This window comes from Saccharothrix sp. S26, from assembly GCF_021390395.1.
In the GTDB taxonomy this organism is placed as follows: Bacteria; Actinomycetota; Actinomycetes; order Mycobacteriales; family Pseudonocardiaceae; genus Actinosynnema.
The window spans coordinates 168006-280801 of sequence record NZ_JAJUWT010000011.1 but is presented as its reverse complement, the minus strand read 5'-3'; the positions used below and the strand labels follow the sequence as shown (position 1 = coordinate 280801).

The following is a 112796-nucleotide window of genomic DNA, read 5'->3' as shown; positions in this document are numbered from 1 at the left end:
GACGACGACGGCGCCGCCGGCGTGCCGGGCGGTGGGCCGCTCGGGATCAGGGCCGCGAGCCCGCGGCCCAGGCCACCCTTGCGCTGTTCCGTCATACCGACCTCATCTCCGCGCCGAACTCGGCGATCTCCCGTGCCGCGTCGAGGTAGCTCATCGCGCCCCGTGAGCCGGGATCGTAGGTGAGCACCGTCTGACCGAATCCTGGTGCCTCGGAGACCTTCACGCTGCGCGGGATCACCGTTTTGAGGACCGTGTCGCCGAAGTGGCCGCGCACCTCGCTGGTCACCTGGTCGGCCAGCTTCGTGCGGCCGTCGTACATCGTCAGCAGGATCGTGGACACGTTCAGCGCCGGGTTCAGGTGCGCCTGCACCAGCTCGATGTTGCGCAGCAACTGCCCCAGACCTTCCAACGCGTAGTACTCGCACTGGATCGGGATCAGCACCTCCTGCGCGGCGACCATCGCGTTGACGGTCAGCAGGCCGAGCGACGGCGGGCAGTCGATGAACACGTAGTCCGGCTTGATCGGGTCCAGCGCCTCTGGGCTCAGCGCTTCCTTCAGCCGCGACTCGCGAGCGACCATCGACACCAACTCGATCTCCGCACCGGCCAGGTCGATCGTGGCGGGCACGCAGTACAGGTTGGGGGACTGGTTGCTGACCTGAGCGGCTTCCGCCACGGACATCTCACCGATCAGCACCTCGTACACCGACGGCGTGCCGGAGCGGTGTTCGACAGCCAGCGCCGTGCTCGCGTTGCCCTGCGGGTCGAGGTCGATCACGAGCACCTTGAGCCCGTGGATGGCGAGCGCGGCGGCCAGGTTCACCGTGCTGGTCGTCTTGCCGACGCCACCCTTCTGGTTGGCGACCACCATGACGCGCCGACGGTCCGGGCGGGGGAGTTGGAGGGAGTCGGGGTGCAGGACGCGGGTGGCGCGTGCCGCTTCCTCCGCGATGGGGGTCCACACGGTGCTGTCTCCTGCCGGTTCCACGTTGTTGGCCAGTTCTGGGCTGGGTCCAGGACGGAGCACTTCGCCCGCGCCCACCACACCTTCAGGCTCGGTTTCACGTGAAACACCGGCCGCTTGGAACACCGGTTGCAGGGGGTCGGGGTACACGTTCACCGATCCTTCCTCTTGCGACGCGCGCCTTCACGGCGGCTCGCCTGCTCATCGCGCTCCACGAGCACGACCGTCGTCGGCAGTTCGAGTACTTCGCCACCGCAGGTGGTGACGCGCGGCCGGATGCCTCCGGCCCGGCGCACCGCCTCGGCATCGCGTTCCAGTTCTTCCGCGGCGCTCTCGCCCTTGAGAGCGACCAGACGTCCACCCGGCCGGAGCAGCGGCAGGCACCACCGCGTCAGCCGTTCCAACGGGGCCACGGCACGAGCCGTCACGACGTCGCTGCCGGACAACCGCTCCCGCACCGGACCTTCCTCGGCACGACCGCGCAGCACGGTGACCTTCAGCCCGAGCACGTCGACGCACTCGGTCAGCCACGCCACCCGTCGAGCCATCGGCTCCAGGAGCGTCAGCTCCAGGTCCGGTCGCACGATCGCCAGGGGGAGGCCCGGCAGCCCCGCACCGGAGCCCACGTCCACGACTCGTGCGCCTTCGGGGATCAGCTCCGCGACGACGGCCGAGTTGAGGACGTGACGCTCCCAGAGCCGGTCGACCTCCCGCGGGCCGATGAGCCCGCGTTCCACGCCGTGCCGGCTCAGCAGTGCCGTGAAGGCGACCGCCTTGTCGTAGTGGTCACCGAAGACCTTCTTCGCACGGTCTTCCAGCTCTGCGGCCATGTCTCCGTCCGGGACGTTTCACGTGAAACCACACCGGACGCCGGCGGCGGCCGGGTGTGGGCGATGGGGTTGGGCGTCTCGCCAAGAGGCGCTGAGCCCCACGAGATGTGCCGGTCCCCACTATGACGGATCACCCCGGCGACACGCCAAATCCGAGTCGCGTTTCACGTGAAACTTTCGATCCGACCGTCCTTCGGCAGCACGCGCAGGAGCTCCAACGCGTAGTCGACCGACTCGACGTGATCCAGCCGGGGCACCTCGTCGAGCGGGAACCAGGCCGCCTGGTCCGTGCTCCCGTCGACCTCGAAGGTCAACTCCCCGCCGACCACGTGCGCCTCGTACATGATCCGGATGCGGTGGTAGTCGACCTCCACCCCATCCCGCACCATCGGCCCGTGGACGTTCTGGATGCCGAGCAGCCGGTCGACCTCCACCCGGTAGCCGGTCTCCTCGAACACCTCGCGGACGACCGCGTCGTACGGGTCCTCACCGTGGTCGAGCCCGCCGCCGGGCAGGATCCACCTCGGCCGGTCCGGACCCAGCCAGCGGGAGAGCAGCATCCGATCGTCTTCGATGATCACGGCGTAGGCGGCGACGCGGAGGTTCCGGATGGTCCCAGTCATACCGCGACCGTTTCACGTGAAACGGGACGAGGGGAAGGGGCTGGATGCGATCACCCGCCACCCGTGACAACGAGAACGGCCCCGGTCCCGCCAAGTGGGGGACCGGGGCCGTTCGCCGTGCTCGGGGCTACTTCGGCAGCACCACCACGCGGCGCTGCGGCTCCTCGCCCTCGCTCTCGCTGTGCACACCCGCCACGGTGGCGACGGCGTCGTGCACGACCTTGCGCTCGAACGGCGTCATGGGGTGCAGCCGCACCTTCTCGCCCGTCGCCAGCACCTTCTCCGCCGTCGTCCGGCCGAGGTCGGCGAGCTCGGCACGCCGCCCGGCGCGCCAGCCGGCGATGTCCAGCATGAGGCGGCTGCGCACACCCGTCTCCTGCTGCACGGCGAGCCGGGTCAGCTCCTGCAACGACTCCAGGACCGTGCCGCGGGGACCGACCAGCTTCTCGAGGTCGTCACCGCCGTCGATGCTCACGATCGCCCGACCCGCCTCGACGTCGAGGTCGATGTCGCCGTCGTAGTCGAGCAGGTCCAACAGCCGCTCGAGGTAGTCCCCGGCGATGTCGCCCTCCTGGACGAGCAGGTCCTCCGAACTCCCCGACCGCGCCGGCGGGACCTCGTCGGCCTCCGGTGCGTCCACGTCGGCCGCCTGCAACGTCTCCGACACGATGTCTCCTCTCCAGGGTCAACGACGCTTCTTGTTGCCCTGCTTCTTGCTTGGGGATCGGTCTGGGCTCAGACCGGGAACCTCGGTGGCAGGCGTCGCGGTCGTCGCCGACTCGCTCGCCTCCGGTGCCGACTTCGCCTCGGCGGCGGGCGGCGCGGCCTGCGGGGCCGCCGGCTTGCGCTGCGCCTGCGGCTTCTGGCCGGGCTTCGGCTTGGTCGCGGGCTTCACGCCGGGCTTGGGCGCGAGCGCGGACCGCTGCGCGGTCGCCTCGACCTTCTTCGCCTCTTCCTCGCGGTCGATGCGGTGGTACACGACGTACTGCTGGCCCAACGTCCACGCGTTGTTGCTCAGCCAGTAGAGCAGGATCGCGATGGGGAAGAAGAGGCCACCGACGAGCACGCCCAGCGGGAAGATGTAGAGCGTCAGCTTGTTCATGATCGCGGTCTGCGGGTTGTCCGCCGCGGCCTGCGTCTGCCGGGCCACCGAGTGGCGCGCGGTGAAGTGCGTCGCGATCGAGGCGATGATCATCAACGGGATGGCCACCAGCAGGACCGCGCTGCGCTCGGTGCCGAAGTCCGTCAGCGACGGCTGGTTCGGGTCGTCCCACGGCATCGTGATGAACGTCGACAGGTTCGCGCCGAACAGCTTGGCGTTGACGAACGACTCCACGCCCTGGGCGTCGAAGAAGTAGACCTCGCCCCAGCCGGGCTTGAACGAGCGCAGCACGTGGAACAGGCCGATGAACACCGGGATCTGCACCAGCATCGGCAGGCAGCCGCCCAGCGGGTTGACGCCGTGCTCCGACTGGAGCTTCTGCATCTCCTGCGCCTGGCGCTGCTTGTCGTTCGCGTACTTCTTCTTGATCTTCTGCAGCTCGGGCGCGAACTCCTGCATCTTGCGCATCGAGCGGACCTGGCCGACGAACGGCTTGAACAGCAGCGCGCGCAGCGTGAAGACGAGGAACACCACCGACAGGGCCCACGCGAACCCGCTCGACTCGCCGAAGACGTGGCCGAACACCCAGTGCCAACACCACAGGATGAAGGACACCGGGTAGTAGATGAAGTTGAGCACTAGCTACTCCTCGGCAGGAAGGTCGGGGACCGCGTTTCGCCTCGGCGGAACCGGGTCCAGGCCACCAGGGTGCCAGGGTCCGCAGCGGCCCAGCCGGCGCAGGGTCAGCCAGGAACCGCGCAGCGCACCGTGGACGGTCAACGCCTCCACCGCGTACGCACTGCAACTCGGGTGGAAACGGCAGGTCGGGGGCAGCGCCGGCGAGATGAACTTCCGGTAGAAGCGCACGGGCAGGAGCAGGACCCGCACGACGGGGTTCACCTGGTCGGTCGTCATCGCAGCACCTTGTGCAGCGCCGCGTCGAGGTCACGGCCGAGCTCGGCGCTGTCCGCATCGGCTGACGGTGCCAACGCGCGCACGACCAGCGAAGTTCCGGGCGGCAGCGCGTCGAGTCGATCCCGCACCACGTGGCGCAGCTTGCGGCTCACCCGGTGCCGGACCACGGAGTTGCCCACGGCCTTGCTCACGACGAAGCCCACCTTGGACGGGTCCAAGGTGGGCTGCGCCGACGTCAGGACGTGCACCACCAGCCGGGACCGGCCGGCCCGGCGGCCTCGGCGGACCACCAGGCCGAAGTCCTGGCTGCGGGTCAGCCGGTTGGCCGCGGGTAGCACGGCGCTGCGGCGATCAGGCGGACAGCTGCTTGCGGCCCTTGCCACGGCGCGCGGCCAGGATGGCGCGACCGGCACGGGTGCGCATGCGCAGCCGGAACCCGTGGGTCTTGGCACGGCGGCGGTTGTTGGGCTGGAAGGTGCGCTTACCCTTGCTCACGGTCGGACTCCCGGTGCTTAACTGCCAAGCAGGTCTGTGGTTGTCCCCAGCGAACTAGCCTTAGGCGCGCGAAAAGCACCCCACGCAAGCGGGAGACGGTTACGAGGGTACGCAGCCCCGGGGGCGCGGTTCAAATCGGGGTCGCGCCCGGGCACGCCGACGCCGTCCGGCAGCACCCCCACCGCGGGGAAAGCAGTTGCGCCGACGTACGCCTTGTGGCACGGCCCGCACCTTGTTAGCGTGCTGCCTTCGCGGGTGGATGCGCGTCGACGCGGGCCGGTCCCACGAGGGACGACAGCCGCCGCCACGCCGGCCGCGGGTGCTCGGGAGCAACGGGGGGAGCCGCTGCGCTCCGGGCCTCGTTCGTGCACAGTTGTGGATAACTCTGTGGATGCCTCTATTCTCCGTGTCCACGTCGTGGAAGTTCCCCCGGGGGACTGACCGCGGAGCTGTCACCGAGGGGAGGGGAGCGCGGAGGTGTCCGACCACCAGGCCGATCTGGGTCTCGTGTGGGAGCAGGTCGTGCAGGAGCTCGCTGCCAGCACGTTGTCCCCCCAACAGCGCGCCTGGATGCGCGTGACCCGCCCCATCGGGCTGCTCGACGGGACCGCGCTGCTCGCCGCGCCGAGCGACTTCGCCAAGGAAGCCATCGAGCGCGCGCTGCGCGAACCCATCACCGCGGCGCTGTCCCGCCGGCTCGGCCGTGCCGTGTCGCTGGCGGTGAAGGTCGACTCGCCCGATCCCGTGACGACGCCGATCCCGGTGCACGCCCCGGTGCCGGTGCCCCTGCCCGGTCCGCTGCCCGGCGCGGTGTCGGTGAACGGCGGCGTCGCCGTCGAGGCCGAGACCGAGGGTGACGCGGAGGGCGAGGGCGAGGAGGTCGACGAGGAGGGCGAGGCGCTCGCCGCCGTCACCGAGATCTGGCCCACGTTCAGCGGTGGTCACGCCGCGCCGAGCGGCACGCCGTACACCCGGCCGGCCAACCCCGCGTCCTCGCAGACCCGGCTGAACGAGAAGTACAACTTCGACACCTTCGTGATCGGCGCGTCCAACCGCTTCGCGCACGCCGCCGCCGTGGCCGTGGCCGAAGCGCCCGCCCGCGCGTACAACCCGCTGTTCATCTGGGGTGAGTCCGGGCTCGGCAAGACGCACCTGCTGCACGCCGTGGGGCACTACGCGCAGCGGCTGTTCCCCGGCATGCGCGTGCGGTACGTGTCGACCGAGGAGTTCACCAACGACTTCATCAACTCCCTGCGTGACGACCGGAAGGTCGCCTTCCAGCGCCGGTACCGCGACATCGACGTGCTGCTGGTCGACGACATCCAGTTCCTGGAGGGCAAGGAAGGGACCCAGGAGGAGTTCTTCCACACCTTCAACACGCTGCACAACGCGAACAAGCAGATCGTGGTGTCCTCCGACCGGCCGCCCAAGCGACTGGAGACGCTGGAGGACCGGCTGCGCACGCGGTTCGAGTGGGGCCTGATCACCGACATCCAGCCGCCCGAGCTGGAGACCCGGATCGCGATCCTGCGCAAGAAGGCCGCCCAGGACCGCCTGGCCGCGCCCGCCGAGGTGCTGGAGTTCATCGCGGCCCGGATCGAGCGCAACATCCGCGAGCTGGAGGGCGCGCTGATCCGGGTGACGGCGTTCGCGTCGCTGAACCGGCAGCCGGTCGACGTGCAACTGGCGGAGATAGTGCTGCGCGACCTGATCCCGGACTCGCACGCGCCGGAGATCACCGCGCCCACCATCATGGCCGTGACGGCGGAGTTCTTCAGCGTCTCGATCGACGACCTGTGCGGCCCCGGCAAGACCAAGGTGCTGGCCCAGGCCCGCCAGATCTCGATGTACCTGTGCCGCGAGCTGACCGACCTGTCGCTGCCGAAGATCGGCCAGACCTTCGGCGGCCGCGACCACACGACGGTCATGCACGCGGACAAGAAGATCCGCAAGGAGATGGCCGAGCGCCGCCGCGTCTACGAGCAGGTGCAGGAGCTGACCTCGCGCATCAAGCAGCGCGCCCGCCACACCCCCTGATCCCCGCAAACGCTTGCGCCCACCCGGCACCGGGCAACGCGAGGACCACCTCGCCGCTCCTGCCGGGTGGGTTGAGCGGCAGATGGGCGGGGGAGGCGCTCCGGAGCGCAGCAAGGCCGGGTCCAGCGGCGCCTCGTTGACCACAGCGGGCAGCGCCGAGACCGGGGCTGACGGCTGAACCCCCTACCCGCCGGGCTCGCCTCGCCGGACTCGCCCCGCCACGCGAGCCCGCCCCCGCCGAGCCGATAGCGCCTGAGCCGAGTCGGCGGCTGCGCTCCCACTGCCGCCGAGTCCGCCGCGGTGTCGGCAAGCGCTCCCGTTCGGGCTCCCCGACCCGGCGTCCGAGCCCACCGCCGCCAGCCCATCACCGCCAGCCCATCACCGCCAGCCCCGAGCCGACCGCTCGGGGCGAGTCCCGGCGTGCCGAGCCCGTCCGGGCCGCCGAGCCCAGCCGCTGCGCCGGGCCGTCGAAACCGGCTCTCCGCCCGATCGGCACCCACCCCTGCGCGCACCCGGGTGCCGCCGTCGCACCCGGGTGCGACCCGTTCCGCACCCGGGTGCGACCCGGCCCCTCCGCCGGCACCCGGGTGCGCCACCCGCCGCGGCCCACTCGGGAGCCACTCGCAGGCGTAAACACCCGGGCGTGCGGGTAGGGACCAACGGGGGTCATTTCGTGTCCCCCGTGTGAGTTACCCCCGCCCCACCGGGGCCGGGTCCAGGGCGTTCCCGAGGCGCTGCAACGGCCCGGCCCCGCGCCCCGGCGCTGGTGAACGGCCGGGTACGAGTTGTCCACAGGCGCAGAAAAGTGCCCCGTCGGGGGAGATTCGGCCCACCATCACCCTGTGCAGCACCCGGGTACAACTCGGCCCACACCCGGGGATTAACCCGGGGACAACTCGCCCTTCCTGTGGACCGAACGGACGAGCCCCGTAGTTCTCCCCGGGTGCGCCGACTTGTCCCCAGGTGACACCCCGTGTCCGTCCACACCTCCAAGCGGGCGACACGCTGCGAGAACGGCAGTTGTCCACACAATCCACAGCCCTTACTGCTGTTGCTGTTGTCTTCCCTTGAAGAGATGAACAAAGAAAAAACAGGCGGCGGTCGGGCCCGGGGACGAGCGCCTCGCCCCCGGGCGGCCCCGAGGTGACGAAGGCGGCCCCGACGCTCTACGGTGGGGAGCCTCCGCGCCGAGGGTCGGAAGATCCGGCGAGGGCCGCGGCTCCCCAACCCCCACCGCAACGCATGCTGTTGTTGGTCATGCCGACTTGAGGAAGGACGCCTCATGAAGATCCGCGTCGAGCGCGACGGCCTGGCCGACGCCGTCGCCTGGGTCGCCCGCAGCCTGCCGTCCAGGCCGCCTGTCGCGGTGCTCGGCGGAATCCTGCTCGACGCCGGGGCGGAGGACGGCTCCGGCGAGGCGCTGACCGTCTCCGGGTTCGACTACGAGGTGTCCGCCCAGTGCGGCGTCCCCGCCACGATCGCCGACGGCGGCAAGGCGCTGGTCAGCGGACGGCTGTTGGCCGACATCACCAAGGCGCTGCCCAACCACCCGGTCGAGATCGCGGTCGACGGCTCCCGGATGACGATCTCCTGCGGCAGCGCCCGCTTCAGCCTGCCGACCATGCCGGTCGAGGACTACCCGCAGCTGCCGTCCATGCCGCAGTTGGCGGGTGAGCTGCCGGGCGAGGTCTTCGGCGAGGCCGTGGCCCAGGTCGCCGTCGCGGCGGGCAAGGACGACACGCTCCCGATGCTGACCGGCGTCCGGCTGGAGATCGGCGAGGGCAAGGTGACCCTGGTGGCCACCGACCGCTTCCGGCTCGCCATGCGCGAGTTCGCGTGGGAGCCCAACGAGGCGCTCGGCGAGGTCGCCGTGCTCGTCCCGGCCAAGACCCTCAACGACTCGGCGAAGACGCTCGGCGCGTCCGGCGCGAAGATCGAGCTGTCGCTGGCCGCCAACGACGGACTGCTCGGCCTGTCCGGCACGGGCCGCCGCACGACCACCCGGCTGCTCGACGCCGACTTCCCCAAGTACCGCCAACTGCTGCCCACCGAGCACTCGGCCGCCGCGATCATCGAGGTCGACGCGCTGGTGCAGGCGATCAAGCGCGTGTCGCTGGTCGCCGAACGCGGCACGCAGGTCCGGCTGGAGTTCGTGGACAACGGCCTGCGCCTGTCCGCGGGCGGCGACGACGAGGGCAGCGCCGAGGAAGAGCTGCCCGTCGAGTACACCGGTGAGCCGGTGACCATCGCGTTCAACCCGACGTACCTGCTCGAAGGGCTCCAGGCCGTCCGCACCCCGCGGGCGCACTTGTCCTTCACCACACCCAGTCGGCCCGCATTGCTCAAGCCGGTGGACGAGGATGGGAACGTGGCGCCGGGCTACCTCTACCTGCTGATGCCCGTGCGCCTGCCCGGCTGATCCACAACGCCATCCACAGACGCTAGGGAAGAGGAACGACCGTGCAGCTCGGACTCGTCGGCCTCGGCAAGATGGGCTTCAACATGCGCGAGCGGATCCGCCGCGCGGGGCACGAGGTGGTCGGCTACGACCGCAACCCGGAAGTCTCCGACGCCGACTCGCTCGCCGACATGGTCGGCAAGCTCACCGCACCCCGCGTGGTGTGGGTGATGGTGCCCGCCGGTGACATCACCCGGCAGACGATCGCCGAGCTCGGCGACTTGCTGGAGCCGGGCGACCTGGTGATCGACGGCGGCAACTCCCGCTTCACCGACGACGAGATCAACGCCAAGGCGCTGGGCGACAAGGGCGTCGGCTACCTCGACGCCGGCGTGTCCGGTGGCGTGTGGGGCCTGGAGAACGGCTACGGCCTGATGGTCGGCGGCGACGCCGAGCACGTCGAGCGCGCCATGCCGATCTTCGACGCGCTGCGCCCGGAGGGTCCGCGCGAGGAGGGCTTCGCGCACGCGGGCTCCATCGGCGCCGGCCACTTCGCCAAGATGGTCCACAACGGCATCGAGTACGGCCTGATGCAGGCCTACGCCGAGGGCTTCGAGCTGCTCGAGGCCTCGGAGCTCGTGCAGGACGTGCCGGCCACGATCAAGGCGTGGCAGCGCGGCACCGTGGTCCGCTCCTGGCTGCTGGACCTGCTGGTCCGCGCGCTGGAGTCGGACCCGGAGCTGGACGACCTGCGCGGTCACGTCGAGGACTCCGGCGAGGGCCGGTGGACCGTCGAGGAGGCCATCAAGCACGCGGTGCCCGCGCCGGTGATCTCGGCCGCGCTGTTCGCCCGGTTCGCCTCGCGCCAGGAGGACTCGCCCGCCATGCGCGCGGTCGCGGCGCTGCGCAACCAGTTCGGCGGCCACGCCGTGCAGACCGCAGGCCCCTCGTCCGGTTCCGGCTCGACCCAGAGCTGACGCGTTGTACGTCCGGCACCTGCAAGTCACCGACTTCAGGTCGTGGGAGCACGCGGACCTGGCGTTCGAGCCGGGCGTGAGCGTGCTGGTCGGGCGCAACGGCCAGGGCAAGACCAACCTGGTCGAGGCGCTGGGGTACGTGGCCACCCTCGGTTCGCACCGGGTGGCCACGGACGCGCCGCTGATCCGGCACGGCGCCCCGCGCGCGGTGGTCCGCACGGCGGTGGTCAACGACGGGCGCGAGCTGCTGGTGGAGCTGGAGATCACGCCGGGCAAGGCGAACCGGGCGCGGATCAACCGCGGCCCGGTGCCGCGCCCGCGCGACGTGCTGGGCATCCTGCGCACGGTGCTGTTCGCGCCGGAGGACCTGGCGCTGGTGCGCGGCGACCCGGGTGAGCGCCGGCGGTTCCTCGACGAGTTGCTGACCACGCGCGCGCCGCGTTACGCCGGGGTGCGCAGCGACTACGAACGCGTGCTCAAGCAGCGCGGCGCGTTGCTCAAGAGCGTGCGGGCGGCGCGCAACGCCGACATCAGCACGCTCGACGTGTGGGACGGGCACCTGGCCCGGCACGGCGCGGAGCTGCTGGCCGCGCGGCTGGACCTGGTCGCGGACATCGCGCCGCACGTGGCCGCGGCGTACGCGGAGGTGGCGCCGGAGTCGCGGCCCGCCCGGATCGCGTACCGGTCGAGCCTGGGCGAGGCGTTCCCGTACCAGGTCGCGGGCTCCGCCGGTGGCGCCCACGACCGGGACGTGCTGGAGGACGCGTTGCTCGCCGAGCTGCACCGGGTGCGCCCGCAGGAGCTGGAGCGGGGCGTGTGCCTGGTCGGGCCGCACCGCGACGACCTCGACCTGGCGCTCGGCGAGCTGCCCGCGAAGGGCTACGCCAGTCACGGAGAGTCGTGGTCGTTCGCGTTGGCCCTGCGGCTCGGCGGGTACGAGCTGCTGCGTGTCGAGGGGGCCGAACCGGTGCTCGTGCTGGACGATGTGTTCGCCGAACTGGACCGCGGCAGGCGTCGCCAGTTGGCGAAGGTGGCCGCCGGCGCGGAGCAGGTGCTGATCACGGCGGCGGTCGCGGAGGACGTGCCCGGGGAGCTGGACGGGTTGCGGTTCGACGTTCGCCACGGGGAGGTGCACCGTGTCTGACGAATTGCCCCGAACGGGTGTGAGCCGACACACATCTGGGGACAACCCTGTGGATGGTGTGGATAACTCACCGCCCGAACCGGACATATCCACAGCCAGCGTCACACCTGAGGGTGGTTTGCGGGGTGCCGACCTCGCCCGCGCCGCGCTGGAGGCCGCCCGTGCGTCGGCCAAGGAACGCGGGGCGCGTGGTGCGCGCAAGGGTGCCGCGGGTGCGACCGGCCGCCGCCGTCGCCGCCGCTGGTCGGGTCCGGGCCCCGACGACCGCGACCCGCAGCCGCTGGGCCGGATCGCCTCCCGGCTCGCCGCCGACCGCGGCTGGGTGGAGCGGCTGGCCGGTGGCCAGGTGTTCGCCCGGTGGCCGAAACTGGTCGGCGAGGACGTGGCCGAGCACGCGCAGCCGGTAGCGCTCAGTGACGGTGAGCTGACCGTGCAGGCCGACTCCACGGCGTGGGCCACGCAGTTGCGGCTGCTCCAGCGGGACCTGCTCAAGCGGATCGCGGCGGGCGTCGGCGACGGCGTGGTGAAGAAGCTGAAGGTGCAGGGCCCGGCCGCGCCCAGCTGGCGCTACGGCCCCAGGCACGTTCCAGGCCGCGGACCACGTGACACCTACGGGTAAGCGTCGCCAGGGCCGCAGCGGCGATTCTGTGGCGCGGTGAGCGCTCACCAGTCGATTTTGACCCCGCGAACGGCGGTCGGCACCCATCTGCGTTCACTTCCGGCCGCCTGTGAGCGAACCAGGGGTGTCCTAAGTGGGTTTCTGTCGGTTCGCCCCGGTAGAATCGTGAGGTAGCGCAACCCAGCGTCGCCCGGCGACGGTCCCAGTCGCGTGAAGTCCGAGGAGACACCAGGCCCGTGGCAGTCAAGAAGAATGAGTACAACGCGTCCTCGATCACCGTCCTGGAGGGCCTGGAAGCGGTCCGCAAGCGCCCCGGCATGTACATCGGGTCGACCGGCGAGCGCGGCCTGCACCACCTGATCTGGGAAGTCGTGGACAACTCGGTCGACGAGGCGATGGCGGGCTACGCCACGGTCGTGGACGTGACGCTGCTGGCCAACGGCGGCGTCCGGGTCATCGACGACGGCCGCGGCATCCCAATCGGCATGCACCCGGTCGAGAAAAAGCCGACGCTGGAAGTGGTGCTCACCAAGCTGCACGCGGGCGGCAAGTTCGACAGCGACTCCTACGCGGTGTCCGGCGGCCTCCACGGCGTCGGCATCTCCGTGGTGAACGCGCTGTCCAGCGCCGTCGACGTGGAGGTCAGGACCGAGGGTTTCACGTGGAACCAGCGGTTCGAGGCCACCAAGCCCGCGCACGAGCTGCGCAAGGGCGAGCCGACCGACGCCACCGGCACCTCGATCACGTTCTGGGCCGACCCGGAGATCTTCGAGACCACCGAGTACAACATCGAGACGATCTCCCGCCGCCTGCAGGAGATGGCGTTCCTCAACAAGGGCCTCACGATCATCCTGCGCGACGAGCGCGTCCAGGACGGCGACGAGGAGGCCGACGCCGAGGGTCACGTCGCGGCCGTGCGCGAGCGCACGTTCCACTACCCCGGCGGCCTGGAGGACTTCGTCCGCCACATCAACCACACCCGCGAGGCCGTGCACCAGAAGGTCGTCTCGTTCGAGGCCAAGGGCGAGGACCTCGAGGTCGAGGTGGCGATGCAGTGGAACACCGGCTACACGCCGTCGGTGTACACGTTCGCCAACACGATCAACACCCACGAGGGCGGCACGCACGAGGAGGGCTTCCGCGCCGCGCTGACCCGCGTGGTCAACGAGTACGCGCGCGACAAGAAGCTGCTCAAGGAGAAGGACAGCAACCTCACCGGCGACGACATCCGGGAGGGCCTGGCCGCGATCGTGTCGGTCAAGCTCAAGGAGCCCCAGTTCGAGGGCCAGACGAAGACCAAGCTGGGCAACAGCGAGGCCAAGTCGTTCGTGCAGAAGTCCACCAACGAGCACCTGGCCGACTGGTTCGAGCGCCACCCGAACGAGGCCAAGACGATCGTCACCAAGGCGGTGTCGTCGGCGCAGGCCCGCATCGCCGCCCGCAAGGCCCGCGAGCTGGTGCGCCGCAAGGGCGCGCTGGACATCGGCGGCCTGCCCGGCAAGCTCAAGGACTGCCGCTCCACCAACCCGGAGGAGTGCGAGATCTACGTCGTGGAGGGCGACTCCGCGGGCGGCTCGGCCAAGGAGGGCCGGGACTCCATGTTCCAGGCGATCCTGCCGATCCGGGGCAAGATCATCAACGTGGAGAAGGCGCGCATCGACCGCGTGCTCAAGAACAACGAGGTCCAGGCCCTGATCACGGCGTTCGGCACGGGCATCCACGAGGACTTCGACATCTCCAAGCTGCGCTACCACAAGATCGTGCTGATGGCCGACGCCGACGTGGACGGCCAGCACATCCGGACGCTCCTGCTGACCCTGCTGTTCCGCTTCATGCGCCCGCTGATCGAGCACGGCCACGTGTACCTGGCCAACCCGCCGCTGTACAAGATCAAGTGGCAGCGCGCCGAGCCGGAGTACGCCTACTCCGACCGCGAGCGCGACGGCATCATCCAGGCGGGCCTCGCCGCGGGCAAGAAGATCGGCAAGGACGACAACATCCAGCGCTACAAGGGCCTCGGCGAGATGAACTCCGCCGAGCTGTGGGAGACGACGATGGACCCGGCCAACCGGGTCCTGACCCAGGTGACGATGGACGACGCCGCGACGGCCGACGAGCTGTTCAGCGTGCTGATGGGCGAGGACGTGGAAGCCCGTCGCGCGTTCATCACCCGCAACGCCAAGGGCGTGCGGTTCCTCGACGTCTGACCCTCCCCGGCCCCTGGTTAAGGAAGTAGAACCTTGAGCGAGACGACGCTGCCCCCGGCCGGTGGAGACCGCACCGAGCCGCGCGACATCCAGCAGGAGATGCAGAACTCGTACATCGACTACGCGATGAGCGTGATCGTGGGACGAGCGCTGCCCGACGTGCGCGACGGCCTGAAGCCCGTCCACGTCCGCGTGCTGTACTCGATGTTCGACTCGGGCTTCCGCCCGGACCGCAGCTACAACAAGTGCGCCCGCGTAGTCGGCGACGTGATGGGCAACTACCACCCCCACGGCGACTCGGCCATCTACGACGCACTGGTCCGCCTGGCCCAGCCGTGGGCCATGCGCTACCCGCTGATCGACGGCCAGGGCAACTTCGGCTCCCAGGGCAACGACCCGGCAGCCGCTATGAGGTACTGCTCCGTTCCGGAAACCCGGATTCGCCTGGCAGACGGCTCGACGCCGCGCATCGGCGACATCGTGCCGGACGCCAAGCCGAACAGCGACAACCCCATCGACCTCAAGGTGCTCGACCGCAACGGCAACCCGGTGCGCGCCGACATGCTGTTCCACTCCGGCGAGCACCCCACGTTGAAGCTGCGCACCAAGAACGGCTACGAGCTGACCGGCACGCACAACCACCCGGTCCTGTGCCTGGTGAACGTGCTCGGCGTGCCGACCCTGCTGTGGAAGCTGCTGGAGGAGATCCAGCCGGGCGACCGTGTGGTCCTGCAGCGCACGCCGCTGGACGGCGGGGAACTCCCGGAGATCGGGCAGTACTCGGCCGCGATCCTCGCCGGCGCGTTCGTCAGCGAGGGGTTCGTGTCCGAGGACCGCGCCGGCTTCAACAACGTCGACGCCGAGTACTTCCACCGCGTGGTCGAGGCGTTTGACGACGCGGTCGGCGGTCCGCGGTACGTGTACTCGCGCACCATCAAGTCCGGATCGGTGCTGCACGAGCTCGACGTGCAGGACCTGACGCAGCTCCGCGAGACCATGCTCGGCGAGATGGTGGGGCAGCGCAGTGCCGCCAAGCGCGTGCCGGACTTCGTCTGGGCCTCCGGTGAGGTGATCAAGCGGGCGTTCCTGTCGTCGCTGTTCACCGGCGACGGCTCGGCCTCGGCCCTGCCGCGCAACTCCGTGCAGATCTCGTACTCGACCCGCAGCGCGCAGCTGGCCCGCGAGGTGCAGCAGTTGCTGTTGGAGTTCGGCGTGGTCAGCACCCTGGTGAACTACGACGACGGCGAGATCAAGGTCGTCATCACCAACCGGCGTGACGCCCGCCTGTTCGCCCGCAACGTGGGCTTCCTCGGCGCGAAGCAGGACAAGCTGGACGCGATCCTGGACGCCGTCCCGCTCGAGAGCCGGGCGATGAGCAGCGACCACGTGCCGTTCGTCGGCGACTACATCCGCGCGCACGGCGCGGAACGCTGGACCGAGCGCGACTGGCTGCGCCGGCACAACGTGGACCGCGTCGAGCGGTGGGAGCGCGACTACGACGAGATCGCCGCGCGGATCACCAACCGCGAGGTGCTGGACGTGGTGGAGCCGCTGGTCGACGGCCGGTTCTACTACGCGTCGGTCGAGTCGGTCACCGACGCGGGCGTGCGGCCGGTCTACAGCCTGCGGGTCGACACCGACGACCACGCGTTCATCACCGACGGCTTCGTCAGCCACAACACGGAGTGCCGGCTCACGCCGTTGGCCATGCAGATGCTGGCCGACATCGAGGAAGACACGGTCGACTTCCGCGACAACTACGACGGCCGCATCCAGGAGCCGACGGTCCTGCCGTCGCGCGTGCCCAACCTGCTCATCAACGGCAGCTCGGGCATCGCGGTCGGCATGGCGACGAACATCCCGCCGCACAACCTCCGCGAGGTCGCCGAGGGCGTGGTGTGGGCGCTGGACAACCCCGACGCCTCCGACGAGGAGACGCTGGAGGCGATGATCCAGCGGATCAAGGGGCCCGACTTCCCGACCTACGGCCAGATCCTGGGCACGGCGGGCATCGAGGACGCCTACCGCACCGGCCGCGGCTCGGTGAAGATGCGCGCGGTCGTGGAGATCGACGAGGACGCCAAGGGGCGGGTGATCCTGGTCGTCACCGAGCTGCCCTACCAGGTGAACCCGGACAACCTGGTGGAGAACATCGCCACGCTGGTCCGCGACCAGAAGCTCACCGGCATCGCGAACATCGCCGACGAGTCCAACCGCCGCTCGGGCATGCGCATCGTGATCACGCTCAAGCGCGACGCGGTGGCGAAGGTCGTGCTGAACAACCTCTACAAGCACACCCAGCTGCAGTACTCGTTCGGCGTGAACATGCTGTCGCTGGTCGACGGCGTGCCGCGCACGTTGCGCCTGGACCAGATGATCCGGCACTACGTGAAGCACCAGATCGAGGTCATCGTCCGGCGCACGCGCTTCCGGCTGCGCAAGGCCGAGGAGCGCGCCCACCTCCTGCGCGGCCTGGTCAAGGCGCTCGACCAGCTCGACGCGGTGATCGCGCTGATCCGCCGGTCGGACACGCCCGAGGTGGCGCGCACCGGCCTGATGGAGCTGCTCGACGTCGACGAGGTCCAGGCCAACGCGATCCTGGAGATGCAGCTGCGCCGCCTGGCGGCCCTGGAGCGGCAGAAGATCGTCGACCAGTTGGCCGAGATCGAGCTGGAGATCGCGGACTACAAGGACATCCTCGCCAAGCCGGAGCGGCAGCGCGCGATCGTGCGCGAGGAGCTGCTGGCGATCGTGGACAAGCACGGTGACGACCGGCGCACCCGGATCGTGCCGTTCGACGGCGACGTGTCGATGGAAGACCTCATCGCGGTCGAGGACGTCGTCGTCACGATCACCCGGACGGGTTACGCGAAGCGCACGAAGACGGACCTGTACCGCTCGCAGAAGCGCGGCGGCAAGGGCGTGCAGGGCGCGCAGCTCAAGCAGGACGACATCGTGCAGCACTTCTTCGTGTGCTCCACGCACGACTGGATCCTGTTCTTCACCAACAAGGGCCGGGTGTACCGGGCGAAGGCCTACGAGCTGCCCGAGGCCAACCGCAACGCGCGCGGCCAGCACGTGGCGAACCTCCTGGCGTTCCAGCCGGAGGAGGAGATCGCCCAGGTCATCCAGATCAAGAACTACGACGTCGCGCCGTACCTGGTGCTGGCCACCAAGAAGGGCCTGGTCAAGAAGTCGAAGCTGTCCGACTTCGACTCGAACCGGGCCGGCGGCCTGATCGGCATCAACCTGCGTGACGACGACGAGCTGGTCGGCGCGGTGCTGTGCTCGGCGAGCGACGACCTGCTGCTGGTGTCGGCCGACGGCCAGTCGATCCGGTTCCACGCCAGCGACGAGGCGTTGCGGCCGATGGGCCGGGCGACCTCGGGCGTGCTGGGCATGCGGTTCAACACCGGTGACGAGCTGCTGTCGGTGGGCGTCGTCCAGGAGGGTTTGTTTGTTTTGGTGGCCACCGACGGTGGGTACGCCAAGCGCACGCCGATCGAGGACTACCCCGTTCAAGGTCGTGGTGGGAAGGGTGTGCTCACCATCCAGCACGACCGCAGGCGTGGGAGGCTGGTCGGCGCGCTCATCGTCGACGTCGACGACGAGCTGTACGCGATCACCTCTTCGGGCGGGGTCATCCGGACCAGCGCCAAGGAGGTGCGCAAGGCAGGGCGGCAGACGAAGGGCGTCCGGTTGATGAACCTCGGCGAAGGGACCACCCTGATCGCTGTGGCACGCAACGCCGACGAGCCGGCAGACGTCACCAATGGTGACGGCGGTCCGGTCGTCGACCCGGTCGACGACGCGGGTCCGACGCCCGACTCAGCCGACGGCGGCCAGGCCGAGCCTGCCAACTAGCGCGAACGAGAGGTTGAGGGACAGCTCGTGACTCCACCCGAGAAGCCAGAGGACAAGACCGCGGTGATCACCCGGCCGGGTGCCGGTGCGACACCGGCGGCCGGGGCCGACACCGGCGCCGAGAAGCCTGCGGTCGACGCCTCGGGGGCGTCCGAGCAGCCCGAGGCGGCCGCGGCCGGCGCCACACCGGTCGACGGCAAGACCGAGAAGGTCGACCGGTCGACCCTGGACGACGACAGCCACCACGCCTCGGCCCCGCCGCCGTGGCAGCGGGTGACGAGCGACACGCAGTACGGCGAGGCGCAGCAGGTCGGCCCGGCCGACCTGGTGGCCGGGCCGGAGCAGCCGGCCGGGGAGGCGGCGGAGCCCGCCTACCCGGCCAGCGACCCGGACACGGTGGCGGTGGCCCGGCCGGTGGTGCCGGGCACGGGCGGGTCGGGGTCGGCGCGCACCCAGGTGAACCTGGGTGCCGCCAACGGCCGCCCGGCCGCCGCCGCGCCGACGGCCCGTCGTCCGGGGCGCGGGCCGCGTCGGGCGAGCTTGCAGGTGAAGCGGGTCGACCCGTGGTCGGTGCTCAAGCTGGCCCTGGTGCTGAGCGTGGCGCTGTTCTTCGTGTGGCTCGTGGCGGTCGGCGTGCTGTACGGCGTGCTGAACGGCATGGGCGTCTGGGACAAGATCAACAACACCGCGAACGACCTGTTGCAGGGCAACGAGCCCAGCGGCGACCCGCTGATCAGCGCGGGCCGCGTGTTCGGCGTGGCGGCGATCGTGGGCGCGGTGAACATCGTGCTGTTCACCGCGCTGGCGACCGTCGGCTCGTTCGTCTACAACGTCTCCGCCGACCTCGCCGGGGGTCTGGAAGTGACGTTGTCCGAGCGGGAGTGATCTACGACCACCCGATTTGGGGCCTCGACGGGGGGTGCTGTAGTCTTGCCGTCGTTGCCCCGAGGGCCTATAGCTCAGACGGTTAGAGCGCTTCGCTGATAACGAAGAGGTCGGAGGTTCGAGTCCTCCTAGGCCCACCGGAAGTTCACAGGTGTTGCAGAGGGGAATCGCCGTGAAGAAGATCATCGCACTTGTCGCTGTCGCCGGTGCGGTTCTGTTCTTCGTCAAGCGCAGCCGCTCGGCCAAGGCTGACGCGGACCTGTGGCGCGAGGCCACTGCTCCCACCGACTGACCCGCGAGGGCGGTTCGCCTGCCGCCCCCGTGCGGGGACGTAGCTCAATTGGCAGAGCACCGCCTTTGCAAGGCGGGGGTTAGGGGTTCGATTCCCCTCGTCTCCACTGGGAAGCGAGCTGTGTTCGCGGAAAGCGCGAACCGGCTCGCTTCGTTGCGTTTGTGGGGTGTGACCCCCACGCCCCGCTCGCGAGGGCTTCGCCCCCTCGGTGCAAGTGGTCGGGTCGGTGGGGGCGAAAGAGTTGCGAGTGGTGTTTACTGGGCGTGCTGCTCCCGGTGTCCTTTCAGTGAGCTTTGTCACCTGGTGGGCGAATCGGTGGTGGCGATCGCGGTAAGTCGAACAAGTGAGGGCCCGCACCCAATGCCGCTGGGTGCGGGCCCTCGTTGTGCCCGCTGCTATGCGGTGACGAGCGCCTGTTCCTGCTTGCGAGCGGTGATCACCTTGTCGACGGCCCATGCGCCAGGGCCGGTGAACGCCAACAGCAGGAACACCCACGCGTACACCGCGGCCAGCTCGCCCTTGTTCTGGATGGGCAGGAGCCCGGCGTGCTGGTGGACGGTGAAGTACGCGTAGGCCATCGCACCGGACGAGATCAGCGCGGCGATCCGGGTGCCGAGGCCGATGACGATCAACGCGCCACCGACGAGCTCGATCAGACCGGCTGGGCCGGACGGCCAGTCGGTGATCGACACGGCACCCTTCGCGCCCAGCACGCCGAACAACTTCTGCGCGCCGTGGCACATGAACAACACGCCGACGACAATCCGGAACACAGCGATGGCATGGTCTCGACCGCGGTCAAAGATGTTCATCTTGACTCAGTCCTCACATTGCAGGGGCGGCCGGCAGGGTGAGACAACCGTAATGTGGATGACGTTGCGTGCCTAGGTGGTCACCGTGTCGATTCGCTGTCCGTCATCTGATTGACTGGCGGCCCTATGAACCGTGTGCTGCTCACCGCCCTGCCCTCCCTGCTGGTCCTCGGCGCGATGGCCGGCTGCGCCACCGTCGAGCCGTCTTCGGCACCCACGACCGGGATTACCACCAGCGCAGTGGCGACGACGACGACCACGCCCGCCGGGCCTCCGCCCGCGCCGGAGCCCGCCACCGACGGCCAGTGCCCCTACCTGGACTCTTCGGTGGTGCAGGAAGCCAACGGGCAGTTGGTGAGGAAGGTTCGTCTTTCCGCAGACCAGCCGCGACCGGCCTGCTTCTTCTACGCCAACGCCACGGACGTGCAGCTGTCCGTCTGGGTGTTCCAGGGTGAGGCCGCGACCGCGAAGGCGGTGGTCGACCGGGCCGCGCCGGTCGCCGACTCCAGCCCGGCGTCCGCGCCCGCGGGGTGGAACGGCGGCTCGCTCACCAACGACTCGGGCGCGGTCTACGCGGTGTCCAAGGGCGGCACGGCGGTGGTCGTGACCAGCAACCAGAAGCAGACGATCAAGGCGCGCCGGATCGCCGAGACCGTGGTCGGCAACCTGGGGCTGTGAGCGGGCACGACTTCGCGCCCGCCCCGGTTGGTGGGGTCGGGCGCGAAGCGCTACCGGTCAGCTGCGGCTGTGCTGGTCGGAGACCTGGCCGTTGCGGGCCGCGTGCGGGCGCACGGACTCGGCGCTTGCGCCGGTCGTGGTGGTGGTGTCGGACGTGACGTCGACGTCCTCCTCCTGCAGGTGCACCTCCTGCGGCCGCTTGGTCAGCGCGAGGTACCCCGCCACCGCGGCGGCGGCGAACACGCCCAGGACCCACGGCCAGCGACGGCGCTGCGGGTGCTTGGCCGCCGCCATCTCCTTGCGCGCCTGCTTCGCGGCCTTGCGCACGTCCTTCGCGCGCACCTTGGCCTCCTTGCGCGCCCGCTCGGCGGCCCTGGCCACGTCCTTGCGGACGCCCTTGGCCTTCTTCGCGAGCTGCTTGCGACCGCGCCGGGTGGACTTCTCGTACGCCTGGGCCTTCTCGACCAGCACCCCCGCCTTGTCGGCGACGACGCTGCGGACGTAGTCCCTGGTCACCCCGCGCTCGGCGAGCTTGCCCTCGGCCCGCTCGGCGAGTTGAACAGCCGCGTCCGCACCGACGTGACCAGCGCGGACGGCGTTGCGGCGGACAGCGCGCACCGCCTTGCCGACCGACTCCCCGGCCCGGGTCATGGCGTCTACCTCATCCATCTCTCGCTCCAGAAGCTGTCGGTCAGTGACGTCCAGGCAATACCCATCGTGCCCCTTCCCCAACCACCGCGCCCGGTGATGGCACGATGGGGTGCGTGGCAGACAGCAACGAATCGTTCGTCGGGACCAAGGTGACGGCGACCCTGCACACCTCGCAGGGCGACATCCGCATCAACCTGTTCCCCGACCACGCCCCCAAGACGGTGGCCAACTTCGTCGGCCTGGCCGAGGGCACGAAGTCCTACACCGAGCCCAACGCGAAGGGCGAGCCGTCCGGTCCGTTCTACGACGGTGCGATCTTCCACCGGGTGATCTCCGGCTTCATGCTCCAGGGCGGCGACCCCACGGGCACCGGCCGCGGTGGCCCCGGCTACAAGTTCGCCGACGAGTTCCACCCCGAGCTGCAGTTCAACAAGCCCTACCTGCTGGCGATGGCGAACGCCGGGCCCAACACCAACGGCTCGCAGTTCTTCATCACGGTCGCGCCGACCACGTGGCTGAACTTCAAGCACACGATCTTCGGCGAGGTCGCGGACCAGGAGTCGCGCAACGTGGTGGACGCGATCGGCGCCGCCCCGACCGGCGCGGGCGACCGCCCGGTCACCGACGTGGTGATCGAGAAGGTCTCGGTGGAGCGGGCCTGAGTGGCCGACTCCCCGATCTCCCCGCCGCCCGGTGAGCCGGTCGGGGCGCGGCCAGACCTGCCGGTCTGCGTGCGCCACCCCGATCGGGCCACCGGGCTGCGGTGCGTCCGCTGCGACCGGCCGTCGTGCCCGGAGTGCCTGCGCGAGGCGTCCGTCGGCTACCAGTGCGTCGACTGCGTGAACCAGGCCCGCGCCACCGCGCGCCGGCCGCGCACGTTCGTCGGCGCGGAGTTCTCCCAGCGCATGGTGGTCACACCGGTGCTGATCGCGGTGAACGTGCTGCTGTTCGCGATCACCGCCGTGCAGGCCGGCAGCGTGTCGTCCAACCAGCGGTCGGGGTTGTTCGAGCAGCTCGTCATGTACACGCCCGCGGTCGCCGCGGGCGGCGAGTGGTGGCGGCTGCTGACGTCGGGGTTCCTGCACTTCGGGCCGCTGCACCTGGCGTTGAACATGATCGCGCTCTACGTGCTGGGCCGTGACCTGGAACCGGTGTTCGGCAAGCTGCGGTTCGCCGCGGTGTACGGGGTGTCGCTGCTCGGCGGTGGCATCGCGGTGTACCTGTTCGGCGGGGTCTTCACGGTGGTCGCGGGCGCGTCCGGGGCGGTGTACGGCCTGATGGGCGCGATGCTGGTGGCCGTGCTGCGGCTCAAGCTCAACCCGGGGCCCGCGCTGGGCGTGATCGCGTTGAACGTGGTGCTCAGCTTCACGCTGCCGGGCATCTCGCTGCTCGGGCACATCGGCGGGCTGGTGATCGGCGCGGCCCTGACCGCCGGGCTGGTCTACGCGCCCGCCGCGAAGCGGAACAACTACCAGGTGGCGGCCGTCGCGGCGGCGGTCGTGCTGCTGGTGGTGCTCGCGGTCGTGCGGACCGGGCAGCTGGTCTGACGGTGCGGCTGACCGTGCTGGGTGGTGTCGGCGCCTGGCCGACCGCCGACCAGGCGTGCAGCGGCTACCTCGTGGAACACGACGGGTTCACGCTGCTGGTGGACCCCGGTTATGCGACGTTCCCCCCGTTGCGGACCCTCGTGCCGCCGGCGTCGGTGGACGCGGTCCTGGTGAGCCACGGGCACCCGGATCACTGCGCCGACCTCAACCCGCTGCTGCGGGCCCGCGCGCTCGGGACTTCGGCCCCGGTGCTGCCGGTGCACGCGCCGGAGGGTGCGCTGGACCGGGTGCTCGCCCTGGACCAGGTCCGGCTCGACCACGCGGTCGCCGTGCACGCGGTGGAGCGGTCGTTCGAGGTCGGGCCGTTCCGGGTGGACACCTGGGACCTGCCGCACTTCGTGCCCAACGCGGGCCTGCGGCTGACCGCGGGTGGCGCTGTCCTCGCCTACACGGGTGACACCGGGCCGAGCCCGGCGTTGGTGGACCTCGCCCGTGACGCGGACGTGTTCGTGGCCGAGGCGACGTTCGCGCGGCACGTGCTGCCCGCGGACAACGCGCCGTACCTGTCGACGGCCGAGCAGGCGGGCGCGACCGCGCACCGGGCGGGCGTCGGCCGGCTCGTGCTGGCCCACCTGTGGCCGGACGCGGACCCCGCGGAGCACCTGGAAGCGGCCGGTCACCCGGCCGAGGTCGCCGTGCGCGGGCTGGTCGTCGAGCTCTGAGCGCTCGTCACGGGCGCAGGGCGTGCAGGACGTCCGCCACGTCGTGCGGGTCCGTGCCCAGGTCCAGCGGGGTGAAGACGAACAATTGCTCGTGCTCGCCGCGCCGCCAGTCCAGCTCCAGCGTGGCCGTCTCGCGGCCCAGCCTGCGGGTGCGGGCCAGGCGCACCTTCACCTCGTGCCACGGCAGTTGTCGCGCCCCGCTCAGGGTGCGCACGGTGAGCCCTGAGTCGTCCACCAGCAGCCTGGGGCGCACGAAGGTGCCGTACGCGCCCAACGCGAGCTGGATGAGCGTGGCCAAGCCCAGGAAGACCCGGCTCACCGGGTCCGAGCTGAGGATCGTGACCAGCAGGAACACGGCGGCCAGTCCCCAGGCGAGGCCGACCAGGCCGGGCTGGGGCGACCAGGTGCGCGGTGGGTTCACGCCTTCGAGTCTGCCGCACTTGTGGACAACTGGGGCCTCCGACCGGGGCTTGTGCAAAATGGCGCAAAGTTGTCCACAGGAGTTGTCCCCATTGGGGATGACTTACACCTGTGTGCTTCGGTGACCGTGCGGTGAACCGGGTGAACTACGGGGTAACGCGGAACGGCCCGGACGTGGTGCACGTCCGGGCCGTCGGCCACTTGGCGTAGCGCGTGGTCAGCGCCATTTCATGGTCATCAGCAAGCCGACGATCATCAGGGCGAATCCGATGCCGAAGTTCCAGGACCCGAGGTCCATCATCACCGGGACCTTCTCGCCCGCGATGTAGTTGACCACCAGCCACGCCAGCCCCAACAGCATCATGCCGAGCATCACGGCGACGTAGACGGGGTGCGACGGCCCCGCTGCCTTGACCTTCACCGGGGTGCGGCGATCGGCAGGCGCCGTGTAGACGGCCTTCTTGCGGACCTTGGACTTGGGCATGCTGTCCTCGCCTGACGGGTGGATAGGCCTCCAGTGGCCGCGAGTTCACGTCCACTGCTGGATGAACACGTTAACGTAACCGAGCAGGTCCCTGAAGCACCGTGTAGTTGTGGAACGTTCGGCTTGGGAGGTTTTCCGGTGAGCTACGACCCGCCTCCGCCGCAAGGCGGCCCGCCGGGCCGGCCGCCACGCCCCAGGCCCCAACCGCCCCACGTCACCGGTGAACCCCCGCTCCCCGGCCACCGCCCGCCGACGCCACCGGGCGGTTTTTCCAGGCCACCGACGCCTCCGGGCGGCTTCGACCGCCCCGCGACCCCGGACCGGCCGCTCACACCACCGGGTGGTTTCGACCGCCCGCCCACCCCGCCGGGCGGCTTCGACCGCACCGTCGGCCGCCCCGGCGACCCGGGCCGGCCACCGACGCCGCCGGCAGGTTTCAGCCGTCCGGGGGAGCGCCCAGCGGAGCCCTTCCCGCCCCACGCCGAGCCGCCCCCGACCGGCCGCCGCGCCCGCCGGGACGACCTCGCGCCGCCGGTCGAGCCACCGCCGTCGGGTCGCCGCGCCCGCCGCGACGAGGTTGAGCCGCCCCACGCCGAGCCGTACCCGCCGGGATCTGCCGCCTGGGGTGCCCGGCGGGCGGATGTCGTTCCGCCGGTCGAGCCGCCACCGGCCGCTCGTCGGGCGCGTCGCGGTGACGCCGTGCCGGTGGAGTCGTCTCATGGCGAGCTGTCGCCGGAGCCGGTCGCTCGTCGTGCGCGTCGTGATGACGGCGTGCTGCCGGTGGAACCAGCGTATGGCGAGCCGCTCGAACCCGTCGCTCGTCGTGCGCGCCGTGACGACGGCGTCCTGCCGGTCGAGCCGGCCTACGGCGAGCCCTCCCCGGGTGAGCCTCCCCGAGCCGAACCACCCCCGGCCGGCCGCCGAGCGCGCCGGGACGAGATGGGGCCCCGCGCCGAACCGACCGGTCGCCGGGCGCGCCCGGACGCACCGCCACCGATGGCACCCGACGCCGAAGAGACCACCTACGTCGAACCGGTCCGGGTCGAGCCGCCCGCCGGTCGGCGTGGCTCGTCCGAGGTGGCGGCCCGGCTCGGTGGCGCGCCGCCGCCCGCCTCGCCCCGCCCGCGCCCCGCGCCGCCGGAGGCCGACGCCACCCGCTACACCAACGCGTTCTCCGGCAGCCTCCCCCCGCCGCCCGGCGGACGTCCGGGCCCGCCGCCGCGCCGCCCTCGCCCCGTCGACCCGCCCACCGAGGTCATCGCGCCCGTGGACGACCTCGACGACGAGTACGAGGACTACGACGACGAGTACTACGAGGACGACGACTACTACGACGACGAGGACGACCAGCCGCCACCCCCGCCGCCCGACAGCGCGATGCGCAAGACCGTCCGCACGATCGGCGAGCTGCTGATCACGGCCGGCCTGGTCATCCTGCTGTTCGTGGTCTACGAGGTGTACGTCACCGACCTCATCTCGGCCGGCAAGCAGGACGACGCCACCCAGGCGCTGGACGACCAGTGGAACTCCAACACCGTCGAGGCCGACCCGCAGCGCCACGTCCAGTACGACCTGCTGGACGGCCAGGCGTTCGCCAAGATGTACATCCCGGTGTTCGGCCCGGACTACAAGTTCTCCATCGTCGAGGGCACCACGGACCGCGACCTGGAGATCGGCCCCGGCCACTACAAGGGCACCGCGCTGCCGGGCGACCCGGGCAACTTCTCGGTCGCCGGTCACCGGGTCGGCAAGGGCGCGCCCTTCAACGACCTCGACCTGCTGAACTCGTGCGACGCGATCGTGGTCGAGACGCAGACCCAGTGGTTCGTCTACCGGGTGCTGCCGAAGGTGGGCGAGGCGGAGGGCTGGGCGCAGCGGCAGGGCGGCGACCCGAAGTGCGCCAAGGTCGCCCCGCTGGGCGCGCCGTACGACAAGACGGTCGGCCAGGAGATCGTGCTGCCCACGCAGGGCGAGGTGATCAGCCCCGTGCCGCACTTCGAGGGCGAGGTGCCCGCGGCGCAGCAGGCGGCGCTGATGACGCTGACCACCTGCCACCCGCGGTTCTCCGACCGGCAGCGGCTGATCGTGCACTCGGTGCTGACGATGAGCTACCCGAAGGCCCCCGGCTTCGTGCCCGAAGAGATGAAGGAGCAGTGATGTACGGGTGGATCTGGCGGCACCTCCCCGGCCCGCTGCCCGTGCGCGTCCTCGAAGCGCTGGTGCTCGTGGCCGGGGTGGTGGCGCTGCTGATGTTCGTGGTGTTCCCGTGGGCGGAGCCGAAGCTGCCGTTCAACAACGTGACGACGCCCCAGTAACCGTCACGACCGGCAGACGTCGGTCATCTCCGCCCGGTCCACGACCTTCACCCGGTCACGGCCGCGTGCCGCGCCCAGGGCGAGCTCGTGCGCGTCCAGCTTGCGCCACCCGGCCACCGTGGTGAACGGCACGGCGCGCTGATCCAGGAACCGCACCACGGCGTCGGGTTCGCGGCTCGGCGCGGCGGGCAGCCGCGGCGCGTCCGCGAGCAGGCTGGTCACGGTCTCCAGCGCGTCGCCCTTGGTGTGGCCGATGAGCCCGACCGGGCCGCGCTTGATCCAGCCGGTGACGTAGACGCCGGTCATCGCCCGCTCGTCCAGGTCGAGCACGCGGCCCGCCCGGTGCGGCACGGTGCCGGACGCGTGGTCGAACGGCAGGTCGACCAGGGGCGTGGACAGGTAGCCCACGGCCCGGTACACCGCCTGCACCGGCCAGTCGGTGAACTCGCCTGTGCCGCGCACGCCGCCCTCGCCGTCCAGCTCCATCCGCTCGGTGCGCAGCCCCGTGACCGACGACGACCCCAGCACCCGCACGGGCGCTTGGAGGAAGTGCAGGTGCAGCCGGCGCGGGCGCGTGCCGACGTCGCGGATCGCCCACTCCTGCAACGTCTTGACCACCATCTCGACCTGCTTGTTCGACCGGATCGCGGCCATGCTCGCCGCGTCGAAGTCGATGCCCTCGGGGTGCACGACGACCTCGACGTTGGGCGAGTGGTCGAGCTCGCGCAGCTCCAGCGGGGTGAACTTGGCCTGCGCCGGGCCGCGGCGGCCGAAGACGTGCACGTCGGTGACCGGGCTCGCCTCGAGGCCCGCGTGGACGTTGTCCGGGATGTCGGTGCTCAGCAGCTCGTCGGCGGTCTTGGCCAGCACGCGGGCGACGTCGAGCGCGACGTTGCCGACGCCCAGCACGGCGACTTCGCGCGCCCGCAGCGGCCAGGTGCGCGGCACGTCGGGGTGCCCGTCGTACCAGGAGACGAACTCCGCCGCGCCGTAGGAGCCGTCGAGGTCGATGCCGGGGATGGCCAGCGGCCGGTCCTTCTCCGCGCCGGTGGAGAAGACCACCGCGTCGTAGAAGTGCCGCAGGTCGTCGAGCTTGAGGTCGACGCCGTACTCGACGTTGCCGAAGAACCTGATCCCCGGCCGGTCCAGCACCCGCTGGAGGGCGTTGACGATGCCCTTGATGCGCGGGTGGTCGGGCGCGACGCCGTACCTGATCAAGCCGTACGGGGCGGGCATCCGCTCGAAAAGGTCGATGCCCACCTCGACGCCGGACTCGGCCGCGGACTTGGTCAGGATGTCGGCGGCGTAGATGCCGGCGGGGCCGGCGCCGACGACGGCGACGCGCAGGGAACGGGTCATAAGACCAGGTTAGGTGAGCCTAAGCTCACTTCTGGCGAGAGGTTGGTCACGGCTACGCTGGCGGCCATGCGCGTGCTCGTGGTCGACAACTACGACAGCTTCGTCTACAACCTCGTCCAGTACCTGGCCCAGCTCGGGGTCGAGTGCGTGGTCCGGCGCAACGACGCCGTCGAGCTGGACGAGGTCGCCGAGGTCGGTGGCGTCCTCGTCAGCCCCGGACCGAGCACGCCGGACAAGGCGGGCAAGAGCATGGACGTCATCCGCCACTGCGCGGACCGCGGCGTCCCGGTGTTCGGGGTGTGCCTGGGCCACCAGGCCATCGGCGCGGTCTGGGGCGGCACGGTCGACCTCGCGCCGGAGCTCCTGCACGGCAAGACCAGCATCGTGCACCACAACGGCGCGGGCGTGCTGGAGGGCGTGCCCAGCCCGTTCATCGCGACCCGCTACCACTCCCTGACCGTGCTGCCCGACACCATCCCGGCCGAGTTCGAGGTGACCGGGCGCACCGAGTCCGGCGTGGTGATGGCCATGCGCCACCGCGAGCTGCCGGTCGAGGGCGTGCAGTTCCACCCCGAGTCGGTGCTGACCGAGGGCGGCCACCGGATGCTCGCGAACTGGCTCGCGGTGTGCGGCTTCGAGGTGCCCGAGAGCACGGTGGCGCAGCTGGAGAACGGCATGCGCGAACTCGCGGCGGCGGCGAACCGGAAGTAACCCGCCTCGGGAACGGCGAAGGCCCCCTCCGCGCCGGAGGGGGCCTTTTCGCGGTCCGCTACCGGGTGGAGGTCGGTCCGCCGATCTTGAACTCGGACACGATCACCGAGATCCGGGCGTTCTTGGCGACCGGCTGGTTCGCCTTGATCTCCTGGTCCATGATCTTCTTGTCCTGGCTGATGTCGGACACCGGCTCCTTGGTGACGGTCAGGTCGTTGCCGGTCCAGCCCGCCTGGTTGAGCTTGGTCCGCGCCTGGTTCTCCGTCATGCCGCGCAGGTCGGGCATCAGGAACTGGTTGTTCTTGGACACGCTCAACGTCACCAGCGTGCCCTTCTCCGCCCGTCCCGGCGCGGGGTTCTGCGCCACGACCTCGTTGAGCGGCTCGGCGCTGTCGACGTCCTTGGTCTGCACCTTGAACCCGTTGTTCTCGAGGGTGGCGCGCGCGTTGTCCAGCGTCTGGCCCGTCACGTCGGGCAGCTGCACGGTGTCCGGGGCCTTGCCCAGCGTCACCGTGATCGCGCTGCCCTTCCGCGCGTTGGTGCCCGCCGACGGCGACTGCTGGACGACCTTGCCGACCAGGTTCGGGTCGTCGGTCTCGACGGTCTCGGTGGCCTGCTGGTAGACCCACTGCTCGGCTTCGAGCTTCTTCTGCGCTTCCTGCGGGGTCAGCCCGGTCACGCTCGGCACCGGCGCGGGTTCGGCCTCGCTGCCGATCATCAGCTTGACCTCGCTGCGCTTCTCCACCTCCGAGTTCGCCGGCGGGTCGGTCGCGACGACCTTGCCGACCTGGTCGGTGGTGCAGGCCGGCTGCGAGCCCGGCTGGCACGGGATCGTCTCGATCGTCGCGCGCAGCCCCTGGGCTTCCAGCTCGGCCCGCGCCGCCGTCTGCTCCTTGCCGATGAGCACCGGCACCGCCACCTTCTCGGTGCCCGTGTTGGTCTTCTCGCCGTCGCTGAGCAGCGACGTGGTGATCCACGCGGCGAGCGCCAGCACGGCGATGCAGAGCAGGACGACCAGCGTGACCATCAGCGCCTTCTTGCGCCGGGCTCGCCGCTCCTCCTCTTCCTCCGCCAGCGGGTCGTACTCGGCGGGCTCCTCGCGCTGCGCCGACGGCCGGTGCCGACCGCCCGTCGAGGGGGCGACCTCGGTGCGCGGCGACGCCGCCTGGCTGCTGAGCACGGCGGTGCGGTGGTCCTCGGCCGTCATCACGGCGGGCGCGGACGGCCGCTGCCCCGACAGCACGCGCACCAGGTCCGCGCGCATCTCCGCGGCCGACTGGTAGCGGTTGGCCGGCCCCTTGGCCATCGCCTTGAGCACGATCGCGTCCAGCGCGGGCGAGACCTTCGGGTTCAGCGCCGACGGCGGCTTCGGGTCCTCCCGCACGTGCTGGTAGGCCACCGCCACGGGCGAGTCACCGGTGAACGGCGGCTCGCCGGTCAGCAGCTCGAACAGCACGCAGCCCGACGCGTACACGTCCGACCGGCCGTCCACGGCCTCGCCGCGGGCCTGCTCGGGCGAGAGGTACTGGGCGGTCCCTATCACGGCGGCGGTCTGCGTCACCGCGGCCTGGCCGTCGTGCACGGCGCGGGCGATGCCGAAGTCCATCACCTTCACCGCGCCCGACCGCGTGATCATCACGTTGGCCGGCTTCACGTCCCGGTGCACGATGCCGTGCCGGTGGCTGAAGTCCAACGCGGCCGACACGTCGGCCATGACCTCCATCGCCCGCTTGCCCGACAGCGGGCCCTGCGTCTTGACGATGTCGCGCAGGGTGCGGCCGTCGACGAACTCCATGACGATGTAGGGCAGCGGGCCGTACTCGGTCTGCGTCTCACCGGTGTCGTAGACCGCGACGATCGCGGGGTGGTTCAGCGCCGCCGAGTTCTGGGCCTCCCGGCGGAACCGCTCCTGGAACTGGGCGTCACGGGCGAGGTCAGCGCGCAGCACCTTGATGGCGACGTCGCGGCCGAGCCGGACGTCCCGGCCCTTGTGCACCTCCGACATACCGCCGTAGCCGAGCGTCTCACCCAGTTCGTAGCGGTTGGAGAGCAGTCGCGGAGTGCTCATCAGTGCTTCGTCCCGCTCCTCGTCAACGGTCTCACCATCAAGCCTTGCGTTCGCTGTCGTACCGTTTCAGCGTCAAGTCGGCACACAGGTCACCGTGACCCGTGAGCCGATCGCAACCTCACCGGTCGGCGCCACGTCCGACACCAGGCACCGCTCGGGGTCCCGCGGCACGCCGCCGTCCTCGGCGCGCACCTCGGGTGCCAAGCCGTGCCCGGAGAGCACTTTCGCGACTTCGTCCACCGGGCGGTCGACGTAGTCGGACTTCGTGACCGTCACCTTCGGCTTGCCGGGGAGGCGATCGGTCGAGTCGTCCAACGGACGGGCGCTCGTGGTGCCCTGCTGGTTCGCCCCGCCGGGCACCTCGTCGTCCTTGAGCGCCCAGCGCAAGATGACCACGCCGAGCACCAGCAACGCGACCAGCAGCACAGCGACCATAACCCACAGCACGGCGCGGTTGCGCCCCGGTGGCCGTGCACCCGGCGGCAACGGACGGAAAGCGCCCGTGTGCGGAGTGTTCATCGCTGGTGGGACCGGTTGCAGGCCCGGGCGCGACCCCGGGTGGGTCACCGGGCCGCCCAGCGGGGGGTGTTGAGGATGGGGGTGCGGCGCGGGCGGCGTCATCGGCGCCGCCATCGGCGTGCCGACCGCCATCGCCAACCCGGACGGCGCGGGCAGCGGCTGGCCCGCCCGCACCGCGCTCACCGCCGACGCGAACTCGCCGCCGTTGCGGTAGCGCTGCCGGGGGTCCTTGACCAGGGTCGCCTCGATCAGCGCCCGCGGGCCGGGCGGCACGTCCGGCGGCAGCGGCGGCGCGATGTCGCGGATGTGCATCATCGCGACGGTCACCGCGTTCTCCGACAGGAACGGCCGGTGCCCGGTCAGGCACTCGTAGCCGCACACCGCCAGCGCGTACACGTCCGACGCGGGCTCGGCGGCGTGCCCGAGCGCCTGCTCCGGCGCGATGTAGTGGGCCGTGCCCATGACCATGCCGCTGTGCGTGACCGGCGCCGCGTCGGCGGCCTTCGCGATGCCGAAGTCGGTGATCTTCACCTTGCCGGTCGGCGTCACCAGGATGTTGCCCGGCTTGACGTCCCGGTGCACCAGGCCGCGCTCGTGCGCGGCCTGCAACGCGTTGCCCGCCTGCTCCAGCAGGTCGAGCGTGCGGTCGGCACCCAGCCTGCCGCGGGCGATGATCGCGGCCAGCGGCTCGCCCTCGACCAGCTCCATCACCAGGTAGGCGGTGTCCTCCGGCCCGTCCGGGATCGACGCGGTCTCGCCGTAGTCGTGCACCGCGGCGATGCCGGGGTGGTTGAGCGACGCGGTGGTGCGCGCCTCGATGCGGAACCGGTTCAGGAACTCGGCGTCGCCGCTGAGCTCCGCCTTCAGCACCTTCACCGCGACCTTGCGGTCGAGCCGGGTGTCGTCGGCCTCCCAGACCTCGCCCATGCCGCCGACGGCGATCCGCTTCGACAGGCGGTACCGCTCGGCGAGCAACTGGCCGGAGGTCAGCATCAGCGTCCCCCGAGGTACGCGCCGATGACCGCGCGGCCGATCGGGGCGGCGACCCGGCCACCGGTGGCGGACAGGCCCTGCTGGCCGCCGTTCTCCACGATGACCGCGATCGCGATCTCCGGCTTCTCGGCCGGCGCGAACGCCACGTACCAGGCGTGGGGGTTGGTCGACTTCACGTCGTCGCCGTGCTCGGCGGTGCCGGTCTTGGACGCGATGGTGACACCGCTGAGCTTGCCGCCGCCACCGGTGTTGTTCTCCGAGGCGATCATCATGTCGCGCAGCGCCTGGGCGTGCGCGGGCTCCATGGCCTCGTCGACCTCGTCCGGCTTGGTCTCGCTGATCACCTGGAGGTCCGGCGCGAGGATCTTGCCGACCAGGTGCGGCTGCATCCGCACGCCGCCGTTGGCGATGGTCGCCGCCATCACCGCGTTGACCAGCGGCGTCACCCGGACGTCCTTCTGGCCGATGCCGGTCTGGTAGACCGACGGCTTGTCCGACATCGGGCCCAGCGTCGAGGGCACCACGGACAGCGGGATCGACAGGTCCTGCTCGCCGATGCCGAACTTGGCCGCCTGGTCGCGCAGCTTGTCCGGGCCCAGCTCGGCGGCCAGCACCGCGAACGCCGTGTTGCACGACTTCGCCAGCGCCTCCTGGAGCGAGGCGGTGACGCCGTTGCCGCACACGGTGTCGTTGAAGTTGGGCAGCGGGGTGTTCGTGCCGGGCAGCGTGATCACCGGGCGGCCGTCGACCTCGGAGTCCTTGGTCTTGCCCTCGGCCAGCGCGGCCGCCGTCACCACCAGCTTGAACGTCGAGCCGGGCGGGTAGTTCTCGTGGATCGCGCGGTTGAGCATCGGCTTGGACTTGTCCGCGTCGTAGCCGACCCACGCCTCTTCCTGCACGTCCACGTCGTGGCTGGCGAGCACGTTCGGGTCGTAGGACGGGGTGCTGGCCATCGCCAGGATCTCGCCGGTCTGCGGCCGGATCGCGACCACCGTGCCGGTCACGCCCTGGAGCCGCTCGTACGCCGCCTGCTGGAGCTTCGCGTCGATCGTGAGCTGGAGGCTGCCGCCCTTGGGGTCGCGGCCCGTGATCAGGTCCGACACCCGGCGCGCGAACAGCCGGTCGTCCGAGCCGTTGAGCAGGTCGTCCTCGGCGCGTTCCATGCCGCCCGCGCCGTACAGGGTGGAGAAGTAGCCGGTCACGGGCGCGAAGACCGGGCCTCCCGCGTAGGTGCGCAGGTACTTGAGCCGGTCGTCGACCCGCTGCACGCTGGCCAGCGGCGTGCCGTCGGCGGCGATGATCTGGCCGCGCTCCCGCGAGTACTGGTCCAGGACCACCCGGCGGTTGAGCGGGTCCTTGCGGTAGTCGTCGGCCTTGATGACCTGCACGTACGTGGCGTTGCCCAACAGCAGGAGCATCATCGCCATCATGGCGAGGCCGACCCGGCGGAGCGGTGTGTTCATTTGGGACGCTCCACCATGACTGTGAACTGGTCGGCGATGGCCGGTTGCTGCGGGCGCGGCTTCGGCGTGGTCTTCGGCGCGCGCGCCGCGTCCGAGATCCGCAGCAGCAACGCCACCAGGATGTAGTTGGCCAGCAGCGACGAGCCGCCCTTGGACAGGAACGGCGCGGTGATGCCCGTCATCGGGATCAGCTTCGTCACGCCGCCGACCACGATGAAGATCTGGAACGCCACCGCGAACGCCAGGCCACCGCCGAGCAGCTTGCCGAACGTGTCCCGGACCGACAGCGCGGTGCGCAGGCCCCGCATCGCGAACACCGTGTAGATCAGCAGCACCGCGGCCAGCCCGACGAAGCCCAGCTCCTCGCCGATCACGGCGGTGATGAAGTCGGTGTTGGCCTCCGGGATCTGGTCCGGCCGCCCGCCGCCCAGGCCCGCGCCGAACAGCCCGCCGGTGCCGAGCCCGAACAGCGACTGCACGATCTGGTAGCCCGTGCCCGACGGGTCGGCGAAGGGGTCCAGCCAGTTCTGCACCCGGATCTGGACGTGCCCGAACAGCTTCCACGCCACGACCGCGCCGACGCAGAACATCATCACGCCCAGCACGACCCACGCGGCCCGCTCGGTCGCCACGTACAGCAGCACCAGCACGATGCCGAAGAACAGCAGCGAGCTGCCCAGGTCCTTCTGCAGCACCATGATGCTCACGCCGACCGCCCACGCGGCGATCAGCGGGCCCAGGTCGCGGGCGCGGGGCAGGTCCAGGCCGAGCACCCGGCGGCCCGCGATGGTGAACAGGTCGCGCTTCGACACCAAGAACGCGGCGAAGAACACCATCAGCAGGATCTTCGCGAACTCGCCCGGCTGGATCGAGAACGCGCCGAAGCTCAGCCAGATCTTCGCGCCGTTGATCTCCGGCGCGATGAAGCTCGGCAGCACGCCGGGCAGCACCAGCGCGACCAGGCCGAGCAGGCCCGCGGTGTAGCCGTAGCGGGCCAGCGTGCGGTGGTCGGACAGCACCTTGAGCACCGTGCAGAACAGCACGAGCGCGATCGCCGTCCACAGCACCTGCTTCGGCGCGGCGGGCGACCACACGGCGTTGCCCGGCAGCTTCACGTCCGCCATGGCCAGGTCGATCCGGTGGATCATGACCAGGCCCAGGCCGTTGAGCAGCGCCACGCACGGCATGATCACCGGATCGGCGTAGGGCGCCCACTTGCGCACCGCGAGGTGCGCCACGGTGAGCAGGCCCAGGTAGGCCAGGCCGAGCCACAGGATCTGGAGGCTCAGCTCCTGTTCCTGGTTGGCCTCGACCAGGATCAACGCGCCCGTCACCAGCGTGGCGGCGAACGCGAGCATGAACAGTTCGGTGCTGCGTCGCGTGGGCGGCCTCAACCCGGGCGACGTGCTGCTCGCCGCCGCGAGCGGTGTGCCCTCAGCGCCGGGGACCGGCGAACCCATGCGACTACTGACCCTTTCGGCAATCCGTGCCCGGCTTCTGCACGGGCGTGGTGAGGGGGGTTCCCTCCACGGTGGTGGACGTCGTCGCCTCGGTCGAGGTTGCGGTCGGCGGGGCCGAAGTGGTCGACGTCCCCGTCGTGCTCTCGACCGCGTCCTTCGGGCAGAACGGCAGCGTCTGCTCGGTGCGCAGCCGGCGGATCGCCTCCCGCGCGCCCTCCAGGCCGTCGACGTCGGTGATGCCGTTGCGCACCACGTCGCGGGTGGCGACCTTCAGGTCGTCCACCGTGATCGGCTCGCACGCCTGCGCGCCGGGCGGGCAGGAGCCCTCCACCTTGCGGTGCAGGTCGAAGCCGAACACGCTGCCGGTGACGCCGCGGAACACCGACACCTCGCCGTTGTCGCCCGCGCCGACGTAGTACTGGCGCAGCACGTACCAGCGGGTGCCCAGGCCCGCCGCGACCAGCAGCAGGAGCAGGAAGACCACGAGCGCCAGCGCCTTGAGCCGGTTGCCGCGCGACCGCCGGGGGTCCGGCGGCGGCATCGGCTCGACCCGCGGCGGCACCGGACGTGGCCCGGTGATGGAGCTCGCCCGCGAGGCGGGCGAGTCGGGGGGTGGTGGGTCTTCGCTGCCGTCTCCGGCCGCGCCGCCCACTATGGGCGCGTCCTCCCCGAAGTCGACGTCGACCACGTCGGCGACGACGACTGTCACGTTGTCGGGGCCGCCGCCCTTGAGCGCCAGCTCGATCATCCGGTCCGCGCACGCCTGCGGGTCCGGGATCCGGATCGCCTCTTCCAGCGTCTCCATGCTGACCACGCCGGACAGCCCGTCCGAGCACAGCAGGTAGCGGTCGCCCGGCCGGGCCTCCCGCACCATGAGCCTCGGCTCCACCTCGTGGCCGGTCAACGCGCGCAGCAGCAACGAGCGCTGCGGGTGCGTGGCCGCCTCCTCCTCGGTGATCCGTCCTTCGTCGATCAACGACTGCACGAACGTGTCGTCGTGCGTGATCTGCGTGAACGTGCCGTTGCGGAGCATGTAGGCCCGGGAGTCGCCGATGTGCACCATGCCCAGCCGCGAGCCCGCGAACAGCACGGCGGTGAGCGTGGTGCCCATGCCGTCGAGGTCGGGGTCGCTCTGCACGAGCTCGGAGATCGCGCCGTTGCCGGCGATCACCGCGTCGCGCAGCTGGCCGAGCAGGTCGTCGCCGGGCTCGTCGTCGTCGAGCGGCGCCAGTGCCGCGATGACGACCTTGCTGGCGACCTCGCCCGCGGCGTGGCCGCCCATGCCGTCGGCGAGGGCGAGCAGGCGTGGGCCCGCGTACACGGAGTCCTGGTTGTTCGAGCGGACCAGGCCCCGGTCGCTGCGGGCCGCGTATCGGAGGACGAGGGTCATGAGCGCAGCTCGATCACCGTTTTGCCAATTCGGATCGGGGAGCCGAGCGGGACCCGGAGTGGGGCCGTGACCTTCGCCCGGTCGAGATACGTGCCGTTCGTGGAGCCCAGGTCCTCCACGTACCAATCGGTGCCGCGCATCGACAGCCGCGCGTGCCTGGTCGACGCGAAGTCGTCGTCCAGCACGAGCGTGGAGTCGTCGGCGCGGCCGATCATGATCGGCCTGCCGTCCAGGGAGATGCGCGTGCCCGCCAGCGCGCCGTGCGTCACGACGAGCTGCCGGGCCGCCTTGTTGCCCCGGGCGGCCTTGCTAGCGCCTCTGCCGAACTTCGGCGTCGGGACGCGCAGCCCCGACGCCGCGTACAGGTCGGAGCGGACCACTCGAAGCGCAGCCAACACGAACAACCAGAGCAGGACGAGGAAACCCGCTCTGGTCAGCTGCATCACCAGCTCTGGCACCGGTTGTAACCGCTCCTGACTTGAGTGCCGTCACGCCTTCGCCCGAATCGACGCGCCCAGAATCTACTGGTCAGCCCTGGGTGCGGTAGACCAGCGAGGAGTGGCCGATGCGGACGACGTCGCCTTCCGCGAGCTGCCAAGTCTGCACTGGGGTGCCGTTCACCGTGGTGCCGTTTGTCGAACCGAGATCAGCGAGCATGGCACTGTGCCCGTCCCAGGTGATCTCCAGGTGCCTCCTGGACACCCCGGTGTCGGGCAGCCGGAAGTCCGCTTCCTGGCCGCGGCCGACCACGTTGCCGCCCTGCTTGAGGTTGTAGGTGCGGTTGGAGCCGTCGTCCAGGTGCAGCGTCGCGTTCAGCTGCCGCGGCCCGGACTGGACCGCCGGCGGCGCGTAACCCGCGGCCGGGTCGCCGTAGCCCGGCTGGCCGTAGCCCTGGTCGTAACCGGGCTGCTGGCCGTAACCCGGCTGGCCGTAGCCCTGGTCGTAGCCCTGCTGGCCGTAGCCCTGGTCGTAGCCGGGCTGGCCGTAACCGGGTTGCTGCTGGCCGTAGCCCTGGTCGTAGCCGGGCTGCTGGCCGTAACCCTGGTCATAGCCGGGTTGCTGCTGGCCGTAGCCCTGGTCGTAGCCGGGCTGCTGGCCGTAACCCTGGTCGTAACCGGGTTGCTGCTGGCCGTAGCCCTGGTCGTAGCCGGGCTGCTGCTGACCGTACCCCTGCTGGTCGTAGCCCTGCTGCTGCCCGTAGCCGCCCTGCGCATAGGGGTCGTAGGCGGGCTGGCCCTGTCCTTGTCCGTAGCCGGGAGGCTGGCTCATGGATCCGTCTCCTGCAGTGCGAGGTGGTGCTGACCGTCGGCTGGCAACTTTCACGTCGGGGTCGACGGACGAGCTGGTTCGGAACTGTCCCGTGTGCAGCGCGTCGGAGCGCTCCAGGGAGACTACGACGTCACCATAGGTATCCCATCCGCTCTCCTCGAGGTGCTCCCGGATGGAGTCCCCCAGAAGCTGGGTGATGCGTAGTTCATCCTGACCGTCCCCGGCAAGCCGATCGTGGTCCTGCGGACCCAGCAGGACCTTGAAGTGGTTCGGCGCGAGCAACCTGCCACCCGCCAACTCGCGGATGTTGCTCTCCGCCTCCCGCTGCAGTGCCTGGGCCACTTCCTGCGGGACGACGTTGCCACCGAACACACGCGCGAAGGTGTTGCCCACGATGCCTTCGAGACGGCGCTCGAAGCGCTGTACGAGGCCCACGGCAACCCTCCGACCCGGTCGACTTCTTGTACCGATCGTATCCGGGCTGACGTGGCGGGACACGGGGCAATTGGTAACCCGGACGGGGACCGTGCTAGTGTTCTCCACGTCGCTCCGGGCGAGTGGCGGAATGGCAGACGCGCACGGTTCAGGTCCGTGTGTCCGAAAGGACGTGGGGGTTCAACTCCCCCCTCGCCCACCAAAACCATGAAGTCCCATCCACAGCAGTGGGTGGGACTTCGTGGTTTTCTCGTCTTTTCACCGCCGGCCGGCGCGTGATGTCTGTCACCCGGCCGGCCGCGCCCGAACGTGGTGGCGCGGGGGCGGTCGGTCGGTTTCGCGCGGCGAGCGGTCGGCGGGGTGGTGGGCGAGGTGTCCGCGGGCGCCGGTCCGGCGGTCGTTCCAGGCGAGCGACGCACACGCTGAGCAGCTTTCCGGGCCTCGGGGACGCCAGGGGTCACCCAGACGGCAGCACCGCCGGACCGAAGTCGCCCCACCGGTCGCCGACCGGTTACCGACCGCTCGACGCCGTCGATCGCAGGACGCCTTTTGCCCCGGTGGTGCGACCGGTCCCACCTGGTACGCCTTACCCAGAGCACGAGTCGAAACGCGGCGGACAGCCCGCCGTGGTTGCCGAGGAGGCCCTGGCGTGAGCAGCACACCAGCACGGATCGCGGACACCGACGACGCCAGGGCGCTGTCGGCCACCGCTGTTCCGGTTCCCGAACTGCCCGGATCCGTCGAGGAGCTGGCCGCCTCCGCGGCGGTGCGCCTCGGCTGGCACGGCGTGGTGCTGCCCGAGATGGTCCTCATGGGGCGCAAGGTGATCGTGGTGGCCGAGCTGCTGGCCGACGCGCACGCCGAGCGGCTGTGCCTGGGCGCGGGCCCGGAGACCGACCGCACCACCGTGTCGACCTGGGTGTGGCCGGAGATGGACGGCCGGGTGCCGCCCGCCGCGGTGCGGATCATCGGTGTGCTGGCCGTGGCGCGGCACTGGCGCACCGCGCTGGCCTCGGCGGTGCCGTTCGCCCGCTTCGGCAACGCCGCCGCCGTGCTGCCGACATCGGTCGTCTTCACGCACGACTACCTGGCGAACTGCCTGCCGCGGGTGCGCCGCTACGGCGTCTCGGTGCTGCTGGCCGACGAGGAGCTGCAGCTGAGCACGGACGTCTCGGGCCGCAACGAGACCGTGCCGGTCGAGGACACCGCGACCACGCGCTGGGTGAACGAGCTGGTGTACGAGCAGGTGCTGGCGACCGCGTCCTGACCTACGGTCGGACCATGCGGGTAGTCATCGCGGGCGGGCACGGCAAGATCGCGTTGCGGGTGGAGCGGCTGTTGGCCGCACGGGGCGACAGCGCCACGGCGCTGGTGCGCAACCCGGACCACCACGCGGACGTGCTGGACGCGGGAGGTGTCCCGGTCCACTGCGACCTGGAGGCGACGGACGTCGCTTCGGTCGCCGAACTCATGACCGGCGCGGGCGCGGCGATCTTCGCCGCGGGTGCCGGACCGGGCAGCGGGGTGGCGCGCAAGGACACCGTGGACCGGGCGGCGGCGGCCTTGTTCGCCGAGGCGGCGCAACGGGCGGGTGTGCGCCGGTTCGTCCAGATCAGCACCACCGGCATCGGCCGGACCACTGGTGACGAGGTGTTCGACGCGTACCTGGCGGCCAAGGGCGCGGCCGAGGACGACCTGCGCGACCGCGACCTGGACTGGACGATCCTGCGGCCGGGCAGGCTGACCGACGACGAGCCGACCGGGCTGGTGGAGCTGTCGGAGACGCCGCTACGGGGTTCCGTACCGCGCGGCGACGTGGCGGCGGTCGTGGTGGCCCTGCTGAACCGCCCCGGGACCGCCCGCCGGACCTACGAGCTGATCAGCGGCGAGACCCCGATCGCCGACGCGTTCTGATCCCGCCCGCCCCGGTCAGCCCAGGACGCGGTCGAGGTAGGCGTTGGTGAACTTGCCGGTCGGGTCCACCTCGGCGCGGACCCGGCGGAAGTCGTCGAAGTGCGGGTAGCGCTCGCGGAGGGCGCCGGCGGCGAGGCTGTGCATCTTGCCCCAGTGGGGTCGCCCGCCGACCGCGCCCGCGATCCGCTCGAACGCCTCGAAGTAACGCCGGTACGGCATCCCGAGGTACTGGTGGATCGCGATGTAAGCCGTGTCACGCCCGTGCGCGGTGGAAAGCCAGATGTCGTCGCCCTGGGCCACCCGCACCTCGACCGGCACGATCACGCCGTGGTCGAGGCCGGCGACCGCCGTGCGCAGCTCCCGCAGCACGTCGTGCAGCGCCTCCCGCGGCACCGCGTACTCCGACTCGACGAACCGCACCCGCCGGGGCGTGACGAAGACGCGGTGCGAGACGTCCCGGTAGTCGCGCTCGGAGATCAGTGACCCGCACACCCGGTTGAGCGTCCTGGTGGTCGCGGGCACGGCCTTGGCCAGCTTGCAGACCAGCCCGAACGCGCCGTTCTCCATCACCTCGTACTCGTAGAACCGGCGCGCCGCCGACAGCGGCGCGGCCGGCAGGTCGACCCGGTTGTTCCGCTTCACGATCACCCGGTCGGAGTGCGGGAACCAGTGGAACTCCACGTGGTCCTCCACCGCGGTGAGGTGGTCGAACTCCTCCAGCACGGCGTCGAGCCGGCCGGGGAACTCGCGGGCGTGCAGCACGAACGCCGGCACGCACCGCAGCGTGACGGTGCTGATCACGCCCAGCGCGCCGAGCCCGACCCTGGCGGCGTGGAACAGCTCGGGCCGCTCCTGCGCCGAGCACCGCGCCAACGACCCGTCGGCGAGCACGAGTTCGAGCGCGACGACCTGGGTGGCCAGGCCGCCGAGCTTCGCGCCGGTGCCGTGGGTGCCGGTGGAGATGGCGCCCGCGACGGTCTGCGCGTCGATGTCACCGAGGTTGGCCATGGCCAGCCCGAGCACGTCGAGCAGGGTGTTGAGCTGCCGCAACGTGGTGCCGGACCGGACCGTGACCAGCGTGCCGGACACCTCGACGACCCCGGTCCACGAGTCGAGGTCGATCGCCACGCCCGGCGCGACCGCGATGTCGGTGAACGAGTGCCCGCTGCCGCGCGGGCGCACGCTGGAGGCGCCCGCCACGGCCGAGGCGAGCTCGTCGAGGCTCGCCGGGCGTTCCACCCGGTGCGGGTTCGCGGACGCCGTGCGTGCCCAGTTCGTCCACGGGGTCCCCATGCCCACCTCCGGATGTGACGCGTTCCACGCACCGTAGGTGAAACCTATTCACCTTTCAAGTACGGTGAGGCCCATGCAGCACCGCACGCGCCTGGACGCCGCGACGGAGGAGCACGACCCCCCGTTCGCGATCGTCGACCTGGACGCCTTCGACAGCAACGCGGCCGACCTCGTGCGCCGTGCGGGCGGGCGGCCGATCCGGGTGGCGAGCAAGTCCGTCCGGGTCAGGGCGCTGCTGGAGCGGGTGCTCGCGCGGCCCGGTTTCGCGGGCGTCATGTGCTACTCGCTGGCCGAGGCGCTGTGGCTGTCGTCGGTCGACCTGTCCGACGACCTGCTGGTCGCCTACCCGACCGTCGACCTGGCCGCGTTGACCGAGCTGGCCAAGGACGACAAGGCACGTGAGCGGATCACGATCGTGGTCGACTCGACCGCGCACCTCGACCTGGTGCGCTCCGCGCTGGGCGCGGGGCACCCGGAGATCCGGGTGTGCCTGGAGCTGGACGTGTCGTGGCGGCCGGTGCCCGGCCTGCACATCGGCCCGCGCCGCTCACCCGTGCACACGGCACGTGAAGCGCGCGCCCTGGCCGAGGAGATCGTGCGCCGACCGGGGTTCCGGCTGGTCGGCGTGATGGCCTACGAGGGGCAGATCGCGGGCCTGGGCGACCGGCCGCCGGGCAGGCCGGTGCGCGGCGCGGTCCTGCGCTGGGTGCAGCGCCACTCCGCCGCCGAACTGGTCGAGCGCCGCACGGCCGCGGTCGCCGCCGTGCGCGGGGTCGCCGAGCTGGAGTTCGTCAACGGCGGCGGCACGGGCAGCCTGGAGGTGACCGCGGCCGACCCGTCGGTCACCGAGCTCGCGGCCGGCTCCGGGCTCATCGGCCCGACCCTGTTCGACGGCTACCGCGGCTTCCGGCCGCGGCCCGCCGTGCTGTTCGCGCTGCCGGTCGTGCGCCGGCCGAAGCGGCACGTGGCCACGCTGTTCTCCGGCGGCTACGTCGCCTCCGGCACCGCGACCCCCGATCGCCAGCCGACGCCGTACCTGCCGGTCGGCCTGAAGCTGCTGCCGCTGGAGGGCGCGGGCGAGGTGCAGACCCCGGTGGTGGGTCGGGCGGCCGACTCGCTGCGCCTGGGCGACCGCGTGTGGATGCGGCACGCCAAGGCGGGCGAGCTGGCCGAGCGGTTCACCCACTACCACGTCGTGCGGGGCGACGTGGTGGAGCGGACCGTGCCCACCTACCGGGGCGAAGGTCACTCGTTCGGCTGAAAAGAGTGCCTAGTCGGGGAGCCTGGTCGACAGGTAGCCGCGGACCAGGGCCTTGGCCTCGTCCAGGATCCGCTGGTCACCGGCCGGGTCGCGGCGGAACGCGAGGTTCAGCACGCCGTCGGCCGCCTCGACCGCGATCGAGATCGGCAGCTGGAGCTCGGCGAACGGGATGTCGAACTTGGCCGAGATCATCTCCGCGATGCGGTCGGAGATGACCGTGTTGTTGTCGCGCCGGTCGTCGAGCAGCCGCATGTCGACCACGTCGCCGAAGTGCAGCTTCGAGAACGCGGGCACCTCGCGGTGCATCGAGACGTACACGTCGAAGATCGAGTCGACGGCGTCCCACCAGTGCTCGAGGGTGGTCGAGGTGAACCGGCCGTCCACCGTCTGGATGAACTTCTCCAGGTTGCGCAGGGTCAACGCCTGCACGACCGCCCGTTTGTCGGGGAAGAACTGGTAGAGCGAGCCGACCGCGACACCCGCGCGCTCGGCGATCAACGTCGTGGTGACTCCGTCGTAGCCGACCTCCTCGATGAGCTGGGCGCAGGCTTCGAGCATCCGCTCGACGCGCTTGGCGCTGCGCTGCTGCACCGGCTGTCGGCGCAGTGGGGTCGTACTGGTCACGGCGACTCCTGCTGACTGGGTGGCGGGTCTCCATAGTGCCCGGTCCTGGACCTTTCCACTTCACTTCGGGGCGCAACACGCCTACGATCCGAATCACTTTCATGTTCTGGAGGCCCGCGTGACCGCGTCCGATGAGTTCCTGTGGGGTGTGTCGACCTCCGCCTTCCAGATCGAGGGGTCGTTCACGGCCGCCGGCAGGCAGCCGTCCGTGTGGGACGCGTTCCCGGCGTTCGCGGGCCAGGACGCGTCGGTGGCCTGCGACCACTACCGCCGCTACCGCGACGACGTCGGCCTCATGCGGTCGCTCGGCGTGAACGCGTACCGGTTCTCCGTGTCGTGGCCGCGGGTGCTCGCGGGCGACCTGGTGTTCTACGACCGGCTGGTCGACGAGCTGCTCGAATCGGGCATCGCGCCCGTCGTGACGCTGTACCACTGGGACACGCCGCTGGCCGTGGAGGAGGCGGGCGGCTGGCTCGCCCGCGACACCGCCCACCGGTTCGCCGAGTACGCGCAGCGGGTCGCGGACCGCCTGGCCGACCGGGTCGCGATGTGGATCCCGATCAACGAGCCCGCGATGGTGACGCTGCTCGGCTACGCCACCGGGCAGCACGCGCCGGGCAAGGCGCTGCTGTTCGACGCGCTGCCGACCGCGCACCACCTCAACCTGGCGCACGGCCTGGCCGTGCAGGCGCTGCGCTCGGCCGGGGCCCGCGCCGTGGGCACGGCCAACAACCACACGCCCGCCTGGCCCGCGAGCCCCGCCGACGCCCCCGCCGCCGAGGCCTACGCCGACCTGCACAACTGGCTCTACGCCGACGCCCAACTGGCGGGCCGCTACCCGGACTGGCTGGCCGACCGCTTGCCGATCGTGGACGGCGACCTGGCGATCACCTCCGCGCCGCTGGACTTCTACGGCGTCAACTACTACAACCCGACCCGGCTGCGGCTGCCGTCCGAGGGCAACCCGCTGCCGTTCGAGCTGGTGGAGATCGACGAGTACCCGAAGACCGGCTTCGGCTGGCCGGTCGTGCCGTCCGGGCTGTCGGAGATGATCTCCTCGTTGCGCGATCGGTTCGTCGACCTGCCTCCCGTGCACGTGACCGAGAGCGGGTGCAGCTACCCGCACTCGCTGGAGGACACCGAGCGGATCGACTACCTCGACCGGCACCTCGAGGAGGCCCTGAAGTCCGACGTGCGCGGGTACTTCGTGTGGTCCTTGATGGACAACTTCGAGTGGGACTCGGGCTACTCGCAGCGGTTCGGCCTGGTCCACGTCGACTACGCGACGCAGGAACGCACGCCCCGCGCCTCCTACGAGTGGTACCGCGAACGGATCAAGAGGTGACCGCGGAGGCGTTGGCGGAACCGGTCGTCCCCGTCCGCCGGTCGTGGATGACGTGGCTGTTCCTGGCCAACCTCGGCCTTTGGCTGGCCATCTACGCACCCATCCAGGTGCTGCTGCCCCAGCAGGCCGAACTGCTCGACGCCGCCGGCAAGGAAGCGGTGTTCGGCCTGGTCACGGGCGTCGGCGCGCTCGTGGCGCTGGTGGCGAACCCGCTCATCGGGCTGTCGTCGGACCGCACCACGTCCCGGTTCGGCAGGCGGCACCCGTGGACGCTGGCCGGTGCGCTGCTCGGCGCGGCCGGGCTGGTGGTGCTGTCGTCGGCGTCGTCGGTCGGGGTGATGGTGCTCGGGTGGTGCCTGGTGCAGGCCGGGTTGAACGGGATGCTCGCGAGCCTCACCTCCGCCGTGCCCGACCGCGTGCCCGTGCGGCAGCGCGCCAAGGTCGGCGGCCTGGTCGGCGTCTCCCAGATGCTCGGCACCGTGCTCGGCGCGGTCGTGGTGACGGTGCTGGTCAGCGGCCTGGCCGAGGGCTACCTGGCGTGCGCGGCGCTGGTCGTGGCGGGCGCGGTGGCGTTCGTGCTGATCACCCCGGACGTCCGGTTGCCCTCCGCCGCCCGCCCGCCGCTGCGGTGGCGCGAGCTGTGGGTGTCGCCGCGGCGGCACCCGGACTTCGCCTGGGCCTGGTGCGCGCACTTCATGATCAACCTCGGCAACGCGTTCGGCACGCTGTACCTGCTGTACTTCCTCGGCGACGTGGTCCGCCACCCCTCGCCGGAGGACGGCCTGCTGGTGCTGATGCTGCTCTACGGCGTGGCGCTGGCGATCGGCGCGTTCGCCGTCGGCGCCCGCTCCGACCGGACCGGCCGGCGCAAGCCGTACGTGCTGCTGGCCGCGGCCGTGATGGCGCTGGCGGCGCTGCTGCTGGTCGCCTGGCCCACGTGGACGGCCGCGCTGATCGCCGCGCCGCTGCTCGGCGTCGGCTTCGGCGGCTACTGGGCGGTGGCGCTGGCCCTGCTGACGCAGGTGCTGCCCGCCGCGTCCGACCGCGCCAAGGACCTCGGCGTGGTCAACATCGCCAACTCGCTGCCCCAGGTGGTCGCGCCGCTGCTCACGACGTTCGTGCTGGCGTCGCTGGGCGGGTACCGGGGGTTGTTCGCCGTCTCGGCGGCCGCCACGCTGTGCGCGGCGGGGCTCGTGACCAGGGTTCGTTCGGTGGAATAGGGGATTCGGGTGCGGTTGGCGGGTAGGACGGTCGTGGTGACCGGCGCGTCCCAGGGCATCGGGGCGGCGACCGCGCGGACGCTCGCGGGGCGCGGTTCGGTTGTCGTGCTCGTGGCGCGCGGCGGTGAAGCGCTCGACGAGCAGGTCGAACGGATCAAGGCGACCGGTGGGCGTGCGCTCGCCGTGCCCGCCGACCTCGCGGACGTCGACCAGATCCGCGCGCTCGCCGACCGGGTCGTCGCCGAGGTGGGGGTGCCGGACGTGCTGGTCAACAACGCGGGCGCGGGCCGCTGGCTGTTCCTGGACGAGACGCCGACGCCCGAGCTGGCCGGGATGATCGCCCTGCCGTTCACCGCCGCGCTGCACCTGACCCGGGAGTTCCTGCCCGGCATGCGGGCGCGTGGCACGGGCCGGGTGGTCAACGTCAACTCGCCGGTGTCCCGCCTGCCGATCCCGGGCGCGACCGGGTACGCGGCGGCCCGCTACGCGTTGCGCGGGATGACCGCGGCGCTGCGGCTGGACCTGCGCGGCACCGGCGTCGGGGTGAGCGAGGTCGTGCCGGGCAAGGTGAGCAGCCGGTACTTCGTGAACAACCCCGGCGCGGAGGCGCGGATCCCCGCGCTGGCCAGGGTGATCCCGACCGTGACGCCGCAGGACGTGGCCGAGCGGATCGCGCTGGTCGTGGAGCGGGAGCGGGACGAGGCCGTGTTCCCGTGGCAGCTCAAGGCGTTCGACCTGGCCGGACGGCTGTTCCCCGGGCTGACCGGGTACCTGACCTGGCGGACCGGCACCCACCGCTGAACCGCGTCGAACGGCCCTGATGTCCGCGCGGGAGGGGCGGACATCAGGGCCGAGTGGTGCCCGCGGACCGATGTCGGTCGGGGAGGGAAGGTGTGCACAACACCGGCCCGCGGATGTCTGTGTAGTTGTCGAGCCGGCCGGCGGTCCGTTCGTCGCGGTCGGGGGTTCGCACGTCCCGGACCGCCGGCCAGTAGGCGGGTGCTCGACCTGGTCGCGTCGGGGGAACGACAGGTCGGGGCCGCCCGTCAGTGGGCTCTGATCACCATGCCGCGGCGCGACCGGGTGACCGGAGGCGTCACCGGCGCCGAGCGCAGGTGACGAGCCGGGCGCGGGGCCAGACCGCCCGCGACCAGGTGTTCGTACGCGGCGCGCCACACCGAGCACGGGCTCTTCTGCTGCCGCCACCGCCCGGAGCACTCGGGGCAGTTGCCCTTCTCGTCCGGCTCGTGCGCGGCGAGCAGCGCCCGCCACCCCTCGGTCAGCCGGGGGAGCTCGGAACGCGCCACCGACAGCAGGGACGGGGCGTCCGCTTCGTTGGCCAGCTCCGTGAGCAGGTCCAGCCGCTCCCACACCGCGTTGCGAAGAACTTGTCCGAGGATCTCGTCCACCGAAACGTCACCGTCACCTTTCCGCCTGCTCGGCGGCCTCACGTAGCGCGGCCCTGAGTTGTACGAGCTGGTCGGCCGAGAGGACCGCCGTCTCGCCGGGCGGACCGACCAGGACCACGCGGCCCCGGTCGACCATCACGGTGAGGCAGCGCTCCCGGTCGACCACGTCGCTGCAACGGATGCGCCACCAGCGACGGTGCCCGGTCGTGCCACGCCATCCGGAGTCGAGGTCGGTCGACTCCTGGACTGACAGGGGTGCGGGAGAGGCGGCCGTGGCGACGGCAGGCGCTGCCGGTCCACCAGGGGTGGTCACCGCCCGCTCGATCAGGTCCACGACCATGTTCCTCTCCGTGCTCGCTCGCTTACCGGAACTCAGATTGCGATGATTCAACCCGGATCGGGACGTCATAGCGCTGGCCGGTGGCCGTTCCACGGTAAGCGGTCAGCGGAGTTCGGCAGGGCCGATCAGCCTCGCCGATCGGCACTTCTCGCAGTCGGGGGAGTGCCCCTACTCTGCCGTTGACGCCCAAAGGACTGTGAGGGGGCGCAATTGAACACCATCGGTTCGCCGAGTTCTCCTGTTACACCAGACGTCTGGGACCAGCAGGAGATGCGGGATGCGCTTGCCAGACGAGAGATCAGCGCGGTCTACCGGCTGCTCCGGCGGCACGGCGTCTCGCAGCGCCAGATCGCGGCGCTGACGGGCCAGTCGCAGTCCGAAGTCTCGGAGATCCTCAAGGGACGCCAGGTCATGGCCTACGACGTCCTCGCGCGGATCGCCCAGGGCTTGGGTGTCCCCAGGGGGTACATGGGTCTCGCTTACGACGAGGCCACGGCAGTGAGGGTGGCCGCCACGGCGGAGTCACCCCATTCTGAGGAGGACGAGTCGGTGAAGCGAAGGAAGTTCCTCGCGCACGCCGCCGCCATCACCGTCGGCGCGGCCGTGTTCGGTACGGACTCCGGGTCTTGGGCTTCATCGCCCGCGCAGACTCCGGCCCCTGGCCGCATCGGCATGACCGACGTCCGACAGGTCGAAGCGGCCACCAGGGCGTTGCGCACGCTCGACTACCAGTACGGCGGCGGCTCGTGCCGCGACGCCGTCGTCGCGCAGCTCTCGTGGGGCCAGCAGATGCTCGGCGCGAACGCGACCGACCTGGTCAAGGAACGCCTCTACGTGGCGCTCGCCGACCTGCACAACCTGGCCGGGTGGACCTCGTTCGACACCGGCCTGTACGACTCGGCCCGCAACCACTTCGGCCAGGCCCTGGGCCTGGCGAAGCAGGGGCGCAAGGAAGAGCTCGTGGCCAACATCCTGTACCGGATGGGCCGCGTCTACCTGCACCAGAACGCGCCGGACGACGCCTTGAAGGTGTTCCAGCTCGGCCAGTTGGCCGCGCAGAACTCCGGTTCGGAGCTCGCGGTCGGCATCCTGTGCGCCAACGAGGCGTGGGCCTACGCGAAGATGGGCTCCGACGACCAGGCGCTCAAGCTGCTCAGCCGCGCCCGCGACGAGTTCGCGCGGGCCAACATCGCCGATTCGCCCGCGTGGGCGAAGTTCTTCGACGCCAACGACCTGTCCGCGATGATCGGCACCGTGCACACCGAGCTGGCGCAGACGGTGGACGTGAAGTACACCCGCACCGCGGTGCCGGCGTTGACCAAGGCCATCAACGGCTACGGCGAGGACATGACCCGCAGCCGGTCGTTCAACCTCACGTCGCTGTCGATCAACCACCTGCTGGACGGCGACATCGACCACGGCGCGCGCATGGGCCGCCAGGCGATCGAGCTGTCCGAGGGCCTGAAGTCGGTCCGCACGAAGGACCGGATGAAGCCGCTGTTGCAGGAAGCCGAGAAGCGCCGCAACAACCCCGACGCCCGTGAACTGGCCGAACGCCTGGCGAAGTTCACCGGCAGCGACAGCGCGGCCTGAGCTGCGGGGAGTCGGGGCCCTGGACGGCAGGTTCACCTCCGCCGCGCTGACGGCCGTCCTGCGACGGCTGTGCGCCGAACTGGGGTTGGCGCACCACGACGCGCGGCTCGTGAAGTTCACCAGCAACGCCGTGTTCGAGCTGCCCGGCGACCGGGTGGTCGTGCGGATCGTCGGCTCCACCACGCTGCGGCACCGGGCGCGCAAGGTGGTCGAGGTGGCGCGGTGGCTGGCCTCGCACGACGTGCCCGCCGTCCGGTTGGTCGAGGACGTGCCGCAGCCGTTGGAGGTGGACGGGCACCTGGCCACCCTGTGGCACACCGTGCCGTCGGGCGGCAGGCCCGTCGACGGTCGTGACCTGGGGCGGGTGCTGCGCCAGGTGCACGCGCTGCCCGCGCCGGAGTTCGAGCTGCCGCGCTGGGCGCCGCTGGACGACGTGCGCCGCCGCATCCTCGACGCCGAGGAGCTGTCCGCGCCGGACCGCCGGTTCCTGGAGGACCGGTGCGCCGAGGCCGAGCACCTCCTGGCGCAGCTGCGGACCGTGCTGCCGCAGGGCGTGCTGCACGGCGACGCGCACCTGGGCAACCTGATCCCGAGCCCCGACGGGCCGGTGATCTGTGATTTCGATTCCACCAGCGTCGGGCCGCGCGAGTGGGACCTGAGCACCCTGCCGGTGGGCGTGGCCCGCTTCGGCCACCCCGAGCGGTGGTACCGGCAGTTGGCCGACGAGTACGGCTTCGACGTCCTGGAGTGGGCCGGGTTCCCGGTGTTGCGCGAGGTCAGGGAGTTGAAGCTGACCACGAGCGTGCTGCCGATCATGCGCAGCCACCCCGGTGTGCGCGAGGAGCTGCACAGCCGGCTCAAGGCGTTGCGCGCGGGCGACACCACGACGCCGTGGACGCCCTACCGCTGACGCCCGGACCGCGCGGGAACGAACCGGTAACGCCCGGCGCGCGTTTCACGAATGAGGCATCGGAAGGTGCGCGACGGGGTCGGCGAGGTGTGCGTGGTCGGGAATCTGCCGGTGTTGCGGCGCAGGCGTGCCCTGCGGGCCGCCCGCATGTTGGACGAGGTCGTGGACACCCAGCTGCCGTTCCTCGCGCGGTTCGACGAGCAGCGCCGCCTCCGTTCGGCGAACTACCTGGCCGAACTGGTGAAGCTGGCCCACGACTACCGGTACTTCGCCCAGGGCTGGATCGACGCCGAGGAGCTCGAACGGCGAGGTCGGAACGCGATGGCGGCGCTGGACCGCCTGCGCGAGGACACTTCCGCCCGACCGGTCACCGACTAGGTCGTTCGGCGCAGCTCACCGCACCGAACGGACCACTCGCCGACGCCGGCTCGCGCCACGCGCCCGCTGCCCACGCCCGTGCCGCGTAGTCGCGGAAGCTCGTGGGCTCACGTCCGGTGACGCGGGCGACCACGTCGGTCGGCTCGCCGTCGCCCAACGCGTCCCAGGCCCGGATCTGCTCCTCGGCGAGCTCGGCGGGCATGACGGCCCGGTAGTCGTCGGGCGTGCCGCGGAACTCGACGTGGCGGCCGGTGACCTCGGCGAGCTCAGCCAGCGCCCGCGGGAACGACAGCGCCTCGGGCCCGGTGACCTCGTAGACCTCGCCCTCGTGCCCGTCCTCGGTCAGCGCGGCGACGGCGACGGCGGCGATGTCGTCGGCGTCCACGAACGCCTGCCGCTTCCCGCCCAGGGGCAGCACCAGCTCGCCCGCGAGCACCGCGGGCCGCAGGAACCCCTCGTCGAAGTTCTGGTCGAACCAGTCCGGCCGCAGCGCGGTCCACCCGACACCCGCCTCGCGCACCAGCCGTTCGGCGGCGAGCAGCCGTTCGTCGCGCATCTCCACGACGCCGCGGGTGGACAGCAGCACGAACCGCCGCACGCCCCGCGCCACGGCCTCGTGCACGAAGTCGGGCTCGACCGGCAGCTCGTGTGGCGCCATCAGGTAGACCCGGTCGACGCCGTCCAGCGCGTCCGCCCACGTGTCGCGGTCGGCCCAGTCGAAGCGCACGTCCCCCCGGCGTGACGCCCGGCGCACGGTGCGGCCCGCCGCGGTGAGCCGCGCGGCCACCCGCCTGCCCGTCGAGCCGGTGGCCCCCAGCACCAGGATCGATGGATCAGCCATGGATGGAACCCAACCACAGGGCCGCGGGCAGTTCCCGGTGAGCGACCCGATCAGGCGACGGGCGCGCGGGAGAGCACGACCGCCAGCCCGAACGCGACGCCCATGACGGCCAGCTCGACCGCGGCCCAGCCGACGATCGCGGTCGTCTTGTGCTGGGCGATGTGCGGCAGCAACCGCCACCGGATGTTCGCGCCCAGCAGCGCCAGCAGCGCGGCGCACACGACCTTGCCGACCAGCACGAGCCCGTAGGACGTGGTGAAGAGCGAACCCGGCAGGGCGACGACCGGGTTGAGCGCGAGCTCCAGCAGCCCGTTGAACAGCCCGGTGACCGAGACCACGGCCAACGCGATCGTGGCCAGCTTGGAGAACTTCGGCAGCGCCTCGGCCAGCAGCCCGCGCCGGTGCGCGACCAGGACCACGAGCGCGGCCAGGCCGCCGGTCCACGCCGCCGCGCCGACCACGTGCAGCTCCATCGAGATCATCGAGTAGTCGTGGTACTTCCAGTTCGACGCGTGCCCGGTCACGGGCAGCGGCAGCAGGCCGAACATGGCGATCAGGATGCGCAGCTCGGCGGGCACCGTCTCGCCCCGGCGCACGGCCATGACGCCGATCCACAGGTAGACCAGCGCGCACACCGCGCTGAACAACAGCCCCTGCCCGGCGCCGACGCGCTGCACGTAGTCCACGACCATCGGCATGGTGAGGTCCGCGTCCGGCCGGGTCTCGTAGGCCCGGATCACGATCGACAGCAACGCGGTGAACGCCCACACCGCCGCCGCGACCACGGCGGCAGGCCGGGCGACGCGCAGCACGGGTTCGGTGAGGGCGGGTCGGGTGAACCCGAGCAGCTTGGGCAGCAGCGACAGCCCGACGACGATCGTCGCGGCCACGTCCAGCAGCGTGCGCACCAGCGGGTGCGCGAACCGGACCACCACCCCCGGCTCGGCCACGCCCACCGCTTCCGGTGTGGTGGACAGGCCCAGGCCCAGGAAGACGCCGACGGCACCGCCCGCGAGCAGGCCGCCGACGACCCAGTACCTGTTCGCGGCGGTGGTGGTCCGGTCCACGGTCATCGCCCGCTGCTCTCCTTGGCGTCACCCGTGCCGCCGCGCAGCGCGAAGAACGCGCCACCGGCCAGCAGCACGGCCGCGCCGACGATCCACACCCAGATGGGCACGCCACCCGAGCCCGACGAGGACGAACCCTCGGCGTTCGCCGCGGTGGCCGGCGCGGGCGTGCCGTTGCCCGCCACCGCCAGGGTGAACTTGAGCGAGCCGGTCACCGGGTGGCCGTCCGCGGAGAGCACCCGGTAGCCGACGGTGTACTCGGCGGCAGGGCCCAGCGGTCGGACCGGGAACACGACGCTGTTGTTCTTGACGGTCGGCTCGCCGTCGGCTTCCCAGCGCGTGCCCTCGGGCCCGGTGACGGTGATCGTGTTGAACTTCTCCCCGGCCTGCACGGGCTGGTCGAAGGTCAGCGTGATCGCCGCCGGTCCGGCGTCGAGCCGCGACCCGTCCTTGGGGTCGCTGTCGACCAGCACGTTGTGCGCGAACGCCGGTGCGGCCGTGCCGAGCACGACCGCGCCCGCGACCAGGCCGGTCAGCAGCAGCGAGACGACGCGCCTCATGCCGTCGGCTTGCCCGCGCGACGGGACCGCAGCACGGCTCCCGCACCCAACCCGAGCCCGAGCGCGCCGACCACCAGACCGGCGCCGCCGAGCCAGCGGGCGGTGTCGTCGGTCGCGGCGGCGGCCGTGTCGTGGCCGTCGTCGGCTTCGGCCGTCGCGGTGGCCGCGCCGTGGTCGTCGCCGTCGGTCTTGGCGACGAGCTTCAGCACGGGCGCGGGGCGTTCGGGCTCGTCGGCGCCCTCGGCGGGCGGCGGCGTGTTCCAGTCCACGACCTCACCGCTGTCGTAGGTCTGCTTGGTGGGCAGCACGAGCTGGTCGGTGTTGTCCGGCAGCGGCCCGATGGACAGGTCGAACTCGTTGAACTGGCCGGGTTCGATGCGGGTGCCGGGGTCGGCGGTCCAGGTGACCGTGCGGACGGCCTCGGTGACGTCGCGACCGTGGCTCTTGACCGGGGTGGGCAGCTTCTCCTTGACCGCCTCGACCTTCCAGCCGGGCGTCGGCTTGGTGCTGACCGAGGCCAGCGGGTACTCGGCGGGCAGCGTCACCTCGATCTTCACCGTGCCGGCGTCGGGGCGTTCGTTCGGCACCCGGAAGGTGACCTTGGTGTACCCGCCCTGGACGGCGTCCTTGGGCGTGGACGCGGTGACGTGCGCGGACGCCAGGCCCGCGGTGGTGAGGGCGAGGATCGCGGCGGTCGCGAGCACGGCGCCGCCCTTGGCGAGCGTGCGCACGCCAAATCCATTTGTCGACATGTAGAGGTGGCTCCTGGGCCTGAGGGTGTTGAGGGGACTCGGGTGATCAGGAGCCAGGAGGGCCGCGACGGCCGTGCACCCGCCGCAGCAGCACGTCGACCAGCGCGTTCGCCGCCGACGAAGGGGTGATCGACCACAGCGCCCCGGCCGGCGCGACCGGCGTCAGCGGTGGCGGCACCAGTCGGGCGACCGCGCCCGCCAGCGCCTGGAGCACGGCGTCGGCACGGGCCAGCAGCAGCCCGGTGAGCAGGGCGGCGACCACGTGCGCGGCGGTCATGGCGGTCGGGCCGAACCCGAGGCCGGGTCCGTCGGCGACGTGGTGACCGAGGTTGAGCAGCACGTGCTGGCCGACCTGGGCCGCGCCCAGCGTGGCCAGCACCGTCCACGGCCGCCGCCCGCGCTCGGCGAGCGCGGTGCCCGCGAACGCGACGAGCAGCGTCAGCGGCAGGGCGGGCGCGAACTCGGTGACCGAACCGCCCGCCGCCCCGTGCGCGGTGACGCTCAGTGCGGCGGAGGTGACGGCCAGCAGCACGGCCCGCGCGAGGCGGGTCGGTGCGGGCCGGTTGGTCACACCCCAGAGAGTAGGAGGTCGCGACACCCCGGCGTGAGTCCCCACGGTTGACGCCGAGTTTGTGCTACTCCGAACGGGGGTACGGGTTACCCGTGACGACCGAGAGCAAACCTGTCCACGAGCCCTTGCCCGGAGATCCGAAAGCGGATCGGCCCGGGCGCACGGACCGCGCGGTCTTCGGTGTCGCCGCCGTCGTCACGCTCGCGTTCGTGGCCTGGGGCATCTTCGGCACGGCGTCGCTGGCCACCGCGTCGAAGTCGGCCCTGACCTGGGTGATCGCCAACCTCGGCTGGGCGTTCGTGCTCAGCGCGTCGGGGTTCGTGCTGTTCGCCCTGTGGCTCGCGGTGAGCCGCTACGGCCGCATCCCGCTCGGCCGCGACGACGAGCCGCCGGAGTTCCGCACGATCTCGTGGGTCGCGATGATGTTCAGCGCGGGCATGGGCATCGGGCTGATGTTCTACGGCGTCAACGAGCCGCTGTCGCACTTCGTGACGCCGCCGCCCGGCACCGTCGAGGGCGGCACGGACCAGGCGTTGCAGACCGCGATGGCGACCACCCTGTTCCACTGGACGCTGCACCCGTGGGCGATCTACGCCGTCGTCGGCCTGGCCATCGCCTACGGCAGCTTCCGCCGCGGCCGCAGCCAGTTGATCAGCGCCGCGTTCGCGCCCCTGCTCGGGCGGCGCCGGGCCGAGGGGCCCGCGGGTCGGGCGATCGACGTGCTGGCGATCTTCGCCACCCTGTTCGGATCGGCCACCTCGCTCGGCCTCGGTGCGTTGCAGATCGGCAGCGGCCTGCGGGTGGCGGGCTGGCTGGGCGAGGTCGGCAACGGGGTCGTGGTGGGCGTCATCGCCGTGCTGACCGTGGCGTTCGTCGCGTCGGCGGTGTCCGGCGTGGCCAAGGGCATCCAGTGGCTGTCGAACACCAACATGGTGCTGGCCGTGGTGCTGGCGGTGTTCGTGTTCGTGGTCGGGCCCACGGTGTTCGTGCTCAACCTCGTGCCCACCGCGATCGGCGACTACTTCCGCGACCTGGCCGACATGGCGGGCCGCACCGCCGCGTCCGGCGGTGACGCGACCCAGACGTGGCTGTCGGGCTGGACGATCTTCTACTGGGCGTGGTGGATCTCGTGGACGCCGTTCGTCGGCATGTTCATCGCCCGCATCAGCCGCGGCCGCACGATCCGCCAGTTCGTGGCGGGCGTCATCGGCGTGCCCAGCCTGGTGAGCCTGGCGTGGTTCTGCGTGTTCGGCGGCACGGCGATCTTCGTGCAGCGCTCCGGCACGGACCTCGCGGGCACGGCCTCGTCGGAGGGGCAGCTGTTCGGGCTGCTCGACCAGTTCCCGCTGGCCACCGCCGCCGGGGTGGTGGTGATGGTGCTGGTGGCGATCTTCTTCGTGTCCGGCGCGGACGCCGCGTCCGTGGTCATGGGCACGCTGTCGCAGCGCGGCTCGATCCGGCCGTCGAAGGGCGTGGTGGTGTTCTGGGGCGTGCTCACCGGGCTCGTCGCCGCAGTGATGCTGCTGGTCGGCGGGTCGAGCGGGCTGACCGGCCTGCAGAACCTCACCATCATCGCCGCGCTGCCGTTCCTGCTCGTCATGGTGGGGCTGTGCGTCTCGCTGGCCCGCGACCTGCGCAGCGACCCGCTGATCCGGCGGGAGGAACGGGTCGCCGAGGTGATGGAGGAGGTCACCGCCCAGCTCGACCCGAACCCGGAACGAGCCGCCTACCGGGCGGTGCGCGAGCTCACACGCCGAGGCGTTTGAGCAGGTCGGCCTCCATGGCGTCCAGGTCGGTCGAGATCGCCCGGTGCGCCGCCCTGCGCCGCGGTGCGGGCATCCGCTCCGACGCCCGCACCGCGGCCAGCAGCTGCGCCAGCCGCTTCTCGGTGTCCTGGACGTAGCCCCGCTCGGTGTCGCCGAGCTGCCCCAGCGCGTCGCCGAACCCGGCGATCCGGGCGTGCAGCCGCGCGCCCTTGCCCGAGTACCTGGTCAGCTGGTCGACCGGCACACCGAGCCGGGACGCCCGGTAGTGGTCGTAGCGGTCGCTCAGGAGCGCGGCGGCACGGGCCGCGACCGGCGCCATCACCGGGATCAACGTCGGCGCCAGCACCTTGGCCACGCCCACGAGGTTCTTCGCCCTGCTCGGGGTGAACCCCTTGCCCTTCTCACGCGCCATGGCCGCACCTCCTGCCCGCAAACCCTAGAGCCGTTCGGGCAAAAGATCGACTCGACTCCGCGAGGTTGCCGGTACAACGGCACGGGCGGCGTCCTACGCTGCACTGGTGACTTCCCAGGTGCAACTCGACGCCGGTGTGGTCACTCGTTGCCGGCGGCGGGTGCACCTCGAACACGATCCGACCATGCGCGACGTGCCCACGTTGCCGCCCGACCCGACCGGCCGGCAGCGCAAGGCCGACGCGACCGAGCACCGGCGCGCGGTCGCCACCGCGCTGGGCCGGGTCGTCGGGTCCGACCTGATGGAGATCCCGCAGGACGTGCCGTCGGCCGACCGCGAGCGCGTCACGGCCGCCGCGATGCAGGCGGGCGTGCCCTACATCTGGGGTGCGGCGCTGCCGCGCGACCCGCTGGGCGGGCGGCGCGGCGGCATCGACCTGCTGGTGAAGGAGACCACCGGGTACGTGCCGGTGCTCGTGGTCCGGCACAAGGTCAGCGACCCCGGCCAGGGCGCGCGCACGTCACCGCTGTCGCACCCGCTGCCGGGCGGCGCGCGGGTCGACCCGCTGCGCAAGGTCCGGCCCCAGCCGCGGGACCAGCTCCGGCTGGCCCACGCGCAACGCCAGCTCCAGGCGTCCGGGTTCGCCGCGCGCGGTCGGGCGACCGGCGGCGTGATCGGCATGGACGCCGACGTCGTCGTGTGGCACGACCTCGAAGCGCCCACGTGGCCGGGAGGGCGGAACGCCCTCGCCGAGTACGACACCCGGTTCGCCGACCGGCTGGCCGTGGCGTCCGCCGCCGCCACCGGTGCCGAACCGCTGGCCCGACCGTCCCGGATCGTGGAGTGCCGCAGCTGCCCCTGGTGGCCGGTGTGCGAGACCGACCTCAAGGCCGCGCGCGACGTGAGCCTCGTGGTGCGCGGCGAGGACGCCGTGGCGCTGCGCAAGGTCGGCGTCACCACGGTCGACGAGCTGGCCGCCCTCGACCCGGACGAGCAGGCCGTCCCCCTGGTCGGGATGCTGCACTCGGACGCGGTCGTGCTGGCCCGCGCCTGGCTGCGCGACCTCACCGTGGTCCGCCGCGTGTCCCGCATGGAGGTGCCGCGCGCCGACGTCGAGGTCGACGTGGACATGGAGAGCTTCGGTGACCTCGGCGCGTACATGTGGGGCTGCTGGCTGTCCGGCAAGGACGTCGGCGAGGAGCACGGCTACCGCGCGTTCGCCACGTGGGACCCGCTGCCGTGCGCGGACGAGGCCCGGTCGTTCGCCGAGTTCTGGGGCTGGCTGACCGGCGTGCGGCTGCGGGCCCGGGCGCGCGGCCTGTCGTTCAAGGCCTACTGCTACAACGAGCTCGCGGAGAACCGCTGGCTGCTCGGGTCGGCCGAGCGGTTCAAGGGGCAGCCCGGCATCCCCACGGTGGCGCAGGTGCGGGAGTTCATCACGTCCGACTCGTGGGTCGACCTGTTCGGCATCGTGCAGGAGCAGTTCCTGTGCGCCCACGGCAAGGGCCTGAAGACCATCGCACCGGTCGCGGGCTTCCGCTGGCGCGACCCGGAGGCGGGCGGCGAGAACTCGATGCGCTGGTACCGCGACGCCGTGGGCATGGACGGCAAGCCGGCGGACCCCGCCCAACGCCGCCGGCTGCTCGAGTACAACGAGGACGACGTCCGCGCCACCCACGCCTTGCGGCTGTGGATGACGTCGGACGCCATGGACGACCTGCCGTTCGCGGGCGATCTCTAGCGCGGTGCCATCCGCAGCGCGCCGTCCATGCGGATGACCTCGCCGTTCAGGTAGTCGTGCTCCACGATCGACACGGCCAGCCGCGCGTACTCCTCCGGCTGCGCCAGCCGCTTCGGGAACGGCACGCCCGCCGCCAGGCCCGCCCGGAACTCCTCGGACACGGTCGCCAGCATCGGCGTGTCCACGATCCCCGGCGCGATCGTCATCACCCGCACCCCGACCGACGACAGGTCGCGCGCCGCGGGCAGCGTCATCCCGACCACCGCGGCCTTCGACGCCGCGTACGCCACCTGGCCGATCTGCCCGTCGAACGCCGCGATCGACGCCGTGTTGATCACCACGCCCCGCTGCCCGTGCTCCAGCGGTTCGGTCTTGCCCATCGCCGCCGCCGCCAGCCGCAGCACGTTGAACGTGCCGACCAGGTTGACGTCGATGACCTTGCGGTACAGGTCCAGCGGGTGGGGGCCGGACTTGCCAACTGTCCGCGTCGACGGGCCGATGCCCGCGCAGTTCACCACGACCCGCAGCGGCGAGCCGGAGCCCGCGGCCGTGTCGACGGCGGCCTGCACGTCGGACTCCGAGGTCACGTCCGCCGCCAGGTACGTCACGCCTTCGACGTCAGGGGCATTGTCGGTCGAGAGGTCCAACGCGAACACCGCCGCACCGCGTGCCGCCAGCGCCCGCGCGGTCGCGAGGCCCAGACCGGACGCGCCGCCGGTGACGATCGCCGCGGTACCCGAGATCTCCATGCATCCTCCTGATACTCCGGACCAGGAGGTTAACGGTCGTTCAGCCCCCGGCGCTCGGAGAAGTGGAGCAATGCGACCAACGGCACGGCCGCCAGCACCGCGAGCCCCACGAACAGCAGGGAGAAGAGGACGAGTTCCATGTCCAAGACCTTGCCCTCGTCCAGGCGAAACCGCGTCCGCCGCGAGGGGTGTTTCGCCGTACACCCAGGGGACTACCGACCTCACTCTCCGCATACGCCTGGTGTTTGACCCACGGCCAACTTCGGGTGCCACCGTCAGCACCATGTTCGTCCGGCGGATCGCGGTCGTGGGAACGGGTTACGTGGGCCTGACGACGGGGGCGTGCCTGGCCTCCCTCGGGCATCGGGTCGTGTGCGCCGACGTGGACGCGCTGAAGGTGGCGCGGCTGCGCGCCGGCCAGGTCGACATCCTCGAACCGGGCCTGGCCGACCTGGTCGTGCAGGGCCAGTCGGCGGGTCGGCTGGAGTTCGTGGAAGGCGCGCATCACGCGGTGGCCGACGCCGAGGTGGTGTTCCTGTGCCTGCCGACGCCCATGGGCGCGGGCGGCGCGGCCGACCTCAGCGCGGTCGAGGCGGTGGCCGGGGAGATCCGCGACGTCCTGCCTCGCGGGGCGGTCGTGGTGTGCAAGTCAACCGTGCCCGTCGGCACGTCCACCAGGGTCGCGGCCCTGCTCGGGCGCGAGGACGTCGACGTCGTCTCCAACCCCGAGTTCCTGCGCGAGGGCAGCGCCGTCCGCGACTTCCTGCACCCCGACCGGATCGTGGTCGGCTCCGACTCGCCGCGGGCCGCCGAACGCGTCGGCGCGCTGTTCACCCGGCTCGGCGCGCCCACCGTGCTCATGGACGCGGCCAGCGCCGAGATGGTCAAGTACGCGGCCAACTGCTTCCTGGCGATGAAGCTGTCCTACGTCAACGCGGTCGCCGAGCTGTGCGAGCTCGTCGGCGCGGACGTCACCTCCGTCACCGAGGGCATGGGCTACGACAAGCGCATCGGCCAGTCGTTCCTCAAGCCGGGACCGGGCTGGGGCGGGTCGTGCCTGCCCAAGGACACGCACGCCATGGTGCGCATCGCCGACGCCGTGGGCGTGGAGTTCTCGCTGGTCAAGGCCACCATCGAGACGAACGCGCGCCAGCAGCGGCGGGTGGTGGGGAAGCTGCGCCGGGCCATCGGGTCGCTGGTCGGCGCGCGCATCGGGGTGCTCGGCCTGGCGTTCAAGGCGGGCACCAACGACCTGCGCGACTCGCCCGCCCTGGCGGTGGCCGAGCTGCTCGCGTTCGAGGGCGCGGAGCTGGTCGCGCACGACCCCGAGATCAGCCGGCCGCTGGTGGGCATGACCGTGGTCGACTCACCGTACGAGGCGGTGCGCGGCGCGGACGCGGTCGTGCTGCTGACCGAGTGGCCGCAGTTCCGCGCGCTGGACTGGTCGCTGGTGGCGTCGGAGATGTCGGGTTCGACGGTGCTGGACACCCGCAACCACCTGGACCCGGACGCGTTGGCCCGGGCCGGGCTGGTGCTGCACGGGCTGGGGCGCGAGCTGCGGGTGCCCGACCAGGCGAGGTGAGGTCCGGTCGTGTTCAGTAGATCTTCAGGTCACGAGCTCGTTAGCAGGGGTAACAAAATCGGGTCGGCCGACGTAGGTTGTCGACCGTGTTCACCACCCGTCCTGAACTCGTCGGCACGCACGGCATGGTCGCGTCCACGCACTGGCTCGCGTCCAGCGCGGGCATGGCCGTCCTCGAAGACGGCGGCAACGCCTTCGACGCCGCGGTCGCGGTCGGCTTCGTGCTGCAAGTGGTCGAACCGCACCTCAACGGGCCCGGCGGCGAGGTGCCCGTGGTGTTCGCCGCCGCCGGCGAGACGACGCCGCGCGTGCTGTGCGGCCAGGGCGTCGCGCCGGCCGGTGCGACGATCGCGCACTACCGGGACCTGGGGCTCGACCTCGTGCCGGGCAGCGGGCTGCTGGCCGCCACCGTGCCGGGTGCGTGGGACGGCTGGCTGACCCTGCTGCGCGACTACGGCACCAAGTCGTTGCGCGACGTGCTCGGCTACGCGATCGGGTACGCGCGCGACGGGTTCCCGCTGCTGGAACGGGTGTCGGCCACGATCTCGACGGTGTCCGACCTGTTCCGCGAGCACTGGACGTCGTCGGCCGCGCTGTGGCTGCCCGGCGGGCAAGCGCCCCAGCCGGGCGCGCGGTTCCGCAACCCCAAGCTGGCCGACACCTGGGAGTGGCTGCTGGCCGCCGCCGAGGCCGCCGGGTCGGACCGGGAGGCGCAGCTCGAGGCGGCGCGGCGGGCGTGGTCGCAGGGGTTCGTGGCGGCGCAGGTGGACGAGTTCTCCCGCGTCGCCCACCGCGACGACTCCGGGTCCGACCACGCCGGCGTGCTGACCGGTGAGGACATGGCGTCGTGGGAGGCGTCGTACGAGGACGCCGTGTCGGTGGACTTCGGCTCGTGGAGTGTCGTCAAGCCCGGGGCGTGGACCCAAGGGCCCGTGCTGTTGCAGCAGTTGCTGCTGCTCGAGGGCTTCGCCGACCGGTTGGCCTACGTCGACGGCGTGCCGACGGCCGAGACCGTGCACCTGGCCGTGGAGTGCGCGAAGCTCGCGTTCGCCGACCGCGAGGCCTGGTACGGGGACAGCGGCGAGGTGCCGCTGGACGTGCTCCTGTCGAGGGAGTACGCGCACCAGCGCCGGCAGCTCGTCGGCGACCACGCCTCGCTCGACCTGCGCCCGGGATCACCCGGTCAGGTGGAAGCGCGCCTTCCGGGGCACATTTTGCGCGGCCCGAGCGTCGCGAGTGACCAGGACAGCGGCGGCGCGCTCGGCGAACCCACCGTGTCGCGCGTCGGCACGGTCAAGGGCGACACGGTCCACGTCGACGTGGTCGACCGCTGGGGCAACGTCGTGTCGGCCACCCCGTCCGGCGGCTGGCTCCAGTCCTCGCCGACCATCCCGTCGCTCGGGTTCTGCCTCGGCAGCCGGGCGCAGATGTTCTGGCTGGACGAGGGCCTGCCGAACTCCCTGGCACCCGGCAAGCGCCCCCGGATCACCCTCTCCCCGAGCCTGGCGCTGCGCGACGGCCTGCCCGCCCTGGCGTTCGGCACGCCCGGCGGCGACCAGCAGGACCAGTGGCAGCTCGGGTTCTGGCTCGCGCACACCGTCGGCGGGATGAACCTGCAGCAGGCCATCGACTCGCCGATGTGGCACACCAACGCGTTCCCGAGCTCGTTCTACCCGCGCTCGTGGACGCCCGGCGAGCTCGTCGTCGAGTCCCGGATCGGCGAGCCCGCGCTGGCCGACCTGCGCGACCGGGGCCACGCGGTGGTCGACGCGGGCCCGTGGGCGCTGGGCCGGATGTCGGCCGTGGCCCGGGACTCGCGCGACGGCCTGCTGCGTGCGGCGGCCAACCCGCGCGGCGCCCAGGGCTACGCCGTCGGTCGCTGACCTCAACGACCGATGTCGACCTTCACGTCCAGGGGCGCGTCACCGGTGTCGTCGCCCAGCACCAGCGGGCCGTTGACGACCGGGCCGGTCGGGTTCGCGGTGTCGATGCGGACGACGTCGGCGATGTTGGCGACGTGGCCCAGCTCGCCTTCGAGTTCGGGGCCGGTGTGCGCGCCGAGGTCGGTGGCGGCCTGCGCCGTCCCGCCGAGTCCGAGCACGACGGCCGTGCTGCCGACGGCGATCGCGGCACCGGCGATGGTCTTCCTGAGGTTCATGGGCGGGAAAGTTTCGCACTGAGGGTGCCCGGTTCAAGCTCGCTCATCCCGCCGGGTGGATTACTTCACCCGGCCCGGTGGAGCCCGGTCCAGTGCAGGCCCACCGTGCAGACCCGCGCCCGACCCCGCCACACCGCCACCGAGTAGACGCCCCTCGGCGCACCGACCCGTGCCAGGAAGTCCTCCGCGCACCCCCTCGTGTACCGGTCCTTCCACTCGCTCCCGCGCTCGATGTACCACCCGTGGTCGTCCACCGTTTCGACGTGCTCGCGCACGAGCGAGCCGTTGTCCTGCCGCCGGAAGTACTCGATCCGGTGCAGGTAGGCCGTGTCCGTCATGCAGCGACGGTCGCCGACGGAAGCCCGCGTTGGGATTCTCACCCGCTGTTTCCGCCGCCGTAGCGTTGCGCGGTCGGATGATCACGCAGCGATCGGAGGAGGTGGTGCGGTGAGCAGGAACGAGCCGACTCACCGGATGCGCAGGCTCGGCGAAGTGCTGCGGGAACTGCGCCGGCGAGCAGGACTCTCGCAGCAGGAAGCAGCCGACCGGCTCAACTACGACCACCGCAAGATCAGCCGGATCGAGAAGGGCCAGCGACCCGACTACCACGGCATGCGGGCCATGCTCGACACCTACGGCGTGCCGTTCTCCCAGTGGGAGCCGTACATGGAGATGTACGCGCGGGCGTTGGAGAAGGGCTGGTGGACCAAGTACGACCTCGAGGACCAGGGCTACATCAGCCTGGAGCACGACGCCTCCAAGGTCTGCGACTTCCAGATCGCCTATGTCCCCGGTCTCCTCCAAACCCCCGAGTACCTGCGGGCGGGCTTCGCCAGGGCGCGGGTCCAGCGGTCGAGGAAGTGGGTCGACAACCAGGTCGAGGTCCGCATGCTCCGGCAGAAGCGCCTGACCGCCGCCGAACCGCTCCACTTCCACACCATCATGTTCGAGAGCGCTCTCACCCACGCGACCGAGGCACAGTTGCGGCACATCGCCAAGCGCGCCCACCTCGACAACGTCACCGTTCAGGTGCTCACCCACGCGGCCGGGCCGAACGACGGCCAGATGGGGCCGTTCACCGTCCTCGACTTCCCGGCGAAGGCCGACCGGTCGGTGCTGTACATCGAGCACGCGAGCGGGTCGCTGCACGTGGAAGACCCGTCGAAGGTGAAGGTGGCTAAGCTGACCTTCACCCATCTCTCGAAGCTGGCGTTGACCCCTGCGGAGTCCGTCGAGTGGATCGGGAGGCTGGCCGCTGAGCGATAGGGATCGGGGTGTCACCGTGTGGCGCAAGAGCAGCCGTAGCAACACCGGCGGGAACGGCAACTGCGTTGAGGTCTCGCTGGCGGGCCGTGCGGCGAGGGTGCGTGACTCGAAGAACCCGGCCGGGCCGACCGTCGCGCTGTCGAGCTGGACGGCGTTCGTGGCGGCCGTGAAGAACGGCGCGTACGACCGCTGACGTACGGGCCGCAGCCGCCTGTGAGAGGACGCTGACCTCGGCCTTCGTCCCGTACCGTCATCGGCATGGCGTGGTGGGCGTGGGTCTGGTTCGCGGCGACGTTCGTGCCGCTGATCTGGCGCAAGCGCTTCCCGCTGGCGGTCATCGCGGTGACCGGGGTGTCCACCTGGCTGTACTACGTGACCGGGCACTGGGGTCCGCTGATCGCCGCGCCCGCCATCGCCGTGCTCTCCCTGCGCCGCACCCGCGTCCTCGAACAGCGCGGCCGCCAGGTGGAGGAAGAACGGCTGCGGATCGCGCGCGAGGTGCACGACGTGGTCGCGCACAGCCTCGCCATGATCAACGTGCAGGCCGGGGTCGCCGCGCACGTCGCCGACCGCCGGCCCGACGAGGCCGTGAAGGCCCTCAAGGCGATCAAAGAAGCCAGCGGGCGCGCGTTGGACGACCTCCGGGCCACCCTCGGCGTGCTGCGGTCCGGCGAGGGCACCACCCCGGTGCCCAGCCTCGACCGGCTGGACGAGCTGGTGCGGCCCGTGCCGATCGCCCGGGTCGTCGGCACGCCGGGACCGCTGCCCGCCGCCGTCGACGCGGCCGCGTACCGGGTGGTGCAGGAGGCGCTGACCAACGCGCTGCGGTACGCGCCGGACGCGTCGGAGATCGTGATCTCGTTCGAGCGGACCGAGGACGCCTTGGTCCTCACCGTCACCGACGACGGCGGGTCGAACCCCGGCCAACCACCGCAGGGCGCGGGCTCCGGCATCCGCGGCATGCGGGAACGGGTCGAGGCGCTCGGCGGCACGCTGGACGCCGGTCCGTCGACCCGTGGCTTCACCGTCCACGCGGTCCTACCGTGGGAGGTTCGTGGTGATCAGGGTGGTGCTGGCCGACGACCAGGCGCTGGTGCGCGCGGGTTTCCGCCTGCTGCTCGACACCGAGGACGGGTTCGAGGTCGTCGGCGAGGCCGGTGACGGCGCGGAGGCGGTGCGGCAGGCGCACGAGCACCGGCCGGACGTCGTCGTGATGGACATCCGGATGCCCGGGACCGACGGCCTGGCCGCCACCCGGCAGGTCTGCGCCGAGCTGCCGGACGTGAGGGTGCTGGTGCTGACCACGTTCAACGTGGACGAGTACGTGTTCGAGGCGCTGCGCGCGGGCGCGTCCGGGTTCCTGCTCAAGGACACCGACCCGGTCGAGCTGCTGCACGCCCTCAAGGTCGTGGCGCAGGGTGACGCGCTCCTCGCACCGAGTGTCACCCGGAAGTTGATCGAGGAGTTCGCGAACCGACCGGAGCACCGCCGTCCGGACCCCAAGGCGCTGCGCGAGCTGACCGTTCGCGAGCGGGAGATCCTCGCCCTCGTGGCCGCCGGGATGTCCAACGACGAGATCGCCGAGCACCTCGTGATCAGCCCGGCGACATCGCGCACCCACGTCAGCCGCGTGATGACCAAACTGGGCGCGCGGGACCGCGCACAACTCGTCGTGCTCGCCTACGAATCAGGTTTGGTGTCCCCGCGCCGAGGGTGAATATTCATTGTTGGGCGCGCACGGGGTGCACTGAGTCGGACCCCGAAAGTTCTGCGTAAAACGACAAAAAATCACGGACAGTGACCGAAACGCCAGTACCCGCCGCATTGTGTGTGCGGCGGGTGACGTTAGCGGAAGATGGCTAGGCGATAGCGCCCGGCGGCAGCTTCAGCTTGAACGGCAGCGTGGTCACGACCGCGAGGTCGGACGCCGTCTTCTTCATCAGCGTCGGCGCGTTGCGCGAGCCGGGCTCGGGCAGGTCGAGCAGCCGGTCCACGGCCTCGACCAGCGGTCCCTCGTAAATCCAGACGGCCTGGGCGGCCCGCTGGCTGTCCCGGACCGCCGGCAGCCTGCCCGCGCGGGCCTCGGTCTCCGACCAGAACAGGATCGAGTCGATGAACCCTCTGCGCTGCTTGAACGCCATGATGCGGTCGAGCTGTCCGTCCTCGTCCCGGAGGTGGAGGAACTGGAACCCGCTTTCGCGCAGCTCGATAACCTTGCTCAGTGCGAGATCCATGACGCACCTACCTCTGTTCTGAGGTCCCCTAGCAGGCACAGGTCGTTCGACCCGGAAATGATCGTACGGCAAGTGGACAAGCCGCCATAGGGACTAGACCGGCGGGGCGGTCTCAATACGGGGTTGCCCACCTTCGGATTTCGACGCGGATCGCAGGACTCGAACGGTGCGCACTAAAAACGCCAGCGCTCCCGTGGTGACCAGCATCACAGTGGGCCACATGCGTTCCTCCGCCGCGTCGGCCGTCAGGTCACCCGAAGAGACGTCTGTCATGGCCGCTGGGTTGCACGCGCACCGGCTCGTCAATCCCCACCTTGCGGTGAACACGGTCAGGTGATCGACCTGCCGGCGGGGCGGGTCGTCACCGCAACGGTCGCGCGGCCAGCGCCTTGGTGATCCCGTCCACCACCGCCGGGTCCAGCAGCACGCAGTTGCCGGACTGCAGCGTGCGCTCGACGATCTCCACCGCCACGACCTCGTGGTCGGCGAGCATCTCCCCGGCCTCCCGCCCGGCGTCCTCGTTGACCTTGCCGTAGTGGAGCACGGTGAGGTTCTGGAAGGTGCCACCGAGGTAGCGCAGCGCCCGGATGGTGAACGAGTCACCGAGCAGCCCCACCCGCTTGTCGACGGTGCCCGGCACGGCCGGCGACGCCAGCGGCAGCGGCTTGACGAAACCGAACGGGACGTCGCGCGCGGTGCCCGTGCTGCCGTCGGGCTTGACCTCGTAGAGGTTGCCCTCGATGACCCCGGTGCGGCCCATCAGCGGGGGGATGTCGGCCGACGTGGCCCACGGCTTGGTGGGTTCGGTCACCCACGTCCGGCTGATCCCGGGCCGCACGGCCTCGGCCAGGTTGCGGGTCATCACGAGCGCGCCCTCGTCGTTCCAGTGGCCGTCGAGCGGCGGGTAGACCGGCGTGCCGAGGTCGGCCCCGCGCCGCCGCAGCTCCTCGCGCAGGTCGACCGCGCCCGCGTCGTGGCCGATGCGGCGCCAGAACTTGTCCGTCGCCTCCAGCGCGCAGTCACGGCCGTAGAACTCGTCGGGCAGGTGCTCGGGCACCACCGTCGACTTGTCCGGCGCGATGATCAGCACGAACTGGCGGCCGGACGCCTCGACGCCCTCCCGCAGGGCGCGCAGCGCGGCGATCGTCGCGTCGAGGTCCTGCTTGGGCCGGCAGCGGCTCAGCACGTCGTCGCCGAGGTACAGCCAACCGTCCTTGCCCTCGATCACCTGGGGCATCGCGGGCAGCTCGGGCTGCGCGCGTTGCTGGTCGGGGATCGGCCCGCCGCCCTGGCGGTGGTCGGCGGGCGGCAGCGGTTCGCCGAACACGCCGCGGCTCACCCCGTCGGCCACCCGCACGGCCTGGTCGCGGAACGGCAGGTGGTCGCTCGCCCAGCCGGACAGGCCGGTGAAGAACCCCCACCCGTCGGCGGGCGACGGGAACTCCGCGAGCTTGCGGTTCTCGAACTCGGCCGGCTGCGCGCCCAGGCCCAGCGACAGCAACGGCAGCACGAAGAACACCGCGGCGCACAGCCGTGCCGCGATCTGGCGCTCGCCGTGCCGCGGCCGGTACAGCGCGTGCTCCTGGGGCAACCACGACTCGTGCACCGGGAGCACGCCGGTCTTGGGACGCGTGGTCGACATGTCCGGCAGATTAGCCGTGCGCGTGGCCGGGCATCGGTGTTATCGCAACCGGAGCTGGTACTCGCCCACCTCGACCGCGTACAGGTAGCTGACCCAGTCGGCGCCCGCGCGGTTGTCGGGGATGGCGTTCAGCACGCGGCAGCCCAGCTGGTCGAACAACGCCACGACGAGGTCCTTGTGGACACCGTGCATCTGCATCGAGCCCGCCTTGGCCGGCGCCTCGGCGGCCTCTTCCGGCTCGCCCGCCGCATCCGCCGCACCCACCTCGGAGACGGGCCGCGCGGGCGCGACGGGCGCGGCCGCGCGCACGGTGACCGGGACGCGGACCGTCGGGCTGCCGAGGTTCGCCCACCAGGCCACGGACTCCTGGACCAGGTCGAGCTCCAGCTCGTACTCGCCCGGCGTCGCGGGCGCGGCGATGCGCAGCTGCGTCGGCGACGCCTGACCCGGCTCGACCGGGCCGGCGACCGCCGTCCGGCCGTCGTCCCACAGCACCGGCTCGCCGTCGCGGTACCAGTGGTTGCCCAGGTTCAGCAGCCGACCGACCGGCCAGGCGGAGTCACCGTCGTTGCGCACCGAGACCTCGACGTACGCCGACTCGTTCGGCTCCAACGACCGCGGCGCGTCCAGCACCGCGATCGACGCCCGGCACGCCGAGGTGGGCAGCGGCTCCGGCCGCGGCATGTGGCTGGGCAGCTGGAACAGCAGCCGACCGCCGGGCTTGGTGATCCGGATCATCTCCAGCAGGTACCGGATGGTCAGGCTCGGCGGGATGTGCTGGAGCGTGATGACGGTCACGACGAGGTCGACCGAGTCGTCGGGGAACGGCAGCGTGCTGGCGTCGTTGTGGACGAACCGCACCCGGTCGGGGAACGGGTTGTTGGCCCGCGCCTCGTCGAGCATCGAGGCGGCGACGTCGACGCCGACGACGTTGTCGAAGTGCTCGGCGAGCGCGAAGGTGATCCGCCCCACGCCGCAGCCGAAGTCGACCGCCACGGTGTCGGCGGGCCACTCGTCGTGGCCGAGCACTTCGAGCAGCCCGGCGACCTCCGTGCGCCCGCTCTGGAAGAACTCGGTCCTCGCCTCACCGCCCCGGAACTCGTTCTCGGTGAGCACCGCCCAGTAGGGGTCGGTAGCGCCGAGGTGCTCCCAGACGTCGCGGACGCCGTTGAGTTCAGTGCTCACCTGGAACCTCCGTGTTGGGCGCCACGATGATCTCACCGGCACTGCGGTCGGCGATCGCGGGTTGCTCTCGGCGGGACAGCTGCGCCACGGCTTGCTCCACGCGGGCCACCTGCGCCGCCAGGTGGGCGATGCGTCGGTTGCTGTCGGCCTGCACCGCGTCGAGCCGGGAGCCGTGCGCGGACAGCCGGTCGGTGAGCTGGTCGATGGCGCTGGAAGCGCCGTTGACGATCTCGGCCATGATCTTGCGCTGGTGCACGTCGTAGTGGTCGATCGCGCGCAGGACCGCCCGCCGCAACGCCGGCGCAAGCGGCAACCGGGACGGCGCGGTCGTGTCCGCGCGCCACCGCAGCGCCTCGCGGGCGCGCCGCAGCGAGCCCGGTTCCGCGGACGCCGCCGGGGCGGCGGGCGACGCGGTCGTGGCGGGGCCGTTGCGCTTCTGCCAGGTCCGGTACGCCTCGGCCAACTGCGTGCGCATCCAGTCCGACGCGGCCTTCGCCGACCGCGTCCGCAGGATGTGCTCGCGCGCCGCGGCACCGCGCCGTTCGGCCTCGGCCGGGTTGTCCGCCACCTCGCGCATCGCCTTGGCCGCCGCGTCCAGGTCCGGGTCGGCCCACTTCGCGTCCGCCTGGTACGGGTACCAACCGGGGCCCACCTCCACCATCTCGTACGGGATGGGCCAGCCGACCGAGCTGTCGAAGAACTCCTTGGTGCTGGAGTAGTCGGTGGCGATGACCGGCATGCCGCGCACCATCGCCTCGGCCACGGTGAGGCCGAAGCCCTCGCTGCGGTGCAGCGAGACGTAGCAGTCGCTGTCCGCGTAGAGGGCGTTGAGATCCTCCAGGCTGAGGTAGCGCTCCATCAGCTCGATGCGCGGGTCGTCGGCGATCAGCACCCTCAACCGCTCCGCCGTCCGGGCGTGCAGTTGGCTGTTGGTGGTCTTGATCACCAGGCGGACGTCGTCGCGGTCCGGGAACGCCTTGCGGAACGCCTCCACCAGGCCCCACGGGTTCTTCCGCTGACCGATGCTGTTGAAGTCGAACGCGAAGAAGAACTGGATCGGCTTGCCGGGACGGCGGCCGGTGCGCCGGGGCGGGCCGGGATCCTTGACGGGGACCGGGATGACCTTGATCGGCACCTGGGAGTGCTGCTGGAAGGCCTCGCGGCAGAACTCGCTGACCGTCCAGATCTCGTCCACGTACGCGAAGCCCTCGCGGTGCCACTTCGGCACCTCTTCGAGCTCCCACGCCCACAGGCCGATGCGGTGCCGCTGGTGCCCCACCTCGGGGTAGCTGGCCAGCAGCAGCTCGGTCTGGTCGGAGTTCACCGCCATCACGCTGACCGGGAACCGCGGCCGACCCGCCGTGTCCGGCCGGTCCAGGCCCGTGCCGCACGACAGCGAGTGCTCCTCGACCACCGAGACCAGCGGCACACCGGCGGCCTTGATGGCGTCGTGCACGATCCGGCCCATCTCGCCCAGGCCCAGCTCCGCGGTCAGGTAACCGGCCAGGTTGACGCCGAACTCGTCGACCGGCGGCTCGACCGGGGACGGGTCCGTCGGCGTCGCCCACTCCGGGACCATGCCCTCGGACACGCCGAACGTCTGGCACCACGCGCGGTAGTCCGCGGCGTTGGCGCCACACGGCCACGGGAACGCGGCCTGGAGGTCGGGCCGGTGCGCCCACACCAGCATGGTCAACCGGTTCAACCCGGCCGCGCGCTCGGGGGGCGAGCTCGGCGTGCTCAGCCAGTCCCGGAACCCCGCACCGCCGTCGGCGCCGAACGGGTGCGGCGGCACCTCCGTGACCGCCCGGCGGAACAGCAGCTCCTCGGCGTCCTGCCGCTCGGCCTCGATCCACGCGTTGCGGAACATCCGCCGGATCGGCATGGTCAGCGGCGTGCCGTCGGCCATCGAGTCGAACCGGTAGGGCGGCGCGTCCTCATCGTCCGGCGCGACATAGCCCGCCGCCAGCACCTCGTCGGCATACTCGGCGCACAGGCGCCTGAGCTCCTCGTGCTCGGACAGCAGCACCCTCGGCCGGTGCTGGCAGTGCTCGCTGAGCAGCCAGGGCACGTCCGCCCGGAAACCGGCGAAGTGGAAGAACCTCAGCGGCTCGCCCGCGACGGTCGGCGTGCCGTCCGGGCCCGGCTCCAGCGGGCGCTCGTGCAGGTTCCAATAGCCCACGTTGCAGCCCGGGTCGCGCAGGACCGTGTGCCGGAACAGCGCCGGCACCTGGTCGACCCAGCGCTGGTCGGCGTACATGTGCGCTTCCGGCGCGATCACGGAGTCCTGCCGCACCCGCTCGGACCAGAAGTCGAGGAACTTCTTGGCCGCCTGGCTCACCGCGATGAAACCGAGGTCGTACAGGCCCGCCGCCATGATGCCGATCTCGTTCGGCTCCTTGCCGTCACGCGGCAGCGGCTCGGTGAACCTCGACGTCAGCACGATGTCGTGGCGCAGGGCGAGGTCGGTCACATCGGGCAGCGGCGCGTACACCCGGATCTCCGGGCTCAGGTACAGCACCGCGTCCGCGTCACCGAGCAGTTGCTTGAGCAGCACCGGCTTCACCGCGCCGACGAGCTCGGGCCGGACGTACGCGGTCGCCATCCGCAGGTAGTCGGTCCGGTCGAGGTCGAGCCACGACGGTCCGACCACCCGCGCGCCGGGGATCTCGTCGAGACCGGGCTCCTCGTCGATCACCAGCACCACGAACTCGTGGTCGGGGTGGTGGCGGAGGTAGCTCGTGGCGAGCACGGCGGCCTGCGGCACGGCCGCGCGGGCGATCGCCGTGCAGGCGACCGTGCGGCGGGTCTCACTCATTGGGTGCGAGCACCTCGAGCTGCTCGGCCAGCACGTCGTCGTAGACCGACGCGACCTTCACCAGGTCGTCACCGTTGACCTGGATGCGGATGATGGTCGACTTGGCCGAGTAGTGGCCGCGGATCGTGGCGGGCGTCTGGCCGTTCTTCTCGACCTGGCCCGACTGCACGCCCTTCGGCGACTTCGGGTACTCCTGCATGCCGTAGGTGAGCTGCTGCTGGTGCAGGCTGTCACGCCCGGTGTCCGCCGCGGCGGGCGACGTCGCCTCGGCGGTGAAGATCAGCACGTGGACGCCTTCCGACGTCCGGGACGCGGCGAGGCGCGCCTTGCCGGCACCGGCCGTCGTGTAGTGCGCGATCTCCTCGGCGGTGAGGAAGTTGCTCTTCATCGCGTCGGCGAAGGTGGTGATGTTGCTGTGGTCCTCGACCGTGCCGGGCATCTCGATGATCGACAGGGAGTCCTTCGGCTTGGTCGTGGTGGTCGTGGTCTCCGAGGTCGGCGCCGCGACGGTCCCACCGCCCTGCTGGTTCGGGTCCGAGCCGTCCTTGGTGAAGAACCAGATGCCGCCGCCGATCAGCGCGAGCACGACGACCGCGCCCACGATCGCCAGCACCCGCTTGCCGCCACCCGACTTCTCCTCGAACACCTCCGGCCCCTGGGCCAGCCAGCCGGGGTTGGGGTCCATGACCGGACCGAACCCGTCGCCGCCGCCCCACGGGGGCGTGGTCGTGGGCGGGCCGGACTGCCAGCCCGGGACCTGGGGCGGCAGCTGGTTCCCCGGCGGTGGGGTGTGCGGCGGCGGGGTGTGCGGCGGCGGGGTGACCGGGCGCACGTACTGCGTGCGATCGGCGTCCGGGTTGACCGGTGGCTTGCCGGTGTTGACTACCTGGGTCGCGTCCGCGCTCGGAGGTGCGGGGTTCGCCGCCGGCGCGGCATCCCAGCGGAACGGGGCCGCGAACGGCCCGCTGTTCGGCTGGGCCGGTGTGCCGGGGCCTGACGCAGCCGAGAGGAGCTCGTCGCGACGTCGGCGGTAGTCGTCAGCACTGATGCGACCTTCCGCCAGGTTGCGGTCCAGCTCTGCCAGGTCCTCTTGCCAGGACATTCCGTTCCTCCAGGGGTTGCCGCGCGAGCGCCATTGTTGCCTATGCCCATCGGGGCGGTGTGGGCATCCGTCACTTGTGATGCGGTCGTTGCCGGCAGTCCGGGCACCTAGGATCTGAGAGCGCTCTCCCGCACGGTGTGGTGCGGGTGTCCCGTGAACCGCCGCCGGCAGGAGCACGCACCATGCCCCACGGTCCGCTCGACCACCGCTATCGCGGCGAGCACCCCGTCCGCACCCTCCTCTACCTCTTCCGACCCGACCGCGGGAAGCTCGCGCTCGGGGCGGGGGCGTTCTTCGTCAAGCACAGCCCGACGTGGCTGACGCCGGTCATCACCGCGCACGTGATCGACGTCGTCGTGCGGCGCGAGCCCGTCGCCGGCATCTGGCTCGGCGCGGCGTTGTTGCTGGTCATGCTGGTGCTGAACTACCCGTTCGCGGTGCTGTACACGCGCTGGTGGTACGGCAGCGCGCGGCGGATGGGGATGCGGACGCGGTCGGCGTTGAGCGGGCGGATGCAGCAGTTGTCCATCGGCTACCACGCGCGGGTCAGCGCGGGTGTGTTGCAGACCAAGGTCATCCGGGACGTCGAGAGCATCGAGACCTCCACCCAGCAGGTCGGTGACCAGGGGCTCTCGGCCCTGGCGACGTTGAGCGGCGCGCTGGTCGTGATCGGGTTGAGCACGCCCGCGTTCCTGCCCGTGTTCCTGCTCGTGGTGCCCGCGGCGGCGGTGCTGGTGATGTGGTTGCGCGGCCGGCTGCGCGCGTACAACGAGTCGTTCCGGCAGGAGGTCGAGCAACTGTCGTCCCGCGTCGGCGAGATGACCACGCTGATCCCGATCACCCGCGCGCACGGCCTGGAGCGCACCGCCCTCAACCGCATGGACGGCACGCTGCGCCAGGTCTTCGCCGCCGGGATGAAGCTGGACGGCCTCAACGTCCGCTTCGGCGCGCTCGGCTGGATCCTGCTCAACGCCCTGGGCGTCGGCTGCCTCGCGGGCTCCGCGCTGGCCGCCTACCACGGCTGGCTCTCCGTCACGCCCGGTGACGTGGTCATGCTCAGCGCCTACTTCGCCTCCCTGACCGGCGCGGTGACCACGCTGATGAGCCTGACCCCGTTGATCAGCAAGGGCTTGGAGTCCGTGCGGTCGCTCGGCGAGGTGCTGCAAGCGCCGGACCTGGAGCACAACGCGGGCAAGGCGCAGGTCGACGTCGTGCACGGCGGCGTGCGGTTCGAGGGCGTCGGGTTCACCTACCCCGAGTCGGGGCGCAAGTCGGTCGACGGCTTCGACCTCGACGTGCGGCCGGGGGAGACGATCGCGCTGGTCGGCGCGTCCGGCGCGGGCAAGTCGACGGTGGTGAACCTCGTCATCGGGTTCCTGCGGCCGACCGAGGGCCGCATCCTGCTCGACGGCGTCGACATGGAGGAGCTGGACCTGCGCAGCTACCGGCGGTTCGTGTCGGTCGTGCCGCAGGAGTCGATCCTGTTCGAGGGCACGATCCGGGACAACGTCGCCTACGGGATGGACGACGTGCCCGAGGACGTGGTGCGGCAGGCGCTGGCCGACGCCAACGCGCTGGAGTTCATCGACCGGCTGCCGACCGGGCTGGACACCGTGGTCGGCGAGCGCGGCGCGCGGCTGTCGGGCGGGCAGAAGCAGCGGCTGGCGATCGCGCGGGCGCTGATCCGCGACCCGCGCGTGCTGGTCCTGGACGAGGCGACCTCCGCGCTGGACACCCGGTCGGAGGCGCTGGTTCAGCAGGCGCTGGCCCGCCTGGTGCGGGGTCGCACGGTGTTCGTGGTGGCGCACCGGCTGTCCACGATCCGCAACGCCGACCGGATCGTGGTGATGGAGGAGGGGCGGATCGCGGAGGTCGGCTCCCACGACGACCTGCTGCGGTCCGGCGGCCTGTACGCGCGGGCGCAGACCGCATAGCCGGGGTACTGCGCCCGGGTCACGGGTTCGGCAGGCCGAAGGGCGCGGTACCCGGCCGCGGTGGCGCGGTCGGCCCGGCGCGGTCAGCCCTTCTTGGTGAGCAGGGTGGGGCCGACGATGCGGCGCGCGATCCGGCGCAACCGGCTGCGCGGCGCGGGCGGTGGCGTCGGCTTCGCGGCTGAGGCCGGGGCCTGGGCAGGTGCCGGGGAGGCGGCCTCGGCATCGGTCGCGGGCTCGGGTGCCAGTGCAGGCGCGGTCGCGGGTGCGGTCGCCGGTGCAGCAGGCGCGGTCGCCGGTGCGGGCGCGGGTGCGTCGGCGATCGGCGGGGCGGTTGCGGCCGGAGGCGCGGCGGGCGCGAACACGTCGGACCTGCCGGGAGTGGTCGCGAAAGGGGAGCCGTTCGCCGGGGTCGGCGGGAAGGTGGCCGCGGTGGTGTCGGCGGGGGCGAGAGCAGAACCGTTCGCCGGGGCCGGGGCGAAGGCGGAGCCGTTCGTCGGTGCCGGGGTGGGCGCGAACAGGTCGGAGCCGGTGGGGGCGAAGACCGATCCGTTCGTGGCGGTCGGGGTCGGCGCGAAGACGTCCGAGGCGGCGGTGGCGAAGGCGTGGAAGGTCGGCGCGGAGCCGTTCGTCGCCGTGGTGGCCGCTGCGGCGGTGCCGTTCAGCCTGCCGTTCAGCGAGCCGTTCGCGGTGCCGGAGACCGGTGCGAACTTGGTGGTGGCCGCGGCCGCGGGGGCGGCGGCGACGGGGGTCAGGTTGGTCGCGGTCATCGGCTCGGTGGTCGGCCAAGCCGGTTCCGGTGCGGCGGCGACGGGCTGCACGCGGACCGTGGGCGTGTCGTTGGTTCGCTGGGGCTGGGTGGGCACCTGGCTGGACGTCACCCCTCGATCTTGCCAAAACACGTTCGGTGATCCGGTGCCGGGCGATCAGCAGAAGATGATCCCGCACGGTCTGCGGGTCGTCGTCGTGGTCGTCGTCGTGCTGGTGGGACGCCGTGTGGTCGTGGTGGTCGGCCGCACGGTGGTGGTGGTCGTCACGCTCGTGGTCGTGGTGGTGGCACCCGTGGTTGTGGTGACGCTCACGGTCGTGGTCGTGCTGGTCGACGTCGCCGTGGTGGTGGTCGTGCCGGACGACGTGGTGCCGACCGCCGTCGTGCCGGGCGCGGTGACCGTGCGGCTGGGCTGCTCGCTGCCCCGGACGACCACGATCTCACCGGCGTCGGTCGGCTCCAGGCCGCGCGGCGGCCGCATCGCGCTCCCCTGCGCCGCCAGCAGGGCGGCCACCGCCGCGCCGATCAACGCGCCGATGCCGAGCCGGCCGGGACCACCCAACGCCGTGAGCATCCACAACGACTACCGGCCTCACTCGTACGGGTCAAATCTTTCGGATCAACTGGTACCGGCCCGACACTTCGGGTATCGGGCCGGTACCAGAGGTCAACCGGTGGTCCGGGTCACTGCTGGAGGTTCGCGGTCAGCGTGATCTCGGTGCCGGCGAGCGCCTTGCTGACCGGGCAGTTCTGCTTGGCGTTCTCGGCGGCGGCCGCGAAGCCCTCGGCGTCCAGGCCCGGCACGACGGCGGTGACGGTCAGGTGGATGCCGGTGATGCCGGTCCCGGGCTGGAACGTCACCTCGGCCGAGGTGTCGACCTGCTGTGGCGGGGTGCCCGCCTGGGCCAGGCCGTGCGACAGCGCCATCGAGTAGCAGGACGAGTGGGCCGCCGCGATCAGCTCCTCCGGGCTGGTCTTGCCGTTCGCGGCCTCGGCGCGGGACGGCCAGCTGACGTCGAACGTGCCGACGCCCGACGACTCGAGGGCGACGCTGCCCTTGCCCTCCAGCAGGTTGCCTTCCCAGTGCGTGGTCGCCTTGCGGGTGGTGGCCATGTCTGCAACTCCGTCTTCGACGAGGGATCCTTCGACGCCAACCTAATGGTGATCGTCGGGGCGTGCCGTCACCGGACATGCGAAAGGCCCCCGGTGGTGTGCCGGGGGCCTCTCGGAGAGCGGATGACGAGACTCGAACTCGCGACCCTCACCTTGGCAAGGTGATGCGCTACCAACTGCGCTACATCCGCCTGATGGGAACAACTATAGACCATCCTCAAACCGCGTTTCGACCGGGGGGTCCCGAACGCGCCAACAGCCGGTCGACCTCGGTCAACCGCTCCTTCGACCAGCGCCACTCCCACAGCGGCCTGACCCGGTCCACGACCTCCGCGGGCAGCCACGGCGCCACCTCGTCGCGCAGCTCCCACTCGTCGAACACGTGCTCGTAGAAGCTGACCACCGAGGCGTCGGACAGGAACCGCTCCGGCTGCCGGAAGCACCAGTGCGCGAAGCCGTACACGCGGCCGAGCACCTCGCGGTCGCCGTCGCGGTGCGCCTCCAGCGCCAGTTGCCACAACTCGGACAGGAACACGTGGCAGGACCACGACTCGCGCTCGACAACGGCGCTCAGCTCCGGGAGTAGGGCACAAGCCCTTGTGCGCCAATCGACCACGCGGCAGGAGAGTACTCGCGACCGGCGCCCCCGCAGCGCGATCGGCCACCACCTGACGCCCACCCGTGACCGGCCCGTCACCCACCGCGAGCGTTGTCATTGCGGTACGCAGGTGCTCTGATTAGGCCGAACGGCCGACGACGTCCGTCGGGTGTTCGGTATCGGCTCGCTATCGCTTCGGGCCGGAACCAGCCGACTGTGGCATCTTGACCAGTGGACCACGGGCAGGGCGGGAGGTGCCGGGGCGGGATGGCCGGTGATGCCGAGGTCGACCGGGAACTGCTCGCCAGGGTCAGGGCGGGTGACGACGGCGCGTTCGGCGAGCTGTTCACCCGTCACGCCGACGCCGTCCGCCGCTTCGCCCTCCGGCACGTGCGCGAGCACGCCGAGGCCGACGACCTGACCGCGGAGGCGTTCTTCCGCGTGCTCCAGGCGATCCGCCGGGGCAACGGCCCCACCGACCACGTCCGCACCTACCTGCTGACCGTCGCGCGCCGGGTGGCGTGGGAGTGGAGCGGGCGCCGGCGGGACGTGCCGGTGGCCGACGAGGAGCTGAGCCTGCGGGTCGAGCCGTTCCCGGACGTCACCGCGAACCGGCCCGAGCACGCGCTGATCTCCCGCGCGTTCACCAGCCTGCCCGAGCGGTGGCGCACGGTGCTGTGGCAGGTCGAGGTGGAGGGCGAGCGGCCGGCCGCGGTCGCGCCGAGCTTCGGCCTGAGCCCGAACGCGATGGCGGCGCTGGCCCGCCGCGCCCGCGAAGGGCTGCGGGCGGCCTACCTGCAAGCGCACCTGGCCGCGGACACCGGGCCGCGCGCGTGCAGCTCGGTGGTCGCCAAGCTGGGCGCCTACACCGCGGGCGGCGCGCAGGGCTCCGAGCAGAAGCGCATCCGCAAGCACCTGCGGACCTGCTCGTCGTGCAACGCGCTGCACGCCGAGCTGGTCGAGGTGTGCTCGACGCTGCGGGCGCACGCGGCGAGCATCGCGGTGCCGGTGGCCGCGACGGCGCTGCTGGGCCCGGCGGTGCTCGGCCCCGCCGCGCTGCCGACCGCGCTGGCCCCGACCGTGCTCGGTCCCACCGTGCTGGGCAAGGCGGCGTGGCTCACCGGGCGGGTGAAGCTGGCGTTGGCGGCCACCGCCTCGGCCGCGGCCGTCGGCCTGTTCGGCGTGGTGGCCGGCACGTTCACCGGCGCGCCAGGACCGGCGCTGGTGCAGTCCGGCCCGGACGGAGCGCCCGGCGAGCAGGTGCTGGCGCTGTGCTCGACCGAGGCCACCACGACCGTGACCGGCACGGCGACCAGCGAGCCGTCGCCGCAGCCGCCCGCCGAGGTGCAGCAGGTCGTGCGCACGAAGGCGGCGCCGCCACCGTCGCCGTCGCCCACGACGACGGCGTCCGCCACCGTCCCGCCGCGCGTGGAGCGGACCGGCACGACCGCGCCCGCCGAGCCGCGCGCCCTGGACCTGACCACGACCCCGGACACCGGCACCGTGCGGCAGGCCACCACGACCGCGGTCACCACCAGCGAGCCGCCCCAGTCGGCCGGCACGCCCACGACGAACCCGTCGCCGAAGTCGTCGGTGACGCCGACGACGGTGACGCTGCGCCCCACGCCCAGCCTCGCGCCCTCGTGAGGAGCGGGTTTCACCCACGAGGTGCAAGACTTTGCCGGTAGCGTGGAAAGCGCTGAGTGATCGCTCGACGTCTTGAGGAGACGGTGATGACGCGGCTGGTGCGCGGAGCTGACGGCCGGATGTGGACGGTGCGCAGCCAGATCGAGTGGCGCAACCCGTCGACCGACGCCGACTTCGAGCACGACGTGAGCGGCGGCCACGGGCCGGGCGTGCTGATGCTGGCCATCGTCATCGGCATGGGCGTGATCCTGGTGGCCTGGACGCCGCCGGAGGTCGTCGTGCCGGCGTGGCTGATCGTGGCGCTGGTCCTGGTGTTCCTGTTCTTCCCGGTGCGCTGGGCGGTGCGGCGGCCGTGGCTGGTGGCGGCGGAGTCGAAGAAGACCGAGGAGCTGCCGCCGGAGCGGTGGGTCGGCTCGGTGCGCGGCTTCCTGACCGTGCGCAACGAGGTCGCCAACGTGGCCCGCAAGATCGAGATGTACTCGCTGCCCGACCTGGACGGGCCGCTGCAACCGGTCGACTGATCGCCGTTCGCGGGTGACACTGGTCGGGTGCCGGAACTGCCCGAGGTCGAGGCGCTCGCCCACCACCTGCGCGAGCACGCCGTTGGACGGCGCGTGCACCGGGTGGACGTCGCGTCGTTGCAGGTGTTGAAGACGTTCACGCCGCCGTGGACCGAGCTCCAGGGACGCGAGGTGACCGGCGCGGGCCGGTTCGGCAAGCACCTGGACCTCGACTGCGACGGCCTGCACCTGGTGGTGCACCTGGCGCGGGCCGGGTGGCTGCGCTGGTCGGAGCACCTGTCGGCGGCGCCGCCCAAGCCGGGCCGCGGGCCGTTGGCGCTGCGCGTGCACCTCGGCCCGCCCGGCGAGGGGCCGGGGTTCGACCTGACCGAGGCGGGCACGAAGAAGGGCCTGGCGGCCTGGGTGGTGAACGACCCGGCGGACGTGCCGGGCATCGCTCGGCTGGGACCGGACGCGCTGTCGGTGACGCGCACCCAGCTGGAGGACCTGTTCGCCGGCCGCACCGAGCGGCTGAAGACGGCGTTGACCGACCAGACGGTGCTGGCGGGCGTCGGCAACGCCTACTCCGACGAGATCATGCACCTGGCGCGGCTGTCGCCCTACGCGACGGCGGGCAAGCTGTCGGAGGAGGCGCTGGACCGGCTGCACGAGGCGTTGACCACCGTGCTGAACGACGCCGTGGCGCGGTCGGTCGGCCAGTCCGCGGCGACGCTGAAGGGTGAGAAGCGGTCGGGGTTGCGGGTGCACGCGCGGACCGGTCTGCCCTGCCCGGTGTGCGGTGACACGGTGCGCGAGGTCTCGTTCGCGGACCGGGCCTTCCAGTACTGCCCGACGTGCCAGACGGGCGGCAAGCCGCTGGCCGACCGGCGGATGTCGCGGCTGCTCAAGTAGGTCACACGGACGAGTGGCTTGCTCCGTTCGTCGGCTGAGTGCCGCCGGGAGCGGGAACTACTCCAGGAGTCCGCACGACCACCTGGAGGAGTCATGAACCAGCGCCTCGCCGCCGCGCTCATCGGTACCACCATGGGACTGGCCACGTTCGCGGGTTCCACCATCGCGGTCTCCGCCGCCGCGCCCGAGCCCGAGCCGCCCCAGTTGACCCAGGAGGACGTCTCGAAGGTGATCTGCCGCGTCCTCAAGGAGTTGGACCTGCTCGACGACCCCAACCTCCAGGACCTGGTCGTGAAGCTGGGGTGCAAGAAGACCTCGCCCACCCAGACGACGACCACCCAGGCGTCCGAACCGGGTCGGCGTTGAGGCGGGTGACGCGGGCGCGGCCCGAGTGGTCGGGTCGCGCCCACGCTGCGTGAGTGCAACACCTCTTGATCACCCGTTCGGGTAAGCGCTCTGCCACGGTTGCCGCCAATTCATCGGATGTGCACGTCTCGCACCGTCGATCCCCTTGCCTACACGGGCCCCGACGGAACAGCATGGACGCCGTGCGGGACCTCCTGACCGAGCGCGCTGTGCTCGGACTCATCGCGACCTTGGCCGTCCTCGGCCTCTTCGTGATGCTGTGCCGTGCCCGCCGCGTCAGCACGTCGGTCGAGGACGCCGTGATGGACATGCTGCACCGCATGTCGAAGGCGTCGGCCGACCTGCGCGAGGGCTTGACCGAGGACGCGGCGAACAAGGCGACGCCGCACCTGCGGGAGATGCTGCGGTGCGTCGCGGTCGGCATCACCGACCACGAGGGCACGCTGCTGTCCTGGGACGGCGGCGCCAACGACCACTACGAGTTCCTGCGCACCTTCATCGAGCGCGCCATCGGCGAGGGCCACAAGGAGCACGTCGAGCACCGCAAGCTGGAGTGCGAGCTGCCCGGCCCGTGCTCGCTGCACAGCGCCGTGATCGTGCCGCTGGTGGTGGAGGGCGACGTCGCCGGCACGTTGATCGTGGTCAGCGGGGTGGCGAACAAGCGCCAGATCCGGATGGCGGAGGAGACCGCGCGGTTCGTCTCCACCCAGCTGGAGCTGGAGGTGCTGCAGAAGTCGCGGCAGGCGCTGGCGCAGGCCGAGGTCCGGGCGCTGCGGGCGCAGATCTCGCCGCACTTCGTCTACAACGCGCTGAACACGATCTCGTCGCTGATCCGCACGGACCCGGCGCACGCGCGGGAGCTGTTGCAGGAGTTCGCCGAGTTCACCCGCTACTCGTTCCGCACCGACGGCTTCTTCACCACGCTGGCCGACGAGCTGACCAACATCCACCGCTACCTGACCATCGAGCAGGCGCGGTACGGGTCGCGGCTGAACGTGCGGCTCAAGATCGCGCCCGAGGTGCTCCAGGTCGTGCTGCCGTTCCTGGTGCTCCAGCCGCTGGTGGAGAACGCCGTGCGGCACGGGCTGGCGAAGAAGCCCGGCGGCGGCGAGCTGACGATCATCGCCGAGGACAACGGCGCGGAAGCGCTGATCTCGGTCGAGGACGACGGCGTCGGCATGGACCCGGACCGCCTGTTCGACGACCTGAAGGACGCCCACCAGACCGGCGCGCACGTCGGCCTGGGCAACATCAACCACCGGATGCGGGCGGTGTTCGGCGACGACTACGCGCTGGTCGTGGAGACCGCGCCGGACGCCGGCATGAAGATCATCCTGAAGATCCCGAAGTACCGGCCGGGCGTGCAGACGAACCTGCCGCTGGTGCCGCCGCGGCTGGAGGACACCACCGAGCAGCCCGCCGTGAACGCCTGATCAGCTCACGCGGCGGCGATGGCCAGCACCGTCACCATCATGACCGCGCAGACGCACCACGTGATCCACATCCAGTAGACGTGCATGGCGGTGGGACCGTCCGCATTCTTGCGGCCCCGGTCGTCCCACCACTCGACGTAGCGTTCGAGCCACCGGAACGGGTTGAACGTCACCGGTCGATGTTAGCCGTGTCACGGAAGCCGCGGTGACACGTAAGGTCGGAGCCATGAGCGTGACGGACAAGATCGCGGCCCGGCTGCCCAGGATCGTCAGCGAGCGGACCGAGCGCGGACCCGTGGTGGCCGCCGTCCGGCTGCACGGCGTCATCACCCCCACGCCGACCCCGATGGCCCGCAACACCATCAGCATGCAGACCGTCGAGAGCGCGTTGACCCGCGCGTTCGAGCACGACCGGCTGATCGCGGTCGCCCTGCTGATCAACTCGCCCGGCGGCGCGCCGACGCAGTCCGCGCTGGTCGCCGAGCGCGTCCGCGAGCTGGCCGCGAAGAAGAAGGTGCCGGTCCTGGCGTTCTGCGAGGACCTGGCGGCCTCCGGCGGCTACTGGCTGGCGTGCGCGGGCGACGAGGTCTACGCGCACGGCACGTCCCTGGTGGGCTCGATCGGCGTGGTCAGCGCCGGGTTCGGCCTCAACGGGCTGATCGAGCGCTACGGCGTCGAGCGGCGCGTGCACACCGCGGGCGAGAACAAGGTGCGGCTCGACCCGTTCAGCCCGGAGAAGCCCGAGGACGTCGAGTGGCTCAAGGGCCTCCAGACCCAGTTGCACGAGCAGTTCGTGGCGTGGGTCCGGGAACGCCGGGGCGTGAAGCTGAAGGCGACCGACGACGAGCTGTTCAACGGCGAGGTCTGGACCGGCGCGAAGGCGGTCGAGCTCGGCCTGGTCGACGGCCTCGGCACCCTGCGCAGCGTCGTCGCCAAGCGCTACCCGGACGCCGAGATCGCGATCGCCGAGCCGCGCCGACCGCTGCTGGCCCGCCTCGGACTCGCCGGCGCGACCACCCGATCGGGCGACTTCCTGGTGGAGGGGTTGGCGGCGCTGGAAGAGCGGGCGCGCTGGTCGCGATTCGGGTTGTGAGGTCACGCCCCGGTGGCCGTCCGGCAACCGGCGTAGACAGCGACCCCGCCGGGTCGGCAAGATGCGCGGCACAGTGAGTACCCCAGTGAACAATCGCACGGACAACACCGGCCTCCTCGTTCTGGCGGTGGACGACGAGGCGCCCGGTCTGAGCGAGATCAAGTACCTGCTCGAAAGCAGCCCGCACATTCGACGCGTGCTCACGGCCTTCGACGCGGCCGAGGCACTGCGCATCCTCCGGGGTGACTACGACGTCGAGGTGATGGACCGCACCCGGGCAGGGCTGCCGCCGGTCGACGCCGTGTTCGCCGACATCAACATGCCCGGCCTGAGCGGGACCGACCTGGCGCGCGTCCTCGGCGCGTTCCGCCAGCCGCCGGCGTTGGTGTTCGTCACGGGCGTCGAGCACTCGGAGGCCGTGGTGGCGTTCGAGGTGGGTGCGCTGGACTTCGTGACCAAGCCGATCAACTCCGACCGGGTCAACAAGGCGATCTCGCGGGTCGTCGACCGGGTCGCGGCGACACCGGCGGTCGCACCGGAGCCCAGCGCCGCGGAACCGCAGGACGACGAGGTGATCCCGGTCGAGCTGGGCGGCACCATCAAGCTCGTGCCCCGGGCGACCGTCCGCTACGTCGAGGCGCAGGGCGACTACGCTCGCCTGCACACCAACGACGGCGCGAGCCACCTGGTGCGCATCCCGTTGGCGCAGCTGGAGGAGCGCTGGGAGAACGCCGGGTTCGTCCGCATCCACCGGTCCTACCTGGTGGCGCTGCCGCTGGTGACCGAGCTGCGGATGACGTCGAACGGGTACGCGGTGGTGATCGGCTCCGGCGAGGGCGCGAAGGAGCTGCCGGTCAGCCGGCGCCACACGCGTGAGCTGAAGGAGAGGATCGTGCGTCCCCCCAAGAGCAGTTGGGGATGACCAAGCACTCCGGCCCCCCCGGGCAACCGGACCAGCCGCAGCCGGCCGAACGCGACGCCTGGCTGTCGGTCGCGGCGCGCAAGAACCGCCGCCGGCGGGTGGTGCTGGCCGACCCGCGCGGCCGCGGTCGGGTGCTGCGCACGATCATCGAGCTGGAGGAGCAGACCAGCGTCGGGGAGAAGCTGATCCGCGACCTGATCCGCACCCAGCTGCGCACCGGGCTGGCGCTGGGCGGCGGCACGTTGCTGCTGCTGGCGGCGCTGCCGCTGGTGTTCTACCTGGCGCCGTCGGTGGCCGAGGTCGAGCTCGTCGGCGTGCGGCTGCCGTGGCTGCTGCTGGGCCTGCTGCCGTTCCCGCTGTGCTACGGCGTCGGCTACGCGTACCGAAGACTGGCCGAGCGGCACGAGCACGACTTCGTGAGTTCGGTGGACCGGTGATCGACAACCCGTGGAGCCTGGTGCTCGTCGGCGTGATGGCGCTGCTGACGTTCTCGTTGGGCTACGTGGGTTCCCGCCGCGCCAACACCACACCGGACTTCCTGGTGGCCCGCCGCGCCGTGCCGGCCACCCGCAACGCCGCCGCGATCTCCGGCGAGTACCTGTCGGCCGCGTCGTTCCTGGGCGTCGCCGGGCTGGTGCTCAAGGACGGCATCGACGCGCTGTGGTACCCGATCGGCTTCACCGCCGGGTACCTGGCGATGATGCTGTTCGTCGCCGCGCCGCTGCGCCGGTCGGGCGCGTACACGCTGCCCGACTTCGCCGAGGCGCGGCTGGGCCCGTCGAACCTGCGCAAGTTCTGCACGTTCTTCGTGATCTGCATCGGCGTGCTGTACCTGGTGCCGCAGTTGCAGTCGGCCGGGCTGACGCTCAACACGATCACCGGCCTGCCGCCGTGGCTGGGCGGCGCGGCGGTGACCGTGATCGTGGTGGTCAACGTCCTGGGCGGCGGGATGCGCGCGATCACGCTGGTGCAGGCGTTCCAGTACTGGGGCAAGCTGTTCGCGATCGCCGCGCCGACCTTCGTGCTGTTCTCGCTGTTCCTGGTCGGGCCGGGCAACGGGGCTCAGCCGGTGGACTCCTCGGGCGTGCTGCGGTTCCCGGAGAAGGTCGAGGTGACCACGGTCGACCCGGTGCGGGTGCGCGTGGCCGTGCCGATGGAGCTGTCCGCGACCGGCCTGGTGGACGGCTACCCGACCGACGGGCACGTGTACTGGACGCCGGGCCTGTACGAGGTGGGCGCGGACACCGAGCTGCGGTTCGAGGCCGGGTCGCCGGTGCCGGTGGTCGAGGGGTCGCCGACGTCGAACCACGACTGGCTGCGGCCCCAGACCGGCGGCCTGTCGGGGCTGTTCGAGACGTACTCGCTGATCTTCGCGACGTTCCTGGGCACGATGGGGCTGCCGCACGTGCTGGTGCGGTTCTACACCAACCCGGACGGGCGGGCGGCGCGGCGCACGGCGCTGCACGTGCTGTACCTGCTGGGGCTGTTCTACGTGTTCCCGACCGTGCTGGGTGTGATCTCGCGCCAGTACCTGCCGCAGCTGCTCGTGACGGGGAAGACCGACGCGGCGGTGCTGCTGCTGCCGACCACGATGCAGCCCAACCTGCTGGGCCAGGTGCTCGGCGCGGTGGTGGCGGCGGGCGCGTTCGCGGCGTTCCTGTCCACGTCGTCGGGGTTGCTGGTGTCGGTGGCCGGGGTGGTGTCGACGGACATCCTGCCGGGCAAGGTGCGCGACTTCCGGTGGGCGACGGTGCTGACCGGCGCGGTGGCGATCGGGTTGGCGTTCCTGCTGCCGCGGTCGGACGCGTCGTTGACGGTGGCGATGTCGTTCGCGTTGGCCGCGTCGACGTTCTGCCCGTTGTTGTTGTTGGGCATCTGGTGGCGCGGGTTGACGTGGGTCGGCGCGATGGCGGGCCTGGTCGTCGGCGGCGGGTTGGTGATCGGCGCGCAGGTGGTGACGGTGGTCAGCTCGTACACCGGGCGGTGGGCGCCGTCGGTGCTCTCGCAGCCGGCGCTGGTGACCGTGCCGGTGGCGTTCCTGACCATGGTGATGATCAGCAAGCTGACCGCGCGCCGCAGGCCCGACGACGTGAACCAGATCCTGCTGCGGCTGCACGCGCCCGATCCGCTGGGCTTCATGCGCGACCGGGAGTCGCGGTTCGGCGTTGAGGAGAGGTCGCGGGCGGCGCGGGGCGACGACGCGACGTCGTCGCCCTCCGGTTCGTGAACCGCCTCACACCCGTGCCCGCGGTCGGGGCCGTGGACTAGACCCTTCGGCGGACTTCGCGCGACGCCTTGCCACGTGATGACCTGCGTGGTTCCCGGTTGACCTGGTGCTTGTCGCTGAGAGTGTGGATAGGTCTCAATCGGGTGAAGATAACCACACCGATCCGGTTATCGGTGACTTCGATCACCCGAGTGGCACTTCGTCTCAGCATTCATACCGCTCATCGCATCACTCGACTGTTGAGCGCAAGGTCACACGAAAGGTCTTTCAGGCGTGAGCCAGGTCTCCCTACGGTGCACGGCGTATCAGGAACGCACCAGGAGGACTTACGTGCCGTTCACACCGTCGTCAAGTACGCGAGGAGGGGACCGTGAGCACCTCTGAGCAGCACTCCCCAGCCGACGCCCAGGGCAACCACAACTGGGTCGATGTGCAGAACAGCCCCGACTTCCGCGAGCTCCGGCGGCGGCTGCGCAGCTTCGTCTTCCCCATGGCCGGTCTGTTCCTGGCCTGGTACCTGCTCTACGTCCTGCTCGCCGACTACGCCCACGGGTTCATGTCGACGAAGGTCTTCGGCAACATCAACGTCGGCCTGATCCTCGGGCTGCTGCAGTTCGTGTCGACGTTCGTCATCACGACGCTCTACGTGCGGCACGCGAACAAGAACCTCGACCCCAAGGCGGAGAAGCTCCGCAACGAGCTCGAAGGGGGTCACGCGTGAACGGCAACCCACTGCTCAACATCGGCATCTTCGCCATCTTCGTCGCGGCAACCCTGGTCGTCGTCATCCGGGCCAGCCGCAACACCAAGACGGCCGCCGACTACCTGGCCGCGGGCCGCTCGTTCACCGGCCCCCAGAACGGCGTCGCGATCGCGGGCGACTACCTGTCCGCCGCGTCGTTCCTCGGCATCGCGGGCGCGATCGCGCTCAACGGCTACGACGGCTTCCTGTACTCCATCGGCTTCCTGGTGGCGTGGCTGGTCGCGCTGCTGCTGGTCGCCGAGCTGCTGCGCAACACCGGCAAGTACACGATGGGCGACGTGCTGAGCTTCCGCATGCGCCAGCGCCCGGTGCGCGCGGCGGCGGCGACGTCCACCATGGCCGTGTCGTTCTTCTACCTGCTGGCCCAGATGGCGGGCGCGGGCGGCCTCGTCGCGCTGCTGCTCAACATCACCGGCAAGGGCGGCCAGGCGATCGTGATCGCGGTCGTCGGCGCGCTGATGATCGCCTACGTGCTCATCGGCGGCATGAAGGGCACCACCTGGGTGCAGATCATCAAGGCGGTGCTGCTGATCATCGGCGCCGGTGTGATGACGATCTGGGTGCTCGGCAAGTTCGGCCTGAACCTGTCCGGGCTGCTCGGCTCGGCCGTGGAGAACGCGCCCAAGGCCGGCGAGAAGCTGCTCGGCCCGGGCCTGCAGTACGGCGCGACCGGTACGTCGAAGCTCGACTTCCTGTCGCTGGCCCTCGCGCTGGTGCTGGGCACGGCCGGCCTGCCGCACATCCTGATGCGCTTCTACACCGTGCCGACCGCCAAGGAAGCCCGCCGCTCGGTGGTCTGGGCGATCTGGCTGATCGGCCTGTTCTACCTGTTCACCCTGGTCCTGGGCTACGGCGCGGCGGCCCTGGTCGGCCCGGACAAGATCCGGTCGGCCCCCGGCGGTGCGAACTCGGCGGCTCCGCTGCTCGCCGAGGCGCTCGGCGGACCGCTGCTGCTGGGCCTGATCGCGGCGGTCGCGTTCGCCACGATCCTCGCCGTCGTGGCCGGCCTGACGATCACGGCCTCGGCGTCGTTCGCCCACGACATCTACGCCAACATCATCAAGAAGGGTGAGGCGGAGGACAAGGACGCCGAGGTCAAGGTGGCGCGGCGGACGGCCATCGTGATCGGCATCGTGTCGATCCTCGGCGGCATCGCGGCCAACGGCCAGAACATCGCGTTCCTGGTGGCGCTGGCGTTCGCGGTGGCCGCGTCGGCGAACCTGCCGACGATCCTGTACTCGCTGTTCTGGAAGCGGTTCAACACCTCCGGCGCGCTGTGGAGCATCTACGGCGGCCTGGCCGTGACGATCACCCTGATCGTGCTGTCGCCCGCGGTGTCCGGCAAGCCGACCTCGATGTTCAAGAACGTCGACTTCGCGTTGTTCCCGCTGTCCAACCCGGGCATCGTGTCGATCCCGGTGGCGTTCATCCTCGGCTACATCGGCACGGTGCTGTCGAAGGAGAACGACAAGGAGAAGTACGCGGAGATGGAGGTGCGCGCCCTCACCGGCGTCGGCGCCGAGAAGGCGGTCTCGCACTGACCGCTGCCCGTCCGCGGGAAGCCCACGCCGGTCGTCATCCCATCGGGGAAGGCGACCGGCGTGCTCCTTATCCCCGGCTTATGACGGCCGTGGCAGCATGGTCGCGTGACCGTTCCCAGCGTTGAAGTGTCCGAGGTGCCGGCCGAGCTGCCGGAGGGCAAGGTGCTGCTCGACGTGCGCGAGGCCGACGAGTGGGCGGCCGGGCACGCCCCCGGCGCGCTGCACATCCCGATGAGCGAGCTGGCGCAGAGGCTCGATGAGCTGCCGGGCGACTCCGAGTTCTACGTCGTGTGCCGCGCCGGCGGCCGTTCCGCGCGGGTCACCCAGTACCTCAACGCCAACGGCTGGGACGCGACCAACGTCGACGGCGGCATGCAGGTGTGGGCCGCGACCGGCCGCCCGCTGGTCGGTGAGGTCGACGGCGCGGAGCCCGAGGTCATCTGACATGGCGTTGCGACCGCTGCGCGTGGACTGGGTGGCGACCCCGCCACCCGGCGCCTACCCGCACCGTCGCCAGGGCGCGCCGCGCCGGGCCTACACCGGCCCGCCGTCGTACCCGGTGCCCCCGCGCTGGGGCTTCCCGCTGCTGGCGTGGCGCTGGCCGACCTCCGTGGCCACGGACGACGACCGGCCCGCCGACTCGATCGACCAGGCGCAGCGGGCGGCGCGCACCGCGTCGCACGCGCTGGGCCTGGCCGCGTTGACCTCGCTGTGGGCGGCGGGCAGCGAGCTGTGGCGTTACGTGTTGTTGCTGCTCAGCCGCTACGGGGCGTTGTCGGGGACCACGGTGGGCGTGTCCGACGCGATGGTCGTGTCGTCGTCGGTGGTGATGGTCGTGGCGTCCGCGCTCGCGCTCGTCTTCACGCTGCTGTGGCTGCGCCGCGCCCGCAACGCCGCCGCCGCGGAGGCGGGCTACGGCCCGTCGCGGTCCGACCGCGAGGTGCTGATCGGCCTCGTCGTCCCCGGCGTGAACCTGGTCGTCCCCGGCTCGGTGCTGGCGGAGCTGGAGCACGCCGCCCTGCGCGGGCCGGCCACCGCCCGCCCCGCGCCGTCGAAGCTGCTGCGCTGGTGGTGGGGCCTGTGGGCGTTCGCCGCGGTGTTCGCCGCCTTCACCGTCGCCTGGGGTTTCCGCTCCAGCGTGCAGGCGATGGCGGACGGCGTGCTGCTGCACGCGGTGGCCGACCTGCTGGCCGCCGCCGTGGCGATCGTGACGGCGGTGGTCGTCCGCCGCATCACCGCGCTCCTGCTGCCGGTGGACGCGGCCGCGATCCGCCGGATGAGGGTGGTGGACGTCAAGGACGCGCCCACCCCCGTCCTGCGCCCGATCCGCCCTTCGGGCTCGCCCCGCTAGCCGGACCGGCCACCCGTTCGGCCAGGAAGTCCTCCCAGGTCCGCGTGCCCGTGACGACCCCGGACCCGACAGGTTCTCGCCCGCGCGGTGGCGTACCGGATGCTCGGCTCGCTCACCGAGGCCGACGACGTCGTGCAGGACGCCTGGCTGCGCTACACCGCGCCGACACCTCCGAGGTGGAGAACCCCGGACCCCGACCCGGCCCGTCAGCGGGAGGTCGTGGACGGGTTCTTCGCCGCCGCCCGCGACGGCGACCTCGACGCCCTGGTGGCCGTGCTCGACCCGGACGTCGTGCTGCGCTCGGACGCGGGCGCGGGTTCACGCTTCCCCGTCACGCTCCCCGGCGCGCGCACCGTGGCCGGCCAGGCGGTCACCTTCGGACGGCTGCTCCCGCTCGCCCGTCCTGCCCTGGTCAACGGCGTGGCCGGGGTCGTCGTGGCGGCCGAGGGGCGGCCGCTGTCGGTCATGGCGTTCACCGTCACGGGCGGCCGGGTCGTCGCCATCGACGTGCCGGCCGACGCCGAACGCCTCCAGCAGCTCCTCGTACTCCCAGACCAGCGCGAGGGGGACGCGCCTGCCGTACCGGTTGAGGGCTGACTCGGCGGACGAGTGCTGGCCGATGAACGTCCTGCCGGTCTCGGGGTCGCGCCGGTAGACGATCGCGTCCGTCCGGTCGACGTCCGCGATCTCCATGCCCCAGGCGAAGACCCGGTTGCGGTCGGTGGCGTCCACCAGGCTGAAAAGGTTCGCTTCCACGACGACCACTGTGCGGCCGGGAGATCCGCCCGATGCGGTGAAGCACAGCGGGAATCCCGCATCCGCGCGTCCCACCGGATCATGCTGCCCTGTGCCCACCCCGCCACCGTTCCGCCGCCGTCGGCTGGGGCGCAAGCTCGCCCGGATGCGGACGCAAGCCAAGCTGACCCTCGAAGAAGCCGCCAAGGCCCTCTACCGCAGCAAGTCCACGCTGCACCGGCTGGAGAACGGGGAGACGATCCTCGACGTCCACCTCGCCAAGTCGATGATGGACCTCTACGACCAGTACGACCCCGACCTCATCGACCAGGCCCTGCGCGCCCGCGAACCCGGCTGGTGGACCACCTACGGCATCGAGAACCAGGGCTACATCGACGTCGAGACCGAGGCGGCCGAAGTCTGCGAACTCGCCTTGTTGGTGATCCCGGGCCTGCTCCAGACGGTCGGGTACATGCGGGCGTTGTTCGAGGCGCACCGACTGCCGCGCACCAGACGATGGCTGGAGAACGACATCCGCGTCCGCCAGATCCGCCAGGAGCGGCTGACCGGTCCCGACCCGCTGCGACTGCACGCGATCATCGACGAAGCGGCGCTGCGCAAGGAGGTCGGTGGGCCGGGCGTCATGCGCGAGCAGCGACAGCACCTGCTCGACATGGCCGAACAGCCGAACATCACCCTCCGCGTGCTGGCCGACGGCAGGGGCGCGCACGCCGGCATGGTCGGGGGTTTCGCCATCCTCGGTTTCGAGGACGACGAGTCACCGGTCCTGTTCATCGAGCACATGGCGGGGGCGGTGCACATCGAGGACGAGCGGGGGCTCCGGGAAGCTAAACTCGAGTTCGATCACTTGACTTCCCAAGCGCTGAGCCCGCAGGAGTCGATCACCCTGATCGGACGGGTCCTGGCCGAGTGAAAGAGGCGATGGCTGTGTCCACTGTGGACCTTTCGGGTGCCGTGTGGCGGAAGAGCAGCCGTAGTGGTGGGGCGAGCAACACCAACTGCGTCGAGGTGGCGTTCGCGGGACCGGCCGTGGCCGTGCGGGACTCGAAGAACCCCGACGCCGCAACGCTGGCGTTCCCCGCCGTCGGGTGGTCCTCGTTCCTGCGCGCCGTCGACTCGTCGCGGGGCACCGCCTGATCAGCTCGTCCCCAGACGCGCGCGTGCCACCTCGACCTCCGGCGCGCCGACGCGCTCCAGCAGCACCAGGGCTTCGGACCACTGCCTGCGGGCGTCCGCCGCATCACCCAGCGCCGCCAGCACGTCCCCGAGGTTGAGCAGGCTCAACGCCTCCTTGTGCGGGTGGTCGAACCGGCGGAACACCGACAGCGCTTCCCGGTGGCACGCCAGCGCTTCCGCGTACTCGCCCGCTCCCAGGTGCGAGAGCCCGAGGGAGTTGAGCGCCAGTCCCACGGACAGCCGGTCGTCGGTCTCCCGGAACACCGCCGACGCCTGCCTCCCGTAGTCGATCGCCTCCCCGAACCTGGCCATGGCGCGGTGGCAGTCGCCGAGGCTGAGCAGGCACATGCCCTCGCCGCGCCGTGCGCCGGCGCGTCGCAGCGTGACCAGCGCACGTCGGTAGTGCTCGGCGGCGACCTCGAACCGCCCGGCCTTCTCCTGCACCAGCCCGATCCCGCGCATCGCGAAGCCCTCGGCGCGACCGTTGCCGATCCGCCCCGCCAGGTCGGCGGCTTCCCGGTAGTGCGCCAACGCCTGGTCCGACTCACCCAGGATGTGGTGGGCGTCCCCGAGCCCGACGAGGTTGGCCACGGTCCACGGGGCCGAGCCGATCTCCTTCGCCGACCGCAGGCCCGTGGCGTAGACGTTGCGGTAGTCCGACCAGTAGGCGCGGACCTCGAAGAAGCCCGCCATCGCCTTCGGCATCGTGGCGGCGACGTCGTGGTGCCCGAGCGCGGACGCCTGGTCGAGGGCGTCGAGCAGGTTGAACCGCTCCGCTTCGAACCACCGCAGCGCGGCGTCGGCGTCGTCGAACACGAGCGGGGTGACCTCGTCGGCCGGGTCGGCGGCGGCGACGTCGAGGACCAGGTCGGGGAGGAACGCCCGGCGGGCGTTCGCGGCCGACAGGAAGTACCAGCGCAGGCTCCGGCGGACGGCGTGACGCCGTTCGGCCCCGGTCTCGTCCGCCACCGCGCGGTCCGCGGCGTAGGTGCGCAGGAGGTCGTGCAGCCGCCAGCGGTCGGTGGCCGTCTGCTGGAGGAGGTTCGCGGTGGTCAGCAAGCCGAGCAGGCGGCGCACCGGGGCCGGGTGGGAACCGGTGAGGGCAGCCGCGGCGGCCGTGCCGAAGTCGGCGCCGGCGTGCAGGCCGAGCAGCCGGAACAGCCGTGCCGCGTCGGGCGGCAAGCGGTGGTAGGACCACGAGAAGACCGTTCGCACGTCGGCGAGCTCGTCGTCCGACGCCAGGGCGTCCAGCCTGCGGTACTCGTCCGCCAGCTCGTCGGCGAGGTCGGCGAGGGACAGGTACTCCTGCTCGATCAGGCGTTCGGCGACGATCCGCAGCGCGAGCGGCAGGTGGCTGCACCACCGGGCGATCCGTCCGGCCGCCTCGGGTTCGGCGTCCACCCGGCGGGCGTCGACCAGGCGGCGCAGCATCTCCAACGACTCGGCCGGCGTCAGCACGTCCAACACGACCGGTTCAGCTCCCTCCACGGCGATGAGACTGGACAGCCGGCTGCGGCTCGTGATGACCGTCATGCAGGTCGGCGAGGCGGGCAGCAGGGGTCGGGTCTGAGCGGCGCTGACCGCGTTGTCGATCAGGATCAGCACCCGCTTGCCGTCGAGCAGGGAGCGGTAGAGGGCAGCGGCGGAGTCGAGGTCCGCCGGCACGCGCTCGGCCGGCACGCCCAACGCGTGCAGGAAGAACTCGACGCCCTGGAACGCGGTCAACGGCGGAGCGGCCCCGTAACCCCGCAGGTTCAGGTAGAGGTCGCCGTCCGGGAAGCGGTGCCGGACGCGGTGCGCCCAGTGCAGCGCCAACGACGTCTTGCCGATCCCCGGCGCGCCGGCGACCGCGGTCAGCACCACCGTCCCGACGCCTTCGGCCGGCCGGCCGGCCACGAGGGCGTCGAGCGAGGCGAGCTGGGCCTCCCGGTTGACGAATTTCGCCGGGGCCATCGGCAGTTGGCGCAGGGAGGCGGGGCCGCCGTCACCGGACCGGTGGACGGTGATGCCGCCGTGAACGGTCCCGGCCTGCACCACGGCGGCCACCGGACCGGAGACCTCGTTGCTCGTGCCCTCAGGTCGCTGTTCGACCATCTTCGTCGGTCCTGACGAAGCCACCGCTTTCGCGTCGCAGATATCGGTGGAATGGCGTGCTGTGCGCCATGGCCAATTCTTTGTAACGCACGTAGTCCGCGGGATCGGTGTCCGCGAGCAGTTCACGACCGATCTGCAGGCCGTCCTGGTAGTGCATGAGGACGACCACCCGGTCGTCGAAGAGCCAGAAGTCCTGCGCGGGCAGTTCCCGCACCACGTCGTCGTCCTGGTCCAGAACCCGGATGTCCTCGCCGGCCGAGGAATTGCCGGGGTAACCCCATTCGAACTGGCTGCGCTGGTAATCGGTCGGCGGTCGCGTCACGACCCGGACGCGTTGCACAGCGCGGCCGGAACTGCGGTAGGAGCGCAGGCGCTCGTGCCAGGCCGAGTTGAACCCGCTGGGCATCGGCAGGCCGGACCGGAAGCGCTCCAGGAGTCCGTTCTCGCCGGCGACCCGGTACTCGGGCAGCGTCTCCAGCCTGAACGCCGACGTGGTGAACTCGCGCCACACGCGCGCCCAATCGTCGCCCGCCAGCCAGTTCCCGCCCGAGCGCAGGTGGGGCTCACCCGGCCGCACGAGCGGCCTCCCGCAACAAGTCGACCGAGATCTCGACCAACGCCTCGCCCGGTGAGAGGCGGACTTGGCCGGGGTCGGTCACGATGAGGCCCTGGACGGCGATGGTGCCGCGATCGGTGGCGTACACGGTGGGGCAGTCGTCGTTCTGGCAGTCACCCGCCAATCGGATCATTTCCACTCGAACCCCCTTCGGATAACCTGGGAGTCACACCGTACCCACCCGTTCTGTTAAGGCTCCAGCGCTGAACGGGTACTTCCGTGGATATCCGCAGAAGTGGGGAGATCGCTATTCCATTAGCGTGGGAAACTTTCCCCGAAAGAGTGTCGGGATGACGCTGCGTGGTTGTCCGGAGAGGGAAAATACCACGTGATCTCGACTGGAATGGGCGGTGATCACGCTTTACGGTGAACCGCGGCGCGGTCCGGTGTTCACCGTCCGGACTCCCGTGCTTCGCGTTCCCGCGACGTCCGCGTGCCAGGGTGGGTCGCATGCGGGCACTCGCGGCGGCACTGGTCCTGACCCTGTTGACCTCCGGCGTGGCCAACGCCGGCGGCGGCCGGAAGTTCGACCTCCAAGCCCACCGGGGCGGGATCGGGCTCACGGTCGAGAGCACCTTGGCGGCGTTCGGCAAGGCGCTCGAAGTGGGCGTCACGACGCTGGAGCTGGACGTGCAGATCACCAAGGACGGCCGCGAGGTCGTCACCCACGACCGCAAGACGAACCCGGCCAAGTGCGTCGACACCGCGCCGGCCTTCCCCGGCGACCCGGCGTTCCCGTACGCGGGCAAGTACGTCAAGGACCTGACCTTCGCGCAGGTCCGCACGCTGGACTGCGGTTCGCGGCGGTGGGCGCAGTACCCGGACCAGGAGCTGTCGCCGGGCGCGCGGATGCCGACCCTGGCCGAGGTCTTCGCCCTGGCCCGCCGCTACCGCGCGTTCGACGTCAAGTTCAACATCGAGACCAAGGTCGAGGCCGCCGCCCCGCACGAGACCGCCCCGCGTGAGCAGTTCGTGGAGGTCACGGCCCGCGAGATCCGCAAGTCCGGCTTCCACCGCAACGTCACCATCCAGTCCTTCGACTGGGGCACGCTGATGCTGTGGCGCGAGGCCGAGCCGCGCCTGCCGCTGGTCGCGCTGACCCAGCCGGAGTTCCTGCGCCCCGGCTCGCCGTGGACGGGCGGCCTGGACCTGGCCGACTTCGGCGGCAGCGTGGTCGAGGCGGTGAAGAGCTTCGGCGCGTCGGCCCTCTCCCCGGTGCACGGCAACCCGCAGAACGGCCGGGTGGGCGACCCGAACTACGTCCCGTTCACCACGAAAGCCCTGGTGGACGAGGCGCACGCGTACGGCCTGAAGGTCGTCCCGTGGACGGTGAACGACCCGGCGACCATGCACAAGCTGATCGACGACGGCGTGGACGGCATCATCACCGACTACCCGGACCGCCTGCGCGCGGTGATGGCCGAGCGCGGCTTCAAGCTCCCGAAGCAGCACACGCTCAAGCGCTGACCGGCCGGCGGCGCTCGTGGGAAGCGGGTCGCGCCCGTGGACGTCGAGTGCGATCGGCTCAGGGGGCCGCACCCCCAGGTCGCGCGCGGCTACCGCCGTGGCACGCCGTGCACCGGATCACCCCGCCGTGAGCGGCAGGTCGTGCAGGCCGCGGATGACGAATTCGGCGCGGCGGCGGGGTTGGGCGGCCAGGGTGGCGGTCGGCAGCTTGCGGGCCAGGGCGGACAGGGCGGCCTGGACCTCGATGCGGGCCAGTGGGGCGCCCAGGCAGTAGTGGATGCCCATGCCGAAGCCCAGGTGCGGGTTCGGGTTGCGGGTGATGTCGAACGTGTCCGGGTCGGCGAAGACCTCGGGGTCGCGGGCGGCCGCGCCGAGCAGGGCGGCGATCTTCCGGCCCGGCTCGACCAGGTGGCCGGCGATGGTGACGGGCTCGGTGGCGGTGCGCTCGAACAGCTGCAACGGCGAGTCGTAGCGGATCAGCTCCTCCACCGCCGTCGGCAGCAGGGCGTGGTCGTCCACCAGGCGACGCCACTCGTGCGGGTGGTTCATCAGCGCTTGGACGCCGTTGCCGATGACGTTGACGGTGGCCTCGTGCCCCGCCATGAGCAGCAGCACGGCGGTCGCCACCAGCTCGTCCTCGGTCAGCTTCGCGCCGTCGGTGTCGGTGACCGCCACCAGGTCGGACACCAGGTCGTCACCGGGTGACGTGCGCCGCAGCGCGACCAGGTCCCGCAGGTAGGCGACGAACTCGGTGGCCGCGTGCTCGGCCGCCGCCCGCTTGTCCGCGGCCAGGTCGTACTCGTACATCTTCACGATGGCGTTCGACCACGGTTGCAGCAGCGCGCGGTCCCGGGCGGGCACGCCCAGCAGCTCGGCGATCACCTCGACCGGCAGGGGCGCGGCCACGTGCGACAGCAGGTCCGCCTGGCCCTCGGAGCCGATCTTGGCCACCAGCTCGTCCACCAGCCGGTCGGCCAGGTCCGCGATCCACGGCCGCAGCCGCTCCACGTGACCGCGACCGAACGCGGCGGCCACCAGCCTGCGCAGCCTGCTGTGCGTGGGCGGCTCGTTCTCCAGCAGCGAGTTGCGGTGCAGCAGGTTGAACGACGTGAACGCCTCCACCGGCTTCGCGTCGGTCCAGATGCGGCCCAGCGACCGGTGCCGGAGCACGGCCGAGGCCGCCGCGTGCGACACCGCGACCGCGACGCCCATCTCCTCGTGCCAGTGGACCCCGCCCTCCGCGCGCATCGCGGCGAACGCCGGGTACGGATCGGCGATGAACGCGGGATCGTGCTGGTCGAAGGGTGCCACGGTGACGGACGGTAGGTCTTGAGCCCGCCTCGCGTCCATCGGAGTGTGGTTGTTGTGGCAAACGTTCAGCGAGCTGTGACATGGAGTAGTCGAGTTGACCCCTTGCGTGCTCCACCAGGAGCATCCCTGTCGTGTCACCTGAAGTCGTCGCCCACCGCGGCGCGTCCACCCGCCGCCCCGAGCACACCCTCGCCGCCTACGAGCTGGCCCTGCGGCAGGGCGCGGACGGCCTGGAGTGCGACGTCCGGCTCACCAAGGACGAGCACCTCGTCTGCGTGCACGACCGCACGATCGACCGCACGAGCGGCGGCACGGGCGTCGTCAGCGCCCTGACCCTGGCCGAGCTGCGCCGCCACGACTTCGGCAGTTGGCACGGCGGCGAGCCCGCCGAGGTGCTCACGCTGGACGTGCTGCTGTCGCTGGCCGCCGACCACGGCAAGCGGCTGTTCGTCGAGACCAAGCACCCCGTCCGGCACGGCGGGCTGGTCGAGCGCAGGCTCGCCGAGCGGCTGGGCCGCCACCGGGTCGACGTGGTGATGATGTCGTTCTCCGTCCTGGCCGTGCACCGGTTCAAGCAGCTCAGGCCCGAGGTGCCGACGGTGCTGCTCTACGACCGCCTGTGGCCGAAGGTCAAACCCCACTTCGCCGACTACGCCGGACCCGGCGTTCACCTGCTCAGACGTCACCCGGGCAGGGGACGTGACGCCTACGTGTGGACGGTCGACGACCCGGCGGACATCGCGTTGTGCCGCGAGCGCGGTGTCCGGTTCCTCGCCACCAACAACCCGGAGGAGACGCGCGAGCTCCTTGCGGATAACTTGACGCCCGACCAGCCCTGAGGACGAGGAGGCGCGCGGTGGCGAAGCGGACGGCCGTGAAGACCAAGCCGGCGGACGGCGTCAACCCGCGGCAGCCGTGCCCGTGCGGCTCCGGCAAGCGCTACAAGGCGTGCCACGGTTCGGCGGGCGGCGCGGCGGACGTGATCGTCCCCCGGCCGTTCCAGGGCCTGGCCGCCGAGGCGGAGCTGATCGCGCTGCGCGAGTTCGTGCCCTCGGCCACGGTGAAGCTGCCGCTCAAGGACGACTCCGGCCGCGAGGTCGTGCTGGCGACCGTGCTGCCGATGGCGGCGGCGGGCCTGGTCCGCGCGGACGGCACCGCGTTCGTCGGCCTCCAGGTGCAGACCCGGTCCGGCGACCTCAGCCGCGACCTGGCCCGCGCCGTGCAGTGGGCGCGGGCCGCCAAGACCGGTGACGCGCTCGCGGTCGTCGGCCCGGACGACGGCTCGAACCCCGGCCGGCTTCAGGACCTGCTCGACCCCGACGCCACGCTGAGCCCCGAGCTGCACGCCGACTTCGCGTGGTGGCTGCCGCCGGACAACGAGCCCGCCGGCGAGGTCGCCCTGTCCCTGGAGCGCGCGAACGCCGCCATCCTGCCCACCGAGCGCCTCGACGCGCCGGGCGTCACGGCCGCCTACTGGGTCGACGCGGGCGACAAGGCGCACCTGCGGTGGGTCCGCCCCGAGCCGGAGGAGGCGCTGCTCGCGGCGCTCGCCCGGCTGTCCGTGCGCGGCGAGCTGGACCTGGGCGAGGGTTCCCGGTACGCCGGGTCGTTCCGCGCGCACGGCCTGCTCGTCCCCGTCTGGGACCTCGACCGCGAGCTGCACTCCAGCGAGTGGGCACCGGGCGCGGAGGCGTTGGGCAAGCGTTTGCAGGACGCCCTGAGCAGCCTCGACGCCGAACCGCTCACCGAGTCGGAGCGGCGGTCGCGCGACGGGCTGCGGGGCAGGCAGATCACCCTGCGCTGAACCTGTCCACAGGTATCCCCAGCTTTGTCCACAGGTTCCTGTGGACAAGTGAGGAGTCGGCGTGATCCTGCGGATCAGCACGAAGGCGGACTGGCGGCGTGCCCGCGAGGAGGGCGCGATCCCGCTCGACCTGGACGGTTTCGTGCACTGCTCGGACCCGGGCACGGTGCACCTGCCCGCCAACCGCCTGTACCGCGACCGGCACGACCTCGTGCTGCTCGTGGTCGACCCCGAGGGCCTGCCCGTGCTGTGGGAGCCGGGCGAGACCGAGGACGGCCCGTGGTTCCCGCACGTCTACGGGCCGATCCCGGCCGACGCGGTGGTGGCCGTGCACGAGTTCACCCCGGACGCCGACGGCGCGTTCCGGCCGCTGCCCGTTTTGTGACCTCGGTCTGAGGCAACCGACACCCCCTTTCGAGCGTGTCCTCTCCGACGGTGGCTGAGGGGCCACCGCCGGAGGGGGTTTCGAGGTGACCGCGGTCTTGCCGGGGGAGAGGGCCACCGATCGTGGCGGGGGGACGACGGCCGACTTCGCCGAGTTCGTGCGGATGTCGTTGCCGGGGCTGGTGCGCTACGGGCACGCGTTGACCGGCAACCCGCACGACGCGGGCGACCTGGTGCAGTCGGTGCTGGAGAAGGTCGGCGCGCGGTGGTCGGGGGTGCTGCGCAAGGGCGAGCCCCTGGCGTACGTGCGGCGGTCCATGGCGAACGCCAACACCAGCCGGTGGCGGCGTCGGCGGCGCGAGGACCTGGTGGCGGAGTTCCCGGACGCGGTCGCCGCGGTGGGCCAGGACCGGCTGGAGCACGAGCCGCTGTGGCAGGCGTTGCGCGCGCTGCCGCCGCGTCAGCGGGCCGTGGTGGTGCTGCGCTTCTACGACGGCCTGTCCGAGGCCGAGATCGCCCACGCGCTCGGCGTGTCCGCGGGCACGGTCAAGAGCCAGAACAGCAAGGCCATGGCGACCTTGCGCGCACGACTGGGGGAGTCGGGGTGAACATCGAGGAGGAACTGGGCCGGTTGCTGCGGGACGACCGGCTGGACCTGGCCGTGAGGCCGGACGCGACCGAGGTGGTCGTGGCGGGTGCGCGCCGGGTGCGTCGCCGGCGGACCGCGGTGGTGGGCGTGGCCACGGCGGTCGCGCTGGTGGCGAGCGGGTGGGGCGTGACCGCGTTGAGCGGCTCGTTGAGCCTGCCGCCCGTGGACCCCGCCGTGCCGCTGACCACCACCACGACCACGTCGACCACCGTCGCGGCGTCCGGGGGGACGACCGTGGAGGTGCCGCCGCACACCGTGGTGGAGACGGTCACGGTGACGGTGACCAAGGGGCCGTCGCGGCCGGACCTGGGCTACGGGCCGGTGAAGTTCGGCATGACCGAGCAGGAGGTGGCCGGCACCGGCCTGGTGACGCGGGCGGCGGGCGGCGAGTGCGCCGCGTTCACCTGGACGAGTGATCCGGGCACGGTGAACGCCGTGCTGGTGGCGCGGGGGCGGGGCGTCGTGCGGATCAAGCTGCCGGCGGGTGGCAGGACGTCGGCGGGCATCGGGGTCGGCGCGCCGCTGGCCGAGGTGCGGGAGAAGTACCCGGCCGGGGAGCTGGGTTACGGGGGGGACCGCTTCAGCGTGGCCATGACGGGGGACGTCGGCTGGCAGTACGTGTTCGTGCTGGACGCGGAGCGGGTGGTCGAGATCCGGATGCAGCGGCTGACCGCCGACTGCGCACAACAGGGGGAACAGCGATGAAGGTCATGGGCGTGGTGCTGGCACTGGCGGGTGTGGCGATGATGGCCTGCACGGCGCAGGACGCGTCGATCGGTACGGCGTCGTCCGCGGTGCCGACGACGACCGCGGCGGCTTCGACCACCGTGCCGTCGAGCACGTCGGCCGCCGCGCCGAGCACCGTCACGGTGCGGTCCACGGTGACCAGCACCGTGGAGGAGACCGTGGTGGTGGACACGACGCCGGTGCTCGGCCACGACGGGCTCGGTGTGATCAAGCTCGGCATGACCCGCGAGCAGCTCCTGGCGACCGGCCTGGTCGGGGAGCCGACGACGCGGATGAGCGCGGAGTGCGACATGTACCCGCTGAAGTCCGGCAACGGCTCCGCGTGGATCCAGGACGGCAAGGGCCTGATGGCGATCCTGGTGGAGTACGGCGCGGTGACCGCCGAGGGGCTGCCGGTCGACATCGGTCCCGCCGACGCGCGGCTGGCCCGGACGTACCCGGCCGGTGAGCCCTGGGAGAACGGCGGCGGTGTGGTGGCCGCCTTCCGGGTGTGGGTGAGCGACGACGTGAGGTACACGTTCCGGGGCAGCACCTCGCTGACCCGCCGGGGTCAGGCATGCTTCAGCTGATGCGCCGCGGGTAGGTCCGAGCGGAGGATGGACCGATGAGGCAGCTGGTCGTGCTGGCGGTTCTCCTCCTGCTCACCGCCTGCGAGCCGCCCGCCCGGGACGTCACCGCGACGTCCGGGGCGGGTGGCACGGCCGTGCTCGACTCGCGCGGCGTCGGGGCGGTGCGGCTGGGCATGACGTCGGCCGAGCTGGAGGCCACCGGCGAGATCGGCGGCGACGTGACCACGCCGGAGTTCTCCTGCGTGATCCGGGAGCTGAAGGCCGTGCGCGGCTGGGTCGGCCTCCAGGACGGCGTGGCGGTGGAGATCCGGGTCGACGCGGACGCCCGCACGCCCGAGGGGCTGCGCATCGGCGACTCGCGGACGCGCATGCACGAGGTCTACCCCGGCGTGGAGCAGTACCCGCACGGCTTCGTCCGGCCGCTGGACGCCGAGACCGGGTACAAGTTCTTCTTCGAGAACGCGGGCGACACGCTCACCGGCATCGGCCTGGTCCGGGCCGACCGGGGCTGCCTGACCTGACCACGCCGCGACGCCCGCCACCGGGGAGGTGACGGGCGTCGTCCGCTGTCGTCGGTGGGTTCCTACAGGGCGCCGCCCGCGGCCCTGGGCGCGCCGCCGTCGGCCTCCTCGCCCACGGACTCGCGGGTCAGGAAGTTCTCCACGTGGAACAGGTTGCCGTCGGCGCGGTCGATCACGGTGAGCAGCGTGCTCATCGACGCGACCTCCTCCACCTGCTCCTTCAGGAACCACTGGAGGAACTGCTCGCCGATGTAGTCGCCCTCGTCGCGGGCCGTCTTGGCCAGCGCCACGATCTGCTCGGTGACGTTCTTCTCCTGCTCCAGCGCGAGCGCGACCGGCTCCCGCGGCGCGGTGAAGTCGTTGCGCACGTCGTCCACCCCGGGAATGGACACCGGCAGTCCGTTGTCCATCAGGTACTGCACGATCATCATCGCGTGGTTGCGCTCTTCCAGCGCCTGCTTGTAGAAGTGCGACGCGAGGCGCGGCAGGTCGTTGGCGTCGAACCAGACCGCGATGGCCACGTACTGCTGCGAGGCCGTGAACTCGTTGCGCACCTGCTCCTGAAGCAGGCCGTGGAACTTCGAGGAACGCGCGGCGGAAATCTTCTTCAAGTTGACAGCCATGTCAGCAGAATAACCGGAAGTGCGCTTTAATGCATTGCAGGTAAGGCTTACGAAGGTAAGGAAAGGGTTGCCGAAGAAAGCTTAGGCAACCCTTTCCGGCATTCGTTCAGACCAGTGGCGCGCGGTCGATCGGGCACGACATGCAGCGCGGCCCGCCCCGGCCGGAGCCCAGCTCGGAGCCGCTGATCCGGATCACCTCGACGCCCGCGTCCTCCAGGCGCGCGTTCGTCTCCACGTTCCGCTCGTAAGCCACGACGAGGCCCGGCCCGACGGCCAGCGTGTTGTTCCCGTCGTCCCACTGCTCGCGTTCGGCGGTCACCGGGTCGAGCCCGGTGTCGATCACGCGCAGCTTCTCGATGCCCATCGCCTCGGCCGCCGCGTCCAGGAACGGCCGCCGGTCGTCCACCACGACGCCGCCCGCGCCGTCGGACCGCACGGGGAAGGCGAACAGGTTGTCCCGCACCGCCGGGTACATCACCACGGCGTCCCGGTCGACCATCGTGCACACCGTGTCCAAGTGCATGGTCGCCCGCTCCTGCGTGATCGGCACCGCCAGCACGGTGTGGGCCAGGCCGTCGGCCAGCGCGGACCGGGCGAACGACTCCGCGCCCGCCGGCGTGGTCCGCTCGCCGACGCCGATCGCCAGCACGCCCGGCGCGAGCAGCAGCACGTCACCGCCCTCGACCGGCGCGGAGTGCGCCCCGTAGGCGCGGCCGGTCTTGCGGAACCGCGGGTGGTAGGCGTAGATCAGGTCCGTCAGCGCGGTCTCCCGGTCGCGCGCGGGCAGCGCCAGCGACGTGATCGCGACCCGGTCGCCCACCCACACCGACGAGTCGCGGGTGAACAGCAGGTTCGGCAGCGGGTCGACCGCGAAGTCGATCGGGTGGTGCATCTTGCGCACCAGCGACGCGCCCTCCGCGGCGGGCAGCTCCTCGAACGTCATGCCGGTCATCAACGCGGTGGCCAGCTGGTCCGGGCTGATCGACGCCAGGTGCGAGCGCAGCGCGTCGGCCAGGTCGATGCCCAACCGTCGCTCGTTGACCGCGCTGTGGATGCCCGCGATCCGGGCCCGGTCGTCGTGCAGCGCGTCGACCAGCAGGTCGGCCAGCAGCAGCACCTCGACGCCGCGCCCGCGCAGCAGCTCGGCGAACGCGTCGTGCTCCTCCTGGGCCCGGTCGACCCACGGCACGCCGTCGAACAGCAACTGGTCGTTGTTGCGCGGGGTGAGCCGTTTGAGCTCGGCCCCGGGCCGGTGCAGCAGCACCGTGCGCAGGGGGCCGACTTCGCTGTCGACGCGCGGCGCGGGTGCCGGCTCGCCGTCGGTGGACGCGGTCTGGGCGATGTGCGCAGTCACGTCCCCGAGGGTAACCCCAGGTCGGTCGGATCAGCAGCTCAGAGTGGCCTGTACCGGCGAAGCTCGATCATATGACGCCCTCGTAATGGCGATTCGTTGTGCAAATCGCGGGGTTGACCCGAAGAACGTTGCGTTGTGACGTGGACTACCGGTCCGAGGGCCTGGTTGCGGGATGATCGTGTTCTACCGGGGAGGATCAGTGGCGGACTTCCGCTTGTTCATCGACGCGCCGGGCCAAGCCGCCTCGGCGACGAGCCAGTTGCTGCAAGAGCTGGTCAGGGGCGCGAAGGTCGACGCGCGGCCCGCGCCCGCCGAGTCGCCGGACGGCGCGAAGAGCGGAGCCGGCGCGACCCTGGCCGAACTCGTGCTCAACGGCGCGCTGCCCGCCGCGGTGGCCGCCGCCGTCGCGTCCGTCGTCACGTCGTTCGTGCAGCGCGGCAGCGCCCGCAAGGTGACGATCAAGGACGGCGACGACGAGATCACCGTCGAGGGCGTGGACGCCCGCTCGCAGAAGGCGCTGCTGGAGGCGTGGCTGCGCGAGCGCGAGGGCGAGGGGTGAGGTGGGCCGGCACGCCCTGCTGGTCGCCACCGGTCGGTACGAGGACGTCCGGCTGAGCCGGCTGCGCGCGCCGGAGCAGGAGGTGGACCGGCTCGCCGCCGTGCTGGAGGACCCCGACGTCGGCGGCTTCACCTCGGTCCAGGTGCTGCGCGACCGGACCGACCAGGAGATCCGCCGCGCCGTGGAGGACGTGCTCGCGCCGCGTGAAGCCGACGACCTGGTGCTGCTGTACTTCTCGTGCCACGGCCTGACCACGGCCGCGCGGCGGCTGTACTTCGCCGCGTCGAACACCGAGCAGGACCGGCCCGCCGGCACCGCGATCCCCCGCTCGTTCCTCAACGAGCAACTGGAGGACTGCCGGGCGTCCGGCCGGATCCTGCTGCTGGACTGCTGCTTCAGCGGCGCGTTCGCGGAGGGGTTCAAGGCGGCCGGGACGAACGTGCTGGACGAGGAGGTCGGCGCGGGCTACGTGGTGATGACCGCGTCCAACGCCTACGAGTACGCGTTCGAGCAGGACTCGCTGTCGCTGGACGCGCCGGTCGCGTCGCTGTTCACCGACGTGCTGATCGAGGGCCTGACCAGTGGGGCCGCCGATCTGGACGGCGACGGGTGGGTCGACGCGGACGAGCTGTTCAAGTACGCGCGGGGCGAGGTGCGGGCACGCCGGCCGGACCAGACGCCGCAGTACTTCGCGCACGGCTCGTCGCAGCCGTTGCGGATCGCGCGGGCAGGCCCGAACGCGGGACGCCGGCCGCGGGGCAAAGCCTCGTACACGTCCGGGCAGTGGCTGGTCGCGCGGGGCTTCCGGGCGGCCGCCGAGCCGGTGTGCGCGACGTTGGGCCCGATGGGGCGGCGGGCCGTGGTGTTCGTGGACCGGCGGCCGGTGGAGCTGTCCGACGCGTCGGCGATCGCGGCCGCGTTCCAGCCGGACGACCCGCGCGACTGGCTCGGCGCGGAGTACGTGCGCGACCTGGTGGCCCGGGTGCGGCGGGAAGCGGGCGACGGGGCCGCGTCGGCGGTGGCGGTGGCCCGCGGCGCGATCGGCGGGCTGGTCGACGCGATGCGGGACGGGCACAACCCGGTGCGGCTGATGCGCGGCGTCACGGCCGCCGCCGACCGCGCGGTCGAGCTGATCGCGGACGAGGTGGCGCGGCCGTTGGCGGACGGCGACGTCGGCGTGGTGGCGACGGCGGCGTCGGGTGACGCCGAGGTCGGCTCGGTGGTCGAACGGGTGGTCGCGGTCACCGGGCCGCGCGGGCCCGTGCTGGTGGAAGAGGGTCGGGGCTTCGGGCTCGACTTCGACCTCCGCCGAGGGCTGCGGTTCGACAGCGGGTACGCCTCCAGCGTGTTCGTGACCGACCCGGCCCGTGACGAGGCGGTCTTGGAGCAGCCGCGCGTCCTGCTGGTGAGCGGACCCCTGTCCACCGCGGTCGGGAAGGTGCTCGGGGAACTCCTCGGCGTCGGCTTGTTCGTGGTGTGCGAGGCGTTGCCGCACGACGCCCTCGCCGTGTTGGCGCGGTCGCGCAAGCCGGTCGTGGCGGTGGTGGCCGACCAGCGGCGGCTGACCGAGCTCCAGGAGACGGTCGGCGGCACGGTCCTCGACGCGGACTTCCTCCAGACCACGACCCCGCGGTCGTTGGGGCAGGCCGAGAAGGTCGTGGCCACCTCCCGCGAGACCTTCGTCCACGGCAGCCGGTCCCGAGGTGGTGAGGCGGCCGCCGTGATCCGCGCCCCCGCCGCGACCGCGCCGATCGTCGAACGCGCCGTGCGCGCCGTCCGCAGCGCGGCCGGCGAGGGCGTGATCCGGGGCGGCGGCGTGGGCCTGGCCGAGCTGGGAGCCCTCCTGGCCCGGCACGCCACCGGCACCCCCGAGGAGGTCGCCGGGTGGCGCGCCTTCGCCGCCGCCCTCGCCGAACCGGCTCAGCGGATCGCCGACAACGCCGCCGTGCCCGTCGCCGACCTCGACCCGACCCCGCTGGACTCGGCCGGCGTCGCCCGCACCGCGGTCACCGCAGCCGCCCGGACCGCCGCCCGCTTCCTGCTGGTCGGCTGACCGCCGGCCTCACCCGATGAACCGCACGTCGGGGTGCCGCGGCGAGTCACCCCGGAACAGGCCGCCGTCACGCCCCTTCAGGTGCAGGTCGAAGAACGCGGCGAAGTAGTCGTGCTGCGCGGCCAACGACCGGGTGGCGTCGATCTCGCCCACGACCTCCCGCCGCTTGTCCGGCGTGATCACGCCACCCATCTGCGGCACGGCGAACTGGAGGTCGGTGAAGCCGTAGTGGGTGCCCCGGTCGAAGTGCAGGTCCCGCTTCCAACCCCGCTGGTTGGACCAGAACTGCGCCCACGTGGGGTCGAACTCGGGCGTCCGGTGCGAGTGCTCGGTCCACGTGCCGGTCGCCGGGTCCAGGAAGTCCGCGCCGACCAGCATGAACGGCCGGTCCAACCCGCGCGTCACGACCTCGCCCGGCCCGGTCCCGTGCGCCATGGCCCCGTCCACGTTGATCCCGGCGTCGAACCGCCGGTCGCGCACCATCGCCTCGCCCGCGGTGAACCCGCCGTAGGAGTGGCCGAACACGCCGACCCGCGACAGGTCCAGCGCCCGCCCCAACCCGCGCGGCAACGGGTCGCCTTCCGCGTCCGGGTTGTGGCCGCGCGCGACCCGCTCCAGCTCGTCGAGCACGAACCGCGTGTCGGCCACCCGCGCCTCCAACGCGGTCGTGACCAGGGCGGGGTCGCCCGGGTCGACCGACGGCAGCACCACCCGCCCGCCGGGGAACTCCACCGCCAGCGACTCGTGCGTGTGCGACAACGACACCACCACGTACCCGCGGCCGGCCAGGTCGTCGGTGATGCCCGCGTTCAGCTCCCGCGGCGACCCGAAACCGGGCGAGAACAGCACGACCGGCCACCGGCCGAGCACGGGCGCGCCGGTCCGGGCGTGCCGCCGCGCCGAACCCCAGTCCACCGACCCGGACGGCACGCCCAGCTGCTCCGGCTTCGCCGCCTCCACGTCGACGGCCGCCGCCACCCCCGAGGACATCCACGGCGCGCGTGCGGCGTCGGACCGGTGCGCGGGATAGGTGACGGTGACCATCACCTCGCGCCGGTCCGCCGGCCGCCACGGGTCCGGCCGCCGGTCCACCAGGTGCAGGTCCACCGTGCCGACGGCGTGGTGCCCGCTCGGCTCCGGCATGGTGATCGGCACGCCCGTGCCGGCGGCGGCCGGTGCCGCCGAGCCCAGAGCGGCGATGGCCGCGACGACCAACGCCGTGGTGCGCATCATGGAGATCCCCCTTCGTCGGATCACCCGATGCTGTCGCCCGCGGCGGTCGGCACGCGTCCACCCGCCGGATGATCGTCGGGTAGGCCCCGCGAAGGACTCAGGGCAACCAGGACACGTGCCCGCGCAACACCGTGTAGCCGACGAACGCCACCACGTCGAGCAGCGCGTGCGCCACGACCAGCACCCACAGCCGGTTGGTGCGCTGCCACACCTTCCCGAACACCAACCCCATCACCACGTTGCCGACGAACCCGCCGAACCCCTGGTACAGGTGGTAGGAGCCGCGCAGCACCGCGCTGGCCAGCAACGCCGTGTTCTCGCGCCACCCGAGCTGCCGCAGCCGGGTGATGAAGTACCCGACCACCAGCACCTCCTCCGCCCACGCGTTGCCGATCGCGGACAGCACGAGCACCACCGCGCGCCACCACGAGGAGTCCAACGTGGACGGCAGCACGGCCAGGTTCAGCCCCAGGTTCCACGCGACCAGGTAGAACACCAGCCCCGGGATGCCGATCACGGCGGCCAGCCCGAGGCTGCCCAGCGCGTCCGGCCCGATCCGGGTGCGGTCCAGGCCCAGCGCCTTCAGCTTGATCCCGCCCTGCCACAGCAGGTACAAACCCAAACCGCCCCACGCGGCCAACTGCGCCACGCTCAGCAACTGCGCGACGAAGTCCAGCAGGTCGAACCGCGCCTGCGGGACGTTGATCGCGACCTTCTGCTCGTTGAGCGGCACGGGTTGCAGCAGGCTGTCCAGCAGCCGCACCAGGCTGCGCGCACCGGACAACCCGAGCGTCACGGCGAAGACGAGCAGCAGTTCCAGCCGATGGCCGCGGCGCGTCCGGAGGTCTTCGTCCACCCGCGTACGTTAACGGCGTTGCGCCAGGAACGGGCACCCCATCAGGCGACGCAGCTCCACGGCCAGCTCCTGCGCCGTGCCCACCGGCCGGGAGAACGCGATCCGCACGTCGTGGTCGGAGTCCGCCATCTCCACCCGCAGCCGCAAACCGAACCGGTCCAACCCCAGCGGCCGCACGTGACCGCCCCGCAGCTCCTCCGGCAGGTGTTGCGCCAACTGGCCCACCACGTCCCGGTGCGACAGCTCCAGGTGACGCAGCCAGTGGTCCTCGTGCGCGGCGAACGGGTCCGGCTCCGCCTGCGCGAACAGCTCCGGCCGCAACGACGTGGTGCCCTCCGCGTCGGCCACCACCAGCGAAGCGGGCGAGAGCCGCAACGCCGACGCGCCGTGCCCGAGGTCGAGCAACCGCGGGTCCGGCCGCGTCTCCGCGATCTCGAGACCCGCCTCACGGGCCTCCTCGACGCTGAGCGCCCGCAGCCAACCCGTGATCCACAGCAAGCCCCGGACCGGCTCGCGCAACGGCACGGGAGCCTGGTCGGCCAGCTCCAGCATCGCGGTCAGCTCACCCCGGCGGGCCGCCTCGACCAGCGGGTGCTCGTCGGGCAGCACGATCGTCGCGACGCCGTGCGGGTGGACGTGGTGCAGCACCGGCGTGATCCGGCTGTCCGCGCCGTCGGACGGCAACAGGGCCGCGCGCCCACCCCGGGCGGCGATCGTGCGGGCCCGCTCCGCCGCGTGCGGTGCAGGCGGTCGACGTGTCTCGTTCACCCGCTCACCTCCCAACTTAGGGCAGCCTAACTTGATGGGCCCGGTGGCGGAAGTCCCACGACCGGCTGAGCCGTCCGGTTGGCCGATTCGGCCGACCCGCCACCGCCGTAACCTTGGCATGATCTCCGGCTCCACCGGCGGAGGTGGCTCGTGCCCGTGCCGAACAAGCCCTCCACCCTCGGCCCGGCCCTCGACGACCGGTGGACCCGGTACTGCCTCGAGATCGCCGGCCGGCGGGCGTTCGGCTGGGTCGTCGTCGGCGCGGTCGCGTTCGTGCTGCAACTCGCGCTCATCCTCGTGTTCGCCGTGGACACCGCCCTGCCGGCCGCGCTGCTGCTGTTCTCCGTGCTCGTCCTCGGCTACGGGCTCACCCGCCGGCCACCGCGCACCGAACTGCTCGGCGACCACGCCTGGGTCCACGTCCGCGTCCACTGGAGCGCCGGGCTGCTCGTCGTGCACGGACCCCGACCGCTCGTGCTCGACGTCAGCGCCGGACCCCTGGCCCGCGGCCGGATCAACCGGCACCGGCGCGCGTGGGTCGTCGCACCCGACCGCACGGGCAACACCGTGGTCACGTTCCGCGGCGTGCCCAAGCTGTTCCCCGCCAAGGTCGTGCGCCGCTGAGTTTGCCGACCACCTATTCGGTTACCCCGGGGGCGGACATCTGGTTTCCTGGGAGCAGTGGTGGGCGAGGCTTGGGTGGACAAGTGCCTGACCAGTGCGGATCGCCGCGCGGTCGGGTTCATCGGGCTGGCGGTGCTCGCCTTCCTGACCGTGTGGGTCGTGTCCGAGTGGACCGGCTCCCGCTGGGTGTTCCTGCTCACGCCGCTGTGCGTCGAGTTCGCCGTGCCCGGACTGCGTCACTTCTTCTCCCGGCGCGCCCTGCGCCGGCTGCTCGACACCTACCCCCGGCACGCCGTCTCGGTGCACTTCGTGCCCGGTCGCACCCGCGTCGGACGGCAGGCGTACCTCGAGACCGACAGCTCCGACCGGACGTTCCTGCGCCTGGCCGAGATCCCCGAACGGGCCCGCGAGAACATCCGCCGCGGCGGCCGCGTGTGGCTCGCCGGACCCGACCCGAACGGCCGGGCCGCCGTGCTGACCCGCGGCGCGCCGTTCCTCACCCTCGGCCGCGTCGTCATCCGGTGAGTCAGCGGCCCACCGGGATGCCGCTCTGCTCCGCCCAGGCCGCCACGTCCTCCCGGCGCAACGCCGTCGCCAGCAGGTCGGGGAACCGGTCCGGCGTGCAGGCGAACGCGGGCGCCCCCAGGTCCGACAGCTTCGCGGCCAGCTCGTGGTCGTACGCGGGCGTGCCGCTGTCGGACAACGCCAGCAGCACCACCACCGTCACCCCGCTCTGCACCAACTCCCGCACCCGCCGCTGCAACTCCCGCGCCACACCCCCCTCGTACAGGTCGCTGATCAGCACCATCACCGTGTCCGTGGGGCGGCGCACCAGCGACTGGCCGTAGGCGACGGCGCGGTTGATGTCCGTGCCGCCACCCAACTGCGTGGAGAACAGCAGGTCCACCGGGTCCTTGAGCTGCTCGGTCAGGTCGACCACCTCGGTGTCGAAGACGACCAGCTTCGTGTCCACGGCCTTGAGGGACGCCAACGACGCGCCCAGCACCGCGGAGTAGACGACCGACTCCGCCATCGACCCGGACTGGTCGACCAGCAGGATCACGTCCCGCAGCGAAGCCTGGCGGCTGCGCCGGCTGTGGCCGACGAGATCCTGCACGACCACCGTGCCCTGGTCGGGCTGGTAGTGGCGCAGGTTCCTGCGGATCGTGCGGTGCCAGTCCACATCGGACAGGCGGGGGCGGCTGGTGCGGCGGGAGCGGTCGATCGCGCCGTGCACGGCGGCGAGCAGGCGGTCGGCCAGCTTGCGCTCGATGTCCTCCACCACCTTGCGCACCACGGCCCGCGCGGTCTCCCGGGTGCGTTCGGGGATGGCGCTCGACAGCGAGACCAACGTCCCGACCAGGCTCACGTCCGGCTCGACGCTCGACAACAACTCCGGCTCCAACAACAACTGCCGCAACCCCAACCGCTCCACGGCGTCCTTCTGCATCACCTGCACCACGGAACTGGGGAAGTACGTGCGGACATCCCCCAACCACCGGTGCAACACCGGCGACGACCCACCCAACCCCGCACTCCGCTTGCCACCGGCCTCCGCCGGCTCCCCACCGCCGTACAACCCGGTCAACGCCGCATCCCGCCGCTGATCGTCCTCCCCGAGCCCCCCAAGATCACCGGCCGCCGCCCCCAACAACAACCGCCACCGCCGCTGCCTCTCAACCGCGTTGTCCTGCTGCGACACCCGACCACCACCGTCCCGGCCACCCGAGGCCCTCTGTCACACCATCGGGTGATCATCGCCCGACAATGTACGGAAACACCGTTACCGCCCCTCGGTTAAAACATGAGGAGCCCCGACCAACCACCCCCGTGCCCACCCCGCCCCGACCCAGCCCTCAGGACCACCGGCCCCTCGCCGCCCCTGCCCCGAGCCACCCCCGGCCGCCGACCGCACCCGGCCGCCGACCGCACCCCGCGGGCCGCACCAGCGCCCCCATCCGCCAGTCGTGCCGCCGCCAGTCGTGCCGCCGACCGCCTCCGCGCTGGCCGTGCCTCCGCTGGCCGGACCACCGCGAGCCCTCGCCGGCCATCGCGCCACCGGCCACACCGCCGCGAGCCCTCGCC

Annotated in this window: 113 protein-coding genes, 4 tRNA genes and 2 pseudogenes (1 of these 119 only partly in view); 66 read left to right on the top strand and 53 right to left on the bottom strand. The window is 71.5% G+C overall.

Features of this window, described 5'->3' with window-relative positions; translation table 11 throughout:
* From LZG04_RS20055 to rpmH, 9 genes are all read right to left on the bottom strand, one after another.
* Positions 1-95: the beginning of a ParB/RepB/Spo0J family partition protein gene (locus LZG04_RS20055; RefSeq protein ID WP_233819179.1), read on the bottom strand. 907 nt of this gene lie to the left of the window's left edge; 95 of the gene's 1002 nt are visible here — the first part of the coding sequence; the start codon lies at positions 93-95; its stop codon lies off the left edge, out of view.
* Entirely contained in the window at positions 92-1000 is a 909-nt protein-coding gene (locus tag LZG04_RS20050; RefSeq protein WP_233819268.1) for a ParA family protein, read from the bottom strand. The genes LZG04_RS20055 and LZG04_RS20050 overlap by 4 nt, the downstream gene beginning before the upstream one ends.
* 116 nt (positions 1001-1116) lie before the next feature.
* On the bottom strand, positions 1117-1794 hold the full coding sequence (rsmG, locus tag LZG04_RS20045; protein ID WP_233819177.1) for a 16S rRNA (guanine(527)-N(7))-methyltransferase RsmG: 678 nt from the start codon (positions 1792-1794) through the stop codon (positions 1117-1119).
* Between the two features lie 164 nt (positions 1795-1958).
* Positions 1959-2417, bottom strand: coding sequence for an NUDIX domain-containing protein (locus tag LZG04_RS20040; RefSeq protein WP_233819175.1), 459 nt, complete (start codon positions 2415-2417; stop codon positions 1959-1961).
* A 127-nt stretch (positions 2418-2544) separates the two neighbouring features.
* Positions 2545-3084 (bottom strand): R3H domain-containing nucleic acid-binding protein, encoded by a 540-nt coding sequence (locus tag LZG04_RS20035; protein WP_233819173.1) that lies wholly within the window; start codon positions 3082-3084, stop codon positions 2545-2547.
* Between the two features lie 18 nt (positions 3085-3102).
* Positions 3103-4158 (bottom strand): membrane protein insertase YidC, encoded by a 1056-nt coding sequence (gene yidC / locus LZG04_RS20030; protein ID WP_233819171.1) that lies wholly within the window; start codon positions 4156-4158, stop codon positions 3103-3105.
* Between the two features lie 3 nt (positions 4159-4161).
* Entirely contained in the window at positions 4162-4434 is a 273-nt protein-coding gene (gene yidD / locus LZG04_RS20025; protein WP_233819169.1) for a membrane protein insertion efficiency factor YidD, read from the bottom strand.
* The gene (gene rnpA, locus LZG04_RS20020; protein WP_233819167.1) at positions 4431-4772 is read right to left on the bottom strand and encodes a ribonuclease P protein component; all 342 of its coding nucleotides are present in this window, start codon (positions 4770-4772) and stop codon (positions 4431-4433) included. Before rnpA ends, yidD begins: the two co-directional genes overlap by 4 nt.
* 13 nt (positions 4773-4785) lie before the next feature.
* Positions 4786-4929 carry a 50S ribosomal protein L34 gene (rpmH, locus tag LZG04_RS20015; protein ID WP_073897783.1) on the bottom strand — a complete coding sequence of 48 codons (144 nt, stop codon included), beginning with the start codon at positions 4927-4929 and terminating at the stop codon, positions 4786-4788.
* A 477-nt stretch (positions 4930-5406) separates the two neighbouring features.
* On the opposite strand from rpmH, the gene dnaA reads away from it, so the two are divergent.
* The 11 genes and pseudogenes from dnaA to LZG04_RS19960 all read left to right on the top strand — a co-directional run bounded on the left by dnaA (position 5407) and on the right by LZG04_RS19960 (position 19458).
* On the top strand, positions 5407-6966 hold the full coding sequence (gene dnaA, locus LZG04_RS20010; protein WP_233819166.1) for a chromosomal replication initiator protein DnaA: 1560 nt from the start codon (positions 5407-5409) through the stop codon (positions 6964-6966).
* Positions 6967-8248: 1282 nt separating this feature from the next.
* The gene (dnaN, locus tag LZG04_RS20005; protein ID WP_233819164.1) at positions 8249-9385 is read left to right on the top strand and encodes a DNA polymerase III subunit beta; all 1137 of its coding nucleotides are present in this window, start codon (positions 8249-8251) and stop codon (positions 9383-9385) included.
* A gap of 41 nt (positions 9386-9426) precedes the next feature.
* Positions 9427-10341, top strand: a complete 915-nt coding sequence (gene gnd, locus LZG04_RS20000) for a phosphogluconate dehydrogenase (NAD(+)-dependent, decarboxylating) (protein WP_308199193.1) — start codon at positions 9427-9429, stop codon at positions 10339-10341.
* A 4-nt stretch (positions 10342-10345) separates the two neighbouring features.
* Positions 10346-11485, top strand: coding sequence for a DNA replication/repair protein RecF (gene recF, locus LZG04_RS19995; RefSeq protein ID WP_233819162.1), 1140 nt, complete (start codon positions 10346-10348; stop codon positions 11483-11485).
* A gap of 118 nt (positions 11486-11603) precedes the next feature.
* A complete protein-coding gene (locus tag LZG04_RS19990) occupies positions 11604-12104 on the top strand; it encodes a DciA family protein (RefSeq protein WP_233819160.1) in 501 nt (166 codons plus the stop codon).
* A 236-nt stretch (positions 12105-12340) separates the two neighbouring features.
* Positions 12341-14311, top strand: coding sequence for a DNA topoisomerase (ATP-hydrolyzing) subunit B (gyrB, locus tag LZG04_RS19985; RefSeq protein ID WP_233819158.1), 1971 nt, complete (start codon positions 12341-12343; stop codon positions 14309-14311).
* 33 nt (positions 14312-14344) lie between these two features.
* Entirely contained in the window at positions 14345-18175 is a 3831-nt protein-coding gene (gene gyrA, locus LZG04_RS19980) for an intein-containing DNA gyrase subunit A (RefSeq protein WP_267936999.1), read from the top strand.
* 27 nt (positions 18176-18202) lie between these two features.
* Complete coding sequence (locus tag LZG04_RS19975) at positions 18203-19060, top strand: DUF3566 domain-containing protein (RefSeq protein WP_233819156.1); 858 nt, start codon at positions 18203-18205, stop codon at positions 19058-19060.
* A 63-nt stretch (positions 19061-19123) separates the two neighbouring features.
* A tRNA-Ile gene (locus tag LZG04_RS19970) sits at positions 19124-19197 on the top strand.
* A gap of 35 nt (positions 19198-19232) precedes the next feature.
* Positions 19233-19349 (top strand): annotated as a pseudogene (locus LZG04_RS19965) (DLW-39 family protein); the annotation flags it as partial.
* Positions 19350-19385: 36 nt separating this feature from the next.
* Positions 19386-19458, top strand: a tRNA-Ala gene (locus tag LZG04_RS19960).
* Between the two features lie 289 nt (positions 19459-19747).
* Here LZG04_RS19960 and LZG04_RS19955 read toward each other — a convergent pair.
* Positions 19748-20125, bottom strand: a complete 378-nt coding sequence (locus LZG04_RS19955) for a DoxX family protein (RefSeq protein ID WP_308199192.1) — start codon at positions 20123-20125, stop codon at positions 19748-19750.
* 165 nt (positions 20126-20290) lie between these two features.
* On the opposite strand from LZG04_RS19955, the gene LZG04_RS19950 reads away from it, so the two are divergent.
* Entirely contained in the window at positions 20291-20842 is a 552-nt protein-coding gene (locus LZG04_RS19950) for a DUF2020 domain-containing protein (protein ID WP_233819152.1), read from the top strand.
* 57 nt (positions 20843-20899) lie between these two features.
* Here LZG04_RS19950 and LZG04_RS19945 read toward each other — a convergent pair whose 3' ends face one another.
* On the bottom strand, positions 20900-21511 hold the full coding sequence (locus tag LZG04_RS19945) for a hypothetical protein (RefSeq protein ID WP_233819151.1): 612 nt from the start codon (positions 21509-21511) through the stop codon (positions 20900-20902).
* A 95-nt stretch (positions 21512-21606) separates the two neighbouring features.
* Here LZG04_RS19945 and LZG04_RS19940 point away from each other — a divergent pair, with 95 nt between their 5' ends.
* From LZG04_RS19940 to LZG04_RS19930, 3 genes are read left to right on the top strand one after another with little or no spacing between them, the layout of a single operon-like run.
* Entirely contained in the window at positions 21607-22155 is a 549-nt protein-coding gene (locus LZG04_RS19940; protein ID WP_374202836.1) for a peptidylprolyl isomerase, read from the top strand.
* Positions 22156-23040, top strand: a complete 885-nt coding sequence (locus LZG04_RS19935) for a rhomboid family intramembrane serine protease (protein ID WP_233819147.1) — start codon at positions 22156-22158, stop codon at positions 23038-23040.
* A gap of 2 nt (positions 23041-23042) precedes the next feature.
* Positions 23043-23762 (top strand): MBL fold metallo-hydrolase, encoded by a 720-nt coding sequence (locus LZG04_RS19930; RefSeq protein WP_233819145.1) that lies wholly within the window; start codon positions 23043-23045, stop codon positions 23760-23762.
* 7 nt (positions 23763-23769) lie between these two features.
* Here the strand turns inward: LZG04_RS19930 and LZG04_RS19925 are convergent, their stop codons facing one another.
* Together LZG04_RS19925 and crgA are read right to left on the bottom strand one after the other, a co-directional pair.
* Positions 23770-24183, bottom strand: coding sequence for a PH domain-containing protein (locus tag LZG04_RS19925; protein WP_233819143.1), 414 nt, complete (start codon positions 24181-24183; stop codon positions 23770-23772).
* 216 nt (positions 24184-24399) lie between these two features.
* On the bottom strand, positions 24400-24666 hold the full coding sequence (gene crgA, locus LZG04_RS19920) for a cell division protein CrgA (protein ID WP_053714567.1): 267 nt from the start codon (positions 24664-24666) through the stop codon (positions 24400-24402).
* 1377 nt (positions 24667-26043) lie between these two features.
* Between crgA and LZG04_RS19915 the strand changes: the two genes are divergently transcribed.
* Together LZG04_RS19915 and LZG04_RS19910 are read left to right on the top strand one after the other, a co-directional pair.
* Entirely contained in the window at positions 26044-26823 is a 780-nt protein-coding gene (locus tag LZG04_RS19915) for a class E sortase (protein WP_233819262.1), read from the top strand.
* The gene (locus tag LZG04_RS19910) at positions 26823-26981 is read left to right on the top strand and encodes a hypothetical protein (RefSeq protein WP_170185175.1); all 159 of its coding nucleotides are present in this window, start codon (positions 26823-26825) and stop codon (positions 26979-26981) included. Before LZG04_RS19915 ends, LZG04_RS19910 begins: the two co-directional genes overlap by 1 nt.
* A 3-nt stretch (positions 26982-26984) precedes the next feature.
* Here LZG04_RS19910 and LZG04_RS19905 read toward each other — a convergent pair whose 3' ends face one another.
* Positions 26985-28340: an FAD-dependent oxidoreductase gene (locus LZG04_RS19905; protein WP_233819141.1), complete on the bottom strand. Its 1356-nt coding sequence runs from the start codon at positions 28338-28340 to the stop codon at positions 26985-26987.
* 66 nt (positions 28341-28406) lie between these two features.
* On the opposite strand from LZG04_RS19905, the gene LZG04_RS19900 reads away from it, so the two are divergent.
* Positions 28407-29051, top strand: coding sequence for an aminodeoxychorismate/anthranilate synthase component II (locus tag LZG04_RS19900; protein ID WP_233819139.1), 645 nt, complete (start codon positions 28407-28409; stop codon positions 29049-29051).
* Positions 29052-29109: 58 nt separating this feature from the next.
* On the opposite strand, the gene pknB is transcribed toward LZG04_RS19900, so the two are convergent.
* The 7 genes from pknB to LZG04_RS19865 form a co-directional block, all read right to left on the bottom strand.
* Positions 29110-31119 carry a Stk1 family PASTA domain-containing Ser/Thr kinase gene (gene pknB / locus LZG04_RS19895; RefSeq protein WP_233819137.1) on the bottom strand — a complete coding sequence of 670 codons (2010 nt, stop codon included), beginning with the start codon at positions 31117-31119 and terminating at the stop codon, positions 29110-29112.
* Positions 31120-31191: 72 nt separating this feature from the next.
* A complete protein-coding gene (locus LZG04_RS19890; RefSeq protein ID WP_233819135.1) occupies positions 31192-32631 on the bottom strand; it encodes a serine/threonine-protein kinase in 1440 nt (479 codons plus the stop codon).
* The gene (locus LZG04_RS19885; RefSeq protein ID WP_233819132.1) at positions 32631-34094 is read right to left on the bottom strand and encodes a penicillin-binding protein 2; all 1464 of its coding nucleotides are present in this window, start codon (positions 34092-34094) and stop codon (positions 32631-32633) included. Before LZG04_RS19885 ends, LZG04_RS19890 begins: the two co-directional genes overlap by 1 nt.
* Positions 34091-35554 carry an FtsW/RodA/SpoVE family cell cycle protein gene (locus LZG04_RS19880; protein WP_233819130.1) on the bottom strand — a complete coding sequence of 488 codons (1464 nt, stop codon included), beginning with the start codon at positions 35552-35554 and terminating at the stop codon, positions 34091-34093. Before LZG04_RS19880 ends, LZG04_RS19885 begins: the two co-directional genes overlap by 4 nt.
* Positions 35555-35558: 4 nt before the next feature.
* The gene (locus LZG04_RS19875) at positions 35559-36944 is read right to left on the bottom strand and encodes a PP2C family serine/threonine-protein phosphatase (protein ID WP_233819129.1); all 1386 of its coding nucleotides are present in this window, start codon (positions 36942-36944) and stop codon (positions 35559-35561) included.
* Positions 36941-37402, bottom strand: a complete 462-nt coding sequence (locus LZG04_RS19870; RefSeq protein ID WP_073897742.1) for an FHA domain-containing protein — start codon at positions 37400-37402, stop codon at positions 36941-36943. Before LZG04_RS19870 ends, LZG04_RS19875 begins: the two co-directional genes overlap by 4 nt.
* 70 nt (positions 37403-37472) lie before the next feature.
* Entirely contained in the window at positions 37473-38648 is a 1176-nt protein-coding gene (locus tag LZG04_RS19865) for a DUF3662 and FHA domain-containing protein (protein WP_233819127.1), read from the bottom strand.
* Positions 38649-38764: 116 nt separating this feature from the next.
* Between LZG04_RS19865 and LZG04_RS19860 the strand changes: the two genes are divergently transcribed.
* The 3 genes from LZG04_RS19860 to LZG04_RS19850 all read left to right on the top strand — a co-directional run bounded on the left by LZG04_RS19860 (position 38765) and on the right by LZG04_RS19850 (position 40562).
* Positions 38765-38850 (top strand) — tRNA-Leu (locus tag LZG04_RS19860).
* A gap of 447 nt (positions 38851-39297) precedes the next feature.
* On the top strand, positions 39298-39915 hold the full coding sequence (locus LZG04_RS19855) for a hypothetical protein (RefSeq protein WP_233819125.1): 618 nt from the start codon (positions 39298-39300) through the stop codon (positions 39913-39915).
* 14 nt (positions 39916-39929) lie between these two features.
* Entirely contained in the window at positions 39930-40562 is a 633-nt protein-coding gene (locus tag LZG04_RS19850; protein ID WP_233819123.1) for an NAD(P)H-binding protein, read from the top strand.
* A 15-nt stretch (positions 40563-40577) separates the two neighbouring features.
* Here the strand turns inward: LZG04_RS19850 and LZG04_RS19845 are convergent, their stop codons facing one another.
* Complete coding sequence (locus LZG04_RS19845; protein ID WP_233819121.1) at positions 40578-41855, bottom strand: D-arabinono-1,4-lactone oxidase; 1278 nt, start codon at positions 41853-41855, stop codon at positions 40578-40580.
* A 73-nt stretch (positions 41856-41928) separates the two neighbouring features.
* Between LZG04_RS19845 and LZG04_RS19840 the strand changes: the two genes are divergently transcribed.
* The gene (locus LZG04_RS19840) at positions 41929-43116 is read left to right on the top strand and encodes an amino acid deaminase/aldolase (RefSeq protein ID WP_233819119.1); all 1188 of its coding nucleotides are present in this window, start codon (positions 41929-41931) and stop codon (positions 43114-43116) included.
* Positions 43117-43125: 9 nt separating this feature from the next.
* Here LZG04_RS19840 and LZG04_RS19835 read toward each other — a convergent pair whose 3' ends face one another.
* On the bottom strand, positions 43126-43740 hold the full coding sequence (locus LZG04_RS19835) for a TetR/AcrR family transcriptional regulator (protein WP_233819117.1): 615 nt from the start codon (positions 43738-43740) through the stop codon (positions 43126-43128).
* A gap of 118 nt (positions 43741-43858) precedes the next feature.
* Here LZG04_RS19835 and LZG04_RS19830 point away from each other — a divergent pair, with 118 nt between their 5' ends.
* Genes LZG04_RS19830 through LZG04_RS19820 form a run of 3 tightly spaced genes read left to right on the top strand, consistent with a single transcriptional unit; the run spans position 43859 to position 47106 of the window.
* Positions 43859-45085: a glycoside hydrolase family 1 protein gene (locus LZG04_RS19830; protein ID WP_233819115.1), complete on the top strand. Its 1227-nt coding sequence runs from the start codon at positions 43859-43861 to the stop codon at positions 45083-45085.
* 47 nt (positions 45086-45132) lie between these two features.
* Positions 45133-46305 carry an MFS transporter gene (locus LZG04_RS19825; RefSeq protein WP_233819260.1) on the top strand — a complete coding sequence of 391 codons (1173 nt, stop codon included), beginning with the start codon at positions 45133-45135 and terminating at the stop codon, positions 46303-46305.
* Between the two features lie 36 nt (positions 46306-46341).
* Positions 46342-47106, top strand: coding sequence for an SDR family oxidoreductase (locus LZG04_RS19820; protein WP_233819113.1), 765 nt, complete (start codon positions 46342-46344; stop codon positions 47104-47106).
* Positions 47107-47351: 245 nt separating this feature from the next.
* Here LZG04_RS19820 and LZG04_RS19815 read toward each other — a convergent pair whose 3' ends face one another.
* Entirely contained in the window at positions 47352-47714 is a 363-nt protein-coding gene (locus LZG04_RS19815; RefSeq protein WP_233819111.1) for a hypothetical protein, read from the bottom strand.
* 13 nt (positions 47715-47727) lie between these two features.
* Entirely contained in the window at positions 47728-48054 is a 327-nt protein-coding gene (locus LZG04_RS19810) for a hypothetical protein (RefSeq protein WP_233819110.1), read from the bottom strand.
* Positions 48055-48324: 270 nt separating this feature from the next.
* Here LZG04_RS19810 and LZG04_RS19805 point away from each other — a divergent pair, with 270 nt between their 5' ends.
* The 3 genes from LZG04_RS19805 (at position 48325) to LZG04_RS19795 (ending at position 50935) form a co-directional block, all read left to right on the top strand.
* Positions 48325-49647, top strand: a complete 1323-nt coding sequence (locus LZG04_RS19805; protein ID WP_233819108.1) for a helix-turn-helix transcriptional regulator — start codon at positions 48325-48327, stop codon at positions 49645-49647.
* 19 nt (positions 49648-49666) lie between these two features.
* Entirely contained in the window at positions 49667-50557 is an 891-nt protein-coding gene (locus LZG04_RS19800; protein ID WP_233819258.1) for an aminoglycoside phosphotransferase family protein, read from the top strand.
* Positions 50558-50623: 66 nt separating this feature from the next.
* Positions 50624-50935, top strand: a complete 312-nt coding sequence (locus LZG04_RS19795; protein ID WP_233819106.1) for a hypothetical protein — start codon at positions 50624-50626, stop codon at positions 50933-50935.
* Here LZG04_RS19795 and LZG04_RS19790 read toward each other — a convergent pair.
* Genes LZG04_RS19790 through LZG04_RS19770 form a run of 5 tightly spaced genes read right to left on the bottom strand, consistent with a single transcriptional unit; the run spans position 50925 to position 54726 of the window.
* Positions 50925-51776, bottom strand: coding sequence for an NAD(P)H-binding protein (locus tag LZG04_RS19790; protein ID WP_233819104.1), 852 nt, complete (start codon positions 51774-51776; stop codon positions 50925-50927). The two genes, LZG04_RS19795 and LZG04_RS19790, sit on opposite strands and share 11 nt — an antisense overlap.
* 50 nt (positions 51777-51826) lie before the next feature.
* Positions 51827-52849, bottom strand: coding sequence for a copper resistance D family protein (locus tag LZG04_RS19785; RefSeq protein ID WP_233819102.1), 1023 nt, complete (start codon positions 52847-52849; stop codon positions 51827-51829).
* Positions 52846-53403, bottom strand: a complete 558-nt coding sequence (locus LZG04_RS19780; RefSeq protein WP_233819100.1) for a copper resistance CopC family protein — start codon at positions 53401-53403, stop codon at positions 52846-52848. The genes LZG04_RS19785 and LZG04_RS19780 overlap by 4 nt, the downstream gene beginning before the upstream one ends.
* Entirely contained in the window at positions 53400-54155 is a 756-nt protein-coding gene (locus LZG04_RS19775; protein ID WP_233819098.1) for a YcnI family protein, read from the bottom strand. The genes LZG04_RS19780 and LZG04_RS19775 overlap by 4 nt, the downstream gene beginning before the upstream one ends.
* A 46-nt stretch (positions 54156-54201) precedes the next feature.
* Positions 54202-54726: a hypothetical protein gene (locus LZG04_RS19770; RefSeq protein WP_233819096.1), complete on the bottom strand. Its 525-nt coding sequence runs from the start codon at positions 54724-54726 to the stop codon at positions 54202-54204.
* Between the two features lie 125 nt (positions 54727-54851).
* Between LZG04_RS19770 and LZG04_RS19765 the strand changes: the two genes are divergently transcribed.
* The gene (locus tag LZG04_RS19765) at positions 54852-56492 is read left to right on the top strand and encodes a BCCT family transporter (protein WP_233819255.1); all 1641 of its coding nucleotides are present in this window, start codon (positions 54852-54854) and stop codon (positions 56490-56492) included.
* On the opposite strand, the gene LZG04_RS19760 is transcribed toward LZG04_RS19765, so the two are convergent.
* Positions 56473-56904, bottom strand: a complete 432-nt coding sequence (locus LZG04_RS19760) for a DUF6474 family protein (RefSeq protein ID WP_233819094.1) — start codon at positions 56902-56904, stop codon at positions 56473-56475. The two genes, LZG04_RS19765 and LZG04_RS19760, sit on opposite strands and share 20 nt — an antisense overlap.
* Positions 56905-57010: 106 nt before the next feature.
* Here LZG04_RS19760 and LZG04_RS19755 point away from each other — a divergent pair, with 106 nt between their 5' ends.
* Positions 57011-58645 carry a TM0106 family RecB-like putative nuclease gene (locus LZG04_RS19755; protein WP_233819092.1) on the top strand — a complete coding sequence of 545 codons (1635 nt, stop codon included), beginning with the start codon at positions 57011-57013 and terminating at the stop codon, positions 58643-58645.
* Here LZG04_RS19755 and LZG04_RS19750 read toward each other — a convergent pair.
* Positions 58642-59394, bottom strand: a complete 753-nt coding sequence (locus LZG04_RS19750) for an SDR family NAD(P)-dependent oxidoreductase (RefSeq protein WP_233819090.1) — start codon at positions 59392-59394, stop codon at positions 58642-58644. The genes LZG04_RS19755 and LZG04_RS19750 overlap by 4 nt on opposite strands.
* Positions 59395-59677: 283 nt before the next feature.
* Here LZG04_RS19750 and LZG04_RS19745 point away from each other — a divergent pair, with 283 nt between their 5' ends.
* Both LZG04_RS19745 and LZG04_RS19740 read left to right on the top strand, forming a co-directional pair.
* Entirely contained in the window at positions 59678-60976 is a 1299-nt protein-coding gene (locus tag LZG04_RS19745; protein WP_233819088.1) for a UDP-glucose/GDP-mannose dehydrogenase family protein, read from the top strand.
* A gap of 86 nt (positions 60977-61062) precedes the next feature.
* Entirely contained in the window at positions 61063-62859 is a 1797-nt protein-coding gene (locus LZG04_RS19740) for a gamma-glutamyltransferase family protein (RefSeq protein ID WP_233819086.1), read from the top strand.
* A gap of 2 nt (positions 62860-62861) precedes the next feature.
* On the opposite strand, the gene LZG04_RS19735 is transcribed toward LZG04_RS19740, so the two are convergent.
* The gene (locus tag LZG04_RS19735; RefSeq protein ID WP_233819084.1) at positions 62862-63134 is read right to left on the bottom strand and encodes a hypothetical protein; all 273 of its coding nucleotides are present in this window, start codon (positions 63132-63134) and stop codon (positions 62862-62864) included.
* A gap of 65 nt (positions 63135-63199) precedes the next feature.
* Positions 63200-63472, bottom strand: coding sequence for a hypothetical protein (locus tag LZG04_RS19730; protein WP_233819082.1), 273 nt, complete (start codon positions 63470-63472; stop codon positions 63200-63202).
* A gap of 109 nt (positions 63473-63581) precedes the next feature.
* Between LZG04_RS19730 and LZG04_RS19725 the strand changes: the two genes are divergently transcribed.
* The 4 genes from LZG04_RS19725 to LZG04_RS19710 all read left to right on the top strand — a co-directional run bounded on the left by LZG04_RS19725 (position 63582) and on the right by LZG04_RS19710 (position 66117).
* Positions 63582-64400 (top strand): helix-turn-helix transcriptional regulator, encoded by an 819-nt coding sequence (locus LZG04_RS19725; RefSeq protein WP_233819080.1) that lies wholly within the window; start codon positions 63582-63584, stop codon positions 64398-64400.
* Positions 64401-64416: 16 nt separating this feature from the next.
* Complete coding sequence (locus LZG04_RS19720) at positions 64417-64593, top strand: DUF397 domain-containing protein (protein ID WP_233819078.1); 177 nt, start codon at positions 64417-64419, stop codon at positions 64591-64593.
* Between the two features lie 65 nt (positions 64594-64658).
* Complete coding sequence (locus tag LZG04_RS19715; protein ID WP_233819076.1) at positions 64659-65561, top strand: sensor histidine kinase; 903 nt, start codon at positions 64659-64661, stop codon at positions 65559-65561.
* A complete protein-coding gene (locus LZG04_RS19710) occupies positions 65458-66117 on the top strand; it encodes a response regulator transcription factor (RefSeq protein ID WP_233819253.1) in 660 nt (219 codons plus the stop codon). The genes LZG04_RS19715 and LZG04_RS19710 overlap by 104 nt, the downstream gene beginning before the upstream one ends.
* 142 nt (positions 66118-66259) lie before the next feature.
* On the opposite strand, the gene LZG04_RS19705 is transcribed toward LZG04_RS19710, so the two are convergent.
* The 5 genes from LZG04_RS19705 to LZG04_RS19685 all read right to left on the bottom strand — a co-directional run bounded on the left by LZG04_RS19705 (position 66260) and on the right by LZG04_RS19685 (position 73381).
* Positions 66260-66634, bottom strand: a complete 375-nt coding sequence (locus LZG04_RS19705; RefSeq protein ID WP_141979792.1) for a hypothetical protein — start codon at positions 66632-66634, stop codon at positions 66260-66262.
* A 361-nt stretch (positions 66635-66995) separates the two neighbouring features.
* Positions 66996-68276: a hypothetical protein gene (locus tag LZG04_RS19700; protein ID WP_233819074.1), complete on the bottom strand. Its 1281-nt coding sequence runs from the start codon at positions 68274-68276 to the stop codon at positions 66996-66998.
* A gap of 39 nt (positions 68277-68315) precedes the next feature.
* Positions 68316-69461 (bottom strand): class I SAM-dependent methyltransferase, encoded by a 1146-nt coding sequence (locus LZG04_RS19695; protein ID WP_233819072.1) that lies wholly within the window; start codon positions 69459-69461, stop codon positions 68316-68318.
* Positions 69451-72279: a glycosyltransferase family 4 protein gene (locus LZG04_RS19690; protein ID WP_233819070.1), complete on the bottom strand. Its 2829-nt coding sequence runs from the start codon at positions 72277-72279 to the stop codon at positions 69451-69453. Before LZG04_RS19690 ends, LZG04_RS19695 begins: the two co-directional genes overlap by 11 nt.
* Positions 72272-73381: a hypothetical protein gene (locus LZG04_RS19685; protein ID WP_233819068.1), complete on the bottom strand. Its 1110-nt coding sequence runs from the start codon at positions 73379-73381 to the stop codon at positions 72272-72274. The genes LZG04_RS19690 and LZG04_RS19685 overlap by 8 nt, the downstream gene beginning before the upstream one ends.
* Before the next feature lie 182 nt (positions 73382-73563).
* Between LZG04_RS19685 and LZG04_RS19680 the strand changes: the two genes are divergently transcribed.
* Positions 73564-75315 (top strand): ABC transporter ATP-binding protein, encoded by a 1752-nt coding sequence (locus tag LZG04_RS19680; RefSeq protein ID WP_233819066.1) that lies wholly within the window; start codon positions 73564-73566, stop codon positions 75313-75315.
* Positions 75316-75432: 117 nt separating this feature from the next.
* Entirely contained in the window at positions 75433-76794 is a 1362-nt protein-coding gene (locus LZG04_RS19675; RefSeq protein WP_233819063.1) for a hypothetical protein, read from the top strand.
* Here LZG04_RS19675 and LZG04_RS19670 read toward each other — a convergent pair.
* The 3 genes from LZG04_RS19670 to LZG04_RS19660 all read right to left on the bottom strand — a co-directional run bounded on the left by LZG04_RS19670 (position 76766) and on the right by LZG04_RS19660 (position 77729).
* Positions 76766-77194, bottom strand: coding sequence for an OsmC family protein (locus LZG04_RS19670; RefSeq protein WP_233819061.1), 429 nt, complete (start codon positions 77192-77194; stop codon positions 76766-76768). The two genes, LZG04_RS19675 and LZG04_RS19670, sit on opposite strands and share 29 nt — an antisense overlap.
* Before the next feature lie 118 nt (positions 77195-77312).
* Positions 77313-77385 (bottom strand) — tRNA-Gly (locus LZG04_RS19665).
* A 26-nt stretch (positions 77386-77411) separates the two neighbouring features.
* Positions 77412-77729, bottom strand: coding sequence for a hypothetical protein (locus LZG04_RS19660; protein WP_233819059.1), 318 nt, complete (start codon positions 77727-77729; stop codon positions 77412-77414).
* A gap of 330 nt (positions 77730-78059) precedes the next feature.
* Between LZG04_RS19660 and LZG04_RS19655 the strand changes: the two genes are divergently transcribed.
* The 5 genes from LZG04_RS19655 (at position 78060) to LZG04_RS19635 (ending at position 82650) form a co-directional block, all read left to right on the top strand.
* On the top strand, positions 78060-79439 hold the full coding sequence (locus LZG04_RS19655; RefSeq protein WP_233819058.1) for a sigma-70 family RNA polymerase sigma factor: 1380 nt from the start codon (positions 78060-78062) through the stop codon (positions 79437-79439).
* Positions 79440-79525: 86 nt separating this feature from the next.
* Entirely contained in the window at positions 79526-79960 is a 435-nt protein-coding gene (locus LZG04_RS19650; protein ID WP_106616284.1) for a DUF983 domain-containing protein, read from the top strand.
* Between the two features lie 27 nt (positions 79961-79987).
* Positions 79988-80851 carry an Fpg/Nei family DNA glycosylase gene (locus LZG04_RS19645; protein ID WP_233819056.1) on the top strand — a complete coding sequence of 288 codons (864 nt, stop codon included), beginning with the start codon at positions 79988-79990 and terminating at the stop codon, positions 80849-80851.
* Positions 80852-80944: 93 nt separating this feature from the next.
* Positions 80945-81217, top strand: coding sequence for a hypothetical protein (locus tag LZG04_RS19640; RefSeq protein WP_233819054.1), 273 nt, complete (start codon positions 80945-80947; stop codon positions 81215-81217).
* Positions 81218-81390: 173 nt separating this feature from the next.
* The gene (locus LZG04_RS19635) at positions 81391-82650 is read left to right on the top strand and encodes a histidine kinase (protein ID WP_233819052.1); all 1260 of its coding nucleotides are present in this window, start codon (positions 81391-81393) and stop codon (positions 82648-82650) included.
* A gap of 5 nt (positions 82651-82655) precedes the next feature.
* Here LZG04_RS19635 and LZG04_RS19630 read toward each other — a convergent pair whose 3' ends face one another.
* Positions 82656-82823 carry a hypothetical protein gene (locus LZG04_RS19630; protein ID WP_233819050.1) on the bottom strand — a complete coding sequence of 56 codons (168 nt, stop codon included), beginning with the start codon at positions 82821-82823 and terminating at the stop codon, positions 82656-82658.
* A 53-nt stretch (positions 82824-82876) separates the two neighbouring features.
* On the opposite strand from LZG04_RS19630, the gene LZG04_RS19625 reads away from it, so the two are divergent.
* The 11 genes and pseudogenes from LZG04_RS19625 (at position 82877) to LZG04_RS19575 (ending at position 92440) form a co-directional block, all read left to right on the top strand.
* On the top strand, positions 82877-83743 hold the full coding sequence (locus tag LZG04_RS19625) for a S49 family peptidase (protein WP_233819048.1): 867 nt from the start codon (positions 82877-82879) through the stop codon (positions 83741-83743).
* Positions 83744-83804: 61 nt separating this feature from the next.
* On the top strand, positions 83805-84665 hold the full coding sequence (locus tag LZG04_RS19620) for a LytTR family DNA-binding domain-containing protein (RefSeq protein ID WP_233819046.1): 861 nt from the start codon (positions 83805-83807) through the stop codon (positions 84663-84665).
* Positions 84662-85102 (top strand): hypothetical protein, encoded by a 441-nt coding sequence (locus LZG04_RS19615; protein ID WP_233819044.1) that lies wholly within the window; start codon positions 84662-84664, stop codon positions 85100-85102. Before LZG04_RS19620 ends, LZG04_RS19615 begins: the two co-directional genes overlap by 4 nt.
* A gap of 35 nt (positions 85103-85137) precedes the next feature.
* A complete protein-coding gene (locus tag LZG04_RS19610) occupies positions 85138-86892 on the top strand; it encodes a cation acetate symporter (RefSeq protein WP_267937083.1) in 1755 nt (584 codons plus the stop codon).
* Between the two features lie 370 nt (positions 86893-87262).
* Entirely contained in the window at positions 87263-87613 is a 351-nt protein-coding gene (locus LZG04_RS19605; protein WP_233819041.1) for a DUF485 domain-containing protein, read from the top strand.
* Positions 87610-89196, top strand: coding sequence for a cation acetate symporter (locus LZG04_RS19600; RefSeq protein WP_233819039.1), 1587 nt, complete (start codon positions 87610-87612; stop codon positions 89194-89196). The genes LZG04_RS19605 and LZG04_RS19600 overlap by 4 nt, the downstream gene beginning before the upstream one ends.
* Positions 89197-89301: 105 nt before the next feature.
* Entirely contained in the window at positions 89302-89640 is a 339-nt protein-coding gene (locus LZG04_RS19595; RefSeq protein WP_233819037.1) for a rhodanese-like domain-containing protein, read from the top strand.
* 1 nt (position 89641) lies between these two features.
* Entirely contained in the window at positions 89642-90547 is a 906-nt protein-coding gene (locus LZG04_RS19590; RefSeq protein ID WP_233819035.1) for a DUF4328 domain-containing protein, read from the top strand.
* 84 nt (positions 90548-90631) lie between these two features.
* Positions 90632-91144 (top strand): annotated as a pseudogene (locus LZG04_RS19585) (hypothetical protein); the annotation flags it as partial.
* Between the two features lie 124 nt (positions 91145-91268).
* Positions 91269-92216 carry a helix-turn-helix domain-containing protein gene (locus tag LZG04_RS19580; RefSeq protein ID WP_374202838.1) on the top strand — a complete coding sequence of 316 codons (948 nt, stop codon included), beginning with the start codon at positions 91269-91271 and terminating at the stop codon, positions 92214-92216.
* Positions 92217-92224: 8 nt separating this feature from the next.
* On the top strand, positions 92225-92440 hold the full coding sequence (locus LZG04_RS19575) for a DUF397 domain-containing protein (RefSeq protein WP_233819030.1): 216 nt from the start codon (positions 92225-92227) through the stop codon (positions 92438-92440).
* Here LZG04_RS19575 and LZG04_RS19570 read toward each other — a convergent pair whose 3' ends face one another.
* Genes LZG04_RS19570 through LZG04_RS19560 form a run of 3 tightly spaced genes read right to left on the bottom strand, consistent with a single transcriptional unit; the run spans position 92441 to position 95322 of the window.
* Positions 92441-94573, bottom strand: a complete 2133-nt coding sequence (locus LZG04_RS19570; protein ID WP_233819028.1) for a tetratricopeptide repeat protein — start codon at positions 94571-94573, stop codon at positions 92441-92443.
* On the bottom strand, positions 94554-95150 hold the full coding sequence (locus LZG04_RS19565) for a DUF6879 family protein (RefSeq protein ID WP_233819026.1): 597 nt from the start codon (positions 95148-95150) through the stop codon (positions 94554-94556). The genes LZG04_RS19570 and LZG04_RS19565 overlap by 20 nt, the downstream gene beginning before the upstream one ends.
* Entirely contained in the window at positions 95137-95322 is a 186-nt protein-coding gene (locus LZG04_RS19560; protein ID WP_374202837.1) for a hypothetical protein, read from the bottom strand. The genes LZG04_RS19565 and LZG04_RS19560 overlap by 14 nt, the downstream gene beginning before the upstream one ends.
* A 317-nt stretch (positions 95323-95639) precedes the next feature.
* Between LZG04_RS19560 and LZG04_RS19555 the strand changes: the two genes are divergently transcribed.
* A complete protein-coding gene (locus LZG04_RS19555; RefSeq protein WP_233819022.1) occupies positions 95640-96656 on the top strand; it encodes a glycerophosphodiester phosphodiesterase in 1017 nt (338 codons plus the stop codon).
* Between the two features lie 117 nt (positions 96657-96773).
* Here LZG04_RS19555 and LZG04_RS19550 read toward each other — a convergent pair whose 3' ends face one another.
* Positions 96774-98006 (bottom strand): cytochrome P450, encoded by a 1233-nt coding sequence (locus LZG04_RS19550; RefSeq protein WP_233819020.1) that lies wholly within the window; start codon positions 98004-98006, stop codon positions 96774-96776.
* 92 nt (positions 98007-98098) lie between these two features.
* On the opposite strand from LZG04_RS19550, the gene LZG04_RS19545 reads away from it, so the two are divergent.
* From LZG04_RS19545 to LZG04_RS19515, 7 genes are all read left to right on the top strand, one after another.
* A complete protein-coding gene (locus tag LZG04_RS19545; RefSeq protein WP_233819018.1) occupies positions 98099-98806 on the top strand; it encodes a glycerophosphodiester phosphodiesterase family protein in 708 nt (235 codons plus the stop codon).
* Between the two features lie 17 nt (positions 98807-98823).
* Positions 98824-99771, top strand: coding sequence for a DUF5926 family protein (locus LZG04_RS19540; RefSeq protein ID WP_233819017.1), 948 nt, complete (start codon positions 98824-98826; stop codon positions 99769-99771).
* 61 nt (positions 99772-99832) lie between these two features.
* Positions 99833-100156 (top strand): DUF952 domain-containing protein, encoded by a 324-nt coding sequence (locus tag LZG04_RS19535; RefSeq protein ID WP_233819015.1) that lies wholly within the window; start codon positions 99833-99835, stop codon positions 100154-100156.
* Between the two features lie 85 nt (positions 100157-100241).
* On the top strand, positions 100242-100763 hold the full coding sequence (locus LZG04_RS19530; RefSeq protein WP_308199182.1) for a SigE family RNA polymerase sigma factor: 522 nt from the start codon (positions 100242-100244) through the stop codon (positions 100761-100763).
* Positions 100760-101509 carry a hypothetical protein gene (locus tag LZG04_RS19525; RefSeq protein WP_233819013.1) on the top strand — a complete coding sequence of 250 codons (750 nt, stop codon included), beginning with the start codon at positions 100760-100762 and terminating at the stop codon, positions 101507-101509. The genes LZG04_RS19530 and LZG04_RS19525 overlap by 4 nt, the downstream gene beginning before the upstream one ends.
* Positions 101506-102120: a hypothetical protein gene (locus LZG04_RS19520; RefSeq protein WP_233819011.1), complete on the top strand. Its 615-nt coding sequence runs from the start codon at positions 101506-101508 to the stop codon at positions 102118-102120. Before LZG04_RS19525 ends, LZG04_RS19520 begins: the two co-directional genes overlap by 4 nt.
* A 35-nt stretch (positions 102121-102155) precedes the next feature.
* On the top strand, positions 102156-102641 hold the full coding sequence (locus LZG04_RS19515; protein ID WP_233819010.1) for a hypothetical protein: 486 nt from the start codon (positions 102156-102158) through the stop codon (positions 102639-102641).
* Positions 102642-102703: 62 nt separating this feature from the next.
* Here LZG04_RS19515 and LZG04_RS19510 read toward each other — a convergent pair whose 3' ends face one another.
* Together LZG04_RS19510 and LZG04_RS19505 are read right to left on the bottom strand one after the other, a co-directional pair.
* Positions 102704-103264: a ferritin gene (locus tag LZG04_RS19510; protein WP_233819007.1), complete on the bottom strand. Its 561-nt coding sequence runs from the start codon at positions 103262-103264 to the stop codon at positions 102704-102706.
* Between the two features lie 106 nt (positions 103265-103370).
* Positions 103371-104618, bottom strand: a complete 1248-nt coding sequence (locus LZG04_RS19505) for an arginine deiminase (protein WP_233819005.1) — start codon at positions 104616-104618, stop codon at positions 103371-103373.
* 199 nt (positions 104619-104817) lie between these two features.
* Between LZG04_RS19505 and LZG04_RS19500 the strand changes: the two genes are divergently transcribed.
* Together LZG04_RS19500 and LZG04_RS19495 are read left to right on the top strand one after the other, a co-directional pair.
* Positions 104818-105177 carry a hypothetical protein gene (locus tag LZG04_RS19500; protein ID WP_233819003.1) on the top strand — a complete coding sequence of 120 codons (360 nt, stop codon included), beginning with the start codon at positions 104818-104820 and terminating at the stop codon, positions 105175-105177.
* A 1-nt stretch (position 105178) separates the two neighbouring features.
* The gene (locus LZG04_RS19495; protein WP_233819001.1) at positions 105179-107230 is read left to right on the top strand and encodes a TCP-1/cpn60 chaperonin family protein; all 2052 of its coding nucleotides are present in this window, start codon (positions 105179-105181) and stop codon (positions 107228-107230) included.
* A 9-nt stretch (positions 107231-107239) separates the two neighbouring features.
* Here the strand turns inward: LZG04_RS19495 and LZG04_RS19490 are convergent, their stop codons facing one another.
* The 3 genes from LZG04_RS19490 to LZG04_RS19480 form a co-directional block, all read right to left on the bottom strand.
* Positions 107240-108463 carry a prolyl oligopeptidase family serine peptidase gene (locus tag LZG04_RS19490; RefSeq protein ID WP_233818999.1) on the bottom strand — a complete coding sequence of 408 codons (1224 nt, stop codon included), beginning with the start codon at positions 108461-108463 and terminating at the stop codon, positions 107240-107242.
* A 97-nt stretch (positions 108464-108560) separates the two neighbouring features.
* Entirely contained in the window at positions 108561-109319 is a 759-nt protein-coding gene (locus LZG04_RS19485; protein ID WP_233818997.1) for a CPBP family intramembrane glutamic endopeptidase, read from the bottom strand.
* Between the two features lie 9 nt (positions 109320-109328).
* Positions 109329-110087 (bottom strand): DUF2470 domain-containing protein, encoded by a 759-nt coding sequence (locus tag LZG04_RS19480; RefSeq protein WP_233818995.1) that lies wholly within the window; start codon positions 110085-110087, stop codon positions 109329-109331.
* A gap of 156 nt (positions 110088-110243) precedes the next feature.
* Between LZG04_RS19480 and LZG04_RS19475 the strand changes: the two genes are divergently transcribed.
* Together LZG04_RS19475 and LZG04_RS19470 are read left to right on the top strand one after the other, a co-directional pair.
* On the top strand, positions 110244-110711 hold the full coding sequence (locus LZG04_RS19475; protein WP_233818993.1) for a hypothetical protein: 468 nt from the start codon (positions 110244-110246) through the stop codon (positions 110709-110711).
* A 60-nt stretch (positions 110712-110771) separates the two neighbouring features.
* On the top strand, positions 110772-111236 hold the full coding sequence (locus tag LZG04_RS19470) for a hypothetical protein (protein WP_233818991.1): 465 nt from the start codon (positions 110772-110774) through the stop codon (positions 111234-111236).
* Position 111237: 1 nt separating this feature from the next.
* Here LZG04_RS19470 and LZG04_RS19465 read toward each other — a convergent pair whose 3' ends face one another.
* Entirely contained in the window at positions 111238-112413 is a 1176-nt protein-coding gene (locus LZG04_RS19465; RefSeq protein WP_233818989.1) for a VWA domain-containing protein, read from the bottom strand.
* Between the last annotated feature and the right edge of the window lie 383 nt (positions 112414-112796).

Bases quoted from the DNA above. Each gene is read 5' to 3' on its own strand.
- LZG04_RS19640 (WP_233819054.1), top strand. From the start codon at position 80,945: ATGAACCAGCGCCTCGCCGCCGCGCTCATCGGTACCACCATGGGACTG.
- LZG04_RS19850 (WP_233819123.1), top strand. From the start codon at position 39,930: ATGCGGGTAGTCATCGCGGGCGGGCACGGCAAGATCGCGTTGCGGGTG.
- LZG04_RS19670 (WP_233819061.1), bottom strand. From the start codon at position 77,194: ATGGCCACCACCCGCAAGGCGACCACGCACTGGGAAGGCAACCTGCTG.
- LZG04_RS19675 (WP_233819063.1), top strand. From the start codon at position 75,433: ATGCGGCGCGCGATCCGGCGCAACCGGCTGCGCGGCGCGGGCGGTGGC.
- LZG04_RS19700 (WP_233819074.1), bottom strand. From the start codon at position 68,276: ATGTCGACCACGCGTCCCAAGACCGGCGTGCTCCCGGTGCACGAGTCG.
- LZG04_RS19635 (WP_233819052.1), top strand. From the start codon at position 81,391: ATGGACGCCGTGCGGGACCTCCTGACCGAGCGCGCTGTGCTCGGACTC.
- LZG04_RS19945 (WP_233819151.1), bottom strand. From the start codon at position 21,511: ATGGATGAGGTAGACGCCATGACCCGGGCCGGGGAGTCGGTCGGCAAG.
- LZG04_RS19555 (WP_233819022.1), top strand. From the start codon at position 95,640: ATGCGGGCACTCGCGGCGGCACTGGTCCTGACCCTGTTGACCTCCGGC.
- LZG04_RS19845 (WP_233819121.1), bottom strand. From the start codon at position 41,855: ATGGGGACCCCGTGGACGAACTGGGCACGCACGGCGTCCGCGAACCCG.
- LZG04_RS19715 (WP_233819076.1), top strand. From the start codon at position 64,659: ATGGCGTGGTGGGCGTGGGTCTGGTTCGCGGCGACGTTCGTGCCGCTG.
- LZG04_RS19825 (WP_233819260.1), top strand. From the start codon at position 45,133: ATGACGTGGCTGTTCCTGGCCAACCTCGGCCTTTGGCTGGCCATCTAC.
- LZG04_RS19515 (WP_233819010.1), top strand. From the start codon at position 102,156: ATGAGGCAGCTGGTCGTGCTGGCGGTTCTCCTCCTGCTCACCGCCTGC.
- LZG04_RS19880 (WP_233819130.1), bottom strand. From the start codon at position 35,554: ATGGGTTCGCCGGTCCCCGGCGCTGAGGGCACACCGCTCGCGGCGGCG.
- LZG04_RS19905 (WP_233819141.1), bottom strand. From the start codon at position 28,340: ATGACCCGTTCCCTGCGCGTCGCCGTCGTCGGCGCCGGCCCCGCCGGC.
- LZG04_RS19620 (WP_233819046.1), top strand. From the start codon at position 83,805: ATGCGCGGCACAGTGAGTACCCCAGTGAACAATCGCACGGACAACACC.
- LZG04_RS19685 (WP_233819068.1), bottom strand. From the start codon at position 73,381: ATGTCCTGGCAAGAGGACCTGGCAGAGCTGGACCGCAACCTGGCGGAA.
- LZG04_RS19875 (WP_233819129.1), bottom strand. From the start codon at position 36,944: ATGACCCTCGTCCTCCGATACGCGGCCCGCAGCGACCGGGGCCTGGTC.
- rsmG (WP_233819177.1), bottom strand. From the start codon at position 1,794: ATGGCCGCAGAGCTGGAAGACCGTGCGAAGAAGGTCTTCGGTGACCAC.
- LZG04_RS19590 (WP_233819035.1), top strand. From the start codon at position 89,642: ATGGCGTTGCGACCGCTGCGCGTGGACTGGGTGGCGACCCCGCCACCC.
- LZG04_RS19785 (WP_233819102.1), bottom strand. From the start codon at position 52,849: ATGACCGTGGACCGGACCACCACCGCCGCGAACAGGTACTGGGTCGTC.
- LZG04_RS19610 (WP_267937083.1), top strand. From the start codon at position 85,138: ATGGCGCTGCTGACGTTCTCGTTGGGCTACGTGGGTTCCCGCCGCGCC.
- LZG04_RS19650 (WP_106616284.1), top strand. From the start codon at position 79,526: ATGACGCGGCTGGTGCGCGGAGCTGACGGCCGGATGTGGACGGTGCGC.
- LZG04_RS19730 (WP_233819082.1), bottom strand. From the start codon at position 63,472: ATGACGGACACGGCCTACCTGCACCGGATCGAGTACTTCCGGCGGCAG.
- LZG04_RS19810 (WP_233819110.1), bottom strand. From the start codon at position 48,054: ATGGTCGTGGACCTGATCGAGCGGGCGGTGACCACCCCTGGTGGACCG.
- dnaN (WP_233819164.1), top strand. From the start codon at position 8,249: ATGAAGATCCGCGTCGAGCGCGACGGCCTGGCCGACGCCGTCGCCTGG.
- LZG04_RS19625 (WP_233819048.1), top strand. From the start codon at position 82,877: ATGAGCGTGACGGACAAGATCGCGGCCCGGCTGCCCAGGATCGTCAGC.
- LZG04_RS19805 (WP_233819108.1), top strand. From the start codon at position 48,325: ATGCGGGATGCGCTTGCCAGACGAGAGATCAGCGCGGTCTACCGGCTG.
- LZG04_RS19615 (WP_233819044.1), top strand. From the start codon at position 84,662: ATGACCAAGCACTCCGGCCCCCCCGGGCAACCGGACCAGCCGCAGCCG.
- LZG04_RS19790 (WP_233819104.1), bottom strand. From the start codon at position 51,776: ATGGCTGATCCATCGATCCTGGTGCTGGGGGCCACCGGCTCGACGGGC.
- LZG04_RS19910 (WP_170185175.1), top strand. From the start codon at position 26,823: ATGTACGGGTGGATCTGGCGGCACCTCCCCGGCCCGCTGCCCGTGCGC.
- crgA (WP_053714567.1), bottom strand. From the start codon at position 24,666: ATGCCCAAGTCCAAGGTCCGCAAGAAGGCCGTCTACACGGCGCCTGCC.
- LZG04_RS19885 (WP_233819132.1), bottom strand. From the start codon at position 34,094: ATGAACACACCGCTCCGCCGGGTCGGCCTCGCCATGATGGCGATGATG.
- LZG04_RS19890 (WP_233819135.1), bottom strand. From the start codon at position 32,631: ATGCTGACCTCCGGCCAGTTGCTCGCCGAGCGGTACCGCCTGTCGAAG.
- LZG04_RS19780 (WP_233819100.1), bottom strand. From the start codon at position 53,403: ATGAGGCGCGTCGTCTCGCTGCTGCTGACCGGCCTGGTCGCGGGCGCG.
- yidD (WP_233819169.1), bottom strand. From the start codon at position 4,434: ATGACGACCGACCAGGTGAACCCCGTCGTGCGGGTCCTGCTCCTGCCC.
- LZG04_RS19760 (WP_233819094.1), bottom strand. From the start codon at position 56,904: ATGGCGCGTGAGAAGGGCAAGGGGTTCACCCCGAGCAGGGCGAAGAAC.
- LZG04_RS19510 (WP_233819007.1), bottom strand. From the start codon at position 103,264: ATGGCTGTCAACTTGAAGAAGATTTCCGCCGCGCGTTCCTCGAAGTTC.
- LZG04_RS19570 (WP_233819028.1), bottom strand. From the start codon at position 94,573: ATGGTCGAACAGCGACCTGAGGGCACGAGCAACGAGGTCTCCGGTCCG.
- LZG04_RS19705 (WP_141979792.1), bottom strand. From the start codon at position 66,634: ATGGATCTCGCACTGAGCAAGGTTATCGAGCTGCGCGAAAGCGGGTTC.
- LZG04_RS19745 (WP_233819088.1), top strand. From the start codon at position 59,678: ATGTTCGTCCGGCGGATCGCGGTCGTGGGAACGGGTTACGTGGGCCTG.
- LZG04_RS19775 (WP_233819098.1), bottom strand. From the start codon at position 54,155: ATGTCGACAAATGGATTTGGCGTGCGCACGCTCGCCAAGGGCGGCGCC.
- LZG04_RS19560 (WP_374202837.1), bottom strand. From the start codon at position 95,322: ATGATCCGATTGGCGGGTGACTGCCAGAACGACGACTGCCCCACCGTG.
- LZG04_RS19900 (WP_233819139.1), top strand. From the start codon at position 28,407: ATGCGCGTGCTCGTGGTCGACAACTACGACAGCTTCGTCTACAACCTC.
- LZG04_RS19680 (WP_233819066.1), top strand. From the start codon at position 73,564: ATGCCCCACGGTCCGCTCGACCACCGCTATCGCGGCGAGCACCCCGTC.
- pknB (WP_233819137.1), bottom strand. From the start codon at position 31,119: ATGAGCACTCCGCGACTGCTCTCCAACCGCTACGAACTGGGTGAGACG.
- LZG04_RS19490 (WP_233818999.1), bottom strand. From the start codon at position 108,463: ATGATGCGCACCACGGCGTTGGTCGTCGCGGCCATCGCCGCTCTGGGC.
- LZG04_RS19690 (WP_233819070.1), bottom strand. From the start codon at position 72,279: ATGAGTGAGACCCGCCGCACGGTCGCCTGCACGGCGATCGCCCGCGCG.
- LZG04_RS19915 (WP_233819262.1), top strand. From the start codon at position 26,044: ATGCGCAAGACCGTCCGCACGATCGGCGAGCTGCTGATCACGGCCGGC.
- LZG04_RS19735 (WP_233819084.1), bottom strand. From the start codon at position 63,134: ATGAACCTCAGGAAGACCATCGCCGGTGCCGCGATCGCCGTCGGCAGC.
- LZG04_RS19575 (WP_233819030.1), top strand. From the start codon at position 92,225: ATGGCTGTGTCCACTGTGGACCTTTCGGGTGCCGTGTGGCGGAAGAGC.
- LZG04_RS19550 (WP_233819020.1), bottom strand. From the start codon at position 98,006: ATGGACGCGAGGCGGGCTCAAGACCTACCGTCCGTCACCGTGGCACCC.
- LZG04_RS19840 (WP_233819119.1), top strand. From the start codon at position 41,929: ATGCAGCACCGCACGCGCCTGGACGCCGCGACGGAGGAGCACGACCCC.
- LZG04_RS19950 (WP_233819152.1), top strand. From the start codon at position 20,291: ATGAACCGTGTGCTGCTCACCGCCCTGCCCTCCCTGCTGGTCCTCGGC.
- LZG04_RS19655 (WP_233819058.1), top strand. From the start codon at position 78,060: ATGGCCGGTGATGCCGAGGTCGACCGGGAACTGCTCGCCAGGGTCAGG.
- LZG04_RS19520 (WP_233819011.1), top strand. From the start codon at position 101,506: ATGAAGGTCATGGGCGTGGTGCTGGCACTGGCGGGTGTGGCGATGATG.
- LZG04_RS20040 (WP_233819175.1), bottom strand. From the start codon at position 2,417: ATGACTGGGACCATCCGGAACCTCCGCGTCGCCGCCTACGCCGTGATC.
- LZG04_RS19750 (WP_233819090.1), bottom strand. From the start codon at position 59,394: ATGGAGATCTCGGGTACCGCGGCGATCGTCACCGGCGGCGCGTCCGGT.